The 113,875-nt window shown below is 60.5% G+C and carries 102 protein-coding genes and 3 pseudogenes (2 of these 105 cut by a window edge); 45 read left to right on the top strand and 60 right to left on the bottom strand.

Annotated features, from left to right (window positions below; translation table 11 throughout):
* Positions 1–446 carry the 5' portion of a lysophospholipid acyltransferase family protein gene (locus ABIB44_RS10820; RefSeq protein WP_354584676.1) on the bottom strand. Its footprint begins 382 nt before the window's first position, so the window shows 446 of its 828 coding nt (coding positions 1–446); its start codon is at positions 444–446; the stop codon falls past the left edge of the window.
* A 64-nt stretch (positions 447–510) separates the two neighbouring features.
* Positions 511–1,092: an NUDIX domain-containing protein gene (locus tag ABIB44_RS10815; RefSeq protein ID WP_354584675.1), complete on the bottom strand. Its 582-nt coding sequence runs from the start codon at positions 1,090–1,092 to the stop codon at positions 511–513.
* A 451-nt stretch (positions 1,093–1,543) separates the two neighbouring features.
* Between ABIB44_RS10815 and ABIB44_RS10810 the strand changes: the two genes are divergently transcribed.
* Together ABIB44_RS10810 and rnhB are read left to right on the top strand one after the other, a co-directional pair.
* Positions 1,544–1,798 (top strand): hypothetical protein, encoded by a 255-nt coding sequence (locus ABIB44_RS10810; RefSeq protein WP_354584674.1) that lies wholly within the window; start codon positions 1,544–1,546, stop codon positions 1,796–1,798.
* Between the two features lie 126 nt (positions 1,799–1,924).
* Entirely contained in the window at positions 1,925–2,515 is a 591-nt protein-coding gene (gene rnhB / locus ABIB44_RS10805; RefSeq protein ID WP_354584673.1) for a ribonuclease HII, read from the top strand.
* Positions 2,516–2,614: 99 nt separating this feature from the next.
* Here rnhB and ABIB44_RS10800 read toward each other — a convergent pair whose 3' ends face one another.
* The 3 genes from ABIB44_RS10800 to ABIB44_RS10790 all read right to left on the bottom strand — a co-directional run bounded on the left by ABIB44_RS10800 (position 2,615) and on the right by ABIB44_RS10790 (position 5,054).
* Positions 2,615–3,058 (bottom strand): response regulator, encoded by a 444-nt coding sequence (locus tag ABIB44_RS10800; RefSeq protein WP_354584672.1) that lies wholly within the window; start codon positions 3,056–3,058, stop codon positions 2,615–2,617.
* 72 nt (positions 3,059–3,130) lie between these two features.
* Positions 3,131–4,654 (bottom strand): sensor histidine kinase, encoded by a 1,524-nt coding sequence (locus ABIB44_RS10795; protein WP_354584671.1) that lies wholly within the window; start codon positions 4,652–4,654, stop codon positions 3,131–3,133.
* A 25-nt stretch (positions 4,655–4,679) separates the two neighbouring features.
* The gene (locus ABIB44_RS10790; RefSeq protein WP_354584670.1) at positions 4,680–5,054 is read right to left on the bottom strand and encodes a CZB domain-containing protein; all 375 of its coding nucleotides are present in this window, start codon (positions 5,052–5,054) and stop codon (positions 4,680–4,682) included.
* A 206-nt stretch (positions 5,055–5,260) separates the two neighbouring features.
* On the opposite strand from ABIB44_RS10790, the gene prfB reads away from it, so the two are divergent.
* A protein-coding gene (gene prfB, locus ABIB44_RS10785) for a peptide chain release factor 2 (RefSeq protein ID WP_354584669.1) occupies positions 5,261–6,338 on the top strand; the annotation gives its coding sequence in 2 pieces (ribosomal slippage) (positions 5,261–5,320 and positions 5,322–6,338; 1,077 coding nt in all).
* Between the two features lie 103 nt (positions 6,339–6,441).
* On the opposite strand, the gene ABIB44_RS10780 is transcribed toward prfB, so the two are convergent.
* Together ABIB44_RS10780 and ABIB44_RS10775 are read right to left on the bottom strand one after the other, a co-directional pair.
* Positions 6,442–8,091 (bottom strand): SusD/RagB family nutrient-binding outer membrane lipoprotein, encoded by a 1,650-nt coding sequence (locus ABIB44_RS10780; RefSeq protein WP_354584668.1) that lies wholly within the window; start codon positions 8,089–8,091, stop codon positions 6,442–6,444.
* A gap of 12 nt (positions 8,092–8,103) precedes the next feature.
* On the bottom strand, positions 8,104–11,367 hold the full coding sequence (locus tag ABIB44_RS10775) for a SusC/RagA family TonB-linked outer membrane protein (RefSeq protein ID WP_354584667.1): 3,264 nt from the start codon (positions 11,365–11,367) through the stop codon (positions 8,104–8,106).
* Positions 11,368–11,932: 565 nt separating this feature from the next.
* Between ABIB44_RS10775 and ABIB44_RS10770 the strand changes: the two genes are divergently transcribed.
* The 4 genes from ABIB44_RS10770 to lysS all read left to right on the top strand — a co-directional run bounded on the left by ABIB44_RS10770 (position 11,933) and on the right by lysS (position 18,304).
* Positions 11,933–12,793: a hypothetical protein gene (locus tag ABIB44_RS10770; RefSeq protein WP_354584666.1), complete on the top strand. Its 861-nt coding sequence runs from the start codon at positions 11,933–11,935 to the stop codon at positions 12,791–12,793.
* Between the two features lie 234 nt (positions 12,794–13,027).
* Positions 13,028–15,193, top strand: coding sequence for a carboxy terminal-processing peptidase (locus ABIB44_RS10765; RefSeq protein WP_354584665.1), 2,166 nt, complete (start codon positions 13,028–13,030; stop codon positions 15,191–15,193).
* A gap of 261 nt (positions 15,194–15,454) precedes the next feature.
* A complete protein-coding gene (locus ABIB44_RS10760; RefSeq protein WP_354584664.1) occupies positions 15,455–16,543 on the top strand; it encodes a hypothetical protein in 1,089 nt (362 codons plus the stop codon).
* Positions 16,544–16,753: 210 nt separating this feature from the next.
* A complete protein-coding gene (lysS, locus tag ABIB44_RS10755; protein WP_354584663.1) occupies positions 16,754–18,304 on the top strand; it encodes a lysine--tRNA ligase in 1,551 nt (516 codons plus the stop codon).
* Between the two features lie 279 nt (positions 18,305–18,583).
* On the opposite strand, the gene ABIB44_RS10750 is transcribed toward lysS, so the two are convergent.
* Positions 18,584–18,946, bottom strand: coding sequence for a YtxH domain-containing protein (locus ABIB44_RS10750; protein ID WP_354584662.1), 363 nt, complete (start codon positions 18,944–18,946; stop codon positions 18,584–18,586).
* A gap of 130 nt (positions 18,947–19,076) precedes the next feature.
* Positions 19,077–19,514: a CsbD family protein gene (locus tag ABIB44_RS10745; RefSeq protein WP_354584661.1), complete on the bottom strand. Its 438-nt coding sequence runs from the start codon at positions 19,512–19,514 to the stop codon at positions 19,077–19,079.
* A 233-nt stretch (positions 19,515–19,747) separates the two neighbouring features.
* Here ABIB44_RS10745 and ABIB44_RS10740 point away from each other — a divergent pair, with 233 nt between their 5' ends.
* The 6 genes from ABIB44_RS10740 (at position 19,748) to ABIB44_RS10715 (ending at position 23,420) form a co-directional block, all read left to right on the top strand.
* Positions 19,748–19,993 carry a Kazal-type serine protease inhibitor domain-containing protein gene (locus tag ABIB44_RS10740; protein ID WP_354584660.1) on the top strand — a complete coding sequence of 82 codons (246 nt, stop codon included), beginning with the start codon at positions 19,748–19,750 and terminating at the stop codon, positions 19,991–19,993.
* Between the two features lie 12 nt (positions 19,994–20,005).
* On the top strand, positions 20,006–20,944 hold the full coding sequence (locus ABIB44_RS10735; RefSeq protein ID WP_354584659.1) for a GNAT family N-acetyltransferase: 939 nt from the start codon (positions 20,006–20,008) through the stop codon (positions 20,942–20,944).
* A 67-nt stretch (positions 20,945–21,011) separates the two neighbouring features.
* Positions 21,012–21,383, top strand: a complete 372-nt coding sequence (locus tag ABIB44_RS10730) for a cupin domain-containing protein (protein WP_354584658.1) — start codon at positions 21,012–21,014, stop codon at positions 21,381–21,383.
* A 27-nt stretch (positions 21,384–21,410) separates the two neighbouring features.
* Positions 21,411–22,268 carry a dienelactone hydrolase family protein gene (locus ABIB44_RS10725; RefSeq protein WP_354584657.1) on the top strand — a complete coding sequence of 286 codons (858 nt, stop codon included), beginning with the start codon at positions 21,411–21,413 and terminating at the stop codon, positions 22,266–22,268.
* 96 nt (positions 22,269–22,364) lie between these two features.
* The gene (locus ABIB44_RS10720) at positions 22,365–22,640 is read left to right on the top strand and encodes a hypothetical protein (protein ID WP_354584656.1); all 276 of its coding nucleotides are present in this window, start codon (positions 22,365–22,367) and stop codon (positions 22,638–22,640) included.
* 291 nt (positions 22,641–22,931) lie between these two features.
* A complete protein-coding gene (locus ABIB44_RS10715) occupies positions 22,932–23,420 on the top strand; it encodes a Spy/CpxP family protein refolding chaperone (protein ID WP_354584655.1) in 489 nt (162 codons plus the stop codon).
* 127 nt (positions 23,421–23,547) lie between these two features.
* Here ABIB44_RS10715 and ABIB44_RS10710 read toward each other — a convergent pair whose 3' ends face one another.
* The 5 genes from ABIB44_RS10710 to ABIB44_RS10690 all read right to left on the bottom strand — a co-directional run bounded on the left by ABIB44_RS10710 (position 23,548) and on the right by ABIB44_RS10690 (position 28,045).
* The gene (locus tag ABIB44_RS10710; protein WP_354584834.1) at positions 23,548–23,790 is read right to left on the bottom strand and encodes a HigA family addiction module antitoxin; all 243 of its coding nucleotides are present in this window, start codon (positions 23,788–23,790) and stop codon (positions 23,548–23,550) included.
* A 43-nt stretch (positions 23,791–23,833) separates the two neighbouring features.
* Complete coding sequence (locus tag ABIB44_RS10705) at positions 23,834–24,397, bottom strand: hypothetical protein (protein ID WP_354584654.1); 564 nt, start codon at positions 24,395–24,397, stop codon at positions 23,834–23,836.
* Positions 24,398–24,436: 39 nt separating this feature from the next.
* Complete coding sequence (locus ABIB44_RS10700; RefSeq protein ID WP_354584833.1) at positions 24,437–26,065, bottom strand: acyl-CoA carboxylase subunit beta; 1,629 nt, start codon at positions 26,063–26,065, stop codon at positions 24,437–24,439.
* A 145-nt stretch (positions 26,066–26,210) separates the two neighbouring features.
* A complete protein-coding gene (locus tag ABIB44_RS10695; protein WP_354584653.1) occupies positions 26,211–27,212 on the bottom strand; it encodes an MlaD family protein in 1,002 nt (333 codons plus the stop codon).
* 113 nt (positions 27,213–27,325) lie between these two features.
* A complete protein-coding gene (locus ABIB44_RS10690; RefSeq protein WP_502916493.1) occupies positions 27,326–28,045 on the bottom strand; it encodes an N-acetylmuramoyl-L-alanine amidase family protein in 720 nt (239 codons plus the stop codon).
* A 220-nt stretch (positions 28,046–28,265) separates the two neighbouring features.
* Between ABIB44_RS10690 and ABIB44_RS10685 the strand changes: the two genes are divergently transcribed.
* The 8 genes from ABIB44_RS10685 to rplS all read left to right on the top strand — a co-directional run bounded on the left by ABIB44_RS10685 (position 28,266) and on the right by rplS (position 37,470).
* Positions 28,266–31,445 (top strand): putative LPS assembly protein LptD, encoded by a 3,180-nt coding sequence (locus ABIB44_RS10685; RefSeq protein WP_354584651.1) that lies wholly within the window; start codon positions 28,266–28,268, stop codon positions 31,443–31,445.
* 496 nt (positions 31,446–31,941) lie between these two features.
* The gene (gene panB / locus ABIB44_RS10680) at positions 31,942–32,757 is read left to right on the top strand and encodes a 3-methyl-2-oxobutanoate hydroxymethyltransferase (RefSeq protein ID WP_354584650.1); all 816 of its coding nucleotides are present in this window, start codon (positions 31,942–31,944) and stop codon (positions 32,755–32,757) included.
* 267 nt (positions 32,758–33,024) lie between these two features.
* The gene (locus ABIB44_RS10675) at positions 33,025–33,735 is read left to right on the top strand and encodes an RluA family pseudouridine synthase (protein ID WP_354584649.1); all 711 of its coding nucleotides are present in this window, start codon (positions 33,025–33,027) and stop codon (positions 33,733–33,735) included.
* Between the two features lie 212 nt (positions 33,736–33,947).
* A complete protein-coding gene (locus ABIB44_RS10670) occupies positions 33,948–34,736 on the top strand; it encodes an acyl-CoA desaturase (RefSeq protein ID WP_354584648.1) in 789 nt (262 codons plus the stop codon).
* 197 nt (positions 34,737–34,933) lie between these two features.
* Complete coding sequence (locus tag ABIB44_RS10665) at positions 34,934–35,479, top strand: 30S ribosomal protein S16 (protein ID WP_354584647.1); 546 nt, start codon at positions 34,934–34,936, stop codon at positions 35,477–35,479.
* A 97-nt stretch (positions 35,480–35,576) separates the two neighbouring features.
* Positions 35,577–36,143 (top strand): ribosome maturation factor RimM, encoded by a 567-nt coding sequence (gene rimM / locus ABIB44_RS10660; RefSeq protein ID WP_354584646.1) that lies wholly within the window; start codon positions 35,577–35,579, stop codon positions 36,141–36,143.
* Between the two features lie 99 nt (positions 36,144–36,242).
* The gene (gene trmD / locus ABIB44_RS10655; protein ID WP_354584645.1) at positions 36,243–36,917 is read left to right on the top strand and encodes a tRNA (guanosine(37)-N1)-methyltransferase TrmD; all 675 of its coding nucleotides are present in this window, start codon (positions 36,243–36,245) and stop codon (positions 36,915–36,917) included.
* Positions 36,918–37,086: 169 nt separating this feature from the next.
* Positions 37,087–37,470 (top strand): 50S ribosomal protein L19, encoded by a 384-nt coding sequence (rplS, locus tag ABIB44_RS10650; protein WP_354584644.1) that lies wholly within the window; start codon positions 37,087–37,089, stop codon positions 37,468–37,470.
* A 108-nt stretch (positions 37,471–37,578) separates the two neighbouring features.
* Here the strand turns inward: rplS and ABIB44_RS10645 are convergent, their stop codons facing one another.
* Together ABIB44_RS10645 and ABIB44_RS10640 are read right to left on the bottom strand one after the other, a co-directional pair.
* Positions 37,579–37,983: a hypothetical protein gene (locus ABIB44_RS10645; RefSeq protein ID WP_354584643.1), complete on the bottom strand. Its 405-nt coding sequence runs from the start codon at positions 37,981–37,983 to the stop codon at positions 37,579–37,581.
* 150 nt (positions 37,984–38,133) lie between these two features.
* Positions 38,134–38,841 (bottom strand): hypothetical protein, encoded by a 708-nt coding sequence (locus tag ABIB44_RS10640; protein WP_354584642.1) that lies wholly within the window; start codon positions 38,839–38,841, stop codon positions 38,134–38,136.
* 263 nt (positions 38,842–39,104) lie between these two features.
* Between ABIB44_RS10640 and ABIB44_RS10635 the strand changes: the two genes are divergently transcribed.
* From ABIB44_RS10635 to ABIB44_RS20525, 4 genes and pseudogenes are all read left to right on the top strand, one after another.
* On the top strand, positions 39,105–39,512 hold the full coding sequence (locus ABIB44_RS10635) for a 6-pyruvoyl trahydropterin synthase family protein (protein ID WP_354584641.1): 408 nt from the start codon (positions 39,105–39,107) through the stop codon (positions 39,510–39,512).
* Positions 39,505–40,164 (top strand): GTP cyclohydrolase I FolE, encoded by a 660-nt coding sequence (gene folE, locus ABIB44_RS10630; protein ID WP_354584640.1) that lies wholly within the window; start codon positions 39,505–39,507, stop codon positions 40,162–40,164. The genes ABIB44_RS10635 and folE overlap by 8 nt, the downstream gene beginning before the upstream one ends.
* Positions 40,165–40,275: 111 nt before the next feature.
* The gene (locus ABIB44_RS10625; RefSeq protein ID WP_354584639.1) at positions 40,276–41,190 is read left to right on the top strand and encodes a TIGR01777 family oxidoreductase; all 915 of its coding nucleotides are present in this window, start codon (positions 40,276–40,278) and stop codon (positions 41,188–41,190) included.
* 309 nt (positions 41,191–41,499) lie between these two features.
* Positions 41,500–41,679 (top strand): annotated as a pseudogene (locus ABIB44_RS20525) (hypothetical protein); the annotation flags it as partial.
* Positions 41,680–41,692: 13 nt separating this feature from the next.
* Here ABIB44_RS20525 and ABIB44_RS10620 read toward each other — a convergent pair.
* The 7 genes from ABIB44_RS10620 to ABIB44_RS10590 form a co-directional block, all read right to left on the bottom strand.
* Positions 41,693–44,095 carry a transglycosylase domain-containing protein gene (locus ABIB44_RS10620; RefSeq protein ID WP_354584638.1) on the bottom strand — a complete coding sequence of 801 codons (2,403 nt, stop codon included), beginning with the start codon at positions 44,093–44,095 and terminating at the stop codon, positions 41,693–41,695.
* 231 nt (positions 44,096–44,326) lie between these two features.
* A complete protein-coding gene (locus tag ABIB44_RS10615) occupies positions 44,327–44,734 on the bottom strand; it encodes a hypothetical protein (protein WP_354584637.1) in 408 nt (135 codons plus the stop codon).
* A 104-nt stretch (positions 44,735–44,838) separates the two neighbouring features.
* Entirely contained in the window at positions 44,839–45,231 is a 393-nt protein-coding gene (locus tag ABIB44_RS10610; RefSeq protein ID WP_354584636.1) for a hypothetical protein, read from the bottom strand.
* Positions 45,232–45,908: 677 nt separating this feature from the next.
* Positions 45,909–46,130 carry a hypothetical protein gene (locus ABIB44_RS10605; protein WP_354584635.1) on the bottom strand — a complete coding sequence of 74 codons (222 nt, stop codon included), beginning with the start codon at positions 46,128–46,130 and terminating at the stop codon, positions 45,909–45,911.
* A gap of 34 nt (positions 46,131–46,164) precedes the next feature.
* Positions 46,165–47,793 (bottom strand): DUF4153 domain-containing protein, encoded by a 1,629-nt coding sequence (locus ABIB44_RS10600; RefSeq protein WP_354584634.1) that lies wholly within the window; start codon positions 47,791–47,793, stop codon positions 46,165–46,167.
* A 69-nt stretch (positions 47,794–47,862) separates the two neighbouring features.
* On the bottom strand, positions 47,863–48,156 hold the full coding sequence (locus tag ABIB44_RS10595) for a winged helix-turn-helix domain-containing protein (protein WP_354584633.1): 294 nt from the start codon (positions 48,154–48,156) through the stop codon (positions 47,863–47,865).
* Positions 48,153–48,836, bottom strand: a complete 684-nt coding sequence (locus ABIB44_RS10590; protein WP_354584632.1) for a hypothetical protein — start codon at positions 48,834–48,836, stop codon at positions 48,153–48,155. Before ABIB44_RS10590 ends, ABIB44_RS10595 begins: the two co-directional genes overlap by 4 nt.
* Before the next feature lie 529 nt (positions 48,837–49,365).
* Between ABIB44_RS10590 and ABIB44_RS10585 the strand changes: the two genes are divergently transcribed.
* Positions 49,366–49,845: a hypothetical protein gene (locus tag ABIB44_RS10585; protein WP_354584631.1), complete on the top strand. Its 480-nt coding sequence runs from the start codon at positions 49,366–49,368 to the stop codon at positions 49,843–49,845.
* Here the strand turns inward: ABIB44_RS10585 and ABIB44_RS10580 are convergent.
* The 3 genes and pseudogenes from ABIB44_RS10580 to ABIB44_RS10570 all read right to left on the bottom strand — a co-directional run bounded on the left by ABIB44_RS10580 (position 49,820) and on the right by ABIB44_RS10570 (position 52,042).
* A complete protein-coding gene (locus ABIB44_RS10580; RefSeq protein WP_354584630.1) occupies positions 49,820–50,041 on the bottom strand; it encodes an ATP-binding protein in 222 nt (73 codons plus the stop codon). The genes ABIB44_RS10585 and ABIB44_RS10580 overlap by 26 nt on opposite strands.
* Positions 50,042–50,346: 305 nt before the next feature.
* Positions 50,347–50,712 (bottom strand): annotated as a pseudogene (locus ABIB44_RS10575) (histidine kinase dimerization/phospho-acceptor domain-containing protein); the annotation flags it as partial.
* Between the two features lie 664 nt (positions 50,713–51,376).
* Positions 51,377–52,042, bottom strand: a complete 666-nt coding sequence (locus tag ABIB44_RS10570; protein ID WP_354584629.1) for a response regulator transcription factor — start codon at positions 52,040–52,042, stop codon at positions 51,377–51,379.
* Between the two features lie 261 nt (positions 52,043–52,303).
* Here ABIB44_RS10570 and ABIB44_RS10565 point away from each other — a divergent pair, with 261 nt between their 5' ends.
* The 4 genes and pseudogenes from ABIB44_RS10565 (at position 52,304) to ABIB44_RS10550 (ending at position 54,797) form a co-directional block, all read left to right on the top strand.
* The gene (locus ABIB44_RS10565; protein WP_354584628.1) at positions 52,304–52,642 is read left to right on the top strand and encodes a hypothetical protein; all 339 of its coding nucleotides are present in this window, start codon (positions 52,304–52,306) and stop codon (positions 52,640–52,642) included.
* Between the two features lie 15 nt (positions 52,643–52,657).
* Positions 52,658–52,951, top strand: a pseudogene (locus tag ABIB44_RS10560) (ferritin-like domain-containing protein); the annotation flags it as partial.
* A gap of 83 nt (positions 52,952–53,034) precedes the next feature.
* Positions 53,035–53,847 (top strand): class I SAM-dependent methyltransferase, encoded by an 813-nt coding sequence (locus tag ABIB44_RS10555; RefSeq protein ID WP_354584627.1) that lies wholly within the window; start codon positions 53,035–53,037, stop codon positions 53,845–53,847.
* Between the two features lie 77 nt (positions 53,848–53,924).
* The gene (locus ABIB44_RS10550; RefSeq protein ID WP_354584626.1) at positions 53,925–54,797 is read left to right on the top strand and encodes a UbiA family prenyltransferase; all 873 of its coding nucleotides are present in this window, start codon (positions 53,925–53,927) and stop codon (positions 54,795–54,797) included.
* Between the two features lie 29 nt (positions 54,798–54,826).
* Here ABIB44_RS10550 and ABIB44_RS10545 read toward each other — a convergent pair whose 3' ends face one another.
* Positions 54,827–55,303: a hypothetical protein gene (locus ABIB44_RS10545; protein ID WP_354584625.1), complete on the bottom strand. Its 477-nt coding sequence runs from the start codon at positions 55,301–55,303 to the stop codon at positions 54,827–54,829.
* 216 nt (positions 55,304–55,519) lie between these two features.
* On the opposite strand from ABIB44_RS10545, the gene ABIB44_RS10540 reads away from it, so the two are divergent.
* Positions 55,520–56,152 (top strand): hypothetical protein, encoded by a 633-nt coding sequence (locus ABIB44_RS10540; protein WP_354584624.1) that lies wholly within the window; start codon positions 55,520–55,522, stop codon positions 56,150–56,152.
* 79 nt (positions 56,153–56,231) lie between these two features.
* On the opposite strand, the gene ABIB44_RS10535 is transcribed toward ABIB44_RS10540, so the two are convergent.
* A complete protein-coding gene (locus ABIB44_RS10535) occupies positions 56,232–56,894 on the bottom strand; it encodes a DsbA family protein (protein WP_354584623.1) in 663 nt (220 codons plus the stop codon).
* A 357-nt stretch (positions 56,895–57,251) separates the two neighbouring features.
* Entirely contained in the window at positions 57,252–59,516 is a 2,265-nt protein-coding gene (gene rho / locus ABIB44_RS10530) for a transcription termination factor Rho (RefSeq protein WP_354584622.1), read from the bottom strand.
* Positions 59,517–59,962: 446 nt separating this feature from the next.
* Here rho and serS point away from each other — a divergent pair, with 446 nt between their 5' ends.
* Positions 59,963–61,234, top strand: coding sequence for a serine--tRNA ligase (gene serS, locus ABIB44_RS10525; RefSeq protein WP_354584621.1), 1,272 nt, complete (start codon positions 59,963–59,965; stop codon positions 61,232–61,234).
* Between the two features lie 34 nt (positions 61,235–61,268).
* Here serS and ABIB44_RS10520 read toward each other — a convergent pair whose 3' ends face one another.
* The 3 genes from ABIB44_RS10520 to ABIB44_RS10510 all read right to left on the bottom strand — a co-directional run bounded on the left by ABIB44_RS10520 (position 61,269) and on the right by ABIB44_RS10510 (position 64,527).
* The gene (locus tag ABIB44_RS10520) at positions 61,269–61,541 is read right to left on the bottom strand and encodes a UBP-type zinc finger domain-containing protein (RefSeq protein ID WP_354584620.1); all 273 of its coding nucleotides are present in this window, start codon (positions 61,539–61,541) and stop codon (positions 61,269–61,271) included.
* Between the two features lie 30 nt (positions 61,542–61,571).
* Positions 61,572–62,636 (bottom strand): glycosyltransferase family 9 protein, encoded by a 1,065-nt coding sequence (locus ABIB44_RS10515; protein WP_354584619.1) that lies wholly within the window; start codon positions 62,634–62,636, stop codon positions 61,572–61,574.
* A gap of 151 nt (positions 62,637–62,787) precedes the next feature.
* Positions 62,788–64,527: a DNA polymerase/3'-5' exonuclease PolX gene (locus ABIB44_RS10510; protein ID WP_354584618.1), complete on the bottom strand. Its 1,740-nt coding sequence runs from the start codon at positions 64,525–64,527 to the stop codon at positions 62,788–62,790.
* Between the two features lie 188 nt (positions 64,528–64,715).
* Here ABIB44_RS10510 and ABIB44_RS10505 point away from each other — a divergent pair, with 188 nt between their 5' ends.
* The 8 genes from ABIB44_RS10505 to ABIB44_RS10470 all read left to right on the top strand — a co-directional run bounded on the left by ABIB44_RS10505 (position 64,716) and on the right by ABIB44_RS10470 (position 71,743).
* Complete coding sequence (locus ABIB44_RS10505; RefSeq protein ID WP_354584617.1) at positions 64,716–65,138, top strand: hypothetical protein; 423 nt, start codon at positions 64,716–64,718, stop codon at positions 65,136–65,138.
* 216 nt (positions 65,139–65,354) lie between these two features.
* The gene (locus ABIB44_RS10500) at positions 65,355–66,035 is read left to right on the top strand and encodes a thioredoxin family protein (protein ID WP_354584616.1); all 681 of its coding nucleotides are present in this window, start codon (positions 65,355–65,357) and stop codon (positions 66,033–66,035) included.
* Between the two features lie 63 nt (positions 66,036–66,098).
* On the top strand, positions 66,099–67,151 hold the full coding sequence (locus tag ABIB44_RS10495; protein WP_354584615.1) for an FAD:protein FMN transferase: 1,053 nt from the start codon (positions 66,099–66,101) through the stop codon (positions 67,149–67,151).
* A gap of 19 nt (positions 67,152–67,170) precedes the next feature.
* On the top strand, positions 67,171–67,413 hold the full coding sequence (locus ABIB44_RS10490; protein ID WP_354584614.1) for a DUF4266 domain-containing protein: 243 nt from the start codon (positions 67,171–67,173) through the stop codon (positions 67,411–67,413).
* A 42-nt stretch (positions 67,414–67,455) separates the two neighbouring features.
* Positions 67,456–68,814 (top strand): DUF3570 domain-containing protein, encoded by a 1,359-nt coding sequence (locus tag ABIB44_RS10485; protein WP_354584613.1) that lies wholly within the window; start codon positions 67,456–67,458, stop codon positions 68,812–68,814.
* A 92-nt stretch (positions 68,815–68,906) separates the two neighbouring features.
* Positions 68,907–69,317 carry an EVE domain-containing protein gene (locus ABIB44_RS10480; protein ID WP_354584612.1) on the top strand — a complete coding sequence of 137 codons (411 nt, stop codon included), beginning with the start codon at positions 68,907–68,909 and terminating at the stop codon, positions 69,315–69,317.
* A gap of 102 nt (positions 69,318–69,419) precedes the next feature.
* Positions 69,420–71,078 (top strand): hypothetical protein, encoded by a 1,659-nt coding sequence (locus ABIB44_RS10475; RefSeq protein WP_354584611.1) that lies wholly within the window; start codon positions 69,420–69,422, stop codon positions 71,076–71,078.
* A 110-nt stretch (positions 71,079–71,188) separates the two neighbouring features.
* A complete protein-coding gene (locus tag ABIB44_RS10470) occupies positions 71,189–71,743 on the top strand; it encodes a DUF4252 domain-containing protein (RefSeq protein ID WP_354584610.1) in 555 nt (184 codons plus the stop codon).
* 135 nt (positions 71,744–71,878) lie between these two features.
* Here the strand turns inward: ABIB44_RS10470 and ABIB44_RS10465 are convergent, their stop codons facing one another.
* Both ABIB44_RS10465 and ABIB44_RS10460 read right to left on the bottom strand, forming a co-directional pair.
* Positions 71,879–73,174: an aminopeptidase P N-terminal domain-containing protein gene (locus tag ABIB44_RS10465; RefSeq protein ID WP_354584609.1), complete on the bottom strand. Its 1,296-nt coding sequence runs from the start codon at positions 73,172–73,174 to the stop codon at positions 71,879–71,881.
* A gap of 116 nt (positions 73,175–73,290) precedes the next feature.
* A complete protein-coding gene (locus tag ABIB44_RS10460; RefSeq protein ID WP_354584608.1) occupies positions 73,291–73,740 on the bottom strand; it encodes a hypothetical protein in 450 nt (149 codons plus the stop codon).
* A gap of 190 nt (positions 73,741–73,930) precedes the next feature.
* On the opposite strand from ABIB44_RS10460, the gene ABIB44_RS10455 reads away from it, so the two are divergent.
* Entirely contained in the window at positions 73,931–74,257 is a 327-nt protein-coding gene (locus ABIB44_RS10455; protein ID WP_354584607.1) for a hypothetical protein, read from the top strand.
* Between the two features lie 188 nt (positions 74,258–74,445).
* On the top strand, positions 74,446–74,820 hold the full coding sequence (locus ABIB44_RS10450) for a hypothetical protein (protein WP_354584606.1): 375 nt from the start codon (positions 74,446–74,448) through the stop codon (positions 74,818–74,820).
* An 82-nt stretch (positions 74,821–74,902) separates the two neighbouring features.
* On the opposite strand, the gene trxA is transcribed toward ABIB44_RS10450, so the two are convergent.
* The 11 genes from trxA to ABIB44_RS10395 all read right to left on the bottom strand — a co-directional run bounded on the left by trxA (position 74,903) and on the right by ABIB44_RS10395 (position 94,194).
* Positions 74,903–75,232 carry a thioredoxin gene (gene trxA / locus ABIB44_RS10445; RefSeq protein ID WP_354584605.1) on the bottom strand — a complete coding sequence of 110 codons (330 nt, stop codon included), beginning with the start codon at positions 75,230–75,232 and terminating at the stop codon, positions 74,903–74,905.
* Positions 75,233–75,355: 123 nt separating this feature from the next.
* Positions 75,356–77,593: a T9SS type A sorting domain-containing protein gene (locus ABIB44_RS10440; protein WP_354584604.1), complete on the bottom strand. Its 2,238-nt coding sequence runs from the start codon at positions 77,591–77,593 to the stop codon at positions 75,356–75,358.
* A 55-nt stretch (positions 77,594–77,648) separates the two neighbouring features.
* On the bottom strand, positions 77,649–81,362 hold the full coding sequence (gene dnaE, locus ABIB44_RS10435) for a DNA polymerase III subunit alpha (protein ID WP_354584603.1): 3,714 nt from the start codon (positions 81,360–81,362) through the stop codon (positions 77,649–77,651).
* Between the two features lie 164 nt (positions 81,363–81,526).
* The gene (locus tag ABIB44_RS10430; RefSeq protein ID WP_354584602.1) at positions 81,527–83,995 is read right to left on the bottom strand and encodes a LysM peptidoglycan-binding domain-containing protein; all 2,469 of its coding nucleotides are present in this window, start codon (positions 83,993–83,995) and stop codon (positions 81,527–81,529) included.
* Between the two features lie 97 nt (positions 83,996–84,092).
* A complete protein-coding gene (locus ABIB44_RS10425; protein ID WP_354584601.1) occupies positions 84,093–86,987 on the bottom strand; it encodes an outer membrane beta-barrel protein in 2,895 nt (964 codons plus the stop codon).
* 73 nt (positions 86,988–87,060) lie between these two features.
* A complete protein-coding gene (locus ABIB44_RS10420) occupies positions 87,061–87,705 on the bottom strand; it encodes an O-methyltransferase (protein ID WP_354584600.1) in 645 nt (214 codons plus the stop codon).
* Between the two features lie 17 nt (positions 87,706–87,722).
* Positions 87,723–88,679 (bottom strand): YDG/SRA domain-containing protein, encoded by a 957-nt coding sequence (locus tag ABIB44_RS10415; RefSeq protein WP_354584599.1) that lies wholly within the window; start codon positions 88,677–88,679, stop codon positions 87,723–87,725.
* 6 nt (positions 88,680–88,685) lie between these two features.
* Positions 88,686–89,924, bottom strand: a complete 1,239-nt coding sequence (locus ABIB44_RS10410; RefSeq protein ID WP_354584598.1) for a M16 family metallopeptidase — start codon at positions 89,922–89,924, stop codon at positions 88,686–88,688.
* Between the two features lie 96 nt (positions 89,925–90,020).
* Positions 90,021–91,037 carry a glycosyltransferase family 9 protein gene (locus ABIB44_RS10405; protein WP_502916491.1) on the bottom strand — a complete coding sequence of 339 codons (1,017 nt, stop codon included), beginning with the start codon at positions 91,035–91,037 and terminating at the stop codon, positions 90,021–90,023.
* Between the two features lie 86 nt (positions 91,038–91,123).
* A complete protein-coding gene (locus tag ABIB44_RS10400; protein ID WP_354584597.1) occupies positions 91,124–91,588 on the bottom strand; it encodes an Lrp/AsnC ligand binding domain-containing protein in 465 nt (154 codons plus the stop codon).
* Between the two features lie 410 nt (positions 91,589–91,998).
* Positions 91,999–94,194 carry a protein-disulfide reductase DsbD family protein gene (locus ABIB44_RS10395; protein ID WP_354584596.1) on the bottom strand — a complete coding sequence of 732 codons (2,196 nt, stop codon included), beginning with the start codon at positions 94,192–94,194 and terminating at the stop codon, positions 91,999–92,001.
* A gap of 217 nt (positions 94,195–94,411) precedes the next feature.
* Here ABIB44_RS10395 and ABIB44_RS10390 point away from each other — a divergent pair, with 217 nt between their 5' ends.
* The gene (locus ABIB44_RS10390) at positions 94,412–95,794 is read left to right on the top strand and encodes a hemolysin family protein (protein ID WP_354584595.1); all 1,383 of its coding nucleotides are present in this window, start codon (positions 94,412–94,414) and stop codon (positions 95,792–95,794) included.
* A gap of 69 nt (positions 95,795–95,863) precedes the next feature.
* Here the strand turns inward: ABIB44_RS10390 and ABIB44_RS10385 are convergent, their stop codons facing one another.
* From ABIB44_RS10385 to accD, 8 genes are all read right to left on the bottom strand, one after another.
* Positions 95,864–96,184 carry an NINE protein gene (locus ABIB44_RS10385; protein WP_354584594.1) on the bottom strand — a complete coding sequence of 107 codons (321 nt, stop codon included), beginning with the start codon at positions 96,182–96,184 and terminating at the stop codon, positions 95,864–95,866.
* Positions 96,185–96,721: 537 nt separating this feature from the next.
* Positions 96,722–97,243 carry a gamma carbonic anhydrase family protein gene (locus ABIB44_RS10380; RefSeq protein ID WP_354584593.1) on the bottom strand — a complete coding sequence of 174 codons (522 nt, stop codon included), beginning with the start codon at positions 97,241–97,243 and terminating at the stop codon, positions 96,722–96,724.
* A gap of 173 nt (positions 97,244–97,416) precedes the next feature.
* On the bottom strand, positions 97,417–98,403 hold the full coding sequence (locus ABIB44_RS10375) for a radical SAM protein (protein ID WP_354584592.1): 987 nt from the start codon (positions 98,401–98,403) through the stop codon (positions 97,417–97,419).
* Between the two features lie 127 nt (positions 98,404–98,530).
* Positions 98,531–99,304: an endonuclease III domain-containing protein gene (locus tag ABIB44_RS10370; RefSeq protein ID WP_354584591.1), complete on the bottom strand. Its 774-nt coding sequence runs from the start codon at positions 99,302–99,304 to the stop codon at positions 98,531–98,533.
* Positions 99,305–99,445: 141 nt separating this feature from the next.
* On the bottom strand, positions 99,446–100,162 hold the full coding sequence (locus ABIB44_RS10365; RefSeq protein ID WP_354584590.1) for a YiaD family glycine zipper/OmpA-like lipoprotein: 717 nt from the start codon (positions 100,160–100,162) through the stop codon (positions 99,446–99,448).
* 206 nt (positions 100,163–100,368) lie between these two features.
* Positions 100,369–100,644 carry a YMGG-like glycine zipper-containing protein gene (locus ABIB44_RS10360; protein WP_354584589.1) on the bottom strand — a complete coding sequence of 92 codons (276 nt, stop codon included), beginning with the start codon at positions 100,642–100,644 and terminating at the stop codon, positions 100,369–100,371.
* Between the two features lie 167 nt (positions 100,645–100,811).
* A complete protein-coding gene (locus ABIB44_RS10355; RefSeq protein WP_354584588.1) occupies positions 100,812–101,558 on the bottom strand; it encodes a YiaD family glycine zipper/OmpA-like lipoprotein in 747 nt (248 codons plus the stop codon).
* A gap of 118 nt (positions 101,559–101,676) precedes the next feature.
* Positions 101,677–102,570: an acetyl-CoA carboxylase, carboxyltransferase subunit beta gene (gene accD, locus ABIB44_RS10350; protein WP_354584587.1), complete on the bottom strand. Its 894-nt coding sequence runs from the start codon at positions 102,568–102,570 to the stop codon at positions 101,677–101,679.
* 267 nt (positions 102,571–102,837) lie between these two features.
* Between accD and ABIB44_RS10345 the strand changes: the two genes are divergently transcribed.
* Both ABIB44_RS10345 and ABIB44_RS10340 read left to right on the top strand, forming a co-directional pair.
* The gene (locus ABIB44_RS10345; protein ID WP_354584586.1) at positions 102,838–103,857 is read left to right on the top strand and encodes an OmpA family protein; all 1,020 of its coding nucleotides are present in this window, start codon (positions 102,838–102,840) and stop codon (positions 103,855–103,857) included.
* Between the two features lie 101 nt (positions 103,858–103,958).
* On the top strand, positions 103,959–105,407 hold the full coding sequence (locus tag ABIB44_RS10340) for a hypothetical protein (protein ID WP_354584585.1): 1,449 nt from the start codon (positions 103,959–103,961) through the stop codon (positions 105,405–105,407).
* A 77-nt stretch (positions 105,408–105,484) separates the two neighbouring features.
* Here the strand turns inward: ABIB44_RS10340 and ABIB44_RS10335 are convergent, their stop codons facing one another.
* From ABIB44_RS10335 to ABIB44_RS10305, 7 genes are all read right to left on the bottom strand, one after another.
* Positions 105,485–108,295: a TonB-dependent receptor gene (locus ABIB44_RS10335; protein ID WP_354584584.1), complete on the bottom strand. Its 2,811-nt coding sequence runs from the start codon at positions 108,293–108,295 to the stop codon at positions 105,485–105,487.
* A 350-nt stretch (positions 108,296–108,645) separates the two neighbouring features.
* Positions 108,646–109,659, bottom strand: a complete 1,014-nt coding sequence (locus ABIB44_RS10330; protein ID WP_354584583.1) for an MBL fold metallo-hydrolase — start codon at positions 109,657–109,659, stop codon at positions 108,646–108,648.
* 42 nt (positions 109,660–109,701) lie between these two features.
* On the bottom strand, positions 109,702–110,421 hold the full coding sequence (locus tag ABIB44_RS10325; RefSeq protein WP_354584582.1) for a hypothetical protein: 720 nt from the start codon (positions 110,419–110,421) through the stop codon (positions 109,702–109,704).
* Positions 110,422–110,546: 125 nt separating this feature from the next.
* Positions 110,547–111,152 (bottom strand): hypothetical protein, encoded by a 606-nt coding sequence (locus ABIB44_RS10320; RefSeq protein ID WP_354584581.1) that lies wholly within the window; start codon positions 111,150–111,152, stop codon positions 110,547–110,549.
* A gap of 5 nt (positions 111,153–111,157) precedes the next feature.
* Positions 111,158–111,991 carry a metallophosphoesterase family protein gene (locus ABIB44_RS10315; protein WP_354584580.1) on the bottom strand — a complete coding sequence of 278 codons (834 nt, stop codon included), beginning with the start codon at positions 111,989–111,991 and terminating at the stop codon, positions 111,158–111,160.
* 228 nt (positions 111,992–112,219) lie between these two features.
* Positions 112,220–113,065: a maleylpyruvate isomerase N-terminal domain-containing protein gene (locus ABIB44_RS10310; RefSeq protein WP_354584579.1), complete on the bottom strand. Its 846-nt coding sequence runs from the start codon at positions 113,063–113,065 to the stop codon at positions 112,220–112,222.
* Positions 113,066–113,157: 92 nt separating this feature from the next.
* Positions 113,158–113,875, bottom strand: the 3' portion of a protein-coding gene (locus tag ABIB44_RS10305; RefSeq protein ID WP_354584578.1) for a cystathionine gamma-synthase. It continues 422 nt past the right edge of the window; the window shows 718 of its 1,140 coding nt (coding positions 423–1,140); its start codon lies beyond the right edge, outside the window; its stop codon occupies positions 113,158–113,160.

Genomic DNA, 113,875 nt, shown 5'->3' with positions numbered 1-113,875 from the left:
TTGCCCGCTGCCAGCCCGCGCCGGGCCGCCACCATGGCCCGGCCCCGGCTCACGGCACTGTTGCGGTCGACGGTGATGTAGACATTGCCAAAGAGCGGCCCCCACACCGGCACCCGGGCCAGCGAAGCCTTGCCCATCATGTTCAGAAAACCCGGGATGTATTTGAACAGCATCATGATGTCGATGTACGAGCCGTGGTTGGCCACGTACACGCAGGGCTGCGGATTGGGCCCGGCACTTTCGCGCACCACTTCCACCGGCACCCCCCACATCGTAATCGAGAGCCACGACCAGAAGCGGTTCAGCGCGTGCACCACTCCTCCCCCATCGGGCCGCCGGCTGTAGTACCACTGCAAGGGATAGATGAGCACGAACGGAATGATAAACCAGACCACTGCCCATGTGGTGTAAAGGCGCTGGCCGATGTAACGAAGCAAGTGGCGCATACCGGCAAAGGTAGTTTCTGGTTTCTGGTTACCGTTTTGCGACTGCCCGCCTACCGCCCACGGCCTACTTCCCGCGCGCTGCCAGTACCTTCTCGGCTTTCAGCAGGCCGGCCACGCTCACACCGTCGGTAATGCGGTCATCCATCACCATTTGAATAGCTTCGACCAGGGGCAGCTTCCAGAGGCGCAGGTCTTCGGTTTCCTCGGGCTCCACCTCGCCCATGGTCAGGCCCTCGGCCAGAAACACGAAGCCTTCCTCGTCCGTCACCGAGTTAGAAGTATGCAGCCGGGCAATGCGCGTCCAGTGAGCAGCCATCAGGCCGGTTTCCTCGCGCAGCTCGCGCCGGGCCGACTCCAAGACATCCAGCTCGACCGGCCCGCCGCCCATCGGGATTTCCCAGCTGTACTCATTTAGTGGGTAGCGGTATTGCCCCACCAGCCAGGTGTTGCCCTCGGCATCGACCGGCACGATACCTAGCGCCTTGTTCTTCATCGTCACCACCCCATAGATGCCCTGCCCGCCGCCGGGGTTGAGCACGGCATCTTCGCGCACCGAAATCCACGGGTTGTGGTATTTGACTTCGGAAGCCAGGGTTTGCCAGGGATTGTGGCTGGTATCGACAGCAGGCGGTAGGAAATGGCTCATGGCAACATAAAACGAAGTCGGGTTGGTCAAAAGTACGGCAGCCTATCCTAAAGCCTATTCCGCTCGCCGCCCCCCTAGGTTCATCCACCGGCTAAAGGGGTCAATTGGTCGGCATAAACTCGGCTTTTATCAAAAAACACTTGCGCTCCCCTACCTCAATAGTGTACCTTTGAATCATAAGTACCCCCGCACGGGCTGGAAATGTGGAAAGGAAGGACCTCTCGTGCGGCGGCGCTCTGGCCAAAAAGGTGGGGTAGACACCTTCCGGCCGGACCCGCCACTTTAAGGTCATCGCACTTGTGCGATGACCTTTTTTTGTGCCTTTAGGGGACCGGGCGGCCATCCGGGCCAATCGTTGCGTGCGTAGCAGGACGGCTACTAACCCCGCCTGGGTTCCCTGCGTATGCAAGTAAAGGCAGCCGCATACATTCCGGCTGCATCTTTCTTACCTATGGCTACTAACTCCAAAAAGCCCACCGATAAAACTCCCACCGTCGGCGACCCGCTCTTTACCCTCCATCACGCCCAGGCGGAAGCCGAACTGGCCAAAACCACTGGCGGCCTCGGCCCCACCACCAACGAGTATGTTTCGAGCGACGAGGAAGCTAATATTGATGAAGCTATGGCCCCGCGCGACAGCCAGGGCTTCGTACGCGGCGAAAACGACCCCGACATAATCGGTAGCAACGCCGGCGACCACAACTAGCCGCACGTTCAGCGCCCTGCTGACCTTATTTTTTGCCGGCCCGGCCGGGGCCGCCCAGTGGGTGGCTCCAGCCGGGCTTTTTTCTGAAGGTGCCCGGCCGCAAGTGAGCAACGTATTTTTGCGCTCATGCCAGTCCGTACCTCCCTGCTCGTTTCCTGCACTGCTCAGCCTTTTGAAGCCGGCCTCGATGAAGCCGGGCGCGGCTGCCTGGCGGGCCCGGTATTTGCCGCCGCCGTTATCCTGCCCGCCGACTTCACTTCGCCCCTGCTCAACGATTCCAAGCAGCTTAGTGCCCGCCAGCGCGCCGTGCTCCGCCCCCAAATTTGCGCTGTAGCAGTGGCGTCGGCCGTGGGCCAGGCATCGGTCGAAGAAATCACCCATCTTAACATTGCGCAGGCCAGCTACCTGGCCATGCACCGGGCCGTGGCGGCGCTGGCAGTGTCGCCTACGCACCTGGCGGTCGATGGCAACCGATTCAAGCCGCTGGCAGGCTTTCCGCATACCTGCGTAGTGGGCGGCGATGGCCTGTACCGCCACATCGCGGCCGCGTCGGTACTGGCCAAAACCTTTCGCGACGAGCATATGGAGGAGTTGGCAGCCGCGTTCCCCGCCTACGGCTGGCAGCAAAACGCGGGCTACCCGACGGCCAGCCACCGGGCGGCCATCCGGGCGCACGGACCCAGCCCGCACCACCGCATGAGCTTCCGGCTGCTGTAACCAACTGTTCCGGCAATGCCCTGCTGTTCTGCCAAAGATGGTTTTGGAAGGCCACATTTCCGCTCCGTTATAACAACGGCTTTCGGCAAGGCCTTTGGCCTACTCCTTGAGCTTCAAGAGGTCCAAAAACAGGCTGAACCCATCGATGCTGGTACCGCCTTCGCCAAAAGTGTCGAAGCTCAGAGGCTTGATGATGTAGCCGCTCACGGCCAGTTGCTGCGCCTTCAGGCGGTCGGTATCAAGGTCCGAAGTGGTCATGATAAACACGTTCAGGTCAGCAAACTCGGGGTCGGCGCGCAGGGCTTCCAGCAGTTCAAGCCCATTCATGCGGGGCATGTTGATGTCGAGCATCGCCAGGCTGGGCTTGGCAATCTTGGGCTCGTCGCCTTCACCGCGCAGCATTTTCAGCGCTTCACGACCATTGCGGGCGTGAACGATGGGAACGTTGATGTTCTGCCGCCGAAGCTCACGCTGCACGTTCATAACGTCCATTTGGTCGTCTTCTACAAGCAGGATACTGGGGGCAGGATGGTCGGGTGACATAGGCAAAAAATTGGCTGCTGCGGGAATATGCCCGGGGCCGGTGGCCAGATTAGCTTACGCAAGGCACGGCAATTATGATACTGTAGCGGGCACCGTTTTGACTTTAGGCGGCAGCTTAGGCCAGGTAAACGTGAATTTCGCCCCTTGGCCCTCAGCCGACTCAACGCTGATACGGCCACCCTGCCGCTCCACTGTCTTCTTCACGATGGCCAGGCCCACGCCAGTGCTTTCGAGGGTATCGCGCTCGGTCAGGGTCTGGAAAATGACAAAAATCCGCTCGTGATACTCCGCATCGATGCCCGGCCCATCATCCGTTACCGAAAAGGAGTAGAAATTACCCGCATCATCGCAACCAATGTTGATGTGGCCCGTGGCAGGATGGTCGTGGTATTTAACGGCGTTGCTGATGAGGTTGGTGAAGACCTGCTGCAACTGCACGGCATCGGTGGTGAGGGTGGGCAGAAAAAAGGGCAGCTCCACGGCAAGCCCCTCGGGGAGCCCCAGCGAGTCGATGATGTCGCGCAGCAGCGTGCGTACAAACACGGTTTCCTGCTCGCGGGCCATGCGCCCGACACGTGCCAAATCCAGAATACCGGTAATGAGCTTCTCCATGCGGTGCACCCGCTGCCGCATCATCCCCAGAAACTCTTGGATATGAGCGGGCAACTGCTCCTTGCCCATGTCCTCCTCAATCCAGCGCGAGGCGCTTTCGATGCCTCGCAGCGGGGCCTTCAGGTCGTGCGATACTACGTAGGCAAACTGGTCGAGCTCCTGGTTGCGGCTCTCGAGCTGCGTGATATTGGTTCCCACGGTACGTGCCATGGCATTCAAGGCGCTGGTTAGCTCACTCACCTCATCGCGCGCGGTATCGACAATCTGAGTCGAATAATCGCCGTCGGCCATGCGCTGGGCCAAGTCTACCATATTGCGCAGGCGGCGCGAAAAGGTTCGTACCAGATAGGCCGCACCCAACATCCCCAGCACCAGTGCCGCAATGGCCAGGCCTGCCGACAGCCATTCGGCTCGTACGATGCTGCTATCGAGGCGTTGGCGCAGCTGGCGGCGGGCGGCAGCTTCCTGGCGCTCAAACTCGGCCATCTGCGCCCGCATATTATCCATAATTTGCTTGCCGGTCAGGGTTTCGGCTAGGCGGCGGTGGGCCAGGTCGTCGAGGCCCCGCTGCTGTGGGTTGCGCAGGCGGGCTTCCCGCTTTTCGGCAATCAGCAGGTGCGAATACCCGGTCCATTGCTGGAACAGCCGCTGGGTTTGGTTGAGGCGCTGAACCTGACCCGGAAAATCCTGCACCAAGTCGCGTAGGCTCGAAAAGCGGCCCACCATTTCGCGCTCCCCATAGTAATAAGGAGCCAGCGTTAGCTCATTGCCGATAAGTAGGTAGCCCCGGAAACCAGTCTCCATGTCCACAATATTGCGCAGCAGCGTCACCCCTTCGTTCGACACGCGTTGCGAGGCTTCCACCTGCTGCGCGTTGTGCAGCACCTGGCCCGCCAGCCGATAAGAAAATATCACCACCACGGCAAACAGCGCCATCAGCAGCGTAATGCCCGCGAAGAATTTGGTTGTGAGGGTTGTTTTCATGCCAGGGCCGAAGCGAACGTACTGTTCAGGCCTCGGTACGCAGCTTGGCTTCCATGGTTTGCAGCAGCACGACCATTTCATCGGCCAGCTGCTGCAGCGGGGTGTAGCGGGAGCTCACTTCATCATCTTTGCCGGCATCGTGCAAGTCCATCAACCGGTTGGCTTCCAGATGGATACGAATATGCTTCTGGTCGAACTGCCGGGCTTCGGGCAAATGCGCGTACGCTCCCTGGCCGCGCAGGCGCTCGGCAATCCACCGGCCCAGGCCGCACTGTTCGGGGTCGCGCAAGGGCCCCGTTTCGCCGCCATTACCAAACAGATAAGAGCGTAGCTTACTCTTGAAATGCACATGCTTGATGCGCGCGGATTCAAAATCCTGCTTCAACTCTTCTGTACTCATAGAAAATAGTTACCGCTCCCGTGGCCAGGTGCTGCTACTGCCATAGCGCCCGCAATGGCTCGCCGCAATTGCATCAAAGGTACGACGCCGATGCCGGGCACCGTTTCGACCAATAATGCGGTACTTTTGCGCTTTGCTCCGGCCCTCGCTGGGCAGGCAGCTGCTTGCCGGGTGGGGCCGGGGCCCCACTCCCCATTTTTCCACTAATGACCCAAGACCAGATTAAGGACTTGAAGGGCCGCGCCGAGGCCCTGAGGAGGTATCTTTGACTACGATGCCCGCAAAGAACAACTAGCCGCCTACGAGGCTAGAACAACCGCTCCCGGCTTTTGGGACGACTCCAAAGCCGCCGAAGCCACACTCCGCGAAATCAAGCCAATTAAGACCTGGACCGACGATTTTGAGGCCGTGCAGCAAACCCTGGCCGACACCGAAGTCCTTTATGACTTCTACAGGGAAGGCGATGTTTCCGAACCCGAAATGCAGGCTGACTTCGACGTTACCCTAAAAAAAGTGGAAGCGCTGGAATTTAAACGCATGCTTTCCGATGAGGAAGACCAGCTTTCGGCCGTCATCGACATCAACCCCGGGGCCGGCGGCACCGAAAGCCAGGACTGGGCCGAAATGCTCATGCGCATGTACATCATGTGGGCCGAAAGCCACGGCTTTGGCGTGAAGCAGCTCAGCTACCAGCCCGGCGAAGGCGCCGGCATTAAATCAGCCTCGCTCGAAATCGATGGCGACTTTGCTTACGGTTACCTCAAAAGCGAAATTGGCGTGCACCGCCTCGTGCGCATGTCGCCTTTCGACAGCAGTGGCCGGCGGCATACCTCATTCGCATCCGTGTTCGCCTACCCGGTAATTGATGATACGATTACCATCGACATCAATCCCGCCGATATCTCCTGGGATACCTTCCGGGCCGGCGGCGCGGGCGGCCAGAACGTGAACAAGGTGGAAACCGCCGTGCGCCTCACGCACGCGCCGTCGGGCATCATCATCGCCGTCCAGATTGAGCGCTCGCAGCTCATGAACAAGGAGCATGCCCTGCGCATGCTCAAGTCACGCCTCTATCAGATTGAGATGGACAAGCGCCACGCCGAGCGCGACAAAGTGGAAGCCACCAAAAAGCGCATCGACTTCGGCTCTCAGATTCGCAACTACGTGCTCCACCCCTACAAGCTCATCAAAGACCTGCGCACCGGTATCGAGCGGACCGATGTGCAGAATGTGCTGGATGGGGATTTGGACGAGTATATCAAAGGGTTTCTGATGCAGAGCTAAACCGGGTGGCGAGTTACTCCTTCTGGTACCGCTTGCCGCACTACCCAAAAAAAGGGCTGCCCGATTGGGCAGCCCTTTTTGGTGCTGGGATGAAGCAAGCAGCTTACAGCTGCACCCAGAAGATGCGGTCGTACTGCGTAGTGGTGAGCGGTACGTTAGCCTTGTTGGTGTTGATTTCCGACTGCGGATAGAGCAAGCGCTTGGCAAACTGACCCGTTACTGATGCCTGGATGGAAACTGGAACCTTCGGCAACAACGTGCGACGGAAGTCATCCCAGGCTTCCGTACCAGCGAAGGTGTTTTCGGCCAGGTACTTCTGCGTCAGGATTTTCTCCAGTTTACTAACGGCACGGGTACCAGAGGTAACGGTGCCGTAGGTATCGGTATTGGGCGTGGTGGCGGCATCCCAATCTACCAAGCCATTACCTACGTTAGCAGCGATGTACTTGTCATAGTTGCTCGCCGGGTCGATGTCGCCACCGTTTACGAGCCGGTTTGCGGGCGTGGGGCTAGGTGAATTGCGGAAAGTCGTGTTGAACGAAGCGCGAATGCCAGCCAGGAAATCTGCCTTAGCGTCGCCCGTCAACAAGCTCCGGCTTTCGGCCTCAGCCTTCGAGAACAGGTGCTCGGCCAGTAGCATGAGCGGTACTGGCTGGTTGGGGCTCCTGATGAAGGTACCCGCAAAGGTGCCCGTCGGGCTGTTGAGTAGCGCCGCCTGGAATGTCGAGCCCGTAGTAGGCGACGGTATCACCGCCTCGCCCAAGTTGCTGCCCACATACTTACCAACAGAAGTTTGGTTACCGTTAGCATCCTTGGTAGCACCAACTGGGCGGTACTCCTGCGTAATGCGGGGGTCGCTGTTGTTGACAAACAAGTTGACGAGGTATGTCGTCGGCAGGATGAAACGGTAAGTTGGCGTCGTGTTAGGCGAACCTACTGGAAACCCATAGAAGTTGTAGAACGGGTTCTGCTGGCCAGCGCTAGCCGCGAAGCCAGGCTGCGCGTTCACGTCGGACGTAATGTAACCGCCGTTGGCGGCAGCATCCGTCTGCAATACCCCCATTTCCGTGGCTACGTAGCCATTCAGCGCCGCCACATTGGACTGGCGCAACAGGATGCGCAGTCGCAGGCTGTTGGCAAAACGCTTCCATTGAGCCATACCCGTAGCGCCACCACCGAAAACAACGTCTTCAGGCCCTGGCTTCAGAGCAGTAGAAGCGGCATTGATGTCGCTAACTGCACCCTTAAGCTGCACGATGAAGTCTTTGTAGATATCCTCAGCCTTATCGTACTTGGGCGTAATGTTTGCCTTGCCTTTCAGGGCATCGGTGTACGGAATGTCACCATACTCATCGACCAACAGCAGAAAGTTGTAAACTTTCATGATGCGGGCAATGGCCGCGTGGTTCGGGTGCGAAGTCACGCCCAACGTTTGAATGAGGTTGTAGTCATTCAGGTTGTCGTAGGTGCCATTGAACAATCCCTGCTGGTAAGTGCTGGAGTAGTTGTAGTTGCGCTCCTCGTTGAAACCGCTTACCGCGTTCGACTTGGTGAAGTAGCCCACCATGAAGTTGGTGTAGCTGTTGAAATTCGTGTAGTTAGCACCCGTTACCGTCAGGGCATTGCCCAGCAGCTGGTCGGGGGTTACTACCGTGGCTTGGTTAGGGTTGACGTTGACGTCGAGAAACGAGTCACAGCTGGTCGCTCCAGTGGTAAGAGCGGCTGCAAATAGCAGTTTAGCTAATTTATTCATCTCAGTGGAGGATTAAAGAGTTGCGGTGAGGGTAACGCCGTAGAATTTGGTAGGAGGCGTCTGCAGGAAGGTGTTGATGCCAATGGCATTGCTACCGGCTTGCGTACCGCTGAACTCCGGGTCGGTGTAGATATTCTCTTTTGGAACCCAGGTAAAGATGTTCCGGCCAAAGAAGTTCACGGAAGCACCTTTAACTACGCCAAAGCGCGAAGTCAGCGATGCTGGAATGGCGTAGCTCAACGATACTTCCCGGATTTTAAAGAATTTACCCGAGGTCACGTAGTTTTCAGCGATACCACGGTTCCAGGTGGGGTTGTTGGCCCAGAACTCCGAACCGCCGGGCGTCAGCACGGCGTTGCCTTCGTTGTTAGCGACGTAGGTCGTAACGCCGTTGGTAACCACGGGGATAGCCGAGTTGGGGTACACAAAGTCCTGACGACCGTACTGAACGCTGCGGGCACCGCCGCCAGTGAAGTCGAGGTCGGCACCAATGGCGTGGAACACCGAGTAGCCCGTGCGCAGTTCGCCCTGGCCGGCCAGCGTCAAGCCTTTGTACGTTACGCTGCTGTTGAAGCCATACTTGTATTTGGGCTGCGTGTTGCCGAAGATTTTGGTACCGGGGTCTTTCAGCGGTACGTAGCGCACCAGTCCATTGTCGTCATTAATCCGGGTCATGATAACCTTACCGGCCTGTGGGCCTTCGGCCACGCGCTTGTAAAAAGTACCCTGAATAACGGGGAAAGGCTGGCCAACTACGGCCACCAGGTCGGCACCGTTGCGGGTATCCGTGTTACCCGAGCCACCCAGGCTCAGCTGGCTCAGGCCGGGGGGCAGCGAAATCACTTCGTTGTTGTTGTAGTTGAAGTTGCCACCTACCGTTATTTTCAGGCCATTATCCGTACGTACGGGCGTAATGTTCAGGTCGGCTTCCATGCCATAGTTACGCACTTCGCCGGCGTTCAGCAGCAGCGACTGGTAACCCGTCGAGAACGGAATGGTCGTGCCGATGGTCTGGTTGGTGCTGCGCTGGTTGTAGTAAGTAGCACCGGCCGTTACCCGGCTTTTCAAAAAGCTCAGCTCGATGCCGGTTTCGGCGGAGCGGGTGTTCTCGGGCAACAGGTTGTCCTGAACCAGGCCGCCATTGGCCGTGAACGAAGGGTTCGACCCGAAAGGGAAGCCGGTGCCGTTGGTGTAGGTAGGGTTCAAAGAGTAAGCACCGCCGGTTTCGGCTACGCCAACACCCGTTGCGCTGGCCAGGTTAATCTGGCTAACCAGGGTGTAGCCTCCGCGCAGCTTACCGTAATCGAGGAAGGAAACATCCTTCAGGGCCGGAATGGCATTGCTGAATACGAATGAGGCGTCTACGCCTGGGTAGAAGAAGCTCCGGTTGCCTTTCGCCAGCACCGAGGTGTTGTCGTAGCGGCCCGAGCCGTGCACAAACAGGAAGTCTTTGTAGCCCAGCGTGAGGTCGGCGTAGAAAGCGTACAGGCGCGTCTGGAACCGGCCGCTAAAGCCAGCCAGGTTGCCGATGCGGTTGTCCAGGTTGATTTGCTCGGTCGCAGCTGGTACGGCCAGGGCAGTAGAAGCAACTTGGTTGTAGCGGCTGTCCAACAGCTGTACGTTGTTACCAACGATAGCCTTCACGTTGATGTCGCCGAACGTTTTGTCGGCGGTGATGAAGAAGTCCGAGTTAACGCGGGTCAGGCTGGAGTTCCGGTCGCGGAAGAAGCCCGAGTAGGGCGAAATCTGCTTGGGGCTATCGCCGGCGAGCGTGAACTTGTTCTGAGTCGTCAGGCTCTGCTGCTGAGTAGTGGTGGTACCAATGCGGTACTGAAGGCGCAACCAGTCATACACCTTGAACGAGGCGTTGATGTCGCCTTGCAGCGTGTTGCGCTTGTCGCGCAGCCGGTTGTAGTCAAGAACGAAGTAGGGGTTGTAGTAATAGGCATTGTAGTAGCCGTAGTTGGAGTCCGAGTACTTATCGTTCGCGTAGTCACTGTACTGGGTGAGCGGAGCCATTACCGACGTGTTGAACACGTTCCAGTAAATCGAAGTGTTCTGGTCAAGGTTCGACGTCACATTCGACTGACGGTTGATGTAGGCAACGTTGAAGCCCACGTTCAGGCGGCCGAAGTCGCGCGAAGCGTTGAAGCGAAAGTTGTTACGGTCGAATTTATCCTTCGGCACGATGCCGTTGTTGTGGATATTCTGGTACGAGGCGAAAAACTTGGTTTTATCGTCGCCGCCCGAAAAGCTAACGCCGTTCTGGGTCTGGTAGCCGGTGTTGAAGAATTTATTGCGCTCATTCGGACGTGCCTCGTAGGTGAGCATCTGCGTCGTTCCGTCGGGCAAGGTGTAGCCGAAAGGCCGAATCGACCCATCGAAGCGAGGACCGTACTGCTGGTTTTCGAAGCCTTGGTACTGATGCTCGTAGCCTTCATCGACCGAGTTATCCGAGGTGAACGGAGTAGCACCGGAATTGGTGAAAAAGTCGGGCGAGCCTGGGCCGAATTCCGTCTGGAACTTGGGCAGGAACGAAATGGATTCGAATTGCGAGGTATGCGAGAACGTTACCTGCGAGGAGCCGGCACTGCCTTTCTTGGTCGTGATAATCAGAGCGCCGTTCGAAGCCTGCGAACCGTAGAGTGCCGCAGCGTTGGCACCTTTCAGCACCGAGGTAGAAGCAATGTCATCCGGGTTCAGGGCACCTAGTACCTCGTTGGTCGTAATCACACCGTCGATTACAATCAGGGCTTCGTTGTTGCCCAGCAGCGAGCGGCTGCCGCGCAGGGTCACTCGGGGAGTGGAGTTCACGCCGTTGTCGAGCGTCTGAATCTGCAAGCCCGATACCTTGCCGGCCAGGCCGTTTACAAAGTTCGTAGGCCGGGCCTGAGTCAACTCCTTGGAGTCGAGCGTAGCCGTAGCGTAGCCCACTTCACGAGCCTGACGCTGGATGCCGAGAGCACCCGTTACCACTACTTCGCCCAATTGCTTGGCATCGGGCACGAGCGATATGTTGAACGTGGCGTTGCTGCCAATTGGCTGCTCTACCGTCACAAAGCCAATCGAACTAACCGAGAGCGTTGTGGCCGAAGCCGGTACGTCCAGCGAGAAACCGCCGTCGACGTTGGTTGAAACGCCCACCGTGGTGCCTTTTACCAAGACAGTCACCCCGGGCAGGCCCTGGCCGTTGGTACGGTCAGTCACCTTCCCGGAAAGGGAGCGGTTCTGAGCATGAACCTGCTGCAACAGGCCGGTCATCAGTAAGAGGACCATGAAAAAAAAGTGTTTCATGTAAAATTGGAAGTGGTGAGTGAAATGTGTAAAGGTGAAAAAAAGAAATCGCGGGCTCTGGAAAGAGTAATCCGTTGGCAAGGTATTACAAGTTTTTTTGTTACACCAATATTAAATATTGATTTCAGCCCCTATCCATGCTGGTCGACAGCTCAAATAATTGATTTAATGATTAATGTACTCGCTCAGACTTAATGAGTACGCTTGTAGAAAGGCGCTGAAGTGGGCTTATGACACTCACTTGCAAGCGCCTGCCCCATTATCTATTTCTTTCCTAAGATTTATCATAAACTCAATGGTAAATATATCAAATAAACCCGCATTCTCAAGCCCTAACGAATGCGCTTACCCCTGAAATAAAGCATTGTAAATGCTTTCCTGTGGAGCTAACAGTGCAACACGGCCTACTCTTATTGCCAGTGGCTAATAAGCTCATCAGTAATATTGTTGGGTCAGCACCGAGCGCAACCCCTGCTGCCCTGACCCCGTTAAGCACCTCAACCAGCCACTGAGCTGGCTTTTGCTTACACCTTCCATACCCACCCTTATGAATACCAACGATTCGAACAACCCGCAAAACTCTGGTACCGGCGCTGGCGCCAACTATGGCACCAGCAACACCGGCACTGGCATGGGCAACAGCTCGGGGCTCAGCAACGAAGGTACCAGCTACAATGCAGGTACTGGCTCGACGTCCGGCACGGGCGTTAATTCGGCCTCGGGTGCTTCGGCGGCCAACCCAACGAACAATGTAGATGGCGACGACTTCAGCGCAACTGCTAAAGGAGCTGCAATGGCCGGTACCGCCGGTGCTGTAGTAGGCCGCGCAGTTGATGGCGTTCAGAATACGGCCGATAGCGCCGCCCATGCCGTAACCGGCGAGCCTTACCGCGACGGCAGCTCCATGTCTGGCATGTTCCGCGACCGCAACAGCGCTGAGAAAGCCTACCAGTCGATGCATTCGCGCGGCTACGGCAAGGACGATGTGAACCTGATGATGTCGGATGAAACCCGCAAGACGCACTTTGGCGATGACACGGCACACACTGAACTGGGCGATAAGGCCATGGAAGGTGCTGGCGTAGGTTCGGCCATCGGCGGTACGGCTGGTGCTATCATTGGGGCTATTGCCGCCATTGGTACTTCGGTAGCGCTGCCAGGTCTGGGCCTCATCATCGCAGGTCCGTTGGCCGCTGCGCTGGCTGGTGCCGGTGCCGGTGGCCTCACGGGCGGCCTGGTGGGCGCGCTGGTGGGCTCGGGTATTCCCGAGGAGCACGCTGCTGAGTACGAAAGCGGTATCAAGGACGGTGGCATCGTGATGGGCGTAAAGCCCCGCAACGCCGATGATGCTAAGTATTTCGAAGAGGAGTTCCGTCGCCACAACGGCGATAAAATCTACAAGTACTAGTCTGGTCGCAGGTTCCGACCTGTTAGTCATCAAAAAAGCCTTTCCCGTCTGGGAAAGGCTTTTTTATTGCAACCTTCGTCAAGTTTAGGGAGTTTGTGAAAGATACTGGCAGCCATTTGCCAGTTGGGGCACTTATTACCCCGGCAAAGGCGTTTTTGCAGCATCGATTCGGCACTCACGGTGCTTGGCAATCTTCGTATATTTGATTTTCATACCGTTTTTTATTTTTTGCTAATGTCATCTCCCCGCTTGAAGGTCGGGCTGTACGCCTTTTTGGTGGCAGCCGTATTTGTTCTGGCATCGTACCGCCTGCTCCGCCGGTCCGATTCGGCGGTACCAACGAAGGACCAGGTGCTGATTGGCACCATGCTTCAGGGTTTGTCGGCAGCCCACTACCAACCTGAAAAAGTCGACGACAACTTTTCAAAGCGGGTTTTCGACCTTTATCTGAAGCACCTGGATTACCGCAAGCAGTTTCTGCTGGCCACCGATGTGGAGCAGTTGCGCCGCTACCAGACGCAGATTGATGACGAGGTAAAAAACGGCACGCACGAATTTCTCGACCTCGGCACCAAGCTGATGACTGACCGCACCAAGGAAATGCAGGGCCTGTACCGCGAAATTTTAGCTAAGCCCTTCGATTTCACGACTGATGAGTCGTTTCAGACTGATTTCGAAAAAGCTTCCTTCCCAGCGGACAAGGCGGCCCAGCGCGAGCTGTGGCGCAAGCTGCTGAAGTATGAAACCCTGAGCCGGGTGTCGGAGATGCTGGAAGCGCAGGAGAAGGCCAAAGAAGCCAAGCCCACTGCTGCGACCGTTGCGCCGGCCGCCGCCAACTCGGCAGCACCCACTGCCGCCGAACCCGTGCGCACCCCAGCCCAGATGGAAGCGGAAGCGCGCAAACGCGTGCTGAAGTATTATGACGAGCAATTTACCGAAATGAACGAAGTGGATGCCAACGAGCGGCTGGCAACTTACGCCAACACCATCGCCAACACCTACGACCCGCATACTGAATACTTCGCGCCCAAAGCCAAGGAGGATTTCGACTACGAGATGACGGGCCGCTTCGAGGGCATTGGCGCTACGCTGAAGGAAAAGGACGGTCTTATTTACATTGAAGAGATTATGCCGGGCTCGGCCTCGGCGCGCCAAGGCGATTTGAAAAAGGGCGATGCCATTTTGCGCGTGGCGCAAGGTGCCGCCGAGCCGGTGAGCGTGGAAGGCTGGCACACGGCCAAGGCGGTGACGCTGATTCGCGGCAAAAAAGGCTCAGAAGTGCGCCTCACGGTGAAGAAACCGGATGGCAGCACCAAGATTATTCCCATCATTCGCGATGTTGTAGTAGTTGATGATAAGTACGCGCAGTCGTCGGTTATTACCGATAAAGGCCAGAAAATTGGCTACCTGCGCCTGCCGGGCTTCTATGCTGACTTCAACGACAACGGCGGCCGTAGCTCGGCCGATGATGTAAAGAAGGAGCTGGCCAAGCTGAACGCCGAAGGCGTGAAGGGCGTGGTAATGGACCTGCGCTTTAACGGCGGGGGCTCGCTGAGCGACGCCGTGACGATGGCTGGCTTGTTTATGCCCAGCGGCCCGATGGTGCAAGTGCGCGACGGCCAGGGCCATACCCAGGTACTGACTGATAACGACCCCCGCGTGCAATACAGTGGCCCGCTGGTAATATTGGTGAACAAGTACAGCGCATCGGCTTCGGAGATTCTGGCGGCGGCTATTCAGGACTATCGTCGTGGCGTGATTATGGGTTCGACCAGTACCTATGGCAAGGGCACGGTGCAGCGCATTTTCGACCTCGATGAGGCCCTGCCGTCGGAATTGAACAGCATTAAGCCCATTGGCTCGCTGAAGCTGACCACCCAGAAGTTTTACCGGGTAAATGGCGGCTCTACCCAGTTCAAAGGCGTGGTTTCGGATATTGTGGTGCCCGACCTGTACTCGTATTTGGATGAGGGTGAAAAGGAGTCGGACTACCCGCTGAAGTGGGACGAGATTCAGCCGGCCCGCTACCGGGCCTGGGATGCTCCGCCGGCTCTTGATAAGCTGCGGGCTAACAGCAAGACTCGCATTGCCACCAACCCCAGCTTTAACGTGATGGATGAAATGGTGAAGAGCATGCGCAAGCGCAAGAACGAGACGGTGGTTTCGCTGAAGCTAAGCGCCTACCGCGCCGAGCAACAGCAGGCCAAAGCCATTTCGGACCGCTACGAGGCCGCCCAGAAAACCACTACCGCCCTCGCATTTTCGCCCCTGGCGGCCGACGTGCGCGCCGTAGATGGCGACACGGTGAAAGTGAACCGCGCTGCGCGCTTCACGCGCGGCCTGAAGAAGGATATTACGATTGGCGAGGCGGTGGCCGTAATTCAGGACGAACTGAAATAGGTGATAGCCGGGTGGCAGTGGTGCCGCTACCAAGTGCAGATTTGTCTGAAAAAGCCCCCGCCTCAGTTGAAGCGGGGGTTTCTTTTTGGCATTGGAAAGCGCGTTAATCCTGTTAGTAAATCACCTTTAATATTTCAGCGGAATAAGGACAGTAATTTATACCACAATAGTCTGATAATCAATGCTTATTTGATTAGTAAAAATTGTCAATAAATTTAGTATTCGTGCAACTAAAAACGGGCGGCATACTGTTTACTTAGCATGACGACTCAAGAGGAAACCCGCATCATCCCGTTCCACCCGTCGGTAGCCGCTATCGCCGAGGAGCCCAACCAGAAACTTGCTGATGAAACCTGGCGCAAATCCATCCCGGCGCAGGTTTTCCTCAACTATTTCTTCGCCATCAACTACCATATTCAGGAAAACGATGATGCCTTAGGTGGCTTGCAGAATCTGCCGTTCTTCCGCAGCCATTCGGCCGAGTTGGGCGAGGCTGATGTGACGGCACTGACGAAGCTGCTGCACACCAGCTGGAGCACCGAGTACGCCCTGCGTGCCACGGCTGAGCTGGGCGACGAGAACTTTCTGCGTAATGCCCTGCACTGGACGTTTCCGCAGGCTTACCACGCCATCTGGTCGGGGCTGCAAGCGTTTCTTTACACTACCGGAGTGCGCTCGAACAATGGCCAGTTGATTCGCCGCGAGGTGGGGCGGCTGGTCGTGAAGAATGCCTACCCGCGGCCGGTGTCGTTTTACGCGGCCGGGGCCTACGGCGACTTCAGCATTCACCGCTTACCGCTGGCGGGCTACAAGGCCGGGCTGCACATTGCCAGCAAAGAGATTGATGCCCAGGCCCAGGTAGGCCAGTTCCTGCGCACCACGCGCAAGCTGAAAGCGCAGTGGACCCGCGCACAGGTGCAGGCGAACCCCAACACGGCCATCCGCAGCCAGAAGACCGGCCGGCCGCTGGATAAGTGGACCGCCGCGCACTGGCAGCAGCTCACCTGGCGGCTGGGCTACACCACCATCTTCGACCTGCTGGGCCGCCTGCGCATTTCGCAGACCAGCCGGGAGATTGAGCGCTACGTAGAAGCCGACATTGACTTCCGCCTGTTTCACGGCTCGCTGCTCAATATTGTGAGTTACCTCAATGGCGTGCACGAAACCTACGTGGCCAAGGCCCTGGGCCTGGAGCGCTACCGCCAGCTGGTGGCCGAGCTGCCCGCGCACCTGCAGGCGGGCTTTGTACAGGAGCGCCTGCGCACCCGCGTCGAGCCGGTGCTGGCCCCTACCCCACCCTCGGCTCCGGCCATCAATGCCGAGGCTCCGCAGTATCGCCTGGCCGCATAATGTCTGAACCGCGGATTCAACGGATTTATCGGATTTTGTGAATGGAAAGCCGCTTCGGTTTCGGAGCGGCTTTTTCGTGCCGTACTTTTGCGGTTTACATTTTCATTTGCTATTCAACTCTTGCCTTTGCAAGCGAATTGGTTGTTGAAGTAGTCGGCCACAAAATCCGATAAATCCGACCAATCCGATAAATCCGCGGTTCAGACAACCATGCAACACTTAAGCGAACAGGAACAGCTACGCCGCAACAAGCTCGAGGAGCTGGAAAAGCTGGGCATTGAAGCATACCCGTCGGAGCTGTTCGACGTGACGTTCTACGCCAAGGAAATTCAGGACAACTACCACCCCGAGCTTAATAACTTCCAGGAAGTGACGCTGGCCGGCCGGCTGATGTCGTCGCGCGTGATGGGCAAGGCCTCGTTCGCGGAGCTGATGGACACCTCGGGCCGCATTCAGCTCTACATCAACCGCGACGAAATCTGCCCCGGCGAAGACAAGACGCTCTACAATGTGGTATTTAAGAAGTTGCTCGATTTGGGCGACTTCATCGGCGTGAAAGGCCGCGTGTTCAAAACCCAGGTGGGCGAAACCTCGGTGCACGTCACGGAGATGAAGTTGCTTGCGAAAGCCCTGCGCCCGCTGCCCGTGGTGAAAACCCACAAGGACGAAACCACCGGCGAGGTAACCACCTACGACGCCTTCACCGACCCCGAGCAGCGCTACCGCCAGCGCTACGTGGACCTGGTGGTGAACCCCAGCGTGCGCGACACCTTCATCAAGCGCACGCAGCTGGTGCAGTCGATGCGCAATTTCCTGAACGACAAGGGCTACCTGGAGGTGGAAACCCCGATTCTGCAGCCGCTGTACGGCGGCGCGGCGGCGCGGCCTTTCACCACGCACCACAACACGCTGGATATGACGCTGTACCTGCGCATTGCCAACGAACTGTACCTCAAGCGCCTGATTGTGGGCGGCTTCGATGGCGTGTACGAGTTCAGCAAGGACTTCCGCAACGAGGGCATGTCGCGCTTCCACAACCCCGAGTTCACCCAAATGGAGCTGTACGTAGCCTACAAGGACTACGCCTGGATGATGGACCTGGTGGAGGAAATGGTAGAGCGCGTGGCCATGGCCCTGCACGGCCAGACCGAAGTGCAGGTGGGTGCCAACCTCATCAACTTCCAGCGGCCCTGGCAGCGCTACACCATGTTCGAGGCCATTGAGAAGTATACTGGCATCGCCATCGGCGAGATGGACGAAGCCAGCCTGCGCGAAGCCGCCACCAAGCTCAACGTGCACCTGGACCCGAGCATGGGCAAGGCGAAAATCATCGACGAAATTTTTGGCGAGCACGTCGAAGGCAAGCTCATCCAGCCCACCTTCATCACCGATTACCCGGTGGAGATGTCGCCGCTGGCCAAGAAGCACCGCGACCGCCCTGGCATGGTCGAGCGCTTCGAGGCTATCTGCAACGGCAAGGAAATCTGCAACGCCTTCTCCGAGCTCAACGACCCCATCGACCAGCGCCAGCGCTTTGAGGACCAGTTGGAGCTGGGCAAGCGCGGCGACACCGAAGCCATGGTGCTCGACGAAGACTTCCTACGCGCCCTGGAGTATGGCATGCCACCCACGGCCGGCCTGGGCATCGGCATCGACCGCCTGAGCATGATTATGACCAACTCGCACTCCATTCAGGATGTGCTGTTCTTCCCGCAGATGAAGCCGGAGAACGTGCAGAAAGAAAAGCAGGAGGAAAAATAGCCTGTTAGCTTAAAAATCGAAAAGCCCCGTACGAAAATCGTACGGGGCTTTTCTTTTATAATCTCCTCACCCTTCAAACCGTTGGTTAATGCCTGCAATCTTCGCTGGTCCTGGCCGAATCAAGCTCAAATGGCACTGCCATTGTCCTTTGAAACAGCCGACTGGCAAGGTTGCGGGCAGTAAGTACGGCCTTCTTTCAAGGCGATTATAGAGGCACTTACGCAATCGGTTGAACCGGGGTTTCGCCGAGCGGCATAAAATTCGGGCGGCCTTATATGGTTAAAGCTTGGGCTGATGGCGGGTATCATCGCCAAAACCGTCATAGTCGGGGTTGTCGGCACTGTGCGTGTGAGCGGTGGAAGGCGTACCATTGCCCAAACCCTGCAGGAGGCGGTCGGCGGCCTGTTTATCGTCGCTGGTAGCGGCATCGGGGTTGGTGTGAGGAGCGGCGGCCTGGCTCTGCACTTTAGCCAGCGTATCGGTGGCCAGCTTGCTGAGGTCGCCGGCCCACTTGGCAGCCGACTTGCGCAGGTTGGAGCGGGTGTCGTCGCCGGTTTCGGGGGCCAGCAGCAGGCCAGCCACGATGCCCGCGGTAGCGCCGGCGATGAGCGAGAAAATAACTTTGCCTTTGTCGTCTTTCATAAGAGTGTTTCGCGGGGAAATAGAAATGATGCGATAATTGAATAACGGAAAAACCGGCCGGCTGGTTGGGACAGCAAAAAACCCCGCACCTTGCGGCGCGGGGCTTGCTAGCAAGTGGCCTTCGGCCAACTTACATGTCATTCAGCATTTTGGTGATTTCGGACTTGCCTTTGCCGAGCTTGTCCTGCAGCTTGCCAACCAGCTCGTCGCCTTTGCCGTCGGCATAGGTCAGGTCCTCATCGGTCAGCTGCGCGTACTGCTGCTTCAGCTTGCCTTTGATTTCGTCCCAGCTGCCTTTCATTTTCAGGCTGGCACCGGGCAGGGTTACGCCGAGGTCTTCGAGCTTGCCGGCGTATTCTTTGAATTTGGTTTCGAGGTCGGAACCCAGCTTCGAGGCCTGCTCGCCGAGCTGGCCGCTGTACTTGGTAGCAGCACCTTTCCAGTTTTCGCGGGTGGCCGAACCTTTATCGGGAGCCAGCAGCATGCCAGCAATGATGCCAGCGCCAGCACCGGCGAGAGCAGCTAAAAGGATTTTACCGGCGTTGTTGTCTTCTTCGTGGTACGACATGGTGTAGGGTAATGAAGGGTGAAAGTGTTTTGGTATGTACTAGGAAGGAAGCGAAGGCCAATTAGAAACCAATGGGTTTGTTTGGCGACGGCGCTTGTTCTGGCAAGCTATACGAATGGCACCGCCCGGGGTTCAGCTTACGGGTAAATTTTCGCGGGCTTTGACCCAAGCAGCGGGCTAAATCGGAAATCGAGGCAGCCGGCGTAGATTCGCCCCGTTCCTATCCTGGCCTTATGAAAACGTTTTGGGTACTAAGCGCCGCGGCGCTGTTGCTGGCCGGGTGCCAGCGCCCGGCCGCGCCACAGGTGGCCGACGATTGCCTCGACCCCACTAAAACCAACCCGCAGGGGATTTGCACCATGGAATATAACCCCGTGTGCGGCTGCGATGGCAAAACCTACCCGAACCCCTGCACGGCGGCCAACGCGGGTGTGCGCCGTACGATGCCCGGCCCTTGCCCCACTGCCCCAACCAAATAGCTGTCCGCGTTAATGCTTCCCAAAGCCCGCTACCTCGACTTCTGCCGCACTGCGCCCGACGTGCCGGTGTTTGCCCAGCCGTGGTACCTGGATGCCTGCGCCGAAGGCGGCACTTGGGACGTGGTGCTGGCGGAGAAGCAAGGCCGGGTGGTTGCGGCGCTGCCGTTCTTTCAGAAGCAGAAAGGCCCTTTCCGGTACGTAACCATGCCGCCCTTTGTGAAGTGGCTGGGGCCGTACCTGCTGCCCGAATTCCGGGGCCGGCTCCCGATAGAGCATGAGTTGATGCAGGCGCTGATTGCGCAGCTGCCGCCGGTGGCTTCTTTCAAGCAAAACTTTTATCCCACCATTACCAACTGGCTGCCCTTCTACTGGCAGCAATTCCGGCAAACAACCTACTACACGTACCGGCTGCACCAGTTGCGCGACCTGGCGCGGGTAGCGGCGGGCGTGGGTACGGGTATCCGGCGCGATATCCGGCTGGCGCGGCAGCAGGTGCGCGTAGTGCACGACCGGTCGCTGAACGAGTTTTACCGCGTCAATACGCTTAGCTTCCAGCGCCAGGGCCTGCCCGCGCCGTACTCGCTGCCTCAGTTTCAGCGGCTCGATGCGGCGCTGGCAGCGGCGGGCAGCCGGCAGCTGTTTTTCGCGGTAGATGAACAGGACCGGGTGCATTCAGTGGCTTACCTGATTTGGGATAGCACCACCGCTTATTTTTTGCTGGCCGGCGATGACCCGGGCCTGCGCGCCAGCGGCGCGGGCGTGCTGCTGGCCTGGGAGGCTATTCGCTACGCCAGCGAGGTGCTGGGGCTCGATTGCTTCGACTTCGAGGGCAGCATGCTGCCGGGCGTGGAGCGCATCCGGGTGCGCTTCGGGGCAGTACAGACGCCGTATTTCTACGTCTGGAAACACAATTCGCGGCTTTTCGAGTTACTGGAAAAGCTGAAACGCTGACCAGATTGAACGCCGTGCTGCTTTTTCGTTTGCACCTTATTCTCATTTCTCCCATTCAACCAAACCAATGTCCGACAAACGCTACGTCCTCAACCCTGCCCCTTTTGTAGTACCCACCACCGACGGCAAACTCATTGAGGAGCACGTGGGCGGAGCCAGCACCGGCACTTCGGCCTACAGCCTGGCCCACATGGTAGCCCCGCCAAACTGGAGCGAGCCCCACCAGACGCCCTCCTTTGATGAAATCACGATTGTGGTGCGCGGCCGCAAGCGGTTCGAAATCGACGGCGACGTGGTGGAGCTACAGGCTGGCCAAGCCCTGCTGATTAAGGGCGGCGCGCGGGTGCGCTACTCCAATCCATTTGCCGAAGAGTGCGAATACTGGTCAATTTGCGTGCCCGCGTTCAGCCCCGATACCGTGAACCGCGAGGAAGACTAACCTCTCATTTCCAGCTATATTCAGCCCATGGACCAGCGCATCATCAACCTCTTCGACGAGTACACCCACGCCCCCCTCACCCGCAAGGAGTTTATGGAGCGGCTTATTAAGCTGGCGGGCGGCACAGCCTTGGCATTCACGGCGCTATCGGTGCTGGAGCCGGGCTACGCGGCGGCAGCCACCGTTACGCCCGAAGCCGACGACCTGCAGGCCGAGGAAGTAAGCTGGATTGGCGACGGCGCGCCCGTGCGCGGCTACCTGGTGCACCCCAAGGGCCGCCGGAAGCGCGGCGCGGTGGTCGTCATTCACGAAAACCGGGGGCTGACGCCGCACATCAAGGACGTGACGCGGCGGGTGGCGCTGGCCGGCTACCTGGCGCTGGGCGTAGACGCGCTGTCGGTAGTGGGGGGCACGCCCGCCGATGAGGACAAGGGCCGCGAGCTCATCGGCCAGCTCGACCCGGTGAAAAACCTCTATAACTACCTGAAAGCGCTGGACTACCTGCGCGCCCGACCCGACTGCAACGGCCGCACCGGCGCGGTGGGCTTCTACTGGGGCGGTGGGCTGGTGAATCAGCTGGCCGTGCACGACCCGAAGCTGGATGCGGCCGTGGCCTACTACGGCCAGCAGCCCAAGGTGGAGGATGTACCTAGCATTAAAGCGGCCGTGATGCTGCACTACGGTGGCCTCGACCAACGCATCAACGCCGGTATTCCGGCCTACGAAGCGGCGCTGAAGGCGGCGGGTACCCGGTACGAGCTTTTCGTGTATGAGGGCGTGAACCATGCCTTCAACAACGACACTTCGCCGGCGCGCTACAATGCCGAGGCCGCTAAGCTGGCCTGGGACCGTACGTTGCGCTTATTCAAGGAAAAACTGGGATAGCCGGGCAACCGCGTCGAATTCTGCGGCATCTTTGCGGTACCTATCCGCTTCCTTTCCATGGTGCCCCAAAAACTACTTTCCTTTCTTACCGTCTTCTTGCTTAAAGCCGGTAGCAGCATAGCCCAGACGGCACCGCCGCCACCCACCCCACCGCCACCCGCCGCCAATGTGCAGCAAGTAAGCGTGGCCGTACCCCGGGCCGTATCGCTGCTGGCCGATGTGGTGGGAGTACTGGTATCGCGCAACCAAGGCCAGGATAAAGTGCAGACCCTGATGGAACGTCGGCGGGAACGAAGCAGGAAAGGGGCGCAAACCATCGATTTCAGCGTGCCGAAGAATGCGCTGACCCGCGTGCTAGGGCTGGCCGATTAATTATTGGGAATGCCGGCGGGGACGAATAAGGGTAGTAAGTCTGCGAAGTGGACGGATTGGTCGGGGTTTCCGGCCCGTCCGTCCACCTTTTGCATAAGGGGGCGGGTTGTGGCCGGCGGTTTGCAATTACTCTGGCAGACAAAGCCGGTGCGCTGCCCCGGGGCCGCCGTGCCGACTCCCGCTCAGCCCGCGCATTAATCCTGCGGAGTACTGTTCGGTCCAAGCCAAACGGGCTGTTCCTGAACAAGCGTCGCCACTACATTTTCCCACCAATTTCGCTTTCGTTTTCCAATGAAAAAGCTCCTATTTCCCTTGCTGGCTGTTTTAGCCCTCACCGTCGGCACCGCCGCCGCCCAAACTACCATGCCCGATACCGACGCCATGCAAGGCCGCGGCGGCCGCATGCAGGGCTCGCCCGATGAGATGGCCAAGCGCCAAGCCGAGCGCCTCAGCAAAGAGCTGGGCCTAACTACCGACCAAGCGACCAAAGTGCAGGCCATTCTGCTGGCCCGCACCCAGGAAATGCAGGCTATGCGCGGCCAGGCCCGCGACGGCGGCAACCGCGGCCAGCTGCGCGAGCAAATGCAGGCCGGGCGCGCCAAGTACGATGCCCAGTTCAAGGAAGCCCTCACCCCTGACCAGTACATCAAGTTCACCGCCCTGCAGGCCGACCGCATGGAGAATGACCGCGACATGCGCGCGGGCAATACTTCCGACGTGAAGAAGATGAAGACCAAAACCGCCGATGGCGATAAGGTGAAGGTAAAAACCGATAACTAGGCGCTTGCGCCTCGCTGAGAAACACAACGCCCCGGCCGGTTTGGTCGGGGCGTTGTGTTTGAGCAGGTTTTTAGGCTGCTAAACCTGCGAATTGTGGAATGTCCTCAATATCTGAACCACCGATTAATTACTCAGCTTCAACATCGTAATCATCCTGCAAGCCCAGCCAGAACTTGGGTGAGTTACCGAAGTAACGCCCCAGCCGCAAAGCTGTGTCGGCGGTGATGCGACGCTTGCCTTTCAGGATGGCCGCCACGCGGGTTTGGGGGATGCGCAAGTCCTGGGCCAAGCGGTAGGCGGTGACAGGAAACTCGCTGAGAAATTCTTCTTGCAAGATTTCGCCGGGGTGGATGTTGGGCAGGCGCAGCATGAAAGCAGTTTTCACAGATAAAGCATTAGTCTCGCCCCGGTAACTAAGCGGGCAGCCCCATTTGAATAGGTGTCAAACGCAAGCGGTGCGTCAGTTCAACCACCAGCCGGTCAAATGCTATTAGGTAGCGCCCTGCCTTGATACAGGCCTGCGGCGTAGAGATTTTCAACTCATGCGTGAGCAAGTTGTAGCGCACGGCAGTGATGTCGTGCCACAATAAAAACGTGTGCTGCCCTCGCGGCCCGTTGCTGGCCACTCCCAGGGGAGTTAGCGTTAGGGCTGTGGCGCTAGCCTGTAATATAGGAACACTCAACCCACAGAATAGGAGTGCCCCGAGCATGGCTCCCCCAAATCCCATTTGTTCGTGCGCGTCGTAGCGCATTCGCTCCCAATTAATGCTCAACAAGGTGCCGAATAGCATAATTACACCTATGGCAGCCGATATTAACCCCATCGCTCGGTAAAGTGGCGGCTGCCGCAGCACCAAATTACCCGCCGCATCCTGCGCGGGCACCCGTTTTGCCTGTCGCAGCAGCGCGTACGTCACCGCCGATGTAACGACCGCCGTCAGGATGTGGCGGAGAGTTTCGCTGTACCAGTGCTCCATGATGGCAGCGCAGTAATGAATTACAGAACAATCAATTAATCACACCTGAATCACCCCCACGTTATACGCCTTCTCAATCGGCGCGTGGTTGGCAGCCGCGATGCCTTCGGAAAGGACTTTGCGGGTTTCCAGCGGGTCAATCACGGCATCGACCCAGAGGCGGGCCGCCGCGTAATAGGGCGAAAGCTGCTCCTCGTAGCGGGCCTTGATGCGGTCAAGCAGCTCCTTCTCGGCTTCGGGGGTAATGACCTCGCCCTTGGCTTTGAGGGAGGCCACCTGGATTTGCAGCAGCGTATTGGCGGCCGCCGCACCGCTCATTACCGCGAGCTGGGCGGTGGGCCAGGCCACGATAAGGCGCGGGTCGTAGGCCTTGCCGCACATGGCGTAGTTGCCGGCTCCGTAGCTGTTGCCCACGATGACCGTGAACTTGGGCACCACCGAGTTGGCCATCGCATTCACCATTTTCGCGCCGTCCTTGATAATGCCGCCCTGCTCGGAAGCCGAGCCCACCATGAAGCCCGAAACGTCGTGTAAAAACACCAGCGGAATGCGCTTCTGGTTGCAGTTCATGATGAAGCGCGCCGCCTTATCGGCCGAGTCAGAGTAGATGACGCCGCCCATCTGCATGCCGGTTTTCTTGCTCTTTACGATTTTGCGCTGGTTGGCCACGATGCCCACCGCCCAGCCATCAATCCGGGCCAGCCCGCAGATGAGCGTCTGGCCATACAGGTCCTTGTAGGGCTCAAATTCGGAGTTGTCGACGAGGCGATTGATGATTTCCATCATATCGTAGGGCTTCACGCGGTCGGCGGGCAGCGTGCCGTACAGCTCCTGCTCATCGAGCTTCGGCTTAGCCGGGGTGGCACGGCTGAAACCAGCCGTGGCCTGCCCGCCCATCTTATCGAAGATGTTGCGGATGTGGGTGAGGCATTCCTCGTCGGTGTCGAACTTGTAGTCCGTCACGCCCGAGATTTCCGAGTGCATGCTCGCGCCGCCCAGTGCCTCGTTGTCAATAGTTTCGCCGATGGCAGACTTCACCAGGTAGGAACCGGCCAAGAACACTGAGCCGGTGCCGTTTACAATCATGGCCTCGTCGCTCATGATGGGCAAATAGGCCCCACCGGCCACGCAGGGCCCCATGATGGCCGAAATCTGCACGATGCCCATCGACGACATCACCGCGTTGTTGCGGAAGATGCGGCCGAAATGCTCCTTGTCGGGGAAAATCTCGTCCTGCATCGGCAAGTACACGCCCGCCGAATCCACGAGATAGATAATCGGCAGCTTGTTTTCAATGCTGATTTCCTGGGCCCGCAGGTTCTTTTTAGCGGTGATGGGAAACCACGCGCCGGCCTTGACGGTGGCATCGTTGGCCACTACCACGCACTGCCGCCCGGCCACGTAACCGATAATGACCACCACGCCACCACCGGGGCAGCCGCCTTCCTCCTTGTACATGCCTTCGCCGGCAAATGCGCCGATTTCGACCTGGGCCGCGCCCTTGTCGAGGAGGTATTCAATCCGCTCGCGGGCGGTGAGCTTGCCCTTGGCCTTGTGGGCGGCAATGCGCTTCTCGCCGCCGCCGAGGGCTACTTTCTGAAACTTCTGGCTGAGGTTGAAGCTAAGTTGCTTGAGTTGGTCTTCGTTGCGGTTGAACTCGACGTTCATAAAATGAGCGGGGTGGGATTGGGAGGGAATGGGCACAAAAAAATCCGCCCGAAAGCGGATTTCAAAGGTACGGGTCTGAATGTTGAGTCGCGCGTTTCCGCATCATCCTAAGCTGGCAATTGGCCGGCTCAGGATGATGCGGGCCCTATTTTACCGTTGTTTTCTTCTCGGTTTCCACGACAGTTCCGTTGGGCTTGGTCATTTTGGTTTCCACCTCGGTTTTCTTCTTGTCACCACCGCCGAATACCGAAAAGTGCACGTAGCGCTTGGGGTTAGCTTTGAAGTCGACCAGCAGGTCGTTGGAAGCGGCCGTGGTGGCGGCCAAGTTATTATAGAGCGTCGAGTCGTGCAGCAGCTTACCCATCGAGCCCGATTGGTCGTTGAGGGCGGTGTTCAGGGTTTTCACGGTGGTTTGGGCATCGGCCAGCGTGGCATTTAGGCGGCGCAGGGCCGGGCCAACGGGTGCGTTTTTCAGCGAGTCGGACAACTGGGAGAAGTTGACGGCAATTTTATCGAGCTTGCCGGTGGTGCGGTTAAGCGCGGTACTCATCTGGGCAAAGTTGCGGGTAATGACGGCAATGTTGGCCTGATTAGCCACCAGAAGCTTTTGCAGTGCCTCGGCGCTGCCACGAGCCCCCAGCAGCGTGCCCTGAATATTGGTCTGGGCATCTTTATTCAGAAAAGCGTTGATGTTGGCCAGCGTGGCCCCCACGGTGTCGAGCACGGGCAGCGCCTTGGCCTGAAAGGCATCGGCAATGCTGGAAGGCGTGACGGTGCGAATTTCCTCGCCCCCGGTATACACCTTCGAGTTTTGGCCCAGCGTGAGGGTAATAGCCTTCGAGCCCAGCAGGGAGCCACCCAAGCTGGCCGTTGTGGAGTCGCCTACCACAATGCCCTTGTCCAGTTCGATGGCGACGCGCACCGAGTTACTCTTGTCGGGCTGAAGCTCAAGGCTTTTTACCTGGCCTACTTTATAGCCGTTCAGCAGAACCTGCGCCCCGGCATTCAGCGCGTCGACCTTGGGATAGACCGCGTAATAGGTGTGGTTGGAGGAAAGAATGTTGCTACCGCGCAGAAAGTTGTAGCCGATAACGAGGGCCGCAATAGCTACAATGGCAAGCAGGCCGACTTTTATTTCTTTAGACACGGGAAAAAGATATGATTGTGATGAACGGGTGAGGGCGGGTTGAGCGCAACAACGTACGGGGCTGCAGTCGTTTCCGCTTTCCTAGTCAATTATTTAGTTAGGTAGCCGTTGGGTTAGCCGCCTTCGAGCTCGCGTTTGTATTCGCGGAACGCCCGGTAGATGCCCGCGGCCATATACGTTTGGTTGGCTTTATCGTTGAGGTACCGCTCCTCGGCGGGGTTGGTGAGAAAGCCGGACTCGATGAGCACCGACGGCATAGTCGACTTCCAGAGCACGATGAAGCCCGCCTGCTTCACGCCCCGACTGGGGCGGCTGACACTGGTGCGCAGCTGCCGCTCGATGCGCTGAGCGAAGCGCAGGCTGTTGGTGATGTAGGCCGACTGAAACAGCGAGAATAAGATGTGCGACTGCGGCGAGCTGGGGTCGAAGCCGTTGTAGCGACTCTTGTAGTCTTTTTCCTGCAGAATTACCGCGTTTTCGCGCTGGGCCACGCCCAGGTTCGCATCGGTCTTGTGCAGGCCCATCGTCCAGACTTCGGTGCCGTGGCTTTGGCTGGGGCCGGCGTTGCAATGGATGGAAATAAAGAGGTCGGCGTGGTTGCGGTTGGCGATGGCGGCGCGCTCATCGAGCTCGATGAACACGTTGGTTTTGCGGGTATAAATCACCTTCACGTCGGGCATATTCTCCTGAATCTGCTTGCCCAAGGCCAGAATCAGGCTCAGGGCTACGTCGGCTTCGCGGGCGCTGGCTCCGGCGCAGCCCCGGTCTTTGCCCCCGTGGCCGGCATCGAGCACTACCGTGCGCAGGCGGTAGCGGTATGGCGCGTTGGGCAGGTCGGCGGGGGCGCGGGCCGAGTCGGCCGGTACGGCAGTACGGCTGGAATCGGGCGTGGTCTGGGCTTCGGCTTTCCACTCGCCGGTGGCAGCACCCAGCAGCAGCAGGGCCACACTGGCCCAGATAACAATAATCCGCACGGTGTTCGTTGAAGGGGCGGTAGCGACCTGCTACCTTTGTACAAGCCCCAAAAGTAACGAATTTAACTGCTGCTATACTTTGCCTCTCTGGTTTAGTCTTTTTGCCGAAGCCGGATTTCGGCATTTCTACTCCCCGCAGCTTCGCTGGCTAGTGGGCCAGTGGCTGGCGGCGCTGCTGCTCATCGGGTTACTGCTGTCGTTGGCCGGCCCGGCCAGGGGCCAGACTACGCCCACACCCAAATCCGGGCACAAGGCCAAGGTACAGGCCCGCAAGGCCCGCGTGAAAGCCATTCTGGCCCAGCCCGCGCTGCCCGCTAAGGACACAATAACCACCGCACGCCCCCGACCCATTCCGCGTGCCCTACCCGGCCAGCGGGCCGGCAGTGCCCCTACCCCCCCGGTGCGCAACATTTCCGTCGACCCGCGCGACCCCGAGGGGCCGCCGCCGCCCGGCGTGCGCAATGCTGGCCAGTCGCGGGTACCCGGTGCGTCGCACCAGCCCGTGCCCGACACTTTGTCTCGCCCGCTCCTTATTGGCACCGCTATCCTGCCTGCCGACACCACCCGCCGCGCCGATTCGCTGCGCGTGGCGGCCCGCCCCAAAGGCCAGGTGGCTACCACTATTAAGTACACCGCCAAGGACTCGATGCAGTTCGACGTGACGCAGAAGGTGGCCCGCCTCTACAACAAGGCCAGCGTGGACTACGGCGACACCGACCTCAAGGCCGCCCTCATCACCGTCAACTACGGCGAGAACACCATGCAGGCCGAAGGCCGAATGGACTCGGTGAAGAACCGGCTCATCGACCGCCCCGTGCTGAAGGACGGCGGCGGCCTTTACACGGCCAGCAACATTGCCTACAATTTCAAGAGCAAAAAAGCCCGCGTGACGGACGCCGTGACCACCCAGGGCGAGGGCTTTGTGAGCGCGGCCACCATCAAGCGCCTGCCCAACGGCAATATCAACGGGCTGAACGGCCGCTACACCACCTGCAACCTCGAGCACCCGCACTTCTACATCCAGGCCAGGAAGATGAAAGTGATTCCGGGCGAGAAAGTGGTGACCGGGCCGTTCAATCTCGTAATTGGTGATGTGCCCACGCCGCTGGGCTTCCTGTTCGGCTTCTTTCCGATGCCCAACAAAAGCCGGGGCTCGGGCGTGCTCATCCCCACCTTCGGGCAGGCCGCCGACCGGGGCTACTACCTCACCAACGGCGGCTATTATTTCGCACCCAACGACTACATCGGCGTGCGCCTGACGGGCGACATTTATGCCGGTAACAACCAGAAATTCGGCGGTTTCGGAGCCACGGCCGACATTTCCTACCTGAAGCGCTACACCTTTCAGGGCAACTTCAACCTGCGCTTTTCGAACCGCCCGACCAACCCCATTATTCTGGGCAACGACGGCTCGGCCAACGTGGGGCAGACCTACATTCAGCCGCCGTCCAGCAACTCGTTCTGGGTTACCTGGAACCACTCGCCCGTGCCCAAGCCCGGTGGCGGCCGCTTCACGGCCAGCGTGAACGCGGGCACCAGCAGCTTCAACCGCATCAACAGCCTCGACGCGCGCCGCTACCTGGCTACTCAGTACAGCTCCAGCATCGGCTACGCGAAGCAGCTGCGCTACCTGCCCATCAACTTCGATGTGAAAATGAGCCAGGCCCAGGGCACCGACGGCACCATGACCTTCACGCTGCCCGACGTGAGCGTGGGCGTGGCCCGGCAGTACCCCTATCAGTGGTTTGGCATCAAGCCCGGCGCGGGCGGCAAGCTCGGAGCCATGTTCTACGAGCAGTTCACCGTCAGCTACAACCTCACGGCCCGCAACGAGTTCAGCAACGCGGTGCAGCCGCGCGCGCTCACCAGCGGCTTCCCGCTGCTGGGCGGCGGGGCCGAGCTCACGCGCATTCCCTTCAATTTCAATAACCTGGGGCGCCTGCTCAGCAATGGCCGCAACGGCATACAGCACCAGTTCAACATTGGGGTGGGTTCCTTTTCGTTGGGGCCGCACCTCAAGCTGAACCCTTCGGTGGGCTACGGCGAGGTGTGGTACGGCCAGCGCCTGAAGTATTCCTACGTGCCCCTGGCCCAGGCCGTGCGCATCGATACCGTGCGGGGCTTCAACCGCATTGGAGCCTATTCGCTGGGGGCCAGCCTCAATACGACCATCTACGGCACGGTGGTGCGGCGCGGCACCCACAAAATCCAGGCCCTGCGCATTAAGCATACGCCCAGCGTCAACTACAGCTTCTCGCCCGATGCCTACACGGCCGGCAGCTACTACCCACAGTCGCAGCCGGTGTACCAGCGCGGCAGTGAATTTTACCAGGGCGTAACCGGTCTCAACCAACTGCTCCTCACCGATGCCGTGCGCAACGGCTACCTCAACAGCTACGAGGGCTTTCTCTACGGCGTGCCCGGCGGAGCCCCCCAGAGCCAGATTTCCTTCGGCCTGCAAAACAACGTGGAGCTGAAGGTGCGCGACGACAAGGACACCACCGGCACCAACCCCTTCCGCAAGGTGAGCGTGATTGACGGCCTCGATTTCAACATGGGCTATAACTTCGCCGCGGTTGAACGCAAGCTGTCGAACCTGAACGTGCAGTTCCGCACCCAGATTGCCAAGAAGCTCAACCTAAACAGTGGGGCCAGTTTCTCGCCCTACCAGCGCAACAGCCAGGGCGTGGAAATTGACCGGTATCTGTTTCAGGCCGACAACCGCAAGGTGCTGCGCCTGTCGTCGGCCACGCTCGGTGCCACTTACGCCTTCAACCCCTCCACGGGCAAGAAAAAAAGCGTAGTGCGCCGGGTAGTGGCCCCCAGCAACGACCCCACCCTCGGCACGGTGGGCCCCACCAACTTCTACGCCGATTACATTGATTTTGAGATTCCGTGGGAATTGAATCTGACCTACGCCGCCGGCTACACCACCAATACGATTCCCCTCACTTCGGCCTTTCTGAACCAAAACCCAAACAATCGCCCGCCCATTCTGGCCCTGAACACGGTGGGCGTGACGGGCTCCGTGAAGCTCACGCCCAACCTGCGCCTGACCTACAACCTCGGCTACGACATCACGCACCAGACCATTACCTACCCCAACGTCAGCTTCTTCCGCGACCTGCACTGCTGGCAGATTAATGGCACCTGGATTCCGTTCGGCGTCACCAAGGGCTACAACTTCACCATTGCGGCCAAGAGCAGCCTGTTGCAGGACCTCAAGCTGAACCGCAATCGCTACGCCCAGTACCAGTAGTGTGCAGGCTACTAACCGGCCGCCGTGTGCCACTGACCGGGCGTTTTGGCCCATTGGTAGAGAAAAGCAGTCCCTCCGCGAAACGCCGGTAACTTATCCCATTAAATAGCAGTTTATTTGGTTAACTTATAACCTTTTCCCTGCTATGAACTCAACAAACACGCATTCCCTGCTCACGGCTGCGCCCGTTAGCCGAACCATATTTTTCACTCAGCTGCTGACTGAGTCCCGGCCGCAAAGTGAAGTATTTCTAGATGACCTTGCTACCGACGGCGTTGCCGAACCTGCTACTCCGGCAGCGGTTCCTGGCCAGCCCTCGGCCAGCGGGTTCTCGGCATAAGCATTTCGTCAGCGAATCAGGCTTTCTGCATTTAGCCCCTGCGCTTCGGCCAGGGGCTTTTTGCTGCCCGTACCGCGTCGGGTAACGAAATTGTTACCAGCTTTGCCCCGCCAAACGGCTACCCATTACGTTCTCTCGCCCCGCGCGCCCATTCCCATGTCCCAGCACAAGGAAATCAAACTCGTTACCACCCACCAGATGCTCGCCATGAAGGAGCGGGGGGAAAAAATCTCCATGCTCACGGCCTACGATTATTCGATGGCTCAGATTCTCGACGGAGCCGGCATCGATGTGCTGCTCGTCGGCGACTCGGCCTCCAACGTCATGGCCGGCCACGAAACCACCCTGCCCATCACCCTCGACCAGATGATATACCACGCCCAGAGCGTGGTACGCGCCGTGAAGCGCGCCTTTGTGGTGGTTGATATGCCCTTCGGCTCCTACCAGGGCAACTCCTCCGAAGCCCTGCGCTCGGCTATCCGCATCATGAAGGAATCGGGTGGCCACGGCATCAAGCTCGAAGGTGGGTCCGAGATTAAAGACAGCATTACACGCATTCTCACGGCCGGCATCCCCGTGATGGGCCATCTCGGCCTCACGCCGCAGTCCATCTACAAATTCGGCACCTACAGCGTGCGCGCCAAGGAAGAAGCCGAGGCCCAGAAGCTGCTCGAAGATGCCCGCCTGCTCCAGGAAATCGGCTGCTTTGGGCTGGTACTGGAGAAAATCCCCGCCTCGCTGGCCAAGCAGGTAGCCGAAGAACTCACCATCCCCGTCATCGGCATCGGGGCCGGCCCCGACGTAGACGGCCAGGTGCTGGTGGTGCACGACCTGCTGGGCATCACCAAGGAGTTCAAACCGCGTTTTCTACGCCGCTACGCCGAGCTGCACGACATCATGACCGAAGCTGTGCAGCACTACGTGGCCGACGTGAAAAGCCGCGAGTTTCCGAGCAAGGAAGAGGGCTACTAGGATGGTCAACGTCTGTCATCCTGAGCGGAGCGAAGGACCTTGTCACGGTGCAACGTACCGTGACAAGGTCCTTCGCTCCGCTCAGGATGACAGGCGCTAACCAGTTGACAAACCTGAACCGGGGCACTCCCGCCTCACTTCGTATCTTCGCCGCATCAACAGCAAGAGCGGAGCGCCCGGTGAGTGTGGTCTGACGACGTGCGGTAGCCCCCGAGGGGCCCCGGCCCGCCCCTGCTATTAGTCCAATATCCCGCCCGTTCCCGCCGCGTGAATCGTCCCAACCTCTGGTCCGAAGGCAGAGAAATTCTGTTCGAAGACAACCACCTGCTCGTTATCAACAAGCCCGCCGGCATCCTCGTGCAGGGCGACGCCACCGGCGACGAGCCCCTCTCCAAAAAAGCCGCCGAGTACCTGCGCTTCAAGTACAAGAAGCCTGGCGAAGCCTTTGTTGGCGTATGCCATCGCATCGACCGGCCGGTATCGGGCATCGTTATCCTGGCCAAAACCAGTAAGGCCCTGAGCCGTCTGAACGAGATGTTTCGGGACGATAAGATGCACAAAACTTACTGGGCCCTCACCGGCCGGCCGCCCGTGCCCGAAACCGGCACGCTGGTGCACTGGCTGGTAAAGGATACCATTCGCAACGTTACCAAAGCCTACCCCTCAACCCACAGTCAGGGCCTTCGTTCCGAGCTGAACTACGAGCTATTGGGCATGGCCGGCAACCGCTACCTGCTCCAGATAAATCCCATTACCGGTCGCCCTCACCAGATTCGGACCCAGCTGGCCACCGGCCTCGGCACGCCCATTATCGGCGATGTGAAGTATGGCTTTATCGCCCCGCTGCCCGACGTGAGCATTGCCCTGCACGCCCGCCAGCTGCAATTGCAGCACCCCGTTACGAAAGACGCCCTCACCATCGTAGCCCCCCTGCCCGACGCCCCGCACTGGGACGCCGCCCGCGAGTACTATAAGTAGCCCGCCGCCCTTGGCGGGGTAGCCGGGCCGAGAACTTGCGGTGAGCTACCCGGCACAGTCATTGCGCTAGAGGCTGCGCTACGTGCAAGATTTTGGCCTTTCCAGCCCAAAAACCCTGCTGAGCTCTCCACGGCCGTAATTTTGTATTGTCGGAGCTGAACCTATGCAGGGCTCTTTTACTTGTACGGTCAGCTTCATTATTCCAGCTTTATATGGCTATTCTGATTTTTTTCGTTTCCCATTATTACTTATCCCTGTTCACGCAGACATTCTACCTGCACCGGTACGCGGCGCACAAGATGTTTACGATGAACAATTTTTGGGAAAAGTTTTTCTTCCTGTTCACCTACATCTGCCAGGGCAGTAGCTTTCTCTCGCCCCGGGCCTACGCGCTGCTGCACCGCATGCACCATGCCTACTCCGATACCGAGCTGGACCCGCACTCGCCCCACTTCTCGAATAATGCGTTCGATATGATGTGGAAGACCAAGGTGATTTACAACGACGTCGTGAATAACGAACACGAAGGTGCCAAGCGCTTCGAAGGCGACATTCCGGAGTGGAACTGGCTCGATAAATTCGGTGGCACGGTGTATTCGCGCCTCGGGTGGGGCACGGCCTACGTGCTGTTCTACATCAACTTTGCCACCGCTTGGTGGCAGTATTTACTGCTGCCTGTTCATTTCCTGATGGGTCCTATTCACGGAGCAATCGTGAACTGGGGTGGCCACAAATACGGCTATCAGAACTTCGACAACCGCGATAAGTCGAAGAACACGCTGGCGCTCGATTTCCTGGCCTTCGGCGAGTTGTTCCAGAACAATCACCACAAGCTGCCCATGCGCGTCAACTTCGGCGTTAAGTGGTGGGAATTCGACCCCACTTATGTAGCTATCTGGGGCTTGGATAAGGTCGGCGTGATTAAGATTAAGCGCAAAAACATGAACTTAAACACGATGTCGAAACTGGCTAAGCCCAAGCGCGAAGCCATGGCAGCATAGGTAATAACGACTGTCATCCACGATTGAACGTCATGCTGAGCTTGTCGAAGCATGACGTTCTAAAGCCCTGGCCCCGCGCCAGGGCTTTTTTTGTGCTCGAACCTAGCTAATGCCCTGAACAAACGCTACCTTTGCACTCCCAATTTCGGGAAACCCTAACCCGACGGACGAGCTCCGTCACACAACCCCACCGGTTTATGGCAGTTAAAATCCGCCTCGCCCGCCGTGGCCGCAAAAAGGCCGCGACTTACGACATCGTAGTAGCTGACGCCCGCGCTCCCCGCGATGGCCGTTTCATCGAGAAGCTTGGCACCTACAACCCCCAAACCAACCCAGCCACCATCAACTACGACGCTGACCGTGCGTTTTATTGGATGATGACCGGTGCTCAGCCCACCGACACTGTTCGGGCCATGCTTAGCTACCGCGGCGTACTCTACCGTCGTCACCTGCAGTTGGGTGTCGACAAGGGTGCCATCACCCAGGAAGTTGCCGACCAGCGTTTCGGTGCCTGGAAAGACGAGAAAGACGCTAAAATCGAAGGCAAGCGCACTGGCCTCGATGATGCCAAGGCAACCGCCAAGAAAGCCGCTTTCGACGCCGAAACCAAGGTAAAGGACAGCCGCGCCGAGGCTCAGCGCCAGAAGGCTGCTGCCTTGCTGGCCGCCAACGCGCCCGCTCCGGCCGCTGAAGAAGCGACTGAGGCTCCGGCCGAAGAAGCGACCGAAGCTGCTGCCGAGTAGTTCTTAGGTACCTGAAAACCGAAAGCGTTTGGGAGTTGTGAGCCGGACCGGCTGGCAACCCTCAAACGCTTTTTCGTTATCCCCTCCCCCACCACTTATGACGCTCGACGAAACCTATCAGCTCGGCTACCTCATCAAAACCCACGGCCTGCGTGGCCAACTGGTGGCGCACTTCGATGTGGACGATGCTTCGGCCTACACCAAGCTCAAAACGGTGTACCTTACCTTGGCCGGTGCCCCCACCAAGCTCGTGGAGCACCACATCGAAAAGGTGCAGCTTCAGTCGGGCAACAAAGTACTCATCAAGCTGCGCGGTATAGACCGCATTGAGGAAGCTGAGCCCCTGCGCGGCTCCCAGCTGCATTTACCCCTGGCTGCCCTGCCCGAGCTGGAAGAAGACCAATTCTACTTCCACGATGTCATCGGCTTCACCGTGGTAGATGAAAATTTGGGCCCGCTGGGTACCGTGGAAAACTTTTACGAGCTGCCCCAGCAGGATATGCTGGCCATGAGCTACCAGGGCCAGGAAGTACTGATTCCGGTAGTCGATGAGCTGATTAGCCACGCTGACCACGCCAAAAAGGAGATTTACGTGAACCTGCCCGACGGCCTGCTCGACGTGTACCTCAAGCCCAGTACCCGCCAGCAGGATGAAGCCGAATAACTGGCTTTCAGCTGCCAGCCGTTAGCTTCTAGCTCCCAAAGTCTTCCCAAAAACAGGAGTAAGCTAACAGCTGACAGCAATTGGCTAACAGCTTAAAAAATGAGAATCGACATCCTTACCTGCCTGCCGGAGCTGCTCGTCAGCCCCTTCGCCCACTCCATCGTGAAGCGGGCGCAGGATAAGGGACTGGCCGAAATCCACGTCCATCAGCTGCGCGACAAAGCCATCAACAAGCACGGCCAGATTGACGATTTCGTGTTTGGCGGTGGGGCCGGCATGGTACTCCGCGTCGAGCCCATCGCCGCGTGGATGGATGAGTTGATAGCTCAGCGCGGTTACGACGCCATCATCTATCTCACGCCCGATGGCGAAACCCTGCGCCAGCCGCTGGCTAACCGGCTGTCGCTGATGCAAAATATCATCCTGCTCTGCGGCCACTACAAGGGCATCGACGAGCGTGTCCGCCAAACTTACATCACCCATGAAATCAGCGTGGGCGACTACGTGCTGAGCGGCGGTGAGCTCGGCGCGGCCATCTTGGTTGATGCCGTGGTGCGGCTGCTGCCGGGCGTGCTGGGCAACGAAGAATCGGCTTTATCCGACTCTTTCCAGGATGATTTGCTGGCCCCGCCCATTTATACCCGTCCCGCCGAGTGGCGCGGGCAGGCCGTGCCGGAAATCCTGCTTTCGGGTAACACCCCCAAAATTGAAGAGTGGCGGCACGAGCAGGCGCTGGCCCGCACGCAGGCTCGCCGCCCCGATTTGCTTCAATAGCGCCTGCTTTAGCTTGCGCAGTCGTTGAATTGACAGCAAATCAGCGAACAAGCGGAAGCATGTTCTACAAAATGCTTGCTAACCTCACCGGAAAGCGCTATCTTTGCGCTCCGTTTCGATAAAATACTAATTCCCGACGGCGGCGCCGTCTTTCGCAATTTTCTCAGCCATGAGCGTACTACTTGACTTTATCCAGGCCGAATCGCAGGAGCGCCGCGCCAGCTTCCCACTCTTCGCTGCCGGCGACACGATTAACGTGCATGTGAAAATCCGTGAAGGTGCCAAGGAGCGCATTCAGCAGTTTCAGGGGGTGGTGCTTCAGCGCCGCAACCCGAGCTCGAATGGCGAAACCTTCACCGTTCGCAAGATTTCGAACCAAATCGGCACCGAGCGTATCTTCCCCCTGCTGTCGCCTAACATCGAGAAAATCGAGGTTATCCGTCGCGGTAAAGTACGTCGCGCCCGTCTGTTCTACCTGCGTGGCCTGTCGGGCAAGCAGGCTCGTATCAAAGAGCGTCGCTTGAACCCAGTAGCCAAGGCTACCGCAGCCTAAGCATATCGCAGCTACTCAGCTGCAGTGCAATAAAAAAGCCGGCCCCATTCGTGGGGCCGGCTTTTTTGGGTTTGCAGCAGCGCCATTTGGCACTGCCTGGCTAACCGTTTAGTCGTGCGACGACATGTCCTGCGGCACAATGCCATCCGGAGTAGCCGAGCCGCCTTTCAGCTGCTGCGCCACGGCTGACAACGTTTCGCCGAGCTTGGCCACGCGTGGAGCAGTGTTGCCTTCCGCAAAATTGGCGGCCTGGGTCGTGTTGGTACCCAAGCGGGCCAGCAGTGGGGCAATCACGCTAACGTCGAGCGAGCCACTGCCAAAGTGCGCCTTTAGGGCCTGCAGGTCGACTACCAGTTGATGGAAGGCCGGATTGTTGGCAGCTTTCAGGTCTTCAATCCAGCGCTGAAATTGATTGTCGAGGCCGGCGCGGTCGGTTAATTCGGAGAGGTCGCCGGCGAGGAGGTGAATAGCGCTATCGAGGTGTACCTGGTTTTGAACTTCGGTCTTTTCCATGGGGAAGGTGATTGGGTTGGATGAGTGGAGCAGCATGGGGCTGCTATCTGTGCCAACGTAGTTTTCCCGACAGGGTTGGCGCTGCCCCAAAAACAAACAGGCCCCGCCGGTATCCGACGGGGCCTGTAAGTGCTACTCGTGATGTTGAGACTACTCAATCTTGTTGATGCGCTCCTTCACGGACTCCAGCGCGATGCGCATGTTCACAATGTCGGCACGGGCAGCCTCCTGCTCTTTCAGATTAAGGTCGATAAGGTTATTGAGCTGTTGCAATTCGGCGGCATTTGAGGCCAGCATCTGCTGGATTTCGAGCTTGCGGGCTTTGTTCTTATCAATGTCTTTTTTGATGGTTTCCTGCTTTGCAATCACGGCCGTGTGGTTGTTCTGCGAGTTCACCAGCGATTTCTCAGCATCGGTAATCTGCGAGGCCAGGTCTTCGCGGTACATCATGCGAGCGAAATCCTTGAGATATTTTTCGGCTGACTTCCACTGCACGGGCGTGGCTTCTTTGCCAAGGTAAGCGTTGCCCAAGTCGATGCTCCACCATACTGTGGTGCCCGTGGGCGAGGCGTCGACCTTGCTGATAACCCGAATCGGGTTAGGTGCAATTTCATCAATCACCACCCCATCGAGGGTAAGTACCCCTTTGTTGTTCTTCAGCTTGCTGCCGAACTTATCGCCTAGCTGCTTAACCCAGGCCGTTTCGACACGGCGGCTGTCGAGCTGCATGCTTACCTGCTGGCCTTTGCGGGGGATACTATTTATCGACTTATCAGCTTCATCTACAGGAGATTTCTGAGCATAACTGCTCAGTGCTGCCACGCATACGAGAAGTAGGATGAGTAAACTACGTTTCATGGGGATAACAACTAAAGAAAGCATTAAAGAAAAGAGAGTCGGCTAATTGATTAGATGGATACCGTTATCCGGCTTTTCAAATTTAGGACCTTTATTCGATGCAAATTCGGATACCCTCCTATTTTTTTACATTTTCAGGTTTTTTATTTATTTAGTCAAACTTAAAGTTTATTGGGTTCAATTTTTGAGGATATTTATCGTTTTCTCCACCCTAGCCCATGCGAGGTCCGAACAAAGGACCGATTGCTGGGTTAAGTTCGCCTATGCAAGTTACTGTTTGCCGCACCGAGCACTTCAACGCCGCCCATCGCCTGTACAACCCAGCCTGGAGCGACGACCAAAACCAACGTGTTTTTGGCAAGTGCAACAACCCGAACTACCACGGCCACAACTACAATCTGACCGTGCGTCTGACCGGCCCCATCGACCCCGACACGGGCTACGTGTATGACCTCAAGCGCCTGAGCGACCTCATTAAGCAGGAAGTGCTCGACCGCTACGACCACCGGAACCTGAACCTGGACACGGAAGAATTCCGCACCCTTAACCCCACGGCTGAAAACATTGCCGTGGTTATCTGGCAGCGCCTGCGACCACACCTGGCCGCTGGGCTGACCCTTTCGGTCACGCTCTACGAGACGGACCGTAACTTTGTCGAATATCATGGATAACGCTTCCGGGCAACGCCCGGCCCCCGACTCGCAGTTGCCCGCCAGCCTGCGCACTCCCCTCCGCCCCGACGCTTTTGCGCGAAGCGAGGAAGAGAAAATTACGGCCATCAGCGGCCACTTCGAGGCCATTATGCGCGAGTTGGGCCTCGACCTGACCGACGACAGCCTGGCCGGAACGCCGCGCCGCGTAGCCAAAATGTACGTGCAGGAGTGGTTTAAAGGACTCGACCCTAAGAACCGGCCCGATGTGCGGCTATTTGAAAACCGTTACGACTACCACCAGCTATTAGTAGAACGTGACATTACGCTGTTTTCGTGCTGTGAACACCATTTTGTGCCCATCATTGGCAAGGCACACGTAGCCTACCTGCCCGCTGACAACGTAGTGGGTTTGAGTAAGCTGAACCGCGTGGTGCAGTATTACGCGCGCCGCCCCCAGGTGCAGGAGCGCCTAACGCGCCAGATTTCGGAGGAGCTGAAGCAAAGCCTGGGCACCGACGACGTGGCCGTGCTCATCGAGGCCGACCACCTATGCGTAATGAGCCGCGGCGTGAACGATACCAGTAGCAGCACCCTTACGAGCGAGTACAGCGGCCGGTTTGCGACCGACGAATCGTTGCGGCAGGAGTTTCTGCGGCAAATTGGCAAGTAGTAAGTAGCAAGTAATAGTGAATGGTTAGCGATTAATGTTTTGGCTTTAGCCTGTGCTATTCCTGCACCCGTTCCCAATTAACTGTTAATCATTCACCATTAACCATCGAAAATGAAGGTTCTCATCACCGGCGGCACTGGCTTGATTGGTACGCGGCTGGCCGAAATGCTGATTGATAGTGGCTACGAGGTGGCCCTGTTGAGCCGCTCACCGGCCAAGAGCAACCATTTCCGCAGCTTTCGCTGGGACCCTAGTGCCGGAACGATTGACGAGGCAGCTGTGCCTTATGCCGACTACGTGGTGAGCCTGGCCGGGGCTAGTGTGGCCGACGGCAAATGGACCGACGAGCGCAAGCGCGAGATTATGACTAGCCGGCTGGACGGCCTGGCCCTATTGGCCCGCGAGCTGGCCCGGCCCGGCCACCACGTGCGGGGCGTTATTTCGGCCTCAGCTATTGGCATTTACGGCGATGCCGGCGACGAGCTGGTGACCGAAGACACCCCACCCGCTCTGCCGACGCACGATTTTCTGGCCGATGTGTCGCACCAGTGGGAGTTGGCGGCTGCGCCCATCGTGGCACTGGGCATCCGGACGGTTATTACGCGTATTGGCGTGGTGCTGAGCACCAAAGGTGGGGCTTTGCCTCAGATTGCGAAGCCTATGAAGCTGGGTGCGGGTGCGGCCCTGGGCAGCGGGCGGCAGTACATGTCCTGGATTCATATCGACGACTTATGCCGCCTGTTCATCGCCATGCTGGATGATTCGAACTGGCAGGGCACCTACAACGCGGTAGCCCCCTACCCCGCCACCAACCAGGCCTTCACCGAAGTGCTGGCCGAGGTGCTGCACCGGCCGCTGCTGCTGCCCAAGGTGCCGGCTTTCGGCCTGAAGCTGGCCATGGGCGAGATGAGCGAAATCGTGCTGGCCTCGCAGAACGTGAGCGCGGCCAAGGTGCTGGGCCAAGGCTTCCGGTACGAGTATCCGGAGCTACGCGGGGCACTGCGGGCGCTGTACGGGGGAGAGTAGAGTAGAGCAGAGTAGAGTAAATGCGCAGCTGGTATATCCTCAAGCCGTAATATGGCTTCTGGTGAGCATCCAATCAGGTTGGCTGAGAATAATATTCTCACTTTAGCTACCTTGTCAATATGGCTTCCAATGTGCATTTTGTTATTCTTCAAGTGCCCCTTTCAAGAGAAGTTTTCCTCCTATTGCTAGCAAAGGAAGTACTTGATGAGAATTACGCTGGGTTAATTCACTTACAGATAAGTCCAATGGCTAGGTATGCCAACGAACTTATTCAAACAGGACAGTTCGATTTACTAAAAAAAGCTATTCGACTTTTTCCATTACGTAGTGGCAAAAGTGGACGGCGTTACAGAAAATGCGCTGTACGTTTTCTTCTTAGAGCATGTAGACATGGCCGGCAAATCCGAGAAAGCGAGACACTCCCAGAGTTTATTACCTTCTGAATACCTTCCCGTTTGGCAGGCCTTATGGGAGGGCCGAGCTGATTAATTTTTAATCAGGACTAGCGGACGCCCTTCACGCTATCGGGCACGGTGCCACCGTTGTTCATCTGCTCCAGCAGGTTGTCGGCGGCGATGGTGTCGACAGCTTCGGCGCGGCGGCGGGTGGGCTCTGATTCGGACACGCAGGTGTACTTCTTGCTGATTTTGACGGAGGACTTGGGAAATTGACCGGGGGTGTAGTCCAACTCTTTGTCCTTGTAAATCATTTCCATGAACTTGCCAAAGATGGGCAGCGCGGTGCGGCCGCCCTCACCCTGCTGCGAGCCCACGAAGTGGATGCTGCGGTCCTCGCCGCCTACCCACACGCCGGTCATCAGGTCCTTGGTCATACCCATGTACCAGCCGTCGGAATAGTTACTGGTGGTGCCTGTTTTACCGCCAATCTGGTTGTCGTTTTTCCAAAGGTCATAGTCCCACAGGGCCTGGGAGGTGCCGCCGGGCTCCTCCATGCCGCCGCGCAGCATGTAGGTCATCAGCCAGGCAGTTTCGGCCGAGATGGCGCGCTTCTGGGCAGGGTCGAACTGCTTGATGACGTTGCCGTTGCGGTCTTCGATGCGCGTAACGAGGCGGGGCTCGGAGCGGAAGCCGGTGTTCATGAACGTGCTGTAGGCGTCCACCATTTCGTATACGCTCACGTCGCCGCCCGAGCCCAGGCCGATGCTGGGCACCGAAAGCAGCGGCGAGGTGATGCCGACTTTGTGGGCGTATTTGGCCACGTTGTCCCAGCCCACTTTCTCGGTTAGCTGGGCCGTCACGGAGTTCACTGAGCGGGCCATGGCATGGCGTAGCGTCATGTTGATGCCGGTGTATTCGCGGGTCACGTTGTCGGGCTGCCACTCCATGGGCTGGCCGTTTTCGGTGTACTTAATGGTGACGCGCTGGTCGCGGATGCGGTCGCAGGGCGTGTAGCCGTTGTCGAGGGCTGTCAGGTACACAAAGGGCTTGAACGTGGAGCCGGCCTGGCGCTTGCCCTGGCGCACGTGGTCATATTGAAAAAAGCGGTAGTCGAGCCCGCCCACCCAGGCCTTAACCTGGCCGGTGAAGGGGTCCATGCACATCATACCCGACTGCAGGAAGTGTTTGTAGTAGGCCAGCGAATCGAGGGGCGACATCACCAGCGTGGTGTCGTTGTCGTCGTGCTTCCAGGTAAACACCTTCATGGGTCGCTTGGCATTCAGGGCCGAATCGAGGCGCTGGGGCTGGTTCTTGAAGTGGTTGGCGAGGGTTTTGTAGCTTTCGGTGCGCTTCATCTGGGTGAGGATGAAGTCGGGGATTTCGTGGCCTTCGTCATCAACCCAGGGGTTGGAGCCGCGATTGCGCCAGAAGTTGTCGAACTGGCGTTGCAGGGCTTTCATGCGCTCGTGCAGGGCCATTTCGGCGTGGGCCTGCATGCGCGAATCGATGCTGAGGTAGATTTTCAGACCGTCGCGGTACATGTCGTGGCCGGTGCTGTCGCACCAGGTATCCACAAACTGGCTCACTGCGCTGCGGAAGTAAGTGTCGGGGCCATCGATATGGCGCTCGACGTGGTAGTCGAGTTCGACGGGGGTTGCCTTCAAAGCCGTAATCTGGTCTTCGGGCAGCACGCCGGCCTGGCCCATTCGGTCGAGTACCACGTTGCGGCGGCGGCGGGCGGCGGCCGGATGGAAGCGCGGGTTGTAGGCCGTGGGGTTGTTGAGCACGCCCACCAGCATGGCCGCCTCCTGGGGCTTGAGGCTGTCGGGCGAGGTATTGAAGAAGGTTTTGGCCGCCACTTTAATGCCGAACGCGCTGGAGCCGTACTCCACCGTGTTCAGGTACATGCGTAGGATTTCCTCCTTGGTGTAGCGCTGTTCGAGGTCGACGGCCGTGAGCCACTCCTTGGTTTTAGCCACGATGGTGCTCACCACCGGAATATAGCCCAAACCGCCCCGGCTTTGCTGGCGGCGGATTTTGTAGAGGTTTTTGGCCAGTTGCTGGGTGATGGTGGAGCCCCCGCGCTTCTCGCCGCGCAACGAGGCAAACACCCCACCGAGCACGGCCTCCAGGTCGATACCCGAATGCTTGTAGAAGCGCACGTCCTCGGTAGCAATGAGGGCTTTGATGAGCAGCGGCGACATTTGGCTGAGCGGCACCGGCGAACGATTCTCACGGAAGTACTTGCCGATGAGCACGCCGTCGGAAGTATATACTTCGGAAGCTTGCTCGACTTTGGGATTTTCGAGGTCGGAAAGGCTGGGCGACTTGCCGAACAGGAACAGAAAGTTGGTGCTCACCAGAAACGGATACACCAAAAACAGAATCACAATCAGCCCAAATCCGACCCAGGCCCAACTGGCCAGCCGCACGGGCCAACGCCGGCGCGGCTTGGTTTTCTTGGGGCCGGATGAGGGAGCGGAAGGGGACGTTTTGAGGTCGGCCATAGGAGGCAGCAGGTGGGAAGCGGGACCGGAACCCCGCCGCGAAGAACGGCAAATATACCCGTTGCCCCGCCCTAACCGGAAAATTCACCCTGCCGGTAAGCGTCGTTTGGCACCATTGCTCCGAAATTTTATTTCGCTCTGCGCACTCAGCATTCAATCATCGGAAACGAGAGCCCGCCACCCAAACGCGCTGCGCGAGTCGCGGAATCAAATTTTGCGGTACTCCGCCGGTTAGCGCCGCTGCCGGGCCGTGAGTAGCGCCTGATGGTACACGTTGCGACGGGCGCGGCTACGGTTGCGTTGCCAGCTCCAGGCTAACTCGCCCAGGGCCAGCAGAATAATGCCCAGGCCCAGAAAGTAGCTCCAATGCAGCATGCGAATCTGAGCGCGCGTGGGCGAGTCGAGTTCCTGAAACAGAAATAGCCCCCACAGCTCATCAAGCAGCGTGAAGCCCCAGATGGCCGCCGCAAAAATGCGGCCCGCCCGGCCCAGTGCCAGGTGCCAGTGCATGAGGTAGAGCACCACGCCCGGCAACGCCGAAAGCAGAACCAACGGCGCGGCTTTTACCAGCGGCAAACCCAGAAAAATAATGCTCAGCGTTTCTTTCAGTATCTGTACGCTGGCCAAAAATCGGCCCATACGCGAAAGCTTGGGAATTGCGGACGGCAGATGCAGATGTGAAGCGGGCATTGGCGCAAACCCGGGCGGACAAACCCAGATGCCGCTAAGATACTGATTCCGCGCTAGTAGCGGCGGGCCATGAGGCGGGCAGCCTGGCAGCGCCAGGTGAGCACGACGATAAGCAGGCCTTTCACCGAATCGAGCAGCAGGTTATCGGGCTTGCCAAAGGCGAAATAGATGCCAATGCCGATGCCAATCCACCACAAACCCAGCAGGTAGCACCAGGTGGCAAAGCCCGGCCGCCGCCGCTGCACCTGCACCAAAGCCACCGCCGCTACCAGCGACACGAACAGCAACAGCCAGCCTACGATATAGGCCAGAAACTTAGTATCCGGCACGTAGGGCACGCCAAACTGCTTCAGCGTGAAGGCTGGGGCGAAGAAAGCGCCGCCCGTGAGGGCCAGTTCCAGCAGCAAAGCAACAAGGAGCACGAGCAGCAGCAGCGTACGGGGCATATCGACGAAAGCTTGCGAGGAGGCGTGACAAGCAATTCCCGGAGTGGGATGCTTAACGGGCCGCCAAGCTAAGCAATAAACTTGAATTAATGCTTATTCGATTTGTTAGAAGTCGCTATCAACAGCTATACTACCTATTGACTTCTTGACTCTTAGCTACTCAATTTATTATCACCGCAAACGCCATTGGCCTTTGTAGGAGTCAATTTAGAAGGGATTGAATGCGACGATGGGGAACGGAGTAACCCTATCCCTAAATGAGCAGGTCACGCCAATGGCTCCATTTTCAGGATAGGATTGCCAACGCAATAAGGCTTCCCAATAATACCGCCCCTATTAACAACGCCACGTGAACCTGGACTATTACCACCCCAACCCGGACCAAAAGGCGCAGCCACCCCGGGCCGGCAATGGTTGCCGGCCAACAGCCTAAGGCACCTAACAGCTGCAACAGGCCCACCACCACCAGCAACGGCAGCAGCGCCAGACTCCACCCCCCGGCGGCCGGATGGCCCGGCCAGAGCTCAGCCCGAAACCCATAGCTGAGCAGCGCCAGCAGCAGCGCGCCCCCCGTAAGCCACAGTGCGCGCGGTAGCGCCGGCGCGGGCGGTAGGTATTTGCACCAGGGCATGGTCATCGTGGGCGGCGGGTGGAAACCAGTGCGAATGGCGCGGGCGCTACTGCCGCGACCACAGCAGCATGAGTTGCGTGAAGGCCAGCAGCAGCAGCCCCAGCAGCACGGCCGTACCGGGCAGCACACCGCGCACTAGGCGCCGCCAGCGCAGGTCGGGCGAGGGGGCCCGCTCCTGCCAGGTTAGCAGCAAGCCGAGCGCGGCCACGTCGCCGATGCAGAACAGGACGCCAAGGAAGGTGAGGGCAAATTGAGGGAGCGTGGTCATGTTAAATCAGGGATGAGTTAGCGGACAATCAAGATTATTCGTGGTGACCTAACTGTTGGGCCGCTTGATAATCGGCCCAGGTGAAGCCTTGCCAATGGTCGTATTCGGTGTAGCGGGCGCGGGCGGCGGCTACGGCCAGGTCGAGGCGGCGCTGAGCTTCGGAAGCGTCGATGACGGCGGAGGTACCGTACTCGGCGTTCACGGTGAGATGGGTGGTGCGGTCGAGGACGGCACGATGGGCCAGCAGCGTGGGCAGGGTGCGGTCGGGCATATCGAGGAGGAAGCCGATATCGACGCTGCGGAAGCGCGGTTGGAGGTTATATTCCGTCATCCACACTTCCCAGTTGCCGGCGGCCAGTAGCAGCAGCACCGCGTACAAGGCCAGCGAATTCAGCCGCACGAGGCTATAAGCCGAGCGTTGCTGCCAGATTTTACCCAGCACCGTCGCCAACCCGAAGAACACCAGCAGCAAGAAGAAACACACGCCGATGCGCTTGTAGGCCACGCCGCTGTTCAGGATGTAATAGTAGTTGCGCAGGCCCACCGAAACGGCCAGCACCGCGTTTTGCAGCACCCACACCGTGGCCCCCCAGCGCAGCACCCGCAGCCCGGGTGCGTAAAAATTAAGGTTGCGCCGGAAAAACCACAGCACAATTCCCATTGCCAGCAGAATACTGAAAATGAGCACGTAGGTCCCTTCGTGCACGAACTGCGCCAGGTCGAACCCCGGCCCGGGCTCGAAGCCAAACCACAGCCAGCGCACATCGATGGCATTCACGACGAGCAGCAGCGCGTTCACCAGCCCGAACACGGCCACGGCCACCAGGTACTCCTTGCGCAAATCGAGCGCCTTGGTGGTTTTCAGGCGGAAATCGGGCCGGCGCACAGCCAACGAGGCCACCCGGTCGCGCTGCCGCCGCACAAACTCCCCGAAACCCGACTCCTGGTCGGCAAAAAAGTACACGGGCACCGCTACGACCACGGCCGCCGCCACCACGAAGCCCAGCCCCAGAAACAGTAGGTGGCCCAACGAAATATCGGGCAGCAGCCGTAGCAGCCATTCCTCCAGCACGTCCAGCACCCGGCTGCTCAGCCGCGCATACACCGGGTTGGCCACCGCGAACAGCCCGTGAAACGCGCCCAGAATGCCCAGCGGCACCAGCAGCAGCCGGCCGTAGAACCAGCTCCGACGCACGCCCGCGCCGGCCGTTTGCGGGGGCCGCACGCCGCGCAATACCCGCAGCCAGGCTTCGGCCGCGCTACCCAAACCAGTCAGGCCAGCATAAAGCAGCAGTTTCAGCGAGGGCTGATTGACGTAACCCAGCAGCAATAGCACCGACACCGAGCAGGCCAGCGCCGCCACCGCCGAGCCGTATACGGCCATCATTCCGCCGCTCAGCAGACTGCCAACCACCATCAGCCAGAAGTAGCCCGAGCGCCGGGCCGCCGCGTGGCGCGGCAGCTGCACCAGCTGCGCCCCCACGATAAATACATTAAATACCAGCATGTTCAGGCCGCCCCGCTCGCGCCAGAACAACCAGTCGAATAAAAACACGCCCAGCGGCAGCAGCAGCTTTTGAACGGCGGTGAGCGGCGGGCGCGCGGCGGCAACGACTTGGGCCGGCACAGACCATTCGCCGCCAGGTTGTAGGGAAGGATTCATTTTTAAAGAACTTTGTGATTCAAAGTAAATAAGCAAAAAAGAGAGCGCCGAAACGCTGAATTGCAAAAATTATGGTCGCAGGAGCTTTTCTAAAGTCGCGAGGTGCTGTTGAAAAGCGGTTTTGCCGGCGGCGGTAGCAGTGTAAGTAGTATTGGGTTTTTTGCCAATGAATTGCTTGCTCACAAGCACGTATTCGGCCTTTTCGAGGGCCGCAACGTGGCTGGCGAGGTTGCCGTCGGTAAGGTCGAGGACTTCCTTCAGGTCGTTGAAGCTCACCGAATCGTTGGCCATGAGCACGGCCATTACGCCGAGGCGCACGCGGTGGTCGAAGGCTTTGTTGAGAGTGTGGATGAGGTGCTTCACGCGGATACCGGAGGGTGGGCCGCCGGCGTGCCGGCCGCATCCGGCCGCTCGTAGCGGTTGTACATCAGCAGGCCGTAGCCGATGTGGCCCAGGCCAAAGCCGAGCGCAAAGTAAATCAAGCCCCAGCCGGGTTGCAGCATGGCCAGCAACCCCAGGCCAATCTGAGTGAGGCCCAGCCAGCGAATTTCGTCCAGCGTGTACTTACTGGCATTGAGCAGGGCTAGGCCGTAGAACAGCAGCAGGCCAGGCACCACCATGCCAGCGTCGCCGCCCAGGTACAGGCGCAGGCAGAATAGCCCGCCCGCCACCAGCGGCACGGCCAGGGCCACCGCGAGTCGGCGCGCCGGGCCGCTCCACAGCGAGAGGCCGCTGCGGTGGGTGCGTCGCCGCGTGAAGAAGAATGCCAGCAGCAACGCAGCCCCAATCATGCCGCCGGCCAGCAGCAGCAGCGCCGGCAGCGCCGCCTGCCGCTCCGTAGCCGAGGCGCTAAGCAGGCGCAGGTAGCCGTCCGGAAACTGGCGTTGCAGGTAGAAGTGGCTGGCGGCCGCGCCCAGCAGTGCCACCACGCCCGCCCCTACCCCGCTCAGGCCCGAGAGCGACAGAAAGCGCGAGCTGCGCTCCATGATGGCGCGGATTTCAGACAGTTGAGCGAGTGGGTCGGAGGTGGCGGCGGGCTTCATAATTATCGAAGTGCTTTGTGATGCAAAGTTGAATAAAAGAGTTGATACTTTTGCATGGCAGCTCGATAAATTTTTATCAGTCAGTGAAAGCATTTGCTAATCAGCCATTGCATAGCGCAATGCTGTGGCTGTATTCAAACACCTTGGGCACCCTTTTACTGGGTGCGTACGCCATCACGAAGGGTGACTTGAGTTTTGTGATAGCCCCTGTAATCGGCTTTTTGCCGCCGGTATATCACTTCTAGTAGCTCCCGAAATCGGAATAGCGGCCAGGCCACCGGAGAAATCAACCTCGGCAGAGTTAACTCAGGCCTGATAATCAGCGGCCTTGAGCAATAATTCCGGCTGATTGGAGCAAGCCATTTTGGGAATCGAAATTCCCAAAAATATTATTATTATTTACACAATCCGCTCATTATCAGTAGCCCGTAGCTGCACCAACTCCCCAAAAGGCTAAACCGGAATAGCGTTGCAGTCGCTTCCGCCACACCCCCAGGATGGGAGCAAACGCACGCCAACACTTTTCCTTATGCCTACTTCTGCTCACCTCCCTATTTCACTCACAGCCACCCGGCGCACCCTTATTGTTTGGCTGTTCAGCAACCTGGGCGGCACCGCTTGGCTGCTAGTGGATTTTTGCCGCTACTCACCCGAAGACTTTGTGATTCCGCTGGTGGTGGGCCTGATGGCGGCGGTGCTATCGCTGGCCACGGTTCCGCTGGCCATCCCGGTTTTCGCGCTGGCGCAGCGGCAATGCACAAACTGGCGCTGCCGCTTGCTGGCGCTGGCGGCCGTGCTGCTGGTGTTTGCACTGGGTAATTTCGCGCTATTGCACCTGCTACCCATTGGCCCGGCCGGCAGCTTGTTGCGTTTCTCGTGGCCCTACCTGGGCACGGCACTGGTAGCGGCGCTGTGGGTGTTTCGGCCCCGGCCCGTTCGGCGGCCGCAGGCGGCCCACCTGCTACTGGCGTGGCAGCCCCGGCCTACTCGCTGGCCTGTGCTGGCTTAGCCGCCTCCCGATAAGGCTGCTTAGCCGGAAACTTCAGCGTGAATTCGGTGCCCCCGCCCAGCTCGCTGGCTACTGAAGTCGTGACGCCAAGCAGGCCGCAGGCTTTGGCCACGATGGACAGGCCCAGACCAGTGCCTCGCACATCCTTGTGAGCCAGGGCGTCGGAGCGGTAGAGGGGGGCAAAAATTTGTTCCAAGTCATCGGCCCTGATGCCGATGCCCTGGTCGCGAATGGTACAGGTTTGCCAGCCGCCCTCCTGCCCAGGGCCACGCTGATGGTGGAACCAGCCGGCGAGTACTTAATGGCGTTGGCCAGCACATTATCCAGAATCAAGTCGACCAGAAAAGGGTCGGAGGTGATAGCGGGCAGGTCGCCGTCGGCTACGTCGACGCGCATCCGGCGGGCACTGAGGTCGGCCCGGTGGCGGTGCAGCACGTCGTGCACGCCGCTCAATACCGCCAGTGGCTGCTGCTCAATGGCTTTCGCGTGGTTTTCGAAGCGGGCCAACAGCAGCAACTGGTCGACGAGGTGGGTGAGGCGGTCGATTTCGACAATGCCCAGGTTGATATTTTCAACGTATTCGGCCTCGGTACGCGGTTTGCGCACCAGCACTTCGAGCGTGCCTTTGAGCACGGCCAGCGGAGTGCGCAGCTCGTGCGAGGCATCGGCGGTGAATTGTTTTTCGCGGACTACGGCCTGCTCGATGCGCCCCAGCAGGCCGTTGATGGCGCTGGCCAGTGTGTGCAGCTCATCGGGGCGCGGCGGCAGCGCAATGCGCTCGGCCAGGTTGCTCCGCGTGATGCGATTGGTAGTGGTCGTGATGGCCGCGATGGGTGCGATGCTGCGCCCGGCAAGCGCCCGCGCCATGCCAAATACCACCAGCAGCACCACCGGAAACGTACCCAGCAGCACCATCCCCAGGCTATGGAGCACATGTTGCGCGGCTTCGGACGACACCCCCGCCACCAGGTAGCCCACCGTGCGCCCCGCCCGCCCGATGGGTTCCTGCACCTGCCGGACGGCCCGCCCGCGCAGCATCGAGTTCAACGGCTGCAGCGCGTGGGCAGCATCAAACGCCAGCCGGTCGGCCTTGAGGTTAGGCGAGCGGTCGAGCACGTGCCCCCGCGCATCGGTGAGTTGAATGAAAACCGGGGCCACCTGCACCTCGCGGTGCTCGCGCTCGCGCCACTCATCCTTGCCCCGGAAACGCACCACGTCATCTCTCAGGTCCACTTCCTTGAGGTGTTTGACGGCCTCAAAGCGCAGGGTGTAGTCAAGGTCGGCATACACCTGCTGGCGCACCACGCCAAACACCATCACGTACATGGCCGCCACCAACGCGGCCGTGGCCAGCATGTAGTGCAGCGCAATGCGGTTCTTGAAGGTGAGGGCCATGAATGGATAAATAATAAAAGCTGCTTCAAAAGGACAGGCCGGACGTGGCGAAACATCTTGCCAACCAACAGTTTAGTTAGTTTAAGTCTCCGAAACACTTTGTCGCGCCCGGCCTGTCGTTCTGCATCCTACATTTCTACTCCCGCGCCACGTAACCCACGCCGCGCACGGTTTGCAGGTACTCGTCGTCCTTGCTCATACCCAGCTTTTTACGCAGCGCGTTCATGTACACATCGAGCACGCCGGTGTTGTATTCGAAATGAATATCCCACACGTTTTCGATAATGCTTTGGCGGCGGCACACCGTGCCTTTGTTGCGCAGTAGGTATTCGAGCAGGGCAAATTCCTTGTGGGTGAGGCTCACTTCCTCACCGTTTTTGTGCACCTGGTGGGCAGCCACATCCAGCACCACGGGGCCAACCGAAAACCGCTCAGGCACGGCCGCCGCCGGCCGCAGCTGCACCCGGATGCGCTCCAGCAGCTCCTCAAAATGGAAGGGCTTTTTAATGTAGTCGTTGGCCCCGGCCTGCAAGCCCTGCACGGTATCGTGCACGGTGTCTTTGGCCGTGAGGAAAATAAGGGGCGTGAAGTTGGCCTGGGTGCGCAGCTGGCGGCACACCTCCAGCCCGGTCAGGCCGGGCAGCATCCAGTCCACGAGCAGCAGGTCGTAGGGTTGCTGCCTGGCCAGCACCAGGCCGGCGGGGCCGGTGTCGGCTACGTCCACGGCAAATCCTTCCTCTTCCAGGCCCTGCTTGAGGAAGCGGGAAATGCCAGGTTCGTCTTCAATAAGCAGTAAGTGCATGAGCAGGGAAATGAGGCGCGCAGACTACCCGCGCTCGGCCGGATGGCGTAATCTGGCCGGATAACTACCCATCGGTAATGCAGCTGGTAACGGCCCAGGCCAGCATTTAGATACCGGCTACCCCATACTGGCCATTATTTTAAGCTGATTTTAACCTTTCTCTAAGTAAAATCTAAGGTAGGCAGGCGTAAGGTAGAATATATACACCAATTCAGCGGGCCAGCTTATGGCTGGTATTTCTTCCCTCCTCTTTTTTTACCTATGAAATTCTATATGCTGGCTGCTTCGGTGGCACTTCTCTCGCTGGCTGCGCCCCAGGCCCAGGCTCAAAACCGCCGCAGCGCCCCTCAAACCACGCCACCGGTAGGTAGTGCCGTGCCCAACAACACGCCCAACGCGCCCTCCTCCGACGGCGGCAAGCTCGACTACCGCAACCCGGCCGCCGACCAGCTCATTCCGGTGGAGGCCGATAAGCGACAGCCCATTACCCAGGAGCTGCAAGCCACTGTTGTGGAGCTGCTTGAGCTGTACCACGACTCCAAGCAAAGCCACTGGAACCTGCGCGGCCCCATCTACCTCTCGCTGCACGAAAAGCTTTAGGAAAACGCCGACGAATACCGCAAATACGCCGATGTTATGGCCGAGCGAGTGCTGCAGGTGGGCAACCCCATCGACGGACGGGTGCCCGTAGTGGCCGCCACGGCCAACTTGGGCGATTTCCCCGGTGGCTATCTGTCCGACAAACAAGTGCTGATTTTGATGACCGAGCGCATCAACACCACCGCTAAGCGGGTGCGCCAGCGCATTGAAAGCATGAGCAAAGTTGACGAAACTACTTCCAACCTGCTGCAGGAACTCAGCCATGCACTCGACAAACAGGTGTGGCAATTCCGGGTGATGATGCAATAATTCGCGCATCTTTCACCTAAAACCACCCGCTCGGTCGGCTGAAAAGCTGGCGGAGCGGGTGGTTTTTGCGTATCCTCCGTACTATGCGTCTACGACTTCGTCTGTTTGAATTTGAGGATTTGCCGTGGTTTCCGGCCGTCATCCGGACCGGAATGATGGACTACCTGCGGTTTATGATTTCGGCGCTGGGCACCTATCGGCCCATTGCCCCGCTGCTAGCCGAGGGCCTCGCCCGCACCGGCCAGCAGCGCCTGCTGGAGCTAGGTGCCGGGGCCGGCGGGGGCACCGAAACCGTGCTGGCCGCCCTGGGGGCCCTGGGCCAGGCCGGCACCACCATCACCCTCACCGACCTCTACCCCCAGCCTATTGCCTGGGCCGATATTGCCCAGCGCACCCAGGGCCGCATCGGCTTCGAACCCGCGTCGGTGAACGCGCTGGCCGTGCCGGCGCATCTGCCGGGCTTCCGCACCATTTTTTCGGCTTTCCATCATTTTCCACCCGAGGCAGCCACCGCAATGCTCCGCGATGCCGTGCGGGCCAATACCGGCATCGGCGTGTTCGAAGGCGCGGGCAAGCACTGGGCCGAACTGCTGCTGGCCGTGACGGTGCTCCCGGTGGCGCAGCTGCTGCTCACGCCGTTTTTCCGGCCATTCCGGCTCAGCCGGCTGGTGTTCACGTATTTAATTCCGCTTATTCCGCTCTGTACCATCTGGGATGGCGCGGTGTCGCTGTTGCGCATGTACTCGACGGCCGAGCTGCTGGCGCTGGCTCACGCGGCCGACCCGGCTGGTGCTTTTGCCTGGCAGGCTGGCCGCAAGCGCCACTGGTGGGGCCCGCAGGTGACGTACCTGGTGGGCTGGCCGGTAGCCAATGAACAGTTAGCAGTGAACAGTTAGTACTAAGCCATTCAGTGCTCAATCTGCTGTTTATCGACACCTTTGCCCATTCTCAACTGCTAACTGTTCATTGCTACTTGTTAACTGACTACAAAAAAGCCCTGCCGCTGCTGCGGATTCCCTTTTCGGTGTACCTCATGCCCGTATTCTGGTTTGGGCTGAGCGCGCTGCGCGGGCCCTGGAGCAGCGGGCGGGCCGTGGGCGTATTCGTGGTGCTGCACCTGCTGGCCTACCCGGCCTCTAACGGCTACAACTCCTACTACGACCGCGACGAAGGCAGCATCGGCGGCTTAAAAGCGCCACCCAAAGTCACGCCCGAGCTGCTGCACCTGGTGTGGCTGTTCGATGCGCTGGCCGTGGCGGGCGCGGCGCTGCTCTCGTGGCCGTTTGCCGCGCTGGTGGTGGTGTATCTGCTGATTTCAAAAGCGTACAGCTACGAAGGAATCCGACTAAAAAAATACCCGCTGCTGAGCACGCTGGTTGTCGTCGTGTTCCAGGGCGCGTTCACGCTGCTGATGACGCAGGTGGGCGTGGGGGCCAGTTCAGTTCAGCTTTTCGAAAAAACCAACCTGCTGCTGGCCCTGGTGAGCACACTGTTTTTGTGCGGCTCCTACCCACTCACGCAAGTATACCAGCACGAGGAAGATGCCCGGCGCGGCGACCGCACCCTAAGCCTGCGGCTGGGTATCCGGGGCACGTTCATCTTCGCGGCCATTGGGCTGCTGGCGGGGGCGGCCACGCTGGGGCTGGCCTACTGGCTGCGCCAGGAAATGCGCCCGCTGCTGATTTTTCTGGTGGCGACCGGGCCGGTGGTAGCGCTGTTCGGCCGCTGGGCCTGGGCCGTGTGGCACGACGAGGCCGCCGCCGACTTCGAGCACACCATGCGCATGAACCAGGTATCGTCGCTGTGCCTGAGCGCGGCGTTCGTGGCTATGCTGCTGTGGCGGTAGCCAGCACCGGCGGCGGGGCTTCGGCTACTTTACCGGGTGGTAGCTACTACCACGCCAGCCGCCGCACGCGAGCCGTAGAGGGCCTGCGCGGTCATACCAGTCAGGAAATGCAGTGGCCGGATGGCGCGGATGGGCACGGTAGCCAGGGCTGTGGCGGCTTCCAGCCCCTGCAGGGGGCGGCCGTTCAGCACGAATAGTATCCGGGCATCGTGCACCACGGTGTCGGGGGCACTGCGACGGGCAGCTTCCCAGGCAGCTCGCGAAGCAGCTGACACGAAGGTCAGGCACACGGGCATCTGCGAGGGGTCGTTGCGGAACGTCCGGTGAGCATCGGCCCGCAGCCGCTCGCGCAGGGCGGCTACCTGGCCGGGGTGCGGCAGGTGCTGCACCCGCGCCAGCCAGGTGGCAGAAGTTTCGCGGGAGCTATCGGCGGCGGCGGGCAGACTTTGGGCGTAGCTGGCCGGCGCTACGGCCAGCAGCACCAGCAGCCGCCAGGGATTCAGCAATTTTGTAAGTAGGCGCACAGATTGGTAAAAAGCTACGGCACACATCGCACGTCATTTAGCAGGTTGAAAGTAGCTGATTGATGCGTAGGCCGGGCTTTTTGCATACAACTGCCTGAAAAATACGGGCCCTCCTATTTGGCACGGCGGCTTCCCAGCTATCACCTTCCGGGCAGCACGGCCGTACCATATAAACTTCACCACCCTATTTCTGTACCAATGCGCATTTCCTGGCTCCTCCTGCTGCCGCTGCTGGCAGCCTGTAACTCCACTCCCTCGGCCGTGAACGAAGGTACGGTTTCGCGCGCGGCCGACCGGCAGGGGCCTGATACCACCCAAACATTGCCCGCGCCCGATACTGCCGCCGCCAAAGCCGTTTCGGCCGTGAGCGATACGCTGCGGCAGGTGAGCGCGCAACACAATTTCAGTAATTCCAAAGGCCCGGCCGACTTATTCCGGCTGGTTTTTCGTGGCCCGTCTATCCTGGAAGGCACCGGCGAGCTCACCATTACCGACCCCACCGGCCAGGTCATCTTCCGCGAAATGCTGACCGAGCCCGACCTCGAAGCGGCCCTGGTGTATGAGATGAAAGGCCCCAGCGCCACCCGCGCCGCGCGCGAAACCTTCGTGCTTCGCCGCATCGACCGGTTTTTCCTACCCGCGCAGTTTCATTCGCCCGCCGTGGCGGCCAAAGCACCGTTTCCGAGCGGCATCGAAAACCTCGCCCGCGCCGCTTGGAGCGACCTGCAGAAGCGCCCCAATGCCATCGGTTTCGAATACCTGAAGGGCAAGGAAGACCGGCGCGTAATCGCCTGGTCGCCGCTGAAAAAACAGACGGTGCGCGTACGCTAAATCGTAGCTGGTGACCCTTGCTCCGCATTAAAATGGCCGAGCGAGCCGCTAGGAAGCCTGGCAAACACTCCGCAATACGTCATATCGTTTCCCGCAGCAGTTGCTCCAGGCCCGCACGCAGCTGCTCGTAGGGCTGGTAGCCGCGGGCCAGCACGTAGCCCTGCTCCCCTATCCGCACCACGGTCGTTGGGAAGCCCTGCACCCCGATTCGGGCCACGGCCGCAAATTCCTGCCGGGCCGCCTGCGCCGTTTCGGGCGCGGCCCAGCGGCGCGCGAATTCGCCTGCATTCACTCCGAAGCGGGCCAGCAGGGGTTCGTAAGTGGCCGCTTCGTTCAGGTCGTGGCCATCCCGGAACAGGGCTTGCTGCACGGCGTGAGCAAAGGCCACAGTCTGGGCGGGGTCCTGCGTGATATGGCGAAAAGCCACAATGGCCCGGCTCGGCGGCTCCGAATCGTAGCGATAAGTGCCGGTCTCGCCCAGTGTCCGGAAGGCATCGCCAAACTGCACGCCCGTCACGGTTTCTACCTCGGCCAAGGCTTGGCGGATGTAGTCCCAGCTATTGGCAATGGGGCCGGCATCGGAGCCCACGACCATGCCACCGCAGAGCACCGACACATCGAGCCGGCCGGCAAAATCGGCCTGCATCTGGCTGATTGCGGGGCTCAGGCCGTAACACCAGCCGCACAGTGGGTCGTGGAGGTAAAGCAGTTCGGGGCAATTGGCGGCGGGTTCGGGAGGCATACGCGACTATTTTTCCCCAAAAATAGCGCCCTATCGCTCGCCCAAAGGCTTTGATAGGGCGAGCTGAAATCATTTTTCGCCAAGATGAATTTATTCCTTCGGCTCGCAGTTTGCCCCGTGATATCTAGCTTTATTAGAGTGACCGATTATTATCCGCTCAGCTATTATTATCGACGATTATTATTCTAGCAAAAGCTCGTTACAGCAATGTAGCGGGCTTTTTTTGTGCTTTTTTCGTTGGTTTAATCAATTAATTGGCTGAATACGTGAAACAGCCCCACCCTACTCTATCTAAACAAGAAAGAGCCCACTACCGAGTGGCAGGGGCTCTTTGCTGGCTGCTGAAAGCGGCGGAATTTAGCCGTTCATGGCGAGCAGGAATTCTTCGTTGTCCTTGGTGCCTTTGATGCGGTCCTTGAGGAATTCCATGGCTTCGGTGGCGCTCATGTCGTTCATGAAGCGGCGCAGCACCCACACGCGGTTCAGTTCGTCCTTGCTCATTAGCAGGTCTTCGCGGCGGGTGCCGGAAGCCGGGATGTCGATGGCCGGGAACACGCGCTTGTTGGCCAGCTTGCGGTCGAGCTGCAATTCCATGTTGCCGGTGCCCTTGAATTCCTCGAAGATTACCTCGTCCATTTTGGAGCCGGTTTCGATGAGAGCCGTGGCCACGATGGTGAGCGAGCCGCCGCCTTCCACGTTGCGGGCCGCGCCAAAGAAACGCTTGGGCTTTTGCAGCGCGCCCGCGTCGATACCACCCGAGAGGATGCGCGACGAACTGGGCTGCACCGTGTTATAAGCCCGCGCCAGGCGGGTAATGGAATCGAGCAGAATCACCACGTCGTGGCCGCACTCCACGAGGCGGCGGGCCTTGTCAAGGGCCATTTCGGCGATTTTCACGTGGCGGTCGGCCGTTTCGTCGAAGGTCGAGCTGAGCACTTCAGCCTTCACGGTGCGGGCCATGTCGGTCACTTCTTCGGGGCGCTCGTCGATGAGCAGCACCATGAGGTAGACTTCGGGGTGGTTTTCGGCGATGGCGTTGGCGATTTCCTGCAGCAGCACCGTTTTGCCGGTTTTGGGCTGGGCCACAATCAAACCACGCTGCCCCTTACCAATCGGCGCAAACAAATCGAGCACGCGGGTACTGATTTGGGTGGACTTGGTGGTGAGTTTCAGGCGATGGTCGGCAAAGAGCGGCGTGAGGTGGCTGAACGGCACCCGGTCGCGGACTTCCTCCACGGTGCGGCCGTTCATGCTCTCCACGCCCACCAGGGCGAAGTATTTCTCGCCCTCGCGCGGCGGCCGGATGGTGGCCACCACCGTATCGCCGGGCTTCATGGCAAACTGCTTCACCTGCTGCGGCGACACGTACACGTCGTCGGGTGAGCTGAGGTAGTTGTAGTAGGGCGAGCGCAGGAAGCCGTAGCCACCGTCGGGCATCAGCTCGAACGTGCCGCCGCCGGGCACCACCAAATCCAGCTCCTGGCGTTGCGGGCGCTGCTGCTGGTTCTGCGGCTGATTTTGGCCTTGACCCTGGGGCTGGTTCTGGCCTTGGTCGGCACGGGGCGAACCGTCGGGATTCTGGCGGCGCTGCTGGCGCTGGAGCTCGCGCTGGGCGTAGCGCTCCTCGCGGGTCAGGTTCTGATTGTTGCTGCCATCGCCACGCGGCTGGTCGTTGCGGGGCTGGCCCACTTGGTCCTGCTGGCGGGGTTGGTCCTGCTGGCGGGGCTGGTCGTTGCGGTTTTCGCGGGGCTGCTGGTCCTGGCGCGGGGCGCGGGGCTGGTTATCGCCGCGGTTGTCGCGCACGTCGCGGTTATCGCGCTCAAACCGGTCGGCGCGGTTTTCGCGGCGGTCAGAGAAGCCATTGCCACCGGACTCGCGACGGCCGCCGAAATTTCCTTCGCGGGCATCGGTGCTGGGCTCGGGGGCAGGGTTGGCGGCGGCATAAGCTTCAGCGGCGGCTTTTTCGGCAGCCATTTCGGCGGCGCGCTGCTCGGTGATGGGGCGGCCGGCGCGGTCCACGCGCTCGCGGCGGGGGCGGTCGGTACGGGCAGAGTTGCCGGCGGCCATCTCCGAAGCAGAATCAACCGGGGCAGTGCTGTTTTCAGGAGCGGCAGCTGCTACTTCCGCTGTTTCAGCAACGCCCGGTGCCGGGGCGGCGGTTTCGGGGCCTTGCGCCAGCATGGCACCGGCAGCGTGCGAAGGCGCTACCAAGGCTAACCCCTCAATAGAATCCAAAATTTCAGTAGTGGGGGTCTCGGTAGCAACCGGGGCGGCGAGCACAGCCGAAGCGGCCGCGGCCGCGCCGCGCAAAGGGCGGACCGCGGCCGCTTTGGCGACGGGCGGCGCTACATCGGAGAAGGGTTGTTCGGCGGTAGTGGGAGCCGGCCGGCGGGCAGGGGTGCGAACGGGGCGGGCGGCGGCAGGGGCTGCGGCCGGAGCGGGAGTCGCCGCCGCCGGGGCGGGCGCTGCTTCGGCGGCACCGGGGCTAAGGGCCTGTTGGTCGAGGATTTTATATATCAAATCCTGCTTGCTGAGGCGCTTGAAGTTGCCGACGTTCAGTTGCTCAGCAATCTCTTTTAAGTCGGACAGCAGCCGGTCCTTCAACTCGTTAATGGTGTGCATAAAGGGAATAAGGGGAGTACATCGGCGGAGAAGCACGGGGGCTGGCGGCCCGGAATGGCCCATGGGAGGCGCATAATGGCCAGCTAAGGCACGGCGGCTAAGCCGCAGGAACAGAACATTCGCAGAGTCCGGACGAGCTACGGGATAGCAACGCGCGACGCGAGAGGAATAAACAGGAAATGAGGTGCAGAACGGGACCGCTGGAAATTCAGCAAAAAGACGGGCCGAAGACGAGCCCGGTGGCCCGCTGACCCGACCACGGCGGCCGGTTGCTCCCGCAATGTTAGCGCATTACGGGCAAACGGCCAAATCGACGGCCCTACTGTCCAGCCCTCAACACGCAGGTGGCGAAAATAAGTTGCGTCCTGTTTCGCGGCGGGGCCAGCGGGGCAGTGGCGGGGTCGGGTTTTCCGTGCGACCTTTGCCCCGTTACCCAACCTGCTCCCATGCTGCAACTTTCCGTTCTCCGCGACCAGACCGACTTCGTGTTGGCCGGCCTCGCCAAAAAGCGCTACGCCACCGGTCCCGCCGACGTGGCCGCCATTCTCGACCTCGACCAGCGCCGCCGCCAGCTCCAGACCAGCCACGACTCGGCCCAGGCCGAAGCCAACAAGCTCGCCCAGCAAATCGGTGGCCTGATGAAAGCCGGCGACAAGGCCGGGGCCGAAACCCTCAAGGCCCGCACCGCCGAGCTCAAACAGCACACCCAGGCCGCCGCCGCCGAACTGGCCCAGGTCGAGAAAGAGCAGCAGCAGCTCCTCTATAAGCTGCCCAACCTGCCCCACGCCAGCGTGCCCGAAGGCCGCGCCGCCCAGGACAACGAAATCGTGCGCGAGCACGGCACCAAACCCGAGCTCGGCCCCGACGCCGTGCCTCACTGGGACCTGATTAAGAAGTACGACATCATCGACTTCGAGCTGGGCGTGAAAATTACCGGCGCGGGCTTCCCCGTATATAAGGGCCAGGGGGCCCGTTTACAGCGCGCGCTCATCAACTTTTTCCTCGATGAAGCCCGCAATGCCGGCTACACCGAGATGCAGCCGCCCATTCTGGTGAACGAGGCCAGCGGCTACGGCACCGGCCAGCTGCCCGATAAGGAGGGCCAGATGTACCACGACGCCAAGGACGACCTCTACCTCATCCCGACGGCTGAGGTGCCACTGACCAATATTTACCGCGACGAGATTATTCCGGTCGAAAAGCTGCCCGTGCGCATTGCCGGGCACACGCCCTGCTTCCGCCGCGAGGCCGGCTCGTGGGGTGCCGATGTGCGCGGCCTCAACCGCCTGCACCAGTTCGACAAGGTGGAAATCGTGCAGATTACGGAGTCCGAAAAAAGCTACGCCGCCCTCGACACTATGGTGGCCCACATCGAAGGCCTGCTGCAAAAACTGCAGCTCCCCTACCGCGTGCTGCGCCTCTGCGGCGGCGACATGGGCTTCACCAGCGCCCTGACGTATGATTTGGAAGTGTGGAGCGCCGCCCAGGGCCGCTGGCTCGAAGTGAGCTCGGCGTCGAACTTTGAAACCTACCAGGCCAACCGCCTCAAGTGCCGCTACAAAGTGGAGGGTAAAACCCAGCTGCTGCACACGCTGAATGGCTCGGCGCTGGCGCTGCCCCGCATCGTGGCCGCGCTGCTGGAGAATAACCAGACGGCGGAGGGCATCAAGCTGCCGGCAGTGCTGCATAGCTACTGCGGGTTTGGGATGATTGTCTGAACCGCGGATTTACCGGATTCCTGGGTTCAGACACCTAATACTCCGCCATTTCCTCATGCACGTAGCACCAGAGCCATTGTTCGCCGGGCTCGGCGGATGATACAACCGGGTGTTGGCTGGCGTGAAAGTGCCGGGTGGCGTGCTTGTTTTTGGACGAGTCGCAGCAGCCGACGTGGCCACACTGCTGGCACACGCGCAGGTGCACCCAGTCGTCGCCGAGGGCTACGCACTCGGAGCAAGCGTATTCGGAAGCCGTTTTGAGCTTGGTGAGGGCCGTGAGGTGCTGGCAGGGTTCGGTTTCGGACATGGCGGCGGGGGCTGGCGTTGACGCCTCAAGTTAGCGCCCGTCGCGGGGCGGAGGCAGGTCCAAGCTCAGGCTTTGCTCGCGCATGCACTTAAAATGGCCCTGGGGGCACTTATCGAAGCCGATTTTTGAGCAGGGCCGGCAGCTGAGGCCCGGTACTTCCAGCACCCTAAACTCGGTGCGGAACGGGTACATGCCAAAAGCGGGCACGGTGTTGCCCCACACGCTGAAAATCTCCTTGCCGAAGGCGGCCGCGATGTGCATCAGACCGGTGTCGTGGCTCACCACTAAATCGGCCTGCCGCAGCAGCGAGGCCGACTGGTGCAGCGAGTAGCGCCCGCAGCCATTGATAATGAGGGGCGGAGCGGCGGCCTGGATGGGTGAATTTTTGGGGAAATAATACGGGCTGTCGGGCACGACAGCCGTGGGCTGGGCCGCGGCAGCCTGCGTCGCGAAGGCCTCTTCGATGACGTGGCCAATGCTTTCGTCCTCGGGACCACCGAGCAACACGATGGGGCGCGGGGCGAGCTTGGCACACAGCTCAATAAGTTTCTCAACGGGCAGGCGCTTGGTGGCGTGCTGCGCCCCGATGGCCACGGCCACGTAGCCGCGCCGGAACGGCACGGGCAGCGTATCCAGGGCTACTTCCTGCCCGGCTGGGATAAAATAGTCGAGGCCGAGGCCGTCGTCTGTCACGCCGAGCGCGGCGGCGGCGGCCAGGTAGCGCTGCACGATGTGCACGCGCGGCAGGCGGTCAATTTTGAAGTTCACCAGCAGCCATTTCGGCCAGTTCAACTTGTCGAAGCTGCCGGATTTCACGCCCAATTGCAGCTTGATAAGCCGCGTGCGCAGGTTGTGGTGCAGGTCGACGATGTAGTCGTACTTCTCGGCCCGCAGCTCCCGCACCAGCTCGCCCAGGCTACCCGTGAGGCAGTGCACTTTGGCCACATAGGGGTTGGCATCGAGCAGGCCACGGTAGCCGGGCTTGGTGGCAAAATGTACTTCCGCGCCCGGCACCTGCTGCGCCAGCGCCCGCACCACCGGCGTGGTGAGGACAATGTCGCCAATAGAAGAAAAGCGGAGAACGAGGATTTTCATTTGTAGCCAATGGCCAACAATCAAAAGGAACGGCATGCAGAGCGAAGTCGAAGCATCCCTGCTGCGCAATGCAATGAATTACTCTTGCGGTCGAGATGCTTCGACTTCGCTCAGCATGACGTTCTGGGTTGCACCTGATTTATCGTGATTCCTACTCAAACAACGACTTCTTGAATTCGAGCGGCGGGATGATGTTGGCTTTGCGGGCTTCGAAATAAGCCGCCACTTTCTCCACCGACTTCGCGTTGAAGGTCATCTCCTTCGTCAAATGGCCTTTGCGGCCCATCATCACGCCGTAGCGCATGTCCTCGTAGCCATTGGTGTGGTGGGCGTCGGGGTTGATGCTGAGGGGCACGCCCTGGTCGAGGGCGTAGCGCACCCAGCGCCAGTCGAGGTCGAGCCGCCAGGGGTTGGCGTTGATTTCGATGATGACGTTGTGCTGGGCGCAGGCGTCAATCACTGCTTTGTAGTCGATGGGGTAGCCCTGGCGGCGCAGCAGCAGGCGGCCCGTTGGGTGGCCCAGCATGGTGGTATACGGGTTTTCGATGGCGCGCAGCAGGCGGTTGGTGGCCTTGGCTTCATCCATCTTCAGGTTGGAGTGCACCGAGGCCACGATGAAGTCGAAGCTGGCCAGCACCTCGCTGGGGTAATCGAGCGAGCCATCGCTGAGGATGTCGCTTTCGATGCCCTTGAAGATGCGGAACGGGGCCAGCTCGGCGTTCAGCTTATCGATTTCCTGGTGCTGCTGGCGCACGCGCTCTACGCTCAGGCCGTTGGCGTAGTGAGCGGCTTGGCTATGGTCGCACAGGCCGAGGTACTGGTAACCGTGGTCACGCAGCCAGGTGGCCATTTCGCGGATGCTGTGGTTGCCGTCGGAGTACGTGCTGTGGTTGTGCAGCGACCCGCGCAGGTCGCCGTCTTCGAGCAGGTGGGGCAGCTTTTGGTCGGCGGCGAGGGCAATTTCACCCAGGCCTTCGCGCAGTTCGGGCACGATGAATTGCAGGCCGGCTTTCTCGTACAACGCTTCTTCCAGCTGGAATTTCTCGCGTCGCGCCAGCTGCCGCAGCGTGAGAGCCGAAGCAGCGAGCGGCTCGCTCAAATGCGCTTCGGCGGCCGAATTCAGAAAGACTTCGGTGGTGAAATATTCCGGCTTCACCAGCAGCACCTCCACCCGCGTGCCCGACTCGGTAGCCGCGCCGCGCCAGGCAAACGGGCCCGAACGGCGCGGGTCGGGCGTGAGGCCGGCCGTGGTGTTCAGCAGCTCGTGGGCCCGGGCCGGCTGGTCGGTGGCGGCCACGAGGCGCACGGTTTCCACGGTTTCGAGGCGGCGGCGAATTTCGCCGGCCACGGCTATCTGCTCGGTTTTGAGGCCGGCGCGCAGCAGCTGGGCCAGCTCGTCGCCCAGCTTTTCGGCCTGCGGGTAAAGGAGCTTGCCCTTGCTCTGGCCCGCAAATTCGAGGGCTTCCAGGATGCTGTCCTGGGTCTTTTTGCCGAAGCCTTTGAGCTGGCTCACCTGGTCGGTTTCGGCGGCTTCGCGCAGCTGCTCGATGGTTTCGAGGTTCAGCTCGCGCCACAGGCTGCGGATTTTCTTGGGGCCAATGCCTTTGATGCTCAGCATCTCGACCACCCCGGGGGGCGTCACGTCCAGCAGGCGCTGCAGGTCGGAGAAGGTGCCGGTGTCGAGCAGCTCGGCCACTTTGGCGGCGGCGGTTTTGCTCAGGCCGGTGCGGTCGGGCAGGCCGGCGCGTTCCACCTCGGCCACCGGAAAGCTCAGGGCGTCGAGGGCGCTGGCCGTGCCTTCGATGGCGCGGATTTTAAAGGGGTTTTCGTCGTGCAGCTCCATCAGCTGGGCGGCCAGCTTGAAGGCGCGGGTCAGGGCGCGGTTATCCACGGGGTAGGGTCGTTTGGGAGGCGCGAAGGTAGCTTGCGCGGGGGTTGCGCGGCGTTGGGCGAGGTGCCGGGAGCAAGGCGGGCAGGGCAACGGAACATTATCAGCCCGTCGGGCCGGGCGCAGCCTGCGGTTCTCAACCGCCCCATTACCCCAGCCGTACCTTGGCAACCATCCCGCCCTCACTCGCTATGCGCAACCCAACCATTCTGGCCCGTCGGCTGCTGCTGCCCCCGTTGCTGCTGGTCGCCGCCTGCCATCCCAACAAGCCGGCCGTCATCAGCACCTCGCCCACTACCATGAAGCAGCTGGAGGGCACCTGGCTGGCCTCGCACGAAGAAAACCGGGGCGATACGCTGGTGTACCGGCCCAACACCTACCCGTTTCCGCCGGCCCGGGGTCGCACCGGCTTCGCCCTGAAATCCTACGGTCGCTTCGAGCAGTTCGACATCGCCCCCACCGATGGCCTGAACGGTCGCCCCGGTACCTGGACGGCTGCCGGCGACGCCCGCCTGCGCATCCACCTCACCGATGGGCAGAGCCCGGATTATACCCTCAAAATCATCTCCCTCGATAAAAATAAAAAGGTGCTGAAGCTGCGGCAGCTACCGTAAGCATGGCTCGTTAGGTCGGGGCCCAAAGGGAGCGATACCCCCGCCCGATTCGGCTGTACCTCGATGAAGTTCATTTAGCTTTCATGAAGTGGCCGGACTTTTGGTGAGGCAAGGGGTGTAAGGCTGCCCGGGCATTTTCAACCTCTGTCGGGCGGGCTCGTATCCATTTTCAAGCTTCCGTAGTCAGGCGGCGGCCATTCCTCCAATCTATTCGCCATGAAATTCACTTCCGCTTTCGGTGTTAGTCGCACCCTGGCTTTGGGCCTGGCCCTGTTGAGCGCCGGCTCCGTGCTGGCCCAGAAAACCACCATCAAGGTCAAAAACGATAAAATCAAGACGAAAACCACCAGCGCCACTGGTGCCGTGGCCAAGAGTAATATGACGGTGATGCCCACCCCGCTGGCAGCTCCGCAACCCACCTCGCCCGTGGCTTCCGCGCCGCAGGTAGTGGTAGACGCCGTTCCGGTCACCGCGCCGATACCAGCCGTAGCCCCAGCCGCCGAAATGCCGACCGGCTGGCTCACCGACCTCGAGGCGGCCAAGGCGGCTGCCAAAGCCGCCAACCGCCCAATTCTGGCCGTTTTTTCGGGCTCCGACTGGTGCAAGCCCTGCATTATGTACGAGCAGGAGGTTTTTGCTAAACCCGAGTTCATGGCCTACGCCAAGGACAAGCTGGTGCTGGCTCACTTCGATTTTCCGAGAATGAAGAAGAACCAGCCCGCCGCGGCCCAGCTGAAGCTGAACGAGACCGCTGCCGCCCAGCTCAACCGCGAGGGCGACTTCCCGCTGGCCGTCATCATCTCGCCCGAGGGCAAGGTGCTGGCCAAGACCGGCTACATTGCCGGGGGGCCCGCCGCCTTCGAGGCTTACCTGAAAAAGGTAGTGCCCTCGCTTTAATAAATGTAAATGATTGAGAGCCGGCCCGAACCAATGCCCGCTCCCGGGGTTTCTGCTAGCAGTATGCAAATAAGTCTGAAACCTGGATTAGCCTTTTGGGCGCTGCTGGTCGTGCTGTTTGCAGCGGGGTCGGGCAGCGCCCAAACCGTTTCGGGTCCGCGTCATACGTTCACCCAGAGCGCCCACCTCATGGGCTCGCATTTCACCTTCACGGTGGTCGCCGAGAATGACTCGGCCGGGCAGCGGGCCCTGCGCGCCGGCCTGGGCGAGGTGCGGCGCATCGACCGGCTGATGTCGTTTTGGGACTCGACTTCCGAGGTCGTGCGCATCAACCGGGCGGCGGGACTGCGGCCGGTGGCCGTATCGGCCGAAACCTTCGACCTGATAACCCGCACCCTAAACTTGTCGCGCCTCAGCGACGGCGCATTCGACATCACCTTCGCCAGCGCCGACAAGTTATATAAGTTCGACCGACAGGCCCACCCTACCCTGCCCGATTCGGCGGCTATCCGGGCTTCGGTGCGGCGCATTGGCTGGCAAAAAATCAAGATGGACGCCGCGGCGCACACGGTTTTTTTACCCGAAAAAGGCATGCGCATCAACCTGGCGGGCATTCTGCAGGGCTACGGACTGCGCCGGGCCAAGCAGGTGCTCGACAAAATGGGCATCCAGGGCGGGCTGATGAACGGCTCGGGCGACATTTACTGCTGGGGGCGGCAGGCCGATGGCTCGCTCTGGCGCGTGGCCATCGGCAACCCCGACCACCCGAACAGCGTGGCCGCTTTCGTCGACGTGACGGACATGGCCGTGGTGACGGCCGGCAACTACGAGCAGTATTTCACGGTGGGCGGGCAGGTGTACGGGCACATCATCAACCCGCACACCGGCTACCCGTCCATCGGGCTGCGCTCGGTCACCATCCTCTGCCCCGACGTGGAGCTCGCCGATGGATTGGACGAAGTCGTATTCGTGAAAGGCCCAACCGCCGGTTTGGCATTTATCAACAAGCTGAAGGGCGTTGATTGCACGCTGATAACCGACGACAACCGCACGCTGGCCTCGCGGGGCATGACGCTTAATTTTTATCACGGTACCAACCCGGCGGCCCACCCCTGATTTTCTGTATCATATGATTATGAAAAGAACATTTCTTTCGGCCCACCCGCGCCTGGCGCTGGGGCTGCTGCTGCTTCCGCTCGGGGCCGCCCTGCCCAGCTGTGTGACAGTGGCAGCCTATCAGAAAGTGTACCTCAACGACGAGGACATGAAGCTGGCCGGTAAAACTGTCGAAGCCCCCGAAACCAACTTCGAGAGCTACCGCGAAGGAGCTGGCGGGGCCAACGGTGGCAAAGTAGGCGGCGGCTGCGGCTGCAACTGAGCAATGAGCAATGCGCATGACGTGCTACTAAAAATCAGTTTCTTGAAAAATATACTCCTTCTCCCGCTGCTGGCCCTGGGCACCCTGGCCATTCCGGCCCGGGCCCAAACCGGCACCACGCAAAACCCGAACCGCATCGACGGCTACGGTGCGCCCGTGGGGCCGGCGGTACCGGTGAGCCGCGCGGCCGACGAAACGACCATCGACATCATCGGCGGCTACTACCAGCAAACCGGCAGCCACGGCGCGGTAGAGGGCGGCCGCGGCACCCAGCAGCTCACCGACGTGTCGCCGGCCATCATCGTGAACGTGCCGCTGGACACCGTGAGCCGGCTGAGCGTGAACGTGGGGGCCGACTTCTACGCCTCGGCCTCGACCGACCGCATCGACTTCGCGCTGAGCACCCCTTCGGCCAACGACGTGCGCGTGCACGGCGACTTTGGCTACAGCCGCGAGCAAAAAGCCAAGGGCACCATCTGGGGCGCGGGCGTGGGCGTATCGAAAGAATACGACTACCTCTCGTTCAATGCGACCGCCTCGTTTGCCAAAACCTCGCAGAACGGCAACCGTCAGCTGAGCATGGCCGGGCAGGTGTTTCTGGACCAGGTGACGCTGATTACGCCCCTTGAGCTGCGCACCTACTCGGGGGCCGCCAATGGCAAAAGCCAGTACGGCACCGATACCCGCCAGACCTACAACTTTTCGGTGACGTACTCGCAGGTGCTCAGCAAACGCCTGCAGGCGGCCATCAGCACCGAGCTGGTGTCGCAGAACGGGCTGCTGAGCACGCCATTCCACCGGGTGTATTTCCGCGATAACTCCGCCCCGAATACCATCCCCACCCTGAATGACAACTTTATTCCGCGCTTTCCCACGGCGGCCCGCATCGAAAACCTGCCCCGCGCCCGCTTCAAGTACCCCGTCAGCCTGCGCCTGAACTACTACGCCTCCGACTTGGTGCAGGTGCGCGGCTTCTACCGCTTCTACAACGACAACTTTGGCATCACGGCCCACACCCTGGAGCTGGAGCTACCGGTGAAGGTGACGCCCTTTTTCGTGGTCTACCCCTTCTACCGCTACCATACCCAGACGGCGACCACTTATTTCGCGCCCTTCGCCCAGCATTCCGTGGCCGACCAGTACTACACTTCCGACTACGACCTGGCGGCCCTCACGGCCCACAAGGCGGGCCTGGGCCTGCGCTACTCGCCGGTGTACGGCATCGGCCGTTTCCACGTTCCGGGTAAAAATGCCCAGGGACTGCCCCGCGTGATGCGCCTGAAGTCGCTCGATTTGCGCTACGCCCACTACCAGCAGCTTGGCTCGACGATTTATGCCGCCGGCGACCGCGCCGACCTCATTGCCAACGTCATTGGCTTCGATTTGGGCTTCGCGCTGTAATTGGTGAGCGGGGGAAATAGTTAGTTTGGTGTTTGGCATGTGCAAATTGCGCAGCTAAAGCATCAGCCTCACCAACTCCCCCTTTCATTACTGTGAAACACTGGCTCGTTAAATCGGAACCCGAAGCCTACTCCTGGACCACGTTCGTGCAGGAAGATGGCACCGCCTGGACCGGCGTACGCAACTACCAGGCCCGCAACAACCTCAACCTGATGCGGCCCGGCGACCTCGTGCTCTACTACCACAGCGTGAGCGAAAAGGCTGTGGTGGGCGTGGCCGAAGTGGCCGCCGTAGCCCACCCCGACGCCACCGCCGAGGCCGGCTCGCCCTGGGTGGCCGTGCCGCTGCGCCCGGTGCAGCCCCTGCCGCAACCCGTGAGCCTGGCCCAGCTGAAGGCCGACGCGCGGCTGGGCGAGCTGGCCCTGATTCGGCAGTCGCGGCTATCGGTGCTGCCGGTGCGGCCCGAAGAATTCGACGCCATTCTGGAGCTGGGCGCGAAATAACCCGCCGGGAGCGCACGAAACGGCCGGAACCACTGTATCTTTAAAGGAGCATCTGCGTTGAAAACAAACGCTAATCGGTTGCTAATTTTCACGGTTTTGGGTATGAAACACCGCTACTTTGCCCTGCTGCTGGCCTGCTGCGGAACCCTGGCGCTGCCGGTGTGCGCGTGGGCCCAAAAACCGCTTGCACTCCCGGCCAACGCTCCGGTGCAAACGGCGCGCACCGAGCTGCCCCTCACCGACCGCGACAGCGAGGTACACGTGCAGGCCCTGGCCGCCGATAGCACCGTGGTGCTGCTGGTGGGCCGCGAGCACCCCCTCTCCAGCCACACCGACTACAGCTTCCAGCAGTACGGCCACGATTTGCACCTGCGCCGGGAAACCCCGCTCAAAGTGGCCGACGAGTTCAGCTTCGTGCGGATGTGCGCCGAGGGCACTACCGTATATGCCCTTTTTGCCTCGCGCAACACGGCGGGCCGCCTGCTGGTAGCCGCCTACAACGGCCCGCTGGGCCAGACGCGCAGCCAGCAGTTCGACACCAAGCTGAGCCGCGAAGTAGTGGAATTGAAAGCGCTCGACGGCCGCCTGTTTGCTACCGTACTGCTGCAGGACCAGCTCCACGTCACGGCCCTGCTGCTCGATGTGGCTACCGGCCAGATGCAGTACCTGCCTTCGGTCTACGAAAACGTGCCCACCCAGCTCACCTTCGTGGCCGATGCCGCTACCCGCCGCGCCGAGTATGTACTAAGCCAGACAAACGGCCGCAAAAGCCGCCTGCTCCTCAAGCAGCTCACCGACAAAGGCCAGCTCGTGAGCTCCGAGTTTGTGCAGGCCGAGAGCGAGCGCAGCCTCATCACGGCCCAGATAACGCCCCCGCAGGACACCACCGCCCGCCTGCTGATGGGCACCTACTCGCTGCGCGACCCCAACTACGCCCAGGGTGTATTTGCCACCGACCTTCGCCGGCCCGCACCGGGCGGAACCGGGGCCGCCAAAGCACCGCTGCGCTTCTACGATTTCCTGCACCTCAAGCACTTTTTCGACTACCTCAAGCCCAGCAAGCAGGCCCACCTGCGGCAGCGCGTGGCGCGCCGGCTGGCACGCTCGGTCTCGCCCATGCGCTGGCGCTATCGCCTGCTGCTGCACGAGTTGCTGCCGCAGCCCGACGGCGGCTATGTGCTGGTAGCGGAAGTGTATTTGCCCCACTACCGCTACAATAATTACGGCTCTTACTATGGGAGCCCTTTCAGCTCTTTCGGCAACCAGTATTATTCGTCGGCCTATGGCTACGGCAGCCCGGGCTCGGCGTATTCGCCCGGCGGCTACTCGCCCTACGGCAATAACCGGGCTTTCGACGGCTACCAGACCACCCATGCGCTGGTCTGCGGCTTCGACCGCAAGGGCAACCTAATCTGGGACAATATTTTCGTGGTGGAAAACCTGCGCCGCACCGACCTCGAAGAAGCCGTGCGCCTGCAGTCGCTGCCCGATGGCCGCCTCGTGCTGGCTTATCTAGACGAGAATAAGCTGCGCTACAAAGTAGTGAACCGCGGCGAAACGGCCCCCAATGACCTGCATGTTCCCATCAGCACTGGCACCGGCCCGGCCGAGCAAGGCCTGGAGCGGGCCACCGACACCGACCAGTATGACCTGCTGCCCTGGTATGGCGGCCGCTTCGTGGCCCTGGGCTACCAGCATGTGCGCGTGAGCCACGGCCCCGACCGCGAAGTGTTTTTCATGAATACGGTAATGTTTCAGTAGGTTGAAAAAAGGCCCGGCGGCCAACAACCGGCGCTCGGCCTCGTAGTATTGGCGGGCCAGCGCCGAACATCCGAGGCTGCTTTTCCCGGCCCAGGCCGCACCTTTGCCGCATGATGACCAAAATTCGTTTCCCCGCGCTATTTCTGTTTTTGCTCTTGGTGGGCTGCCGCGCCGGCGGCCCCGGCACGCCGGCCCGCACCGTGGCCTCGTTCTTCTCGAAGTATGAGAGCCGCGAAGGTTTCAAAACCACCGAGTGGTCGGCCGACCTGCTCCAGCGCCTGGCCCTGGTGAAAGCCGCCAAGCTGCTTGGCGGCTCCGACCTGACCAACGCCATTACCGGCATCCGGTCGGCCAAAGTCATCAGTTTCGCGCCCACCACGGCCACGGCCCGCGAGCTGGCCAACCAAGGCCTACGCCAGGAAGCCGAAGGCATTCTTAAGGGCAATAAGTATGAGCCCATTTCGGTGGGCGGCGCGGCCGGCAGCGACTACCAGGTTTCGGTGCGCGCCTCGGGCGACCGGGTTTCGGAGTTTGCCGCCCTCGGCAAGCTGCCCGACGCAGCCGACTCGTTCGTGCTGGTAGCCGTTGATGGCAATTTCACCCGCGGGCAGGTACAGGCCCTGGCCAAGTACCTGCCGCAGCTCGTGCAGGCCACCAGCAAGTAGCCTTCGGATAGCCAAAAAAAAGAACGTCATGCTGAGCTTGCCGAAGCATCTCTACCGCAATAGTAACTAATTACTTGTGCGGTAGAGATGCTTCGGCAAGCTCAGCATGACGTTCTGCCTTTTGGAAGAGTACTCCTACCGAGCCTTTGTCATCAGCGCCTCAATTTCGTCGGCTTGCAACGGAATATTGGCCATTAAATCCTCGTTGCCGCTGGCGGTGAGGAGAATGTCATTTTCCAGGCGAATACCCAGGCTCTCTTCGGGAATGTAGATACCTGGCTCCACCGTGTACACCATGCCCGCCTCGAAGGTGCGGTACTTGTAGCCCACGTCGTGCACGTCGAGGCCCAGGTAGTGGCTGGTGCCGTGCATGAAATACTTTTTATAGAGCGGCGCGGCGGGGTCCTGGTTCTGCACGTCGTTGGCGTTCAGCAGGTCGAGTTTGATGAGCTGCTGCTCCATGGCTTCGCCCACCTGGCGGTGGTATTCCTCAATTTCGGTACCCGGCACGAGGCGCGTTTTGGCGAAATCCATTACGGCCAGCACCGCGTCATACACCTGGCGCTGGCGGGGGCTGAACTTGCCGTTCACCGGAATTGAGCGCGAGAGGTCGGCCGCGTAGTTGGCGTATTCGGCCCCGAAGTCGAGCAGAATCACGTCGCCATTCTGGCACTGGTTATCGTTGGTGGTGTAGTGCAGCACGGTGGCGTTTTTGCCGCTGGCCACAATGCTGCCGTAGGCCGGCCCCCGGCTGCGGTTACGCATGAACTCGTGCACGATTTCGGCCTCAATCTCGAACTCCCACACGCCGGGCTGCACAAAACCCAGCAGCCGCCGTAATGCCTTGCCCGTAATGTCGCAGGCCTGGCGCATCACCCGGATTTCCTCGGGGCTCTTGATGGCGCGCAGCTGGTGCAGCAGGCGGGCAGCGCGGCGGTAGGTATGCAGCGGGTACTGAGCCTGCAGCTTTTTGATAAAGCGCACGTCGCGGGTTTCTACCTCTACCACGGCCCGAATGTGCTCGTTCGAGTTCAGATACACGTTTTCGGCCTCGTTCATCAGCGCGGGCAGCACCGCGTTAAAGCTATCGAGCCACATGATGGTCGGGATGCCCGAGTTCTGGCGGGCCTCGTCCTTGGTCAGCTTGTAGCCTTCCCAGATGAGAATATGGTCGGAAGTTTCCTTCAGAAATAGAATTTCGCGGTGCTGGGGCAGGCGCGCATCCGGAAAAATGACGAGGATGCTCTCCTCCTGGTCGACGCCGCTTAGGTAGAACAAATCATTATTCTGCCGGAATGCCAGGGTGCCGTCGGCATTGGTTGGCATCACGTCGTTGCTTTGGAAAATGGCCAGCGAGGCCGGTGGCAGCAGCTCGCGAAAGCGGCGGCGGTTTTCAACAAAAAGCTCGGGAGCGAGGGGGGCGTAGCGCATGGGTGGAAGCTTGGTTGGATTGGTTGCCGCAAGTTAGGCAGCCGCTACCCGTAGGCAGCAAAAAGCCCTGGCTCGGGGCGAGCCAGGGCTTTGCAAAACGGCGGAATTGACACCGGTTACATTCTGGTTTTGGTGGTTTTTACGCTCGTCTTGTTGGTTTTGTAGCGCATGTCGGGCGTGCCGTCGGCCTTCATGGGGCCGGTGGTTTTGGTCATTTTGCTCGCCTTATAGCGCATGTCGGGCGTGCCGTCGGCCTTCATCCTGGTGCTGGTCGAGGTCGAGGATGACATCTTCGTGTTGCCAGCGGGCGTGGTCATCGTGCTCGATTTGGTCATCGTGCCCGAACTCTTGGTCATTGTGCTCGACTTGCTCATGCCTGCCGGATTGGTCATCGTGCTCGACTTGGTGGTCGTGCGCGTAGCCGGGGTCTGGGCCGTGGTAGTCATCTTGGTCGTTTTCGACGAGCTGCTGCTCATCGTGCCAGTGGCCGGCATGGGGGTTTGGGCCTGTGCCGCAGCACCGCCGAGCAAGCTCAGGGAAACGAGGAAACCAATAATGCGCTTCATGATGAAAAAGTGAGAGGGTGAGAAAGATTGGCCGTCTACGGCACTCAGGACGTGGCGGATGAAAAGCAATGTAGCTCTTTTTCACAGGTCGTCGCGATGCTGCGGCTCCCGGGTTTTAGCAGGCCGTTAAACCCTGGTGGCCTTGTGCCTTCCAACCGGCATCATCCACCCCAATATTTCTTCCCATCCAATGAAAAAGACGTTGTTTTCCGCCCTCGCCGCTTTGGCCCTGTTTAGCATTTCCTACTCGGCTTCGGCCCAAACTGCTACCCCCGGCATCACGGCCCGCCAGCACAACGAGCAGGCCCGCATTCACCAGGGGGTGCGCTCGGGCGAACTCACCCGCGCCGAAGCCGCTCGCCTGAAGGCCCGCGAAGCCGATATTCGCCAGGATAAGCGCGTGGCTAAAGCCGATGGCGTGGTAACGCGCGACGAGCGCCAGGATATCCGCAAGGATGAGCGCCAGACCAGCCGCGCCATCTATCGCCAGAAGCACGACGGCCAGGTGCGCCGTTAGTACCCGCAGGTGATAGCCAACGCTTTTAACTAATCTCCACATCTACCAAGATGTGGAGATTTTTTTTGTAAATTCTTTGCCGCAGTAAAATTATATATTACTTTAGTACCGAAAAAAGACAACAAACTGCTTTCCCACGTTGCCTACCAAAACCATCCAAAACCCTTACCATCCTTACTCTGCGAGTTATGAAAACATTGTACGCTCTGTTTGCCGTTGCCAGCCTGACGCTACTACCTCCTACTGCCCGGGCCGCTGCACCTAGCAACGACGACCCCACGGAAATGGCCCGCAAAGCCACCGCTCGCGAAAAAGTTGCCACTGCAGCCAAAGCGGCAAAGGAAGCCAAAGCCGTCAAAAAATCATCCGCACGCCATTCTCGCAAGTCCAAAAACAACCTCAGCCACACTTTTCTGGTACTGATGGGCCTCGAAGAAAGCAAGGCCATCACCTCGCCAGCTAAACGCGACCGTCAGCTTCACATTCTCCAGAAACACCTCAAAACCAAAGCCAAGCTGGAAGCGAAGGCGCGCCGCCGCCGCACTACCCACCTGCTTAGCTAGTAGTAAGCGTAGTTACCGCAGTACACAAAAAGCCCCTTGCCGTGACCGGCAAGGGGCTTTTTGTGTACTGCGGTAACTACGCTTAAGCGTTTACCTGCGCTTCGAGTTTCTGGGCGAGCACGTGCTTGGGCACGGCACCTACTTGTTTATCAACAATTTGGCCATTTTTGAAGACCAGCAGAGTCGGAATGCTCCGGATACCAAACTTCATCGAGGTCTGGGGGTTAGCATCCACATCAACCTTGCCTACGATAACCTTGCCTTCGTATTCGCCGGCCAGTTCCTCTACCACGGGGCCTACCATGCGGCAGGGGCCACACCATTCAGCCCAGAAATCGACCAGTACGGGCTTGTCGCCGCTGATGATTTCGTCAAAGTTGGCGTCGGTTATTTCAATTGCTTTGTGTCCCATTTCAATTTGGGTTGGGGGTTAAAATTATTCTGGCGTATACGGCCAACGGGGTCGCAAGGTAGCAGATTGGATGGTAAAACAGCGGGGCCGGGGGAAAGTTCAGTCCGGCAGTAAAGACCAGCCCTACTCCGCCGCGACCACCAATTGCGTGGTGACCAGCCGCCGATTGTCGGCGTCCAGCATCAGGAAATACAGGCCGGCCGCCAGGCGGGGCATATTGCTCAGCACAAACGTAGTAGTACCGGCCGGATATGGCGTGGGAGCCAGCGGCACGGCCACCAGCCGGCCCAGGCCGTCGTAGAGGCGCAGGCGAACGCACTGCGGTTCGGGCAAGGTAAGCCGGACCGATACCGGCTCGGTAGTTGGGTTCGGAAATACGTTCAGGACCACTGCGGCAGCCGCAGCTGGCGTGGTGGTGGACGCGGCCGTTGAGGGCCGGCCCAGGCGCATAGCCTCGGCATAGGCCGGGCTCAGGCACAGGGCTGCTACCACGTGGCTGGGTTGGGGCGCGAGCAGCCCTGTGCAGGGCCCCGCAGCCGGGGCCGGCCCCAGTGCTGACACTTCCACTAGCTTAGCCGGATAGCGGGCCACCAGCAGCACCAACTGGGCGGCGGGCACGCCGGGCCGCCGCAGCTGCACCCATATTTTCACACTCACGGCGCTGTCGGGCAGAAACCCCGCCCCGCAGCCCGCCGGGCCGTCGAGCGTGAACACCCGCCCACTGAGGCAGCTGGCCCCGACGTAGCTGGTGCGCAGCAGGTGCTGCACGGGGCCGGCCGGGTCGTCGGTGAGTGGCACGGGGGCCTCGTAGGTGCCAAAGTCGCCGGGCGCGGGCGTGCTGGGGTAGGCACTGCCCCCCACCACCAGAGCCGCCCGGAAATCGGTTACCTCCAGGCCGGCGGCCGGGTTCAGGGCGTACTCCAGGTCGGCGGGCAGGCGGAAGCGGTAGCGCAGGCGGGGCTGCCCGGCCGCGTCGCGGATGGGCTCGACGCTGCGCTCCACCACGGGGCGGCGCAGCAGGCTCAGCACCCCCAGCACTTCGTTGTAGTAAGGATAGCGGCTCGAATCGGGGGCCGCTACTGCTCCCGGGGTGGCCAGGCGAATAATGCCCATCGAATGGGTAGGCGCGGAATATCCGCGCAGGCGGCTACCCGTTTGGGCGAAGGCACTGGGCGGCGAAACCGACGTCACCCCCGGCCCGGGCAGGTTGGCGCTGAAACCGCCGAGCGTCAGAAAATCGAGCCCATTGGTGAGGCGCTCGGTGCGCGGATTTTGCAGAAAGTCGGGGCTGAGGAAGCGATGGCTGCCGGTGCTGGCAGCGGCATCGCGGGCTTTGAACCAGTACCATGCGGCCGAATCGAGGGCCACGGCCAGGGCCGCATCATGGGTGCGGGCCTGCAGCCAGCCGCGGCTGTTGCGCTGCTGGCTAGCTACCGAGGTGCTGGAGTAACCCGTTGTCAGGAATGCGCCCGGAACCTGCCCCGCGTACCCGAGAACCGGTATACCGGATAAGTTGACCTCATCGTCTCCGTAAGGCGATGACACTATCCCGCTCACGGGCCCGGCAACGGTTATGCTGGGCAGGCCCGGCATAACCAGGCCGCTGCTTGGTATGCGGGGGTCGAGGCCGCCCATTGCCACCTCCAGCTCCGAGCGAAACAAGCAGGTGCAGGGGTCGTAATCGAGCGGAAAATCAGCAAAAAACCACTTGCCCCCGTAGTTTAGGTGCGAGCCCACTCCGTGCAGTACTGCCGCCACGCCGGCCGGGGCGTCGAGCAGCGCCGTGGCCGGGGCTGCCACCCGGTTCAACAGGCCCGATTTGAAAGCCAATCCTGTTCCCGAGGCAAAGCGCAGCGTGATGAAGTGAGTGGTGTAGGAGCGTATCGGGTTGGCCTCGGTGGCAAAAACCCGCATAATACCCGTGAACCGGTGATACAAGACCACATAGAGCAAGTCTGCGCCGCCGGGCCGCGGCTGCCCTTTATCGGTGTAGCCCAGGTTGTAAGCCAGCAACTCCCAGCCGTTGGCGGGCAGGTCGCCGGCCCCAAGCAGTGCTGTCAGCCTCGCGTTATCGGGCTGCTGGTAGGGCGAGTACTGGTCGTAGGCCACCCCCCGGCCGGTGCGGGGGTCGAGGCTGTACGCGGAGTAGAACAGGTTAGCGTTAGGGCCGGTGCCGCCGGGCGCGAACCAGTTGAAAAACGTGTTGCGGCGGTCGGGCCGGAGCGGGTTGGTGGACTGGCCGGGGTCGGTGCTGATGCCGGTGGCCGGGCAGGGACTGGCGGGCTGGGCCCGGACGGTCAGCACCTCCCCCAGCAACAGCAGGGCCAGCAGGCTCAGCTGTTTCAATAAGTTGTGTCGCATTCGCTGATTAGGTAGAATCAGGCGGCAAGTTACTGTCTCGCGGCCGTGCTCCTACTTAAATCAGCGTGCAAACCTCCATATCCAACTCCTTCATCTTTTCGATGAAGGTTTTGGGCTCAATCTGGAAGCGGCGCGAGAACATATCCACCGCCAAATGCTCGTGCGGCTCCACAAACTGGATTTCGAGCCGCTTGCTGCCGGGCGCGTGCTCGATGGCTTCTTCAAGGCGGTCGAGCATGGGGGCGGTAATGGTGCGCAGGTCGAGGCGCACACGCACGCCTTTGCTGCGCTTTTCAGCCACGTCGGCCAAGGGTTCCATGGTCAGGATGCGCAGGTCCCACTGGTCCTGGGTGTGGCGGCGCAGCTCCTGCTTGAGCTTGACGTACATGGGCGGCACCTGCTCGTTGGGGTAGTTGCGCGGGTTGATAAGGGGCGCGAATTTGGTGTAATCGTCGCGAAACAGGGCCGGGTTGATGCTCGTCTCGTAGTCCTCCAGCGTGAAAGTGCAGAAGGGCTGGCCGGTTTTCGTGGTCTTGAACAATACGTTGGTAATGAGCCCCGCCACGGCCATTTCCTTGTTTTTGATTTCCTCGACTTTTTCCAATCCGCAGGTGCAGTAGGCGTCCAGCTCCAGCTTGTACACGTCCAGCGGGTGGCCCGAGAGGTAGAAGCCCACCACTTCCTTTTCGCGGCGCAGCTGCTCGGTTTTGCTCCACGGCTCCATCTCGTGGATTTTGGGCATGGGCGCGGCCACCGCCCCAAACGCACCCGCGCCAAACAGACTATGCTGGGCCGATTCCTTGGCGGCCGCGTGCTGCTGGCCCACGCGCATCGATTTCTCGATGAGGTTCTGGTCGCCGGCCGGGGCATCGAGGTAGAGGCGACGGTGCTTGCCGAAGCCGTCGAAGGCCCCGGCCTGGGCCAGGCTTTCGAAGGTTTTCTTGTTCACGGTGCGCAGGTTCACGCGCTTGGCAAAGTCGAACACATCGGAGTAGTTGCCGCTGCTTTCGCGCTCCTGCACCATGCTTTCCACGGCCAGCTCGCCCGCGCCTTTCACCGCGCCCATGCCGAAACGGATAGCCCCTTCCTGGTTCACGTTGAACTTCAGCAGGCTTTCGTTCACGTCGGGGCCAAGTACGGGCACGCCCTGCTTGCGGGCTTCCTCAATAAAGAATGTCACCTTCTTGATGTCGCCCATGTTGTTGGTGAGCACGGCGGCCATGTACTCGGCCGGGTAGTTCGCCTTCAGGTAACCCGTCTGGTAGGCTACCACCGAGTAGGCGGCCGAGTGCGAGCGGTTGAAGCCGTACTCCGCGAACTTCTCCATCACGTCGAACACGTCGTTGGCCTTTTTCGCCGGAATTGCATGAAGGTTTTTGGCACCTTCGATGAACTTCTCGCGCTCCAGGGCCATCTTTTTCATGTCCTTTTTGCCCATGGCGCGGCGCAGCAGGTCGGCCCCGCCGAGCGAGTAGCCGGCCAGAATCTGGGCCGTCTGCATAATCTGCTCCTGGTACACCATAATGCCCTGGCTGTACTCCAGGATGGGTTTCAGCAGCTCGTGCGGGTACACCACTTCCTCGCGGCCGTGCTTGCGGTTGATGAAGTTCGGGATGAACTGCATCGGGCCCGGGCGATACAGGGCGTTCATGGCAATCAAATCCTCGATGTTGGTCGGCTTCAGGTCCTTGAGGTATTGGCGCATGCCTTCCGACTCGAACTGGAACGTACCGATGGTGTCGCCGCGCTGATACAAGGCGTAGGTCTTCTCATCATCGAGCGGAATTTCGTCGATATCGATTTTCACGCCGTGGTTGCGCTCAATAAGGCGCATGGCATCCACAATTACCGTCAGGGTTTTGAGGCCCAGAAAGTCCATTTTCAGCATCCCTGCCGATTCAATCACCTTGCCATCGAACTGCGTGATGAGCAGGTCCGAATCCTTGGAAGTGGAGACGGGAATGTACTTGGTGATGTCGTCCGGGGCGATAATCACGCCGGCGGCGTGGATACCGGTGTTGCGCACCGAGCCTTCGAGCTGCACCGCGAGGCGCAGAATCTGGCCCTTGAGGTTGTCCGGCGAGGTATCACGCAGGATGTATTCCAGCTCCTGATTCTCGGCGAACGCGCCGGCCAGCGTCGTGCCCGGTTTTTCGGGCACCATCTTGGTGAGGTCGTTGGTCTGCGGCAGGGGCAGCTCCATGGCCCGGGCCACATCCTTGATGCTGGACTTGGCGGCCATCGTACCGAAGGTGATAATCTGGGCCACCTGCGTTTTACCGTACTTATTCACCACGTAGTCGATGACTTTCTGGCGGTTCACGTCGTCAAAGTCAATGTCGATATCGGGCATCGACACGCGCTCGGGGTTCAGGAAACGCTCGAACAGCAGCGAGTACTTGATGGGGTCGATGTTGGTGATTCCCACGCAGTAGGCCACCGCCGAGCCCGCCGCCGAGCCCCGGCCCGGCCCCACGGCCACGCCGATGTTGCGGCCGTGGTTGATGAAGTCCTGGGTGATGAGGAAGTAGCCCGCGAAACCCATCGTCTGGATGATGCGCAGCTCGTAGTCAAGCCGTTCCTCGACCTCGGGGGTGCGGTCGGAATAGCGCGGCGGCTTGGTCATCGTCACGGTGCCGTTGCCGGCGCTGGGGCCGAAAGCGCCCACGTAGGTCAGCTCGCGCAGGAACTCGTCGGCATTGGCGAAGGGCGCGGGAATGGGGAAGTTGGGCAACAGAATGTCGCGCGCCAGCTTCGGAGGCGTGATTTTGTCGACAATCTCATTGGTGTTGTCCACGCTCTCGGGCACGTCGATGAACAGCTCGTTCATCTGGGCCTGCGTTTTGAAGAAGAACTGGTCGTTGGCGAAGCCGAAACGGGTGTGCGGCTTGGGTTTCTGCAGTTCCTCATCGATGCGGCGCAGCTGCTTCTGGGCGCGCTCGTCGCGGCCGTGGTCGCGGCGCAGGTTATCGAGCAGGTCGTATTTCACCTCGCCCCCGCTGGTCATCAGGGTGTAATAGTTGGTGCGCATGTCGCCGACGGGGATGCTGTGCTCCTCGCCGGTGTTCACGCACAGCAGCAGGTCGTGAGCGGCGTAGTCAGTCTGGTCGACATAATGCGAGTCGTTGGTGCAGATGACTTTGACGTTGTGCTTCTGGGCAAAGCCGAGCAGCACCTGGTTCACGTCTTCCTGGCTTTTGCCGGTGCCGTCGAAATTCATCAGGCCGTGGCGCTGGATTTCAATGTAGTAATCGTCGCCGAACAAGTCGAGCCACCATTTCAGCTTCTCCTCGGCCTCGGCCTCGGAGCGGAACAGGATGGTTTGGGGAATCTCGGCACCGATGCAGCAGCTGGTGGCAATCAGGCCCTCGTGGTACTTCACCAAAAGCTCCCGGTCGATGCGCGGGAACTTGGAGTACACGCCCTCGATGAAGCTCATCGAGCAGAGTTTGCTCAGGTTATGGTAGCCGGCCTGGTCCTTAGCCAGCAGTAGCTGGTGGTGGCGCACGTCGCGCTCCCCTTTCTCGCGGCTAAAGGCTTTTTTGTGGCGGTCCTCCACCAAGTAGAACTCGCAGCCCACAATGGGCTTCACGTTGTACTTGTTGGCCTCGGCCACGAAGTTGAACGCGCCAAACATGTTGCCGTGGTCGGTGAGGGCCACGGCGGGCATGCCGTCCTTCTGCGCCTTCTTCATCAGGGCCGAAATGCTGGCCTGGCCGTCGAGCAGCGAGTATTGAGTGTGCGAGTGAAGGTGCGAGAAAACAGGCATTTCTTATCAGTTAACAACTACCAATTAGCAATGAGCAATTGATAGCCGGGCGGACAGGTTTTAGTAAAGATACCCCCGATGGAGGGGCTTTGCCAAAGCATTTTTCCCGCCTGCCTGATTCCCTGATAGCTGCGTTTTCAAACCGCCCAACGGGGTCCGTGCTCCTACTTGCTGCCGCCCGGCAGCTGCAGCACCTCCCCTATTTTCACACCGGTATCAGCAGCGGCGCGGCCGTTGAGGGATTGCAGCTCGGCCACTTTGGTGTGGTAGCGCACCGAAATGCTGTAGAGCGTTTCGCCCGGCTCCACGGTATGGGTGGGCGGCGTGAGGTCGGCCGGATTGCGGACGGGGGCGGGCATGGGGCGGGCGGGCTTGGGCTTGAGGGCCGCGGCTACTTCACCGGAAGGCTGGAGCAGCAGCATCTGGCCGGCCACAAGCTTGTAGGGCGCTTCGAGCTGGTTGATGGCAATGAGCGTGGCGGGCGGCACGCGGAAGCGGCGGCTTACGGCAAATACCGTTTCGCCGGGCTCGACGCGATGCGAGGCTTCGGAGGGCGCGGGCAGGGCGGGCAGCGGCGCGGCCACGGCGGGGTGGGCAGTTGCGTTAGCAGCAGGGGCCGGACGGTACACCGCCATCGGCGCGGCGGCCGACGGATTCTCGGTAACGTTTCGCGGCGCGGCGGCCACCGGACGAGGTGCGGGCATTTCGATAGGCTTCGGCGCGGGCGTTACTACCGCTGCGGGAGCCGCTGGGCGCAGAACCGGCGCGGCTGTCACGACCGGGCGTGGAGCCGGCACGGCTGTCGGCGTGGCGGTTTCCGACAGCTGGCTCGCCTCCGTCGCCAACTGCTCGTCGGCCAGTGGGGCGGGCGCGGGCGCGGGAGCTGGCGGCGGCAACTGCGGCCGCTCAGCCGCCGGAACCGGGCGCTTGCCCGGCGCGGCAGCAGAAGCTGGTGCAGCTACTGGTTCGGCTGGTGCAGCGGCTGCCGTTTCTTCGGCAATGGTTGTGGCGGGCGCTGTAGCAGTGGCGGCTGGCGCGGGAGCGCGGCGCGGCGCGGGCACCGATGGCGTAGCCGCCATAACCTGGGCCGTTGCCAGTACTTCACCCCAGCCGTCGGCGGCCTCGGTGGTGGGTGGCCCGGGGCGCGCCGGAACGGCATTTTCGCCCGCTGCCGTGGTAATAACGCGCTTGCTTTCGCTACCGTCGGCGTTTTTCACTTTCACCTTGATTTTGGTACGGCCGCTTTCGGTGGCGGTGCCGGGCGGCAGGGCGATGGCCTCGTTGGCCTGCACTACCAACTCATCCATTTTGGTGGGTGCGGCGGATGGGCGCTCCAGGCCCACGCTTTCAGCGAGCGGACGGTATTCGGGGCCCACTTCGCGGGGCCGCACGTGCTGGAGCCACAGCAAGCGGCCCGGACGCAACTCGTCGGTGCGGGCCAAGCGGTTTTTGGCGTAAATAGCCTTCTGGCGCATCCCGTATTTCTGGGCCACGTCGAACAGCGTTTCGCCGGGTTGCAGCACGTGGTACTCCACGGCCCCCGCGTCGTGCTTGGCCTCTAAGAAATACGGCCGGCCAGCAATGGCGGCATCGAACCCCGTGAGCTCGTTGTGCTTCAGAAACTCGCCCAGGGGCTGGTCGGCGCGGCGGGCAAGGTCCTGGGTAGTTTCGCCGGGCAGGGCCACCAGGGCGCGCAGGTTGTTGATGCGCACCTCGGCCGAGTTGGCCGCTACCGGGGGCAGGCTCAGCAGCTCGCCCTGGCTTTGCAGACGCTGGTTGGCTACTATGCCGGCGGCCTGCGTGATGTCGCCCACCGGCACGATGAGCGTGTAGGGCTTGTCGGCGGGCACCGTGGGGGCCAGCAGCCAGTGGTTGTGGGCCGCCAGCGCGGCCGAATCGACGTGCAGCGTCAGGGCCTGGGCATAGAGCGTTTGCCCGGCCACCGCCGGAAACTCCTGGAGCCGTAACGCCGGCTGCGGGTTCTGACCGCAGTAGGGCTCGAAAGCCAGCTTCTGGGCCAGAAACATCAGCACGTAGGGCGAAGTGGCTTCCGTGATGGCCATTTGGGTGGCGTCGGGGTCAGTGGGGAGCGTGTAGGCGCGTACGCCGGCTGGGCCGAGGTTGTAGCTCAGCAGGGCATTCAGCCAGTTGTGCAGCACGGCGTTGTTGCGCAGCAGATAGCGGGCGGCGGCGCGGGTGCTGACGGCCAAGTGCTGGCGCTCGTCCACGGCGGCGTTCACGGCCAGGCCGAGGGCGGTGGCAGTTTCCTGCTTCAGCTGCCAGTAGCCCACGGCCTCGTGAATGCTGCGGGCATCGCCCTGCAAGGCGCTTTCCTGTAGGGCCAGGTAGCGAAAATCGAGCGGCACGCCTTCCTCCTGCAAAATGCGGTCGATGATGGGAAAGGAGGCATCGGCCAAATCGACACGGGCTTGGAACGAGGGCTGGTGCCGGCGCAGGCCGTCGGCCTTTTGCTGCACCAGCCGCCGGGCTTCGTCGGTGAGCACGAGGTGCAGGCCGGCCACGTTGAAGGCGGCGGGCACCGCGCTGGTGGGCTGGGCCGGGCTGGCATTTTGGGCCGCCGCCGGGCCGGCCAGGGCTACCATAAACAGCAAAAGGGCAACGGAATTTCGCATGAGCTACGCACGGGCGGGACCACCAACGCGGCGGCTTCCAACCCGGAAGCTACAAAGAACCTTATTTCTGGGGGAATTGCGGCGGGCGGGCGGCCCCTCATCCCCCGCCGGGCGGCCGGCCACCACCTCCACCGGGCCGGCCGCCGCCATCGGGCCGGCCAAAACCGCGCCCTTCGCGCCCGCCGCCTTCGCCCGCCTCGGGGGCCACCACGTTGCCGCTGCGGATGTTATAGGTGAACATCAGCATGAGGTAGCGCTGCAAAATGGTGGTCTGCACGTCCTCGTAGTAGGCATCGGTCACGTTGCGCTGGATGGAGCGGTTCTGGCCCAGGATGTCGAAGGCGTAAAGCTTGATTTCGCCGCGCTGGCCGGGAAAGAGCTTCTTGCCGATGCTGGCATTCCAGAGCACGTACTGCTGGTTGTAGCCCGCCGCCAAGCCCGAATAGGCCTGGTGCACGAGGTCGGTAGCCAGGTTGATGCCGGGGCCCACAATCCAGTTCAGCCGGAAGCGCGTGACCTGCGAAAAGTAGTTCGAGTTCAGCCGCGTTTGCAGGGTATTGCGCACGTAGTTCTGGCTCGAAGTGGTGGAGGCCGTGAAATCGAGCTGCGAGCTGATGTTGGAGCTGAGCGTGAGGCCGGCCCCGAAGGTGGGCACGCGGGCGTAGTTCAGGCCGCCGTTCACCAGGCCGGGGGTTTGGGTGAAGCCGGCATTGGCGCTGAAGTTGACGTTGGTTTTGAGAGCCTTGATGGGCCGGCCGTAGCTCAGCAGCGAGCGCACGTTGTACTGCTGGCTCAGGTTGGTGGGCTGCACCAGCTGGCCACCGGCGGGCAGGCGCACGGAGGGCGCACCCTCGGGCGTCACGGTGGTATCGCGGGCCGCCACGAGGGTGAGGTTTGAAATGTTATTCTGGGTGAATGAGCCCGAGAGCAGCGCGAAGAAGTTGCTCGACACCTCGGGGCTGGAGGCCGAGTAGCGGATATTGAGCGAGTGCTGGTATTCCTGGCGCAGCGCCGGGTTGCCAATGGTGAGCTGCAGCGGATTCGAGTTGTTCACTACCGCCTGCAGCTGGCCCACGCTGGGCGGGTTGGTGTTGGTGCGGTAGAACAGGCGCAGGTTTTTCTGCCGCGTGAACCGGTAGTTCAGCATGGCCTGGGGCAGCACGTTCACAAACGTGTAGCGCCCGATTTCAGGGCGCGGGTACTGCGCGTCGCGGTACAGCTCCGAATACTGCCCGGCCAGCCCGAAACTGGCCTGATACTGGCGCGTGATGTGCCGGTACGTCAGCCCGCCCGACTGCGTGAGGTAGTAGTTCTGGAACACGTTGCTTAGCCCCTCGTTCAGTTGGCGGGTGTCGCCGGTGAGCACGTCGTAGGTGTACTTACTGGAGTTGTTGGGCGCGTAATTGATGGCGTAATTCCCCTGCAGCACGTCGGTTTTGCTCAGCGCCTCGGTGAGCGACAAGTTGGCGTTGAGGCTACCGCCCTGCTGTTCAAGGTTATTCACCTGGTTGAGGTTGCTGCGGGGCGAAGCATCGTTCACGGTCAGCAGCGCGGCGTCGCTGGTGCGCTGGCTGTAGCTGCCCCCGATGCTGAGGCTCGCCGTGCGGCCGGCCTTGGCGAAGCGGTGGCGCAGCAGCAGGTCGCCGCCGGTGTTCAGCCCTTTGTTGTTGGAGGCGTAATTACTGGTAATGTTGCTGGCCGGAGCATTGCCCGTAAACGTGCGCCCATCCACGCGGCTCGTGGCGTCGTTCTGCTGGTAGCTGAACCGGGGCCGAAACAGGATGGAGTTGGCCGAGTCCAGCTTGTGCTCCAGCCGCAAGTTGAAGCGCTGGTTGGTGTTCACGCTATTGCTCAGGGCATCCTGGGTGTAGCGCGTGCCGGTCACGTACTGCCGGTTGGTGTTGCTGAGCAGCGTGTTATCGGCCCGATTGAAGAAGTAGCTGGCGGCGAGGTCCGTTTTCTTGTTCCACGAGTTCGAATAGTTCAGGCCCACGGCGTTGGTTTTGGTGATGCCGCCACTCTGGTTCACCAGGAAGTCGCCGGCGTTGCCGCCATTGCCCTGGCCACCCGGGCCTCCTCCCCCGCCGCCGCGCTGGCCGCCGCGTCCGCCACCGCCTTGGTTCGAGTTGCCCACCACACCCAGCAGGTCCTCGGTACCGAAGTTCTGCTCGTTCACGTTGTTGCTCTGGGCCAGCACCGACATTCGCTCGGCCCCCTTAAACTTATTCACGTTGCCGCTGGCCTTGTAGCGCTCGGGCCCCGCGCCGGCCACTACCCGCCCAAACGTGCCATTGCGGAATTCCACCTTGGTCACGATGTTGATGGTCTTGGTGGTGTTGCCGTCATCGAAGCCCGAAAACCGGCTTTGTTCGCTACGCTGGTCGAACACCTCAATCTTATCCACCATCTCGGCGGGCAGGTTTTTGAGCACCGCATCGGGGTCGTTGCCGAAGAACGGCTTGCCATCTACGAGCACCTGCTGCACGTTTTCGCCCTGGGCCTGCACCTTGCCGTCGGCCCCGCGGCTCACGCCGGGCAGCTTGTCGATGAGGTCGCCGGTAGTCGCGTCGGGGTTGGTTTTGAAGGCGCGGGCGTTGAACTGGGTCGTGTCGCCCTTCTGCACCGATTGGGCCGCTGCGCCGGTTACCACCACCCCGCGCAGCTGCACACCACCGGCTGGCAGAACCAGCGTGCCCAGTTGCACGGGCGTACCAGCCACGGTAACGACCTGCCGCACCGTCTGGTAGCCCACGAAGGAAGCATCGAGCAAGTAGCGCCCAGGGGCAACATTATCGAACTGAAACCGCCCCTCGGCATCGGCCGCCGCGCCGGTTTTCACCGAGTCGGGCAAATGAACCAGCAGCACGTTGGCCCCAATAAGAGCCGACTGGTCCTTGCCGTCGGCCACGCGGCCGCTCACCGTGGTGGGAGCCTTGGCGCGGGCGGCCGTCAGGCCCAGCACTACCAAAATCAACGTAAGAATGGGCCGCATAGAAAAGGAAAAGGCTTCGGAAACTCGTCTGACGGCAATGCGCCGCGCAGGGTTGGCCGGCCCTACCCGGCCGCTATGTTTTGCGGAGCAGCAGCAGGCCGTCGCGCAGGGGCAGAAACACCGGCTCTACGCGCGCATCATGGGCCACCTTGTCGTTGAAGGCGCGCACCAGCGGCGTGTCTTTGTCGCCGGCTTTCAACTCATATCCGGGCAGCACCTTGCCGCCCCACAGCACGTTGTCGACGATGAGCAGCCCGCCCGGCCGCACTTGGTCAACTACTGCTTCAAAGTACGCGGCGTTATTCCGCTTGTCGGCATCAATAAAGACGAGGTCCCACACTTCATCGACCAGGCCCGGCAAAACGTCGAGCGCCGCGCCAATGTGTAGCCGTACCCGGTCGGTAATGCCGGCCGCCGCCACGTAGCGTCGGATGCGCGCCTCCTTCTCCGGGTCGATTTCGATGGTGTGCAGCAAGCCGTCGGCGGCCAGCCCTTCAGCCAGGCACAGCGCGGCATACCCGCAAAACGTACCGATTTCGAGGATACGCTGCGGCCTGATGAGGTGGCTGAGCAGGCTCAAAAAACGACCCTGGACGTGGCCGCTGCTCATGCGCGGCATCAGCAGCTGCAGGTGCGTTTCGCGGGTGAGCCGGGCCAGCAGCGGCGGCTCGGGCGTGGTGTGCAGGGCGGCGTAGAGGTCGAGGGGCTCAGTGGTCATGGTAAGTATTGCGCCAATCAGGCAGGCAAATCGGTTTCCGACAAGTCAGTATTTGGCAGATAGAAATGCTCCCGGTGATAGGCTAGAAACTCCTTACCGATTTGGTGCTGCTTGTGAATCTTGAGTTTCCCTGGCAGCCCGAGTAGCTGGCCGTCATCAGCAATGCTAAACGCACTCATATCGAAAAGCACATGGTGATTCGGACACAAACACAGCACATTCGCCAGGATATCGGGGCCGTGGTGCGGGGCCCCAAGCGGACGAATATGCGCCGCCTCGGCGTAAGGCCCAGCGGCACCCTCCAAGCGTGTATCGCATACCTGGCAGTGGTATTTATAAACGGCTTTGACATGGCACGTTACGACAGTGTCGCGCACAATGCGGAGCGTGGTTGTCGCTCGCCGTGGCGCGGGACCATAACTCCCCTCTGCCTCCTGGATGTTAGGCTGGCTGAATAAGTCGATTGTCGGGTTATTCGACGCCGCAGTTTCTCTTAAAGCGCTGGCTGCTTCGGCTATGTCTTCCGATAGCAGCTCCAGTCGGAAGCGCCACACGCGGTGGCCCGACTTGCCCCTCTCCGCCCAGTGGCTGGCTACCCGATACAAGCCGGCATAACGATAGAAGCTGGCGTAGCCCGTGGTGATTTTGCGCGTGACGCGCACGGGCAGCCCCAATTGTTCGTTGCGCACCAGTTCCAGGTTTGCGCCGGTCAGGGTTTGGTCGGCTACTTGCTGCGTAGTCTCAGCACTGCGCCCGCCACGCCCGGTGTAGATAATGATGGTTCCGTAATCTTCGTCGTCTTCGTAACCGCCCGATAGCACGATGGATTCCGCCCCGCCACCTTGCCGGGCACTAATACCCGCCTGCGTTTGCCGGTGCACGCCCGCCCCCCACAGTTCCATCCGACTGGTAAATTCATGCCCCGGCGCAATGCCTGGAATCGAACCAAAGATGGGAGGAGTCGACTTTGGCACAGCTGGCTACTTCCCCTCCGGCACGTATTGCAGCACGCTCAGGTGCTCGTCGGTCAGCACTTCATTGGCCATTTCCTGCAGTTCAGCCGCCGAAATCTGCTCGATTTTGCCAAAAATCTCGCTTAGCGGCTCCACGCGGCCCAGGTCCAAGGTGCTTTTGCCAAGGAGCTGCATCAGGCCGCCGTTGCTTTCCTCGCTCATGGCGAGCTGGCCCATCAGCTGGTGCTTGGCAATGTGCAGCTGGTTGGTGGTGAGGCTTTTTTCGCGCAGCAGCTTCAGCTCCTTCTGCACCAGGCCCAGCGTGCGCTTCACCTGCTTGCCCTCGGTACCGAAGTAGATGCCGAACAATCCCGTATCGGTGTAGGGCGAGTAGGTGCTGTCGATGGTGTACACGAGGCCGTACTTCTCGCGCACGGCCAAATTCAGGCGCGAGTTCATGCCCGGGCCGCCCAGAATGTTGTTCAGCATGAAGAACGGAATGCGGCGGGCATCGTTCAGCGAGTAGGCCGGGCCGCCCACCAGGCAGTGCGCCTGCGAGATGGGGCGGGTTTCCGACTGGCTTTTGCGCTCGTAGCCACCCACCGGGCGGCGCACGCGCGGCCCCAGCCGGGCCGGCAGCGGAGCCAGAAACTTGTCGGCCAGCCGCTTCACCTCGGCAAACGGCAGGTTGCTGACGGAGCTGAACACCAACCGGTCGGTGCGCATCTGCTCCTGCAAAAAGGCGTGGAAATCGGCCGTCTGGAAGCGGCTTACGCTCTCGCGGGTGCCCAGAATGTTCACGCCCAGTGGGTGGTCGCCGAACACCACGGTATCAAAATCATCGATGATGGCATCTTCCGGGGCATCCTGGTACATGCTCATCTCCTCCAGAATCACGCCCCGCTCCTTCTCCACCTCGCGGCCGGGAAACACGGAGTTGAACGTGAGGTCGGTGAGCAGCTCAAACGCCCGCTCGAAGTGGGTGCTGAGCAGCGCGGCGTAGAAGCAGATTTTTTCCTTGGTGGTATAGGCGTTCAGCTCGCCGCCCACGGTTTCGAGGCGGTTGAGAATGTGGAAGCTCTTGCGCTTCTCGGTGCCCTTAAAAGCCATGTGCTCCCAGAAGTGCGCCAGGCCCTGCTGGTGCGGAGCTTCGTCGCGTGAGCCGATATCGAGCAAAAACCCGCAGTGCGCGATTTTAGTGTGCAGTACCTGCTTGTGCAACAGGCGGATACCGTTAGGATATTCGTGAATGTGATAATCGAGCATAAGTAACTACAAAGGTACAATAGGCAGTGAGCAGTTATCTGGAAACAGTGAACAATGCAGAATATCTTACACTGATAACTGCTCACTGATAACTGCTCACTGATAACTGCTCACTGAATTGAGGAGTTGCCCCACCTCAATGCCATAGGCGCAGCGAAAGTGCCCGCGCGGGCAGGCCGCGTGCCCATGCAACCCACAGGGCCGGCAATCGAGCTTCTCCCGCGTCTCCACTACGAACGAAACTGACGATAGCGGCCCGAACCCAAACGCCGGAACCGTGCTACAGAATACCGCCGTCACCGGTGCATCCACCGCCGAGCATAGGTGCATGGGAGCCGAGTCGTTCACGTAGCTCATCACCGCTCCGCGCATCAGCGCCGCCGAGGCCAGCAGCCCAATTTTACCCGCGAGGCTGATGACGTTCGCGCGGCCACTGGCGGCGGCTAGGCGCTCGCAGGCGGCCACATCGGGCGGGCCGCCCAGCAGGTACACGCGCAGGCCGGCGGGCAGCGCCGCCAGCAGCTCCAGCCACTTGGCTTCCGGGTACTGCTTTGTGAACCAGACTGAAGTCGGAGCCAGGCAGACGTAAGGGCCGGCGGCAGCGTATGGCGCTACGGTGGCCTCATCGGCGGCAGAAGGATAGAGCCGGGGCGGCACCAACGGCGTAGGCGTCGCATCCGTCAGCAGGCGCAGGTTGCGCTCCACCTCGTGGGTGCCATCGCCGATGACATGCGGCACGCGGCGCGTAAAAAACCGGCTCAATGGGTTTTTGGCGAAGCCAATACGCGCCGGTGCGCCCGAAAAAGCGGTGAGGAAGCCGGTGCTGGCAAACCGCTGCAACGTAACGACGCGGCCGTATCGGGCGGCCCGAATCTGGCTCAACAAGTCCCACAGTGCAGCGTACTTGCGGTGCTTTTTATCCCAGATGAGCACGCGGCGCACGTGGGGGTGGCCGGCCAGCAGGCCCTCGTTGCCGCGCCGCACCAGCACATCGACGGGCGTAGCCGGCGCGGTCTGGTGCAGGTATTCGAGCAGGGCCGTCATCAGAATCACGTCGCCGATGAAGGCAGTCTGGATGAGCAGTGTGGCGGGCGGGATGGGAGTCGTGGGCACGGGGCGAAATTACGCTCCCGCCCGCCGGCCCGATAACGAGACGGCGGGCGGGAGCGCAGTTACCGGCCTGATAAACCTATTGGTGGCTAGGTCAGCTCGGCCGAACGGCTGAGGACTTCCTCCAGCGAAATGAGGGTTTCGGTGCGCAGAATGCCTTCGATGGGCTGAATGCGGTCGTGCAGCACATCGCGCAGGTGCTGGGTATCGCGGCATTGCAAACGAGCAAATATGCCATAGGTACCGGTGGTGAAGTTTATATTCACCACTTCCGGAATTTCGCGCAGCTGGTTTACGACAGCCGTGTATTCTGAGCTCTGGCGCAGGTAGATACCCAGGAAGGCGCTCACCCCATAGCCCAGCTTCTGGTAGTCGATGCGCAGGGTAGCGCCCTGCACAATGCCAATCTCTTCGAGGCGGGCCATCCGCACGTGTACGGTACCACCCGACACATTCACTTTTCGGGCAATTTCGGTGTAGGGCATCTTTGCATCCTGAATGAGTAGGTTCAGGATGTGGCGGTCGGTGTCATCAAGTTCGTAGTTGCGGGCCATTTTTTGCAGGAAAGGGTTGATAAGTTTGGTAAGTTAACGGCGAAAAATTAAATTAATTGCAATTATTTATTTACAGGTAACAACTATTTGCATCAGTTGTTGCGGCCCATTACATTTGTCACAATCCTATGCAGCCCATTACGGCAGCAACGTAGTCGAACATGTCAGCCTCTTTGGCTACCCGCTTCGTGCGGAGCCAAGCGGCGGATAGCTCCCTAAAAGTGCTTGCACTTTTGCTACGGCTGTGGTTGGCTACGCAGGAGAAGAGGGGAAAACGGGGCTGCGCATCTGGGTGGGTGCGCACCTCAACACTGGTAAGGGGCGGCCTCTGGGTGGGGGCCGCCCTTTTGTGCTTTCGCCGGAATCGCAGGTTCATTGCCATCATCACTACCATGCCCGGGCCGAGTTACTTAACGGGCGGCCACTGGTGCCCCTTTGCGAAACTGCTCGGAACCAGCCCGCAAAAAGGCACTGAACTGCGCCACATCGGGCTCGTAGGCAATAGGCGCAACCAGCGGCTTATTGGTTGCATCGTCGGGGTCGAGCAGGATGTAAAAAGGCTGGGCATTGACGCCGTAACGGGTTATTTGCAAGTCGGCGTTTTGCTTGCCGAGCGTCGTTTTCACCTGGTTATCGTGGGTCGAAGTGTACCACTCCTTCTGGGGCAGCTCGGTTTTATCGTCCACGTACAGGGCCACTACCACGTAGTCGTTGCGGAGCTGGTTCAGCACCTGCGGGTCGCTCCACACGGTGGCTTCCATCTTGCGGCAGTTCACGCAGGCGTGGCCGGTGAAGTCGATAAAAATAGGCTTGTGCTGCTGGCGGGCCACGCGCTTGGCCTGCTCCAGGTCGAAGTAGCCGTCGAGGTTATGCGGCAATTCGAGAAAATCGCCGAAGCGCGGCACTTCGCGGGCAGTGGTGGCGCTGGCAGCAACTACGGGCGTACCTCCTTCGGCCGTAGCCAACGAGAAATCGCGCTTGCTCTGGGGCGGCAGGTAGCCGGCCAGCAGCGGCAGCGGCGCGCCAAACAGGCCCGGCACCAGGTACACCGTGAAGGCGAAGGCCAGTATGGCCATCAGCAGGCGGCCCACGCTGAGGTGGTCGAGGGGCGAGTCGTGCGAGAGGCGGTACTTGCCCAGCAGGTAGAAGCCCAGCAGGGCCGAGAGCACAATCCAGAGCACAATGTACACGTCGCGGTTGAGCAGGTGCCAGTGGTAGGCCAGGTCGGCGGTGCTCAGGAACTTGAGGGCCAGCATCAGCTCGATGAAGCCGAGCACGACTTTTACCGTATTCAGCCAGCCACCCGAGCGGGGGAGGCTTTTCAGCCACGAGGGGAAGATGGCAAACAGCGTGAACGGCAGCGCAAACGCGAGCGAAAAGCCCAGCATGCCCACGATGGGCTGAATGCGCTCGCCGCGGGCGGCCATGCTCAGGATGCTGCCCACGATGGGCGCGGTGCACGAAAACGACACCACCACCAGCGTGAGGGCCATGAAGAAGATGCCAGCCCAGCCACCCTTATCGGCCTGCGCATCCACCGAATTCACAATCTGGTGGGGCAGCGTAATTTCAAAGAGACCCAGAAACGAGAGGCCAAACACCACGAAAACCACGAAGAAAATTACGTTCGGCAGCCAGTGCGTGGCAATGAGGTTGGGGCCGTCCTCGCCCAGCAGCACCGATACGAGCACGCCCATCAGCACATAGATGCCGATGATGCTGGCCCCGTACACCAGCGCCTTAAAGATGCCGCGCTGGCGGCTGTCGTTGCCGCTGGTGAAGAGCGAAACCGTCATCGGCACCATCGGGAATACGCAGGGGGTGATGAGAGCAGCCAGCCCGAAGGTGAAGGCCAGCAGCGCGAAAGCCCACAGGCCACCGGCTTTGTTCACGGGGTCGGGGGCGAGGGCCACGCTGGCCACGGCGGGCGCGGGGGCAACTGCAGCCGGGCTCGTTTCGACCGGAGCTACGGCCACGGGTGCGGCGGTAGCAGCGGGCGTAGCTTCAGCGACGGCAGCTGGAGCGGCAGGCGGAGCCACGGTAGCGGTAGCGGCAGGTGTAGCGGTTGCGGGAACTGTGGCCGCGGTAGCCGGCATGGCGGCCGGCGGCGCTTTGGCGGCCGCCACGGCCACGTTCAGCGGACCGAATTTCAGGGTTTCGCTGCCGGGCACGCACTTGCCATCGACGGTGGTGCAACTCTGATAGTCGGCATCGGCCACTACACTAAGCGGGCCAGGCTGGAGCACTTTGATGCGCTGGCGCATCTGCCCGGTCTTTTCCCAGAAGGCCACTTCGCCCTTGAACACCTCGTCCTGCTCGTGGTGCGACTTGATGGATTGCAGCTTGCCCACCAGCGCGTAGGCCGGGCTGGGCCTGAACTTGAGCGTGAATACCACCGGCCCCACCTCATCGCTGAAATCGGCGGCGTAGAGGTGCCACTTGTCGTCGATGCGGGCATTAATAATCAACTCTACTTCTTCGCCCACTTTGGCGGTGGGCTTGCTAAGCGCCGTGCTCAGGTGAGTAGGCGTGAGTATCTGGGCCGTAGCCGAGGCTGCCAGGCCCAGCCAGAGCAGCAGCACGGACAGTATCCGGAAATTTTTCATGAGGGATTCGATTGTCGCGTTGTCACTTACCACAGCTGGCTGTCTGATACCGGAAAAGGCCGGCTTCTGTTCACAGATGGCCCACCGGACAGACGCACGGCAACCCCGGTCATTACATCTTACGCGCGTTTCGGAAGACAAAATTACACCCAGCCAAGTGAGAAATGCATCAGCCTGAAACTCCGGCGGCCAACTACCTGCGCCAAACTGCGTACTTTTGAGCAACAATGGCCTCCAGACCGACCGCGTCGCGGGGGCCGCCAACATGGGTTTAAAAATACTGTTCACCATTCTGCTGGTTCTGCTGAATGGCTTTTTCGTCGCCGCCGAATTCTCCCTCATCCGGGTTCGAATGTCGGCCATTGAGATTAAAGCGAAGGAGGGCAGCCGTTTGGCCAAGCTCGTTCTGAGCATTCTGCACAACCTCTACGGCTACCTGTCGGCCACGCAGCTCGGCGTCACCATCGCCTCGCTGCTGCTGGGTGCCGTGGGCGAGGAAGTAACGACGGAATTAATTAAGGGAATCGTCGAAAAATCGGGCTTCACTATTGCTCCCGCCACGGCGCACACCCTGGCCGTGGTGGTTGGCCTGATAATTATTACCATCCTGCACGTGCTTTTCGGCGAGCTGTTCCCGAAGGCGCTGGCCATTCAGCGCTCCGAACCGGTGAGCATGGCCCTGGCCCTGCCGCTGCGGGTATTTTATTACCTCACGCTGCCCCTGACGTGGTTTTTGTCGAAAGCGTCCAACTTCATGCTCGGGCTCATTGGCATCACCAACCTGCACGGCACCGAGGCCCACACCTCCGACGAGCTGCGCCTGCTACTCGACCAAAGCAAGGAGAGCGGCGAGATTCAGGACTCCGAGCACGAGCTGATTGAGAACGTGTTCCAGTTCAACGACCGCATGGTGAAGCAGATTATGGTGCCCCGCACCAAGCTCTCAGCCCTCGACCTGAACGCCTCCGCCGAACAGATTCTTGACCTTGTGTTCGCCGAAGGCTTCTCGCGGATGCCAGTGTACGAGGGCAACATCGACAACATCGTGGGCGTGCTCAACGTGAAGGACCTGCTGCCCATCATCCGCCGGCAGGAGCCCGTGGAGTTGGCCCGCATCATGCGCCCGCCCTACTTCGTACCCGAAACCAAAAAAATCAACCGCCTGCTGCGCCAGTTTCAGCGCAAGCACATTGTGATGGCCATCGTGAGCGACGAATTCGGCGGCGTGTCGGGCATCGTCACCATCGAGGACATCATGGAGGAATTGGTGGGTGAAATCCAGGACGAGTACGACAACGAGGTGCCCGTAGTGGAGAAAGTGGCCGAAGACGAATACCGCGTGAACCCGGCCACGCCCATCTCCGATGCTAACGAATACCTCCCCTTCCCCCTGCCCGAGGGCGACGACTACGAAACCGTGGGCGGCCTGCTCAACGTCATCTACGGCAGCATTCCGGAAGTAGGCGACGTGGCCGTGCTCGACCCCTACGAATTCCGGGTGCTGCAACGCTCCCGCCGCGCCGTGGAACTCGTGCAACTGCGCGTGACAACGACTGCCGAGCGCGAAGCGCCGCGCGGCGAGCTCAGTGACGAAATGTAACAGGCTGTTTGCCAGATTATTGGCAAACATTTGCACACCTGAGAATTATGCTCCAAGGCCGGTCCGGACTTAGTAGGGCAACGAGTCGGTCAGAATTCGAACGCCGTCGACCAGTGCTTTCAGGTACGTGAAGGCAATACCGCCGAACCCTAGCAGGAGGAGGAAAATCCCCACGAATGCCCCACCAATTCCACTACCAAAGGCCGCCGAATTGGCAACGGGGATTGCAATGAGGACTAACCCAATGCACACCAGCGTGGTGATTAAGTAGGTAGAGGCGCGGCGAGCGTTGCCCAGGTAGAATAAGTGGGCTCCAAACATCCCCAGCAGCCCCGCCAACAGTACGGCAACACCCTTGCTGCGGGGCTGCTCCGGGGTAAGCTGAGGCATTATTTTGGCTGGGCCGGCAATGGAAATATGCTCAGCGCCAGCCGTTCGCAGCATCTGAACTACCTGTTGAGCCGGCCGGAAAAGTGTAGCTTGGCTTGTAGTGCGGGGAGCCGATTTTCGGTAGCCCCTGGGGCTGGCACTCCATTTCGCGGCTGGTTTTGCAGCCCCTGCCGGTACCCAGCGTGGCGTGGCCGGTGCCACTGCCGCGCCAATCGCCGCGGCCGCTTCGGTTGGCGCGGCAGTGGCACCGGTCACGGGCTGGAACTGATAGCTGGCCCGTTGGCAGCTATTGAGCCCCACAACGAGCAGCAAAGCAATACGCTGAGCAAACAGGCAGCAAGAGAAGTAGCGGTTATTCATCAGGCGTTGAGTTGAAAAGGGTTGAAGCACTGCGAAGGACCCGCTCCAAACACCTTTTCACAAACCTAAAACTTCATTTATCAGACGCTGGCTGGAAATAATTGCTTGAAGTTTGATTCGTCAAATCACTTAATCACAGGCAAATACCAGAGGATATCATTCTATAGAAAGGACTTTTCATTTCTCAGTCCGGAGCCAGCTGGCGTAGAGCTGGTAGTTGGCGGCCGTGCGCTGGAGGCCTTCGCGCTGGGCCACAGTCACGGGTTTGATTTTTTTGGCCGGCACTCCAGCGTAAAGAAATCCCGGCTCGCACACGAAATTTTCCAATACCACGGCCCCGGCCGCGACAATGCAGCCGGTGCCTACCACGGCATGGTCCATCACGATGGCCCCCATGCCGATGAGCACGTCGTCCTCCACGGTGCAACCGTGCACGAGCGCCCGGTGCCCGATGCTCACGCGGCTGCCGATGCTGAGCGGTGCTTGCTGGTAGGTACAGTGCAGCACCGCGCCGTCCTGAATATTGGTTTCGTCACCGATGCGGATGCGATGCACGTCGCCGCGAATCACGGCCGTGAACCAGACCGTGCATTTGCTGCCGAGCACGACGTCGCCGATGATGGTAGCGTTGTCGGCGATGAAGCAGTCGGCGGGAATAGTAGGGGATATCCCGTGAACGGGGAGTATGAGGGCGGGCATATTTTACAGTGAGCAGTGAGCAGTGAGCAGTGAGCAATAGAACGTCATGTTGAGCTTGTCGAAGCATCTCTACCGCGCAAGTAATTCATTTACTATTGCACGCGAGATGCTTCGGCTGCGCTCAGCATGACGTTCTAGTTATTTCCATGACGTTCTTGTTATTTCTAAACGCGCTACGCCACCCCAAGCAGCCGTTTCCACGTGCCCTTCTCCCAGTTATACTTCAATGTACTGGGCAGGGCTTGCCAAAAGTACTTGCTCGTCTCCACCGCGAAGCTGGGCTGCATGTAGCAGTTGATGGTGCAGCCTTCGCAGGCGGGCAAGCGGCCTTCGAGGGCGGCGAGGCGCTGGGTTTCGGGCGCGTTGTATACGTCAAATAGCTTCCCGTCGATGGGGAATTTCTGCTCGCCGAGGTGGTAGCAGGGCAGCACCAGCTCGTTGCTGGGTGAGATAACCAGCGTGGTGCTGGCGGCCCGGCACACGGGGGCGGCTACGTGGTTGCCGCCATCGCGCCGCAGTTCGATAAAGGCTTCGTTCAGGTACACGCCCTTGCGCTTGCCGAAGGCCGACAGGTAATCCAGCTCCTCGGGCGTGAGCTGCTCGCCAGTTTCCACGTCGCCATACTCAAAAGCAGGGTTCAGGATGAGTACAAGGCCGTTGGGCTGGGTGATGTCGCGGTACACGGCCTCCAAATCCGGCAGGTTTTTCCGGAAAACGGTGAAGAGAATATCCGGCCGCTCGCCCAGTTCTTTAGCTACGCGAATGCTTTCGAGCACAAAATCGTAGCAGGCCACGCCCCGGCCCAGGTCGTGGGTGTCGCGGTCGGCCGAGTCGAGTGAAAAGTGCAGCATGTCGACCTTGCCGCGCAGCTTTTCGGCGTTTTTGGGGTAGAGCAGGCCGTTGGTTGTCACGGTGGTAATAAAGCCCATTTCGCGGGCCAGCCCCAGAAAATCGGGCAGCTGCCGGTGCAGTAGCGGCTCGCCCCCGGTGAAATCGATGACCGACACGCCCAGCCGCTTGAGGTCGCGCAGGTTCTGCGTCACGTCCTCCAGCGTAATGTAGGGCGAGGGCTTTTCCCAGATGTCGCAAAACGCACACTTCGCATTGCAGCGGTACGTGACGTAGTAATTGCAGAGAACAGGGTGCTTGACGAGACGCATAGTTTCAGCTATCAGCTGTTAGCCATTAGCCATTAGCTTTTTATATTCCGGACAGTATTTGCCACCACAACGAAGCTAACAGCTAAAAGCTAAGGGCTAGTCGCTAACTCAGTGGCTAGTCGCTAACTCAGTGCGGCAGCTTCCCCCAGGCGGCGGCGTCCCACTTATCGGGCGTGGCCGCCAGTGCCTCGGTTGTGGGCGACCCAAAATGCTCCTTATAATGATTACAGAAGCCTTTGAGCGGGCAGCGGGCGCAATTTGGCTTCAGGAAAAAGCAAATTTGCTGCCCATGCCAGTAGTTGTGCTTGTGGAAGTTGAACAGCGTTTCCGCATCGGCCGGCAGCAGGGCCAGCAGTACGGCGTGGGCCTTCTCGACCGACACCTTCGTCCCCAGAAATCCCACCCGCTGCGCTACCCGGTGCACGTGGGTATCAACGGGTAGCACCGGTTTATGGTAGTTGAACAGCAGCAGCAGCGAGGCCGTTTTCAGCCCGATGCCGGGCATATCCGTGAGCCAGGCCATGCCCTTATCCGTGGGCCAGTCGGCCAGAAAGTCCAGCGCGAACGGCCCACCCGTTTCGGCCCGGATGCGGCGGAGGATTTCCTGAATGCGCGGGGCCTGCGTATCGGGCCAGCGCGTGGTTCGGATGGCGTGGGCCAGGTCGGCCGTAGGCGCGGCCTCCACCGCGGCCCAGTCGCCGAAGGCTTCGAGCATTCGGTCGTAGGCCAGTTCCTCGTCGGCGTGGGTGGTGCGGTGCGAGAGGATGGTGGAAATCAACTCGCGCATGGGGGTGCGGCGCGGCTTGGGCGGCAGGTGGCCGTAGAAATGGTCGAGTATCTGGTGGTCGGCCCGGGCTTTTTCGGCGGCGGACGAGGCGTAGGTAGCGTCGGGTGCAGGCATATTCGGGTGTACCGGCCGGCCGCATCCAGGGTTGCCGCAAAGCTGATTGACCAGCCACAATGGGCACAAAAAAACCGGCGACCACTGCTGGCCGCCGGTTTTTCGAAACTTCGGCCGCACTTGCTGCGGTCGGCATTGGTCTTACAGCTGGCCTTTCTTGGCGGCCTTCTGCATTTTATCGTTGGCGAAGATGGCTACTTCTACGCGGCGGTTGGCGGCTTTGCCGCTGGCAGTCGCGTTATCGCCCACGGGCTGGGTCGAACCGTAACCGGTGGCCGTGATGCGGCCCGAGTCCACGCCCTGGCCCTGGATTTCATTCGACACGGCCTGCGCGCGACGCTCCGACAGGGGCTGGTTGATAGCATCCGAGCCCGAGCTGTCGGTGTGGCCTTCCACTACCACGCTGGTGTCAGCATATTTTTTGAGGGTGGCGGCCAACTGGTCGATGTTGCCGGCCGCTTCCGGGGTCAGGCTCGACGAATTGGTGCCGAACAGGATGCCCGAAGCAAAGGTGATTTTGATGCCTTCACCCACGCGCTCTACTTTAGCACCTTCGAGGTCGCGGCGCAGCTCGGCAGCGGCCTTATCCATTTTGCGGCCAATGAGGGCACCCGCCGTACCGCCTACTACGGCTCCGATGATGGCCCCTTTAGCGGTACCCGACTTGCCACCAATCAGGCGGCCGGCAACGCCACCAGCCACGGCACCGCCCAGGCCGCCAATCAGGCCGCCTTTCAGCGTTTTGCTCATGCCTTTCGGCTTACTAGTCGAGACAGTAGAAGATTGGGCCTGCGCGAAGCTGTTTACCAACAGCACCAGCGCCAGGAAAAAAGCGAGGGACGAACGAAAGAATTTCATGGGTTAAAAAGAGATTTGGATAAAATACGCCGCTGCTTGTGCAATGGAGCGGCAAGTACGCCATTTGCAACCACCTTGCCAAACTCGCGCCGACGAGTCTACCCCATTGCTCGCCCAACCCAAGGCAGCGCACCATCAACAACAAAAAACGGCCTTGCTCACTGAGCAAGACCGTTTTTAGAGTATCCGGGCGAACCCGCTGCTCATTATTTCTTTTTGTGGTAGGCGTTGTAGCGGGCGGGGTCCTGCTTTTTATCCTTTTTGCGGCCAATCAGGCCGCCGCCAACTACGCCAGCGGCGGCACCTATTACGGCACCTTTGCCACCGCCCAGCAGGCCACCGGCCACCGCCCCCGCGCCGCCGCCGATAACCGCGCCCTTAGCTTTATTGCTCCAGCCTTTTTTAGGCGTCTGGCCCTGAGCGTTGCCCAAGAGCATAAAAAACGCGAGAATAACCAGGAAATAAACTTTGAATATCTTCATGACGATAGGGCTAAGTGAGAAATAAATGACTCGATTTTAACGCGGTACCGGTAAGGCGGGTTGTGCTTTATCCGCTTTTTATTTCTGCTGGAAAAAGTAAAAAGGCCGCCCGAAACGGACGGCCTTTTTCATTGAGCTCCTGGGAAGGAAAACAGGGCCCGGTGCTACTACAAGCGGCCGTCCTCGGCAGCTTTTTTCATCTTTTCGTTAGCATAGATGGCAATTTCTACGCGGCGGTTTGCCTGTTTGCCTTCAGCAGTGGTGTTGTCGCCCACGGGCTGAGTCGAGCCGTAGCCCTGCGTGGTAACGCGGCTCGACGATACGCCTTTGGCGATGGTTGAGCTAGCCACGGCCTGTGCCCGGCGCTCCGACAGGGGCTGGTTGATGGCATCCGAACCCGAATTATCGGTGTGGCCTTCTACCAGTACGTTGGTATCGGGGTATTTCTGTAGAATGGCCGCCATCTTGGAAATGTCGGACTCCGAAGCCGAACGCAGCGTAGCCGAGTTGGTATCAAACAGAATACCCGAGTCGAAGGTGATTTTGATGCCTTCGCCTACGCGCTCCACGCGGGCACCTTTCATGTCGGCCTGCAGCTCAGCGGCCTGCTTGTCCATTTTGCGACCGATGATGGCACCCGTAGTACCACCTGCGGCAGCACCCACGATAGCGCCAATGGCCGTGCCCTTGCCGCCGCCCAACAGGCCGCCTACTACGCCGCCGAGGATGGCTCCGCCGCCAGCGCCCAGCAGGCCGCCCTTAGCGGTTTTGCTCATGCCGGTTTTCCGGGCTCCGGTACCGTTGTTGTTCGAAAGGTCGGGCTGGGTGCTGCTGGCTTGCTGCGAAGTGGCGCAGGAGCTGAACAGAAGCACAAAGGCCATCAGCACAGAAAGCAGAGATTTGGAGGTGTTCATGTGAAAATGAAAGAATGGTGAGTTAGTTTGGCCCGTATACGGAAAAAACCCGTTTCGGTACCGAAATCGGGTTTCCCAACAAGTGTGCCGAAACAGCAAAAAGTAGCTGCCTAGGGTACTACTGCACTTTTACAGCCGTACGTTTTGGCGTCGCCACGGCTACTGGGGCCGGCCGAAGCATGCCCAACAGGTCGGCCAGGCGTTGCTTGAGCTCGCGCCGGTCCACGATAAAATCCAAGAATCCGTGCTCCAGCACGAACTCGGCACTCTGGAAGCCCTTGGGCAGGTCTTTTCCAATGGTTTCTTTGATGACGCGCGGGCCGGCAAAGCCGATGAGCGCACCGGGCTCCGCAATATTAAAGTCGCCCAACATGGCAAACGAGGCCGTGACGCCGCCCGTGGTAGGGTCCGTCAGCAGGCTCACGTAGGGCACGCCGGCTTCGGAGAGCAGGGCCAGCTTGGCCGAGGTTTTGGCCATCTGCATCAGCGAATAGCCGGCTTCCATCATGCGGGCCCCGCCCGAGCGCGAAATCATCAGGAAAGGCGTGCGGGTTTGGCGGGCATAGTCGATGGCGCGCGCGATTTTCTCGCCCACCACCGAGCCCATCGAGCCTCCGATGAACTTAAAATCCATCGCCGCCACTACCAGCGGCTGGCCGGCACTAAGGCCGTGGGCAGTGCGCACGGCGTCCTTCAGGCCGGTGTTGCGCTCGGTAGCGGCCACACGCTTGGGGTATTCCTTGGTATCGACGAAGTGCAGTGGGTCGCCGGAGGTGAGGTCAGCATCGAGCTCCGTGAACTCGCCCTGGTCGAAGAGGAATTCGAAATAGTCGACGGCGTCGATGCGGTCGTGGTGGTTGCAGTTGCCGCACACATGCAGCAGGCGCTTGTGCTCGGCCATGGTAGCCACCGTTTTGCATTCGGGGCACTTGTACCAGAGCCCGTCGGGGGTTTCCTTTTTTTGGTCGGTGGGGGTAACGATGCCCTTTTCTACGCGCTTGAACCAGGCCATATTAGTAGCTTTAAGCTGTTAGCGAATGGCTAGTAGCTTTATTTTGAAGAGAGAGCTACCCGTCTCGAACGGGCGGCGAAGAGTAAAAACCGGGCCCCAAAGATAAGCGACAAGCAATAGCATACCGCTTCAGCCACCCGGCAACGAACGAAATGCCCGCTGGGATGCCCATCCGGCGGCAAACTGGCGGCAGCCGGCCGCTTGGGGCTACCTTGCCGGCCCAACGCGGCCGGGCAGTCCGGCCGCCGATGGCCCTGCTGCCTTGTCATGTTCTTCTCTGTTCGTACCCTCCCCCCTGCCCTACTGGGACTGGCCCTGCTGGCCACCCCGGCCCTCACCAGCTGCGTCACGGCCCGCAAATATGATGACCTGAGCGCCCGGCAGAAAGCCGATGCCGATGGCAAGGCCGCCGCCGAGCGCCAGCTACAGGGCACCACGGCGCAGCTGCAGAAAGCCACCGATGAGCTGGCCCAGCTGCGCCTGACGCAAAAGCGCCTCGTGACGGACTCGGCCGAAACCGGCGCGGCCTATCGCAAAACCCGCATGCTCTACAACGAGCTGAACAGCAGCTATGATAAGCTGCTAAAAAACAGTGACCGCGAGCTAGCCAACAAGTCATCGGACTACAACAAAGTGGCCAAGGACCTGGCCCGCCGCGAAGCCGAGCTGGGCACGCTCGACCAGAACCTGCAGAAAAGCAAAGCCGATAACGACCGCCTCGCCGCCGACCTCCAGACCCGCGAAGCCCGCCTCACCGAGCTCACCAAAGCCCTGGCCGAAAAGGACAAAGCCGTGGACGACCTGAAGGCCCGCGTGAGCAAGGCCCTGCTCAGCTTTAACAGCAGCGACCTGCAGGTGAAGCTGAAGGACGGCAAGGTGTACGTGTCGCTCTCGGAGCAATTGCTGTTCAAATCGGGCTCAACCAGGGTCGACCCCAAGGGCCAGGAGGCGCTGAAGCAGCTGGCCACCGTGCTCCAGGAGCAAAAGGACGTGAACGTGGTGGTAGAAGGCCACACCGACAACGTGCCCATCCGGTCGGGCACGGCCGGCATGACCGACAACTGGGACCTGAGCGCGCTGCGCGCCACCGAGATTGCGCGCCTGCTCACCACGGCCGGCGTGGCCCCGGAGCGCGTCACGGCCTCGGGCCGCAGCCAGTACGTACCCGTGGCACCCAACGACTCGCCCCAGAACAAGGCGATGAACCGCCGCACAGAGATTATTCTCACGCCCAAGCTCAACGAGCTGTTTAAGATTCTGGACGGTAATTCGGCGGCGGGGAAATAAGCTGACAAACTGCTCATAAGCAGCTTGTTTCTTTATATATTTATCCTCTCGGCACACGTTGTCGAGGGGGTTTTTCACCCGCCATTTATCCTGGCTGTTCCATGAAAACACTTTTCCGCTTCCGCTGCCTGGCGGCGCTTTTGTTCTGCCTGAGCGGCCCTTTGATTGCCAACGCCTCACACCTGCTAGGGGGCGACCTGCGTTATGAATACGCAGGCACGGCCGCCAATCCCAATCAGTACCACATCACAGCCGTGCTATTCGGGGATAACTCGCCTGGAGTACCTGTTGTTGATAACGCTATCGAGTTGAGCTGCGGCAAGAACGAGTGCGGCATAATGCTGTCGGGAAGCTTCACGACCATGCTGTCCCTTACCCGGCGCGAGGTTGTCAGCACCAGTTGCAGTGGCAATGGGGCGATTACGTACCTGGTGAACACGCTGGAAGGGAATGTTCAGCTCCCACCCGCCCAGTGGACGCTCAGCATTAATGGCAGCAACCGCAGTTCCGACATCCTCAATATTGCGCAAGCTATAGCGCAAACCCAATATGTGAAGGCCGAGCTGGACAATTCAACGGGTTTGGTAAATTCTTCGCCCCGCTTCAACCTGGACCGTCTCATTCAGCTTTCCGGTGTGCAGAGCAACCAGCGCTACAGCCTGAGTGCTTTCGACAGCGAAGGCGACTCGCTGGCTTACCACTTGATACAGCCCCTGGCAGCCCCCAGCGCCACCTCGGCCTGTGGTACGCCTACGGTGGGAGCTTTGGCCCCTCACTTCCAGCTCGATGCCGCCACCGGCACCCTGCTTACGACCAACGGCCCCGCGCAGCAGGGACGCTACAGCCTGGCCGCCCGCGTGGACGAATACCGGCAGGTAGGCAGCCGCTGGCAGCGCATCGGGAGCATTGCCCGCGACATGACATACTTCCTGCGGTTGGGTGCCAGCAACCAGGTGCCGGTTTTCACCCGGGTGGCGCTGGCCAGCGCGCCCACGGGGCAGCTCCTGGGCCAAACTATTCGGGTGAACCCCGGCCAGACGCTGGCCCTTACCCTCACCGCCGCCGACGCCGATGCCGGCCAGGTACTCACCCTAAGCAGTACCGCTGCAGGCATCGTGCCCGGAGCTACTTTCCAGAACCTGGGCAATGGTCAAGGGCTGCTTACCTGGCAGGTGCCTACCAACCAGCATTCTGGCCGCTATTTTCTCGCGGCGACGGCCTCGGATGATGCCTGCCCAACTGCCGGTACCGAGGTACTGACGCTGCAAGTGCAGGTGACACCTCAGGCCCTGGCTACCCGCCAGCGGCAGCCATTGGCGCAACTCCCCTACCCCACACCGTTTCAGGACGAGGTACAGCTCCGGTTAGCCGGTCCGGGGCATCAGCTCGTTACCATCACCGATGGGCTGGGCCGCACGGTAGCCCAGCTGCAAACCGCCGCCGACGGCAGCCTGACGTGGCGGCCGGCCCCGGCCCTGACCGCTGGCCTGTACTTTGCCCGCACGCCCGATGGCACCCAGGTGGCCCGGCTGTCATACGCTGGCCGTTAGCCCCGCGCTACCAAACACAAAGGCCCGCTCTGTTGCAGAGCGGGCCTTTTTGCTTTTGAAACGCAGCGAGCGCCGGGCTAGAAACTCACATTCACGCGACCGAAGTAGAAGGCGCCCTGGAAGCCGAACTGGCTGGCGTTGTACACGAAGCGGCCCCGGTTGGTGTTGTCGAGCGAAGAGTTGTAGCTCTGGGCCGGGTCGACGGAGAAGTTGTTGGGGTCGTTACGCGGGTTCTGATTGATGCGGTCGGGGTACACATCGAACAGGTTATTGATGCCCACGGCTACCCCAACCTGCTTGATAATCTGCGCGCTGAGGGTGAGGTCGGTAATCCATTTGGCCGCGTAGGTCTGGTCGAGGAACGAGCGCGCCGGGTCGGCGTCCTTGGTCTGTACCTCGCCGAAGCGGACGGTGCGGGCTTCGAGGCCGAAGATGCCGTAGGTGTAGTTGGCCGAGAGCAGGATTTTGCTGCGCGGGTTGCCGTTTTCGAGGCGGGCGCGCTGCTGGCGGTCGAACAGCGTGTTTTGCAGGTTGCTGGTGCCCACAGTGGCGTCGTTGTTGATGGTAGTGGACGTGCTGTTAAAGCTTCGCACCGTGGTTTCGTTGAAGTTGGCGGCGGCCGTCAGGCCCAGGCGGCTTTTGTCGCCCAGCGTGAGGCGGCTGTTGGCCACAATGTCGATGCCCTGCGTGCGGGTATTCACGGCATTGGCGAAGAACTGCACCCGGCTCACCGGCTGCGTGCCCAGAATGGTGTTCACAATGGTATTGGTGCGGGTGAAGGCCGACGACAACACAATGCGGTCATCAATGTCAATCTGATAGGCATCCACGGTCAGCGTCACCACCTGCGCCACGCGGGCCGTGAGGCCCAGGCTGTAGTTGCGCGAGTTTTCCTGCTTCAGTGGGGCCACCCCAAAGCCCTGCTGGCCAGTGCCGCCCACCGTGTAGCTGTTGCGCACGATGGAATTTTCGTTGTTCACGGTCAGAATCTGGTTGGGCACGCCGCTCACAAACTGGGTACTCACGTTGGTGAAGTAGCGCTGCTGGAGCGAGGGTGCCCGGAAGCCATTGCCCAGCGAGCCGCGCAGGGCCAGCCCATCGATGATGCTGAAGCGGGCGGCCAGCTGGCCGCTGGCGCTGCTGCCGAAATCGGAGTAGCGCTCCACGCGGCCGGCGGCGTGCACCAGCAGCTTCTCGGTCAGGTCACTTTCCAAATCGAGGAAACCGGCCAGGTTATTACGCGACTTATTTACTTCATCCGTCGGCTGGTAGCCCGGAAATACCTGCGAGCCCGAAGCGGTGGGCGCGGTCCCAATTTTCCGGCCGCCGTTGATGTAAGAATTAGGTTCGCCGGCGGCAATCTGGAAGTTGTCGACGCGGAACTCGCCGCCCACGGCCACGTTCAGCGTGGCCAGGGGGCCCAGGTCCACAAACTTGCGGGTAAGCGTCAGGTTAGACGTGTTCTGGGTGAACTTGAGCGTGCCGGCGTAGAACTCAGTCTGGTTGCGGATACCCGGGCCCTGCGGCAGCGAAGCATTCACCGAGTTGGTAATGTCGTAGCGCACCTGGTTGCTGCCGTAGGTATTGCTCAGGTCGAAGCCGAAGCCGCCGATGGTTTTGCGCAGCCCCGCGATGGTCGACACGTCGTTGATTGTCGTGTTGATGAAGGGCAGGAAGCCGTTTGGAAAGATGGTGAGGTCGCTCTGGGTGGGCTGGTTGGGCAGGCGGGCAAAGCCGGCCGACTTGCCCGTGCGGTGCGTGTAGCCGGCCATAACGTAGGCCTCCAGGCCGCCGCCGAGGCGGTAGCCCGCGTTCAGGAAACCGCCCACGTTGCGGGTGTCGGCGCTGCCCACGCGCAAGTTGCTGCGGTCGTAGCCATTGTCAGCCACCAGTTTATCGTCCTGGGTCTTCAGGTCGCGGCGCAGCTGCTCGGTGTTAGCGCTACTGGGGTATTGGCCCGAGTTGCCGCCCAGGTAAATCAGGGGGGCCGTGTCGGGCAGGCCGCGGTTGAAGTAGCTGTGGTTCTGGTACTGGCCGCTCAGGTCGAGGTAGCCTTTGCCGCCCAGCCCGATGCCAATGTTAGTATCGACCTGAAATACGCCGCCGTCGCTTTTGGTGGTCTGGCCCACGAAGCTGCTGGCCGTCACGCCGGTGGTGTCGTTCTTCAGCTGCAGATTGATAACGCCGGCAATGGCATCGGAGCCGTAGAGGGCCGCCGCGCCGTCGCGCAACACTTCGATGCGCTTGAGGCTGGCCGTTGGAATCACGTTCAAATCGGTGCCCACCGAGCCGCGGCCCACCGTACCGTTGATGTTGACCAGGGCCGAGTTGTGGAAGCGCTTGCCGTTCACGAGCACCAGCACCTGGTCGGGGCCGAGGCCGCGCAGGCTGGCCGGGTCGATGTGGTCGGTGCCGTCCGAAATGGTCTGGCGCGTGCTCTGGAACGAGGGCGCGGCGTAGGCCAGCACCTGGGCCACATCGGTTTGGGCGAAGGCTTTGATTTCGCGGGCCGAAATCACGTCGACCGGGGCCGTGGTGAGGATGTTGGAGCGGCCCTCAGTGGCGCGCGAACCGGTTACCACCACTTCGTTCAAATCCTGGGCGGCGGCGGCCAGGCGCACGTCGAGCGTGGTGCGGCCGTTGAGCGGAATCTGCTGGGTGGCGTAGCCAATGGCCTGCACCGTGATGGTGGCCCCGGGATTGACGGAAAGGGAAAATTCGCCGTTGGTGCCGGTGCTGGTGCCGTTGGTGGTGCCGCGTTCCAGCACCGTCGAGCCGGGCAAGGCCTCGCCCTGGCCGCCCATCACCCGCCCGGTCACGGTCGTTTTCTGGGCCTGAGCCATCAGCCCGCACAGTAAAAACAGGAGAAGAAGTAAACTGTGTTTCATTATAGGAGAATGGTTGGTGAGGAATTAAAGGGGAAAATCAAATAAAAAGTACGACAAAAGCCAGCGCTCATCAACGCAATGGTCCACTTACTCAGTTTATGTCCGGGTTTGGGCCAGCCAAAAGGTTAAGTAAAGTGGGTGGGAAGGCGGGTGCGGGAGGACAAGGCAACCAGAACGAATCGGGCCCGGAGACGGATTTGGATGATTCCGGGCACCTTCAGCAGCTACGGTTAATGGCAGTGGCGCACCATCCGGCAACTGGTATTTCACAAGCTTACGAACCAGCAGCGGAATTTCAAGCCCTCCAGCTTGCCAGCGGTGGCAGCAATTGGGTTAGGCTCGCACTTATGCTACCGTTCCCACCACCGCGAATTCAGCGGGCCGGCGGATACGTCCACCCGCTGGCCGGGGGCGGGCAGCAGCAGCGGCACCTCTGGGCCGGCCGCGGCGAGCAGGCGCTGCACCGGCTGCCGCCAGGCGTGGAATGCCAGGTTGAACGTGCCCCAGTGCAGCGGCAGCAGCGGCCCGCCGCCCAGCAGCTGGTGGGCCGTGAGGGCATGGTCGGGGCCCAGGTGAATGTCGGCCCACTCGGGGTCGGAAGCCCCGATTTCCAGCATCACCAAATCGAACGGCCCGTGGGCCGCTCCTATCTGCCGAAACCCTTCTTCGAACGGACCCGAGTCGCCACCAAAAAACACTTTGTGCGTCGGTCCCAGAAGGCACCACGAGGCCCACAGCGTATTATTTTGGGTAAGGCCCCGGCCCGAAAAATGCCGGGCCGGCGTGGCCACCAGCGCAAAATCCTCGCTCAGCTGAGCCGGCTCCCACCAATTCAGCTCGGTGATGCAGGCAGCGGGCACGCCCCAGCGGCGCAGATACGCACCCACCCCCAACGGGCAGAAAAACGGTACGCCCGCGCGGCCCAGCGTCCGAATGGCTACCGGGTCGAGATGGTCGTAATGGTCGTGCGAGAGCACCACGGCATCCAGCTCCGGCAGCCTATCAAGCGGCAGCGGCGGCGCGAAAAACCGCTTTGGCCCCATTAGCTGCGAGGGCGACACCCGTTTGCTCCAAACCGGGTCGGTGAGGATGCGGCGGCCGTCGATTTCGAGCAGCACGGTGCTGTGGCCCAGCCAGGTGGCGCGCAGCGCATCGGCCGGCACGGGCAGGGCCAGAGCAGCCGCATCGGCCCGAAAGGGGCCCAGCGGCTTTTTGGGCTCCCGCTCGGCTTTCTCAAACAGCCAGCGTTTTATTAGCGCGCCGTAGCCCGAGGGCGGGCTGAGGGCTGTGGGCAAGGCATTTTGGTACGTTTTACCATCGTAGGTGGCTTGCAGGCGCGGGGTGGTGGCAGTTCCAGGGTTCATTCCTGCCGAAGACGCAGCACCTGCCCATATATTTTGCCGCGCCTAGCGCAGGCGGTAGGCCAGCCCCAGGCGCAGGATGCGGGCATATACTTCCCGACTGCCTCCCGTCAAATGGCCCTGGTAATTGATAAAGCCGTGGGAATAGCTAACCGTAGCGCCCACGCGGTGAAACCACGCCGTGGCATCGGCCCGCAGGCGGGCATCGGCTCCCACCGAGGAGCTGCGGTCCCCGCTGGTAGCCCAGGCATGGCTACCATCGAAGGTGCCGCTCCCGTTCTCGCGAAAGCCAAAAACCCAGGCTATTTCCGGCCCGGCCAGCACGTCCAGGCTGAAGGCCGGTAGCTCGAACCGATGACCCAGGCCCAAAAAAGCCGCCAGGTTTTGGGTTTGCAGGTACGTGGTGCCTTGGGCCGCCCGGGGCGTGTTCGAAGCACCATCGTAATAATTGACCACAACTACTTTAGTCCGGCTATGCATCCATTCGTACCCTAAATCAAAGGCCAGCAAGCCTTTGCGCTGCCCCACCCGCTGCGCCCGAACACCCAGCGCGACGCCAGCTCCCAGCCGGCTGCCGTAGGGACTATTGGTATACCCGCTTTCGTGGCCGTTGTAGACTGAATAGTTGACGGAAGCATTGCCAACGGCATCCTGACCGCCATAGCACATGAGCCCCAGGCCGGCCCAGCCAATGATTTCGGTATGTTGGGCCGCGACGGGGGCAGCCAGCGCCAGCAGCGGCCCAAAGAGTAGCAGTTTTTTCATCAGCAGTGGCCGGCGCAGGGGTTGTGTGGAGCAAAGAAGGTCCGGGCGAACTGATGAGTGGCTAAACGACGATAAAGTTGCACCGCCATTTCCGCTCTGCCTTTTTTCTGTCCAGCTGCTAAAAATCAGCCTTCAGGCCCAGCGCCAGCGTTGCGGTTGTTGAGGTAGCTGGCCAGGTACAGGTCGTTGCTGCCCAGCTCGTAGTAGAGCGATATTTTGCGCGGCTGGCCGGTGGCCGCAACGGCCGGGGCCAGGAACGTGAGGCGGCTGCCCAGCAGCGGCCCGTAGCGGGTATCGGTCGAAAACCAGTAGTAGTCGCTCGAATACTGGCCTTTCAGCTCGTCGTTGAGGGTGCCGTGGGTGTAGCTGAAATACGCCCCCACCGTGAGCGGCACCACCTGAAGCTTATTGCCTACCGGCAGCCGGAAAGGCGAATACATGAACTTGAGCGAAGCCAGGCTAAGCGTGGAGCCCGCGTAGTACTTGGGCACGTAGCCGATGAGCACATCGGTTTCGAGGCGGTTCTTGCCAAACTCGTAGCCGGCCCCGGCGGCCACCATGCCCAGGCCGCCACCGGTTTGCAGGGCCAGGTGGGTGGGGCGGTACCAGGGGCGCTCGGGGCGGCCAGCGGCGCGGGGCGCGGGCTTATCAGCAGCTACCGCGACGGTATCGGGAGGGGTGCCGGCCACGGCGTGCAGGCCAGCCAGCAAGAGGGCGGAAAGCAACAGCATCTTCATTAGAATTTGACCCGTTTGATGCGAAACTGCTTGTCGCCCCACACGGTGACGACCATGTAGTGGCGCTCCGAAAAAGCATCGGAGTTGACGTAAGTCACGCCATCATTATAGGGCTGCGTGATGCTATAGGAGTGGTTATGCCCGTTCATTTCGAAGACCAGGTCCGGCGTTTCGCGTAGCGCCCGCACGTAGGTGTCGCGCAGGCCTGGGTCGAAATCGTCGTTGGTGGGCGGCACGTGCGAGATAACCACCTTGCGCCGCGCGCCGTCGAAGCTGACCAACTGGGGCCGCAGCCAACTCATGTCGGGGGCCGTGCCGTCGAAGTTGTATTCGCGGCCGTTGGTATCCAGCAGGATAAACTTCGTGTTGCCGTACACGAACGAGTAATTGAAAGCCCCGAAAATGTGCTGGTAAGTGGGCCGGCCGTTGCCCACCAGGTCGTGGTTGCCGATAACCGTGACGTAGGGCACCGTGAGGCGACGCAGCTTCTCGTCCACCCACTGCATCTCGCGGGCCAGGCCGAAGTCGGAAATATCGCCGGCCACCACCAGAAAGGCGATGCCGGGCTGCTGGTTCACGCTGGCTACCAGCGCTTCGGCTTCATCGTAGAACTGCTGCGAGTCGCCGGTGAAAATGAAGCGAAGAGTGTCGCCGGCCGGCAGCGGCCGGGCGGCCAGCTTAGCCAGGTTTTTTTCGGTAAGGTTGGTGAACTTTTCGGGGACGCGGTGGTCGTTGGGGCTGAATTCGAGCATCTCGCAGCCCGCCAGCGCCAGGCCCACGGCCGCGCCGGGCAGCACCCGCGCCCATTGGCGCAAATTGGTAACGGAAAACATATACAGTGTGCCGGCCCAAAACCGGCTGCTAAAAACAGTATTAAAACAGAATTGCTCCTTAAACCACATCTGCAATTGCAGAGTTGGAAGTTAATCTGCTTTTAATCTGGCTGGAAGCAGTTGGCCAAGGCAATACGATTGACTTACAACCCGCTGCTACGCAGCCGCGCGCCAGCACCCTAGTGCGCAACACCAGTTACAACATTACAGCTGGGCCAGCAGGCAGCTTCAGGCCATCACCGCCACCAGCCGGAGGGCGGCCTCGGCAAGGACTGCGTGGCCCGACACCCGAACCAGGGGCCGGGCCTCCATTGGGCTCAGCCCTTTCGTAAAAAGCCGCCATGCCACCTCCGGCGGCAGCGCGACTTCGGCGGCGGGCGTAGCACCGGGCTCGGGCGGGCCAAGCTGCCAGGCATTCGCGGTTTTCACCAGCTGCCACGCGCCACCGCTTTCCGTTTCAATCCGCACCTGCACTACGGTGCCGGCCGGCGCGTCTACGGCGCGGTAAGCGTGCGGCAGGCCACGCAGCATCGTTTCAACAAAGGGCCGAAATAAGTGCGGCTCCAGCAGCGGCGCGGTCTGGCCCACGGCGGCCCGAATTTGCTGCTGGTGGTGCCACTTCTCGGTATAGTCGCGGGCCACGTGAAACCAGTTCAGCGACTCGCGCTCGCCGGCCCAGGCCACCGAAAAAGTGGCCGGAGCCCACAGGTCCAGCGTGTGCAGGTAGGCGATGTATTCGGCCCCCGATTGCGCCAGCCAGTCGATGAGCACGGCTGGGCTGAGGCGGCGGGCGGCCCGCACCCAGTCGGCATTCAGCCGGTTGAGGTAGGCCACGAGCCCGGAGTAGCTGGGGTCGTGCGGGGCTTCGCCAAAATGGCCGTCGCGCAGCATCGAGAGGGTGCGCAGGCTGCCGTCGAGCAGATGGGCGGCTACGTCGTGCACCGTCCACTGCCGGGCCAGGGTGGGGCGCTGCCAGTCGGCGGGGCTCAGGGTGTGCAGCAGGTCCAGCAGCAGGCGGTCGAGCTCGGCAAAGAGCGGCAGCGTGATGATGGGGATTGATTGGGTGGTCGGCATGTTATCAATGGAACGACAAACAGGAACGTCAGGCTGAGCATAGCTCAGCCTGACGTTCCTGTTTGTCGTCTTTGGAGGATGACCCAAATGCCCTACCCGATGGCCTGGGCCAGGTCGGCAATCAAATCTTCAGCATCCTCGATGCCCACGCTCAGACGAATGAGCGAGTCGCTCAGGCCCGACTTGCGGCGCTGCTCGGCCGGAATGCTGGCGTGCGTCATGGTGGCGGGGTGGCCGCTCAGGCTTTCCACGCCGCCCAGGCTTTCGGCCAGGGTGAAATACTGGAATTTTTCCAGCACGGCGATGGCATCTTCCTGCTTATCGCCCTTCAGGATGAAGGAGAGCATGCCGCCGAAGTCGCGCATCTGCTTCGCGGCCACGGCGTAGTTGGGGTGGTTTTCGAAACCGGGCCAGTACACCTTTTCCACCTTAGGATGCTGGCGCAGGTACTCGGCCACGGCGCGGCCGTTTTCGCAGTGCCGCTGCATGCGGATGTGCAGCGTTTTGAGGCCGCGCAGCACCAGGAAGCAGTCCTGGGGACCGGGCGTACCGCCGCAGGCGTTCTGGTAGAAGCTCAGGCGCTCGTGCAGCTCGTCGTCGTTCACCACCAGCGCACCCATCACGGTATCGGAGTGGCCGGCCATGTATTTGGTGAGCGAGTACATCACGATGTCGGCCCCCAAATCCATCGGGGTTTGCAGGTATGGCGTGCTGAAGGTGTTGTCGACGGCCAGCAAGGCCCCGCACTCCTTCGCCACGGCCGCCGCGGCGGCAATGTCGATGATGTTGAGCAACGGGTTGGTAGGCGTT

This window comes from Hymenobacter sp. UYCo722 (genome assembly GCF_040547115.1).
Classification (GTDB): Bacteria; Bacteroidota; Bacteroidia; order Cytophagales; family Hymenobacteraceae; genus Hymenobacter.
Note: the sequence above shows the minus strand (reverse complement) of the source record. Positions and strands in the feature narration are given on the sequence as shown.

Bases quoted from the DNA above. Each gene is read 5' to 3' on its own strand.
- ABIB44_RS10815 (WP_354584675.1), bottom strand. From the start codon at position 1,092: ATGAGCCATTTCCTACCGCCTGCTGTCGATACCAGCCACAATCCCTGG.
- ABIB44_RS10810 (WP_354584674.1), top strand. From the start codon at position 1,544: ATGGCTACTAACTCCAAAAAGCCCACCGATAAAACTCCCACCGTCGGC.
- rnhB (WP_354584673.1), top strand. From the start codon at position 1,925: ATGCCAGTCCGTACCTCCCTGCTCGTTTCCTGCACTGCTCAGCCTTTT.
- ABIB44_RS10800 (WP_354584672.1), bottom strand. From the start codon at position 3,058: ATGTCACCCGACCATCCTGCCCCCAGTATCCTGCTTGTAGAAGACGAC.
- ABIB44_RS10795 (WP_354584671.1), bottom strand. From the start codon at position 4,654: ATGAAAACAACCCTCACAACCAAATTCTTCGCGGGCATTACGCTGCTG.
- ABIB44_RS10790 (WP_354584670.1), bottom strand. From the start codon at position 5,054: ATGAGTACAGAAGAGTTGAAGCAGGATTTTGAATCCGCGCGCATCAAG.
- ABIB44_RS10780 (WP_354584668.1), bottom strand. From the start codon at position 8,091: ATGAATAAATTAGCTAAACTGCTATTTGCAGCCGCTCTTACCACTGGA.
- ABIB44_RS10775 (WP_354584667.1), bottom strand. From the start codon at position 11,367: ATGGTCCTCTTACTGATGACCGGCCTGTTGCAGCAGGTTCATGCTCAG.
- ABIB44_RS10770 (WP_354584666.1), top strand. From the start codon at position 11,933: ATGAATACCAACGATTCGAACAACCCGCAAAACTCTGGTACCGGCGCT.
- ABIB44_RS10765 (WP_354584665.1), top strand. From the start codon at position 13,028: ATGTCATCTCCCCGCTTGAAGGTCGGGCTGTACGCCTTTTTGGTGGCA.
- ABIB44_RS10760 (WP_354584664.1), top strand. From the start codon at position 15,455: ATGACGACTCAAGAGGAAACCCGCATCATCCCGTTCCACCCGTCGGTA.
- lysS (WP_354584663.1), top strand. From the start codon at position 16,754: ATGCAACACTTAAGCGAACAGGAACAGCTACGCCGCAACAAGCTCGAG.
- ABIB44_RS10750 (WP_354584662.1), bottom strand. From the start codon at position 18,946: ATGAAAGACGACAAAGGCAAAGTTATTTTCTCGCTCATCGCCGGCGCT.
- ABIB44_RS10745 (WP_354584661.1), bottom strand. From the start codon at position 19,514: ATGTCGTACCACGAAGAAGACAACAACGCCGGTAAAATCCTTTTAGCT.
- ABIB44_RS10740 (WP_354584660.1), top strand. From the start codon at position 19,748: ATGAAAACGTTTTGGGTACTAAGCGCCGCGGCGCTGTTGCTGGCCGGG.
- ABIB44_RS10735 (WP_354584659.1), top strand. From the start codon at position 20,006: ATGCTTCCCAAAGCCCGCTACCTCGACTTCTGCCGCACTGCGCCCGAC.
- ABIB44_RS10730 (WP_354584658.1), top strand. From the start codon at position 21,012: ATGTCCGACAAACGCTACGTCCTCAACCCTGCCCCTTTTGTAGTACCC.
- ABIB44_RS10725 (WP_354584657.1), top strand. From the start codon at position 21,411: ATGGACCAGCGCATCATCAACCTCTTCGACGAGTACACCCACGCCCCC.
- ABIB44_RS10715 (WP_354584655.1), top strand. From the start codon at position 22,932: ATGAAAAAGCTCCTATTTCCCTTGCTGGCTGTTTTAGCCCTCACCGTC.
- ABIB44_RS10710 (WP_354584834.1), bottom strand. From the start codon at position 23,790: ATGCTGCGCCTGCCCAACATCCACCCCGGCGAAATCTTGCAAGAAGAA.
- ABIB44_RS10705 (WP_354584654.1), bottom strand. From the start codon at position 24,397: ATGGAGCACTGGTACAGCGAAACTCTCCGCCACATCCTGACGGCGGTC.
- ABIB44_RS10700 (WP_354584833.1), bottom strand. From the start codon at position 26,065: ATGAACGTCGAGTTCAACCGCAACGAAGACCAACTCAAGCAACTTAGC.
- panB (WP_354584650.1), top strand. From the start codon at position 31,942: ATGTCCCAGCACAAGGAAATCAAACTCGTTACCACCCACCAGATGCTC.
- ABIB44_RS10670 (WP_354584648.1), top strand. From the start codon at position 33,948: ATGGCTATTCTGATTTTTTTCGTTTCCCATTATTACTTATCCCTGTTC.
- ABIB44_RS10665 (WP_354584647.1), top strand. From the start codon at position 34,934: ATGGCAGTTAAAATCCGCCTCGCCCGCCGTGGCCGCAAAAAGGCCGCG.
- rimM (WP_354584646.1), top strand. From the start codon at position 35,577: ATGACGCTCGACGAAACCTATCAGCTCGGCTACCTCATCAAAACCCAC.
- trmD (WP_354584645.1), top strand. From the start codon at position 36,243: ATGAGAATCGACATCCTTACCTGCCTGCCGGAGCTGCTCGTCAGCCCC.
- rplS (WP_354584644.1), top strand. From the start codon at position 37,087: ATGAGCGTACTACTTGACTTTATCCAGGCCGAATCGCAGGAGCGCCGC.
- ABIB44_RS10645 (WP_354584643.1), bottom strand. From the start codon at position 37,983: ATGGAAAAGACCGAAGTTCAAAACCAGGTACACCTCGATAGCGCTATT.
- ABIB44_RS10640 (WP_354584642.1), bottom strand. From the start codon at position 38,841: ATGAAACGTAGTTTACTCATCCTACTTCTCGTATGCGTGGCAGCACTG.
- ABIB44_RS10635 (WP_354584641.1), top strand. From the start codon at position 39,105: ATGCAAGTTACTGTTTGCCGCACCGAGCACTTCAACGCCGCCCATCGC.
- folE (WP_354584640.1), top strand. From the start codon at position 39,505: ATGGATAACGCTTCCGGGCAACGCCCGGCCCCCGACTCGCAGTTGCCC.
- ABIB44_RS10625 (WP_354584639.1), top strand. From the start codon at position 40,276: ATGAAGGTTCTCATCACCGGCGGCACTGGCTTGATTGGTACGCGGCTG.
- ABIB44_RS10620 (WP_354584638.1), bottom strand. From the start codon at position 44,095: ATGGCCGACCTCAAAACGTCCCCTTCCGCTCCCTCATCCGGCCCCAAG.
- ABIB44_RS10615 (WP_354584637.1), bottom strand. From the start codon at position 44,734: ATGGGCCGATTTTTGGCCAGCGTACAGATACTGAAAGAAACGCTGAGC.
- ABIB44_RS10610 (WP_354584636.1), bottom strand. From the start codon at position 45,231: ATGCCCCGTACGCTGCTGCTGCTCGTGCTCCTTGTTGCTTTGCTGCTG.
- ABIB44_RS10605 (WP_354584635.1), bottom strand. From the start codon at position 46,130: ATGACCACGCTCCCTCAATTTGCCCTCACCTTCCTTGGCGTCCTGTTC.
- ABIB44_RS10600 (WP_354584634.1), bottom strand. From the start codon at position 47,793: ATGAATCCTTCCCTACAACCTGGCGGCGAATGGTCTGTGCCGGCCCAA.
- ABIB44_RS10590 (WP_354584632.1), bottom strand. From the start codon at position 48,836: ATGAAGCCCGCCGCCACCTCCGACCCACTCGCTCAACTGTCTGAAATC.
- ABIB44_RS10585 (WP_354584631.1), top strand. From the start codon at position 49,366: ATGCCTACTTCTGCTCACCTCCCTATTTCACTCACAGCCACCCGGCGC.
- ABIB44_RS10570 (WP_354584629.1), bottom strand. From the start codon at position 52,042: ATGCACTTACTGCTTATTGAAGACGAACCTGGCATTTCCCGCTTCCTC.
- ABIB44_RS10565 (WP_354584628.1), top strand. From the start codon at position 52,304: ATGAAATTCTATATGCTGGCTGCTTCGGTGGCACTTCTCTCGCTGGCT.
- ABIB44_RS10555 (WP_354584627.1), top strand. From the start codon at position 53,035: ATGCGTCTACGACTTCGTCTGTTTGAATTTGAGGATTTGCCGTGGTTT.
- ABIB44_RS10540 (WP_354584624.1), top strand. From the start codon at position 55,520: ATGCGCATTTCCTGGCTCCTCCTGCTGCCGCTGCTGGCAGCCTGTAAC.
- ABIB44_RS10535 (WP_354584623.1), bottom strand. From the start codon at position 56,894: ATGCCTCCCGAACCCGCCGCCAATTGCCCCGAACTGCTTTACCTCCAC.
- rho (WP_354584622.1), bottom strand. From the start codon at position 59,516: ATGCACACCATTAACGAGTTGAAGGACCGGCTGCTGTCCGACTTAAAA.
- serS (WP_354584621.1), top strand. From the start codon at position 59,963: ATGCTGCAACTTTCCGTTCTCCGCGACCAGACCGACTTCGTGTTGGCC.
- ABIB44_RS10520 (WP_354584620.1), bottom strand. From the start codon at position 61,541: ATGTCCGAAACCGAACCCTGCCAGCACCTCACGGCCCTCACCAAGCTC.
- ABIB44_RS10515 (WP_354584619.1), bottom strand. From the start codon at position 62,636: ATGAAAATCCTCGTTCTCCGCTTTTCTTCTATTGGCGACATTGTCCTC.
- ABIB44_RS10505 (WP_354584617.1), top strand. From the start codon at position 64,716: ATGCGCAACCCAACCATTCTGGCCCGTCGGCTGCTGCTGCCCCCGTTG.
- ABIB44_RS10500 (WP_354584616.1), top strand. From the start codon at position 65,355: ATGAAATTCACTTCCGCTTTCGGTGTTAGTCGCACCCTGGCTTTGGGC.
- ABIB44_RS10495 (WP_354584615.1), top strand. From the start codon at position 66,099: ATGCAAATAAGTCTGAAACCTGGATTAGCCTTTTGGGCGCTGCTGGTC.
- ABIB44_RS10490 (WP_354584614.1), top strand. From the start codon at position 67,171: ATGAAAAGAACATTTCTTTCGGCCCACCCGCGCCTGGCGCTGGGGCTG.
- ABIB44_RS10475 (WP_354584611.1), top strand. From the start codon at position 69,420: ATGAAACACCGCTACTTTGCCCTGCTGCTGGCCTGCTGCGGAACCCTG.
- ABIB44_RS10470 (WP_354584610.1), top strand. From the start codon at position 71,189: ATGATGACCAAAATTCGTTTCCCCGCGCTATTTCTGTTTTTGCTCTTG.
- ABIB44_RS10465 (WP_354584609.1), bottom strand. From the start codon at position 73,174: ATGCGCTACGCCCCCCTCGCTCCCGAGCTTTTTGTTGAAAACCGCCGC.
- ABIB44_RS10460 (WP_354584608.1), bottom strand. From the start codon at position 73,740: ATGAAGCGCATTATTGGTTTCCTCGTTTCCCTGAGCTTGCTCGGCGGT.
- ABIB44_RS10455 (WP_354584607.1), top strand. From the start codon at position 73,931: ATGAAAAAGACGTTGTTTTCCGCCCTCGCCGCTTTGGCCCTGTTTAGC.
- ABIB44_RS10450 (WP_354584606.1), top strand. From the start codon at position 74,446: ATGAAAACATTGTACGCTCTGTTTGCCGTTGCCAGCCTGACGCTACTA.
- trxA (WP_354584605.1), bottom strand. From the start codon at position 75,232: ATGGGACACAAAGCAATTGAAATAACCGACGCCAACTTTGACGAAATC.
- ABIB44_RS10440 (WP_354584604.1), bottom strand. From the start codon at position 77,593: ATGCGACACAACTTATTGAAACAGCTGAGCCTGCTGGCCCTGCTGTTG.
- dnaE (WP_354584603.1), bottom strand. From the start codon at position 81,362: ATGCCTGTTTTCTCGCACCTTCACTCGCACACTCAATACTCGCTGCTC.
- ABIB44_RS10430 (WP_354584602.1), bottom strand. From the start codon at position 83,995: ATGCGAAATTCCGTTGCCCTTTTGCTGTTTATGGTAGCCCTGGCCGGC.
- ABIB44_RS10425 (WP_354584601.1), bottom strand. From the start codon at position 86,987: ATGCGGCCCATTCTTACGTTGATTTTGGTAGTGCTGGGCCTGACGGCC.
- ABIB44_RS10420 (WP_354584600.1), bottom strand. From the start codon at position 87,705: ATGACCACTGAGCCCCTCGACCTCTACGCCGCCCTGCACACCACGCCC.
- ABIB44_RS10410 (WP_354584598.1), bottom strand. From the start codon at position 89,924: ATGCTCGATTATCACATTCACGAATATCCTAACGGTATCCGCCTGTTG.
- ABIB44_RS10400 (WP_354584597.1), bottom strand. From the start codon at position 91,588: ATGGCCCGCAACTACGAACTTGATGACACCGACCGCCACATCCTGAAC.
- ABIB44_RS10395 (WP_354584596.1), bottom strand. From the start codon at position 94,194: ATGAAAAATTTCCGGATACTGTCCGTGCTGCTGCTCTGGCTGGGCCTG.
- ABIB44_RS10385 (WP_354584594.1), bottom strand. From the start codon at position 96,184: ATGCCTCAGCTTACCCCGGAGCAGCCCCGCAGCAAGGGTGTTGCCGTA.
- ABIB44_RS10380 (WP_354584593.1), bottom strand. From the start codon at position 97,243: ATGCCCGCCCTCATACTCCCCGTTCACGGGATATCCCCTACTATTCCC.
- ABIB44_RS10375 (WP_354584592.1), bottom strand. From the start codon at position 98,403: ATGCGTCTCGTCAAGCACCCTGTTCTCTGCAATTACTACGTCACGTAC.
- ABIB44_RS10370 (WP_354584591.1), bottom strand. From the start codon at position 99,304: ATGCCTGCACCCGACGCTACCTACGCCTCGTCCGCCGCCGAAAAAGCC.
- ABIB44_RS10365 (WP_354584590.1), bottom strand. From the start codon at position 100,162: ATGAAATTCTTTCGTTCGTCCCTCGCTTTTTTCCTGGCGCTGGTGCTG.
- ABIB44_RS10360 (WP_354584589.1), bottom strand. From the start codon at position 100,644: ATGAAGATATTCAAAGTTTATTTCCTGGTTATTCTCGCGTTTTTTATG.
- ABIB44_RS10355 (WP_354584588.1), bottom strand. From the start codon at position 101,558: ATGAACACCTCCAAATCTCTGCTTTCTGTGCTGATGGCCTTTGTGCTT.
- accD (WP_354584587.1), bottom strand. From the start codon at position 102,570: ATGGCCTGGTTCAAGCGCGTAGAAAAGGGCATCGTTACCCCCACCGAC.
- ABIB44_RS10345 (WP_354584586.1), top strand. From the start codon at position 102,838: ATGTTCTTCTCTGTTCGTACCCTCCCCCCTGCCCTACTGGGACTGGCC.
- ABIB44_RS10340 (WP_354584585.1), top strand. From the start codon at position 103,959: ATGAAAACACTTTTCCGCTTCCGCTGCCTGGCGGCGCTTTTGTTCTGC.
- ABIB44_RS10335 (WP_354584584.1), bottom strand. From the start codon at position 108,295: ATGAAACACAGTTTACTTCTTCTCCTGTTTTTACTGTGCGGGCTGATG.
- ABIB44_RS10330 (WP_354584583.1), bottom strand. From the start codon at position 109,659: ATGAACCCTGGAACTGCCACCACCCCGCGCCTGCAAGCCACCTACGAT.
- ABIB44_RS10325 (WP_354584582.1), bottom strand. From the start codon at position 110,421: ATGAAAAAACTGCTACTCTTTGGGCCGCTGCTGGCGCTGGCTGCCCCC.
- ABIB44_RS10320 (WP_354584581.1), bottom strand. From the start codon at position 111,152: ATGCTGTTGCTTTCCGCCCTCTTGCTGGCTGGCCTGCACGCCGTGGCC.
- ABIB44_RS10315 (WP_354584580.1), bottom strand. From the start codon at position 111,991: ATGTTTTCCGTTACCAATTTGCGCCAATGGGCGCGGGTGCTGCCCGGC.
- ABIB44_RS10310 (WP_354584579.1), bottom strand. From the start codon at position 113,065: ATGCCGACCACCCAATCAATCCCCATCATCACGCTGCCGCTCTTTGCC.